Annotated in this window: 88 protein-coding genes, 2 tRNA genes, 3 pseudogenes, 1 riboswitch and 1 other annotated feature (1 of these 95 running past the window's edge); of the genes and pseudogenes, 74 read left to right on the plus strand and 19 right to left on the minus strand. The window is 32.1% G+C overall.

Annotated elements, in window-relative coordinates; translation table 11 throughout:
• Positions 1–517 precede the first annotated feature (517 nt).
• The 6 genes from dnaA to gyrA all read left to right on the plus strand — a co-directional run bounded on the left by dnaA (position 518) and on the right by gyrA (position 9,709).
• Complete coding sequence (gene dnaA, locus JMUB898_RS00005) at positions 518–1,873, plus strand: chromosomal replication initiator protein DnaA (protein WP_037541782.1); 1,356 nt, start codon at positions 518–520, stop codon at positions 1,871–1,873.
• A 309-nt stretch (positions 1,874–2,182) separates the two neighbouring features.
• Entirely contained in the window at positions 2,183–3,316 is a 1,134-nt protein-coding gene (dnaN, locus tag JMUB898_RS00010; protein ID WP_044466540.1) for a DNA polymerase III subunit beta, read from the plus strand.
• 381 nt (positions 3,317–3,697) lie between these two features.
• The gene (gene yaaA / locus JMUB898_RS00015; RefSeq protein WP_002445048.1) at positions 3,698–3,943 is read left to right on the plus strand and encodes a S4 domain-containing protein YaaA; all 246 of its coding nucleotides are present in this window, start codon (positions 3,698–3,700) and stop codon (positions 3,941–3,943) included.
• Positions 3,940–5,055 carry a DNA replication/repair protein RecF gene (gene recF, locus JMUB898_RS00020; RefSeq protein WP_002445047.1) on the plus strand — a complete coding sequence of 372 codons (1,116 nt, stop codon included), beginning with the start codon at positions 3,940–3,942 and terminating at the stop codon, positions 5,053–5,055. Before yaaA ends, recF begins: the two co-directional genes overlap by 4 nt.
• 10 nt (positions 5,056–5,065) lie before the next feature.
• Positions 5,066–6,997, plus strand: coding sequence for a DNA topoisomerase (ATP-hydrolyzing) subunit B (gene gyrB / locus JMUB898_RS00025; protein WP_002445044.1), 1,932 nt, complete (start codon positions 5,066–5,068; stop codon positions 6,995–6,997).
• 36 nt (positions 6,998–7,033) lie between these two features.
• Positions 7,034–9,709, plus strand: a complete 2,676-nt coding sequence (gene gyrA / locus JMUB898_RS00030) for a DNA gyrase subunit A (RefSeq protein WP_126501866.1) — start codon at positions 7,034–7,036, stop codon at positions 9,707–9,709.
• Positions 9,710–9,784: 75 nt separating this feature from the next.
• Here the strand turns inward: gyrA and JMUB898_RS00035 are convergent, their stop codons facing one another.
• Positions 9,785–10,597: an NAD(P)H-hydrate dehydratase gene (locus JMUB898_RS00035; protein ID WP_002445041.1), complete on the minus strand. Its 813-nt coding sequence runs from the start codon at positions 10,595–10,597 to the stop codon at positions 9,785–9,787.
• Between the two features lie 411 nt (positions 10,598–11,008).
• On the opposite strand from JMUB898_RS00035, the gene hutH reads away from it, so the two are divergent.
• From hutH to JMUB898_RS00135, 20 genes are all read left to right on the plus strand, one after another.
• Positions 11,009–12,514 carry a histidine ammonia-lyase gene (gene hutH / locus JMUB898_RS00040; RefSeq protein WP_002445039.1) on the plus strand — a complete coding sequence of 502 codons (1,506 nt, stop codon included), beginning with the start codon at positions 11,009–11,011 and terminating at the stop codon, positions 12,512–12,514.
• Positions 12,515–12,590: 76 nt separating this feature from the next.
• Positions 12,591–12,805: a binding site (T-box leader), on the plus strand.
• Between the two features lie 88 nt (positions 12,806–12,893).
• The gene (gene serS, locus JMUB898_RS00045) at positions 12,894–14,180 is read left to right on the plus strand and encodes a serine--tRNA ligase (RefSeq protein ID WP_037541780.1); all 1,287 of its coding nucleotides are present in this window, start codon (positions 12,894–12,896) and stop codon (positions 14,178–14,180) included.
• A 316-nt stretch (positions 14,181–14,496) separates the two neighbouring features.
• Entirely contained in the window at positions 14,497–15,189 is a 693-nt protein-coding gene (locus tag JMUB898_RS00050) for an AzlC family ABC transporter permease (RefSeq protein WP_002445035.1), read from the plus strand.
• On the plus strand, positions 15,186–15,515 hold the full coding sequence (locus JMUB898_RS00055) for an AzlD domain-containing protein (RefSeq protein WP_002445033.1): 330 nt from the start codon (positions 15,186–15,188) through the stop codon (positions 15,513–15,515). Before JMUB898_RS00050 ends, JMUB898_RS00055 begins: the two co-directional genes overlap by 4 nt.
• 125 nt (positions 15,516–15,640) lie before the next feature.
• Positions 15,641–15,741, plus strand: a riboswitch (SAM riboswitch).
• A 66-nt stretch (positions 15,742–15,807) separates the two neighbouring features.
• The gene (metX, locus tag JMUB898_RS00060) at positions 15,808–16,776 is read left to right on the plus strand and encodes a homoserine O-acetyltransferase MetX (RefSeq protein WP_002445032.1); all 969 of its coding nucleotides are present in this window, start codon (positions 15,808–15,810) and stop codon (positions 16,774–16,776) included.
• 214 nt (positions 16,777–16,990) lie between these two features.
• Positions 16,991–17,917, plus strand: coding sequence for a YybS family protein (locus JMUB898_RS00065; RefSeq protein WP_095323425.1), 927 nt, complete (start codon positions 16,991–16,993; stop codon positions 17,915–17,917).
• Between the two features lie 28 nt (positions 17,918–17,945).
• Complete coding sequence (locus tag JMUB898_RS00070) at positions 17,946–19,913, plus strand: DHH family phosphoesterase (protein WP_037541779.1); 1,968 nt, start codon at positions 17,946–17,948, stop codon at positions 19,911–19,913.
• The gene (gene rplI, locus JMUB898_RS00075) at positions 19,910–20,356 is read left to right on the plus strand and encodes a 50S ribosomal protein L9 (RefSeq protein ID WP_002445026.1); all 447 of its coding nucleotides are present in this window, start codon (positions 19,910–19,912) and stop codon (positions 20,354–20,356) included. The genes JMUB898_RS00070 and rplI overlap by 4 nt, the downstream gene beginning before the upstream one ends.
• Positions 20,357–20,581: 225 nt before the next feature.
• Positions 20,582–21,982, plus strand: a complete 1,401-nt coding sequence (gene dnaB / locus JMUB898_RS00080; protein WP_002445024.1) for a replicative DNA helicase — start codon at positions 20,582–20,584, stop codon at positions 21,980–21,982.
• Between the two features lie 277 nt (positions 21,983–22,259).
• Positions 22,260–23,543, plus strand: coding sequence for an adenylosuccinate synthase (locus JMUB898_RS00085; RefSeq protein ID WP_002445022.1), 1,284 nt, complete (start codon positions 22,260–22,262; stop codon positions 23,541–23,543).
• A gap of 400 nt (positions 23,544–23,943) precedes the next feature.
• Positions 23,944–24,018: transfer RNA gene (locus tag JMUB898_RS00090), tRNA-Glu, on the plus strand.
• Between the two features lie 5 nt (positions 24,019–24,023).
• Positions 24,024–24,096 (plus strand) — tRNA-Asp (locus tag JMUB898_RS00095).
• Between the two features lie 512 nt (positions 24,097–24,608).
• Complete coding sequence (yycF, locus tag JMUB898_RS00100; RefSeq protein ID WP_002434481.1) at positions 24,609–25,310, plus strand: response regulator YycF; 702 nt, start codon at positions 24,609–24,611, stop codon at positions 25,308–25,310.
• A 12-nt stretch (positions 25,311–25,322) separates the two neighbouring features.
• Positions 25,323–27,155, plus strand: coding sequence for a cell wall metabolism sensor histidine kinase WalK (gene walK, locus JMUB898_RS00105; RefSeq protein WP_002445018.1), 1,833 nt, complete (start codon positions 25,323–25,325; stop codon positions 27,153–27,155).
• A complete protein-coding gene (gene yycH / locus JMUB898_RS00110) occupies positions 27,148–28,485 on the plus strand; it encodes a two-component system activity regulator YycH (RefSeq protein WP_002445016.1) in 1,338 nt (445 codons plus the stop codon). The genes walK and yycH overlap by 8 nt, the downstream gene beginning before the upstream one ends.
• Positions 28,486–29,274 (plus strand): two-component system regulatory protein YycI, encoded by a 789-nt coding sequence (locus tag JMUB898_RS00115; protein WP_002445014.1) that lies wholly within the window; start codon positions 28,486–28,488, stop codon positions 29,272–29,274.
• Positions 29,275–29,791: 517 nt separating this feature from the next.
• Complete coding sequence (locus tag JMUB898_RS00120) at positions 29,792–30,574, plus strand: MBL fold metallo-hydrolase (protein WP_002445012.1); 783 nt, start codon at positions 29,792–29,794, stop codon at positions 30,572–30,574.
• Between the two features lie 408 nt (positions 30,575–30,982).
• A complete protein-coding gene (rlmH, locus tag JMUB898_RS00125) occupies positions 30,983–31,462 on the plus strand; it encodes a 23S rRNA (pseudouridine(1915)-N(3))-methyltransferase RlmH (RefSeq protein ID WP_037541778.1) in 480 nt (159 codons plus the stop codon).
• Between the two features lie 321 nt (positions 31,463–31,783).
• Positions 31,784–33,040 (plus strand): MrcB family domain-containing protein, encoded by a 1,257-nt coding sequence (locus tag JMUB898_RS00130; RefSeq protein WP_000566670.1) that lies wholly within the window; start codon positions 31,784–31,786, stop codon positions 33,038–33,040.
• Between the two features lie 414 nt (positions 33,041–33,454).
• Positions 33,455–33,694: a hypothetical protein gene (locus tag JMUB898_RS00135; protein WP_001282728.1), complete on the plus strand. Its 240-nt coding sequence runs from the start codon at positions 33,455–33,457 to the stop codon at positions 33,692–33,694.
• A 31-nt stretch (positions 33,695–33,725) separates the two neighbouring features.
• Here the strand turns inward: JMUB898_RS00135 and JMUB898_RS00140 are convergent, their stop codons facing one another.
• On the minus strand, positions 33,726–34,400 hold the full coding sequence (locus JMUB898_RS00140) for an IS6-like element IS257 family transposase (RefSeq protein ID WP_001106057.1): 675 nt from the start codon (positions 34,398–34,400) through the stop codon (positions 33,726–33,728).
• A gap of 35 nt (positions 34,401–34,435) precedes the next feature.
• On the opposite strand from JMUB898_RS00140, the gene JMUB898_RS00145 reads away from it, so the two are divergent.
• From JMUB898_RS00145 to JMUB898_RS00160, 3 genes are all read left to right on the plus strand, one after another.
• The gene (locus JMUB898_RS00145) at positions 34,436–34,825 is read left to right on the plus strand and encodes a hydroxymethylglutaryl-CoA synthase (protein ID WP_020444595.1); all 390 of its coding nucleotides are present in this window, start codon (positions 34,436–34,438) and stop codon (positions 34,823–34,825) included.
• 876 nt (positions 34,826–35,701) lie between these two features.
• Positions 35,702–36,445 carry a glycerophosphoryl diester phosphodiesterase gene (locus JMUB898_RS00155; RefSeq protein WP_000958858.1) on the plus strand — a complete coding sequence of 248 codons (744 nt, stop codon included), beginning with the start codon at positions 35,702–35,704 and terminating at the stop codon, positions 36,443–36,445.
• Between the two features lie 96 nt (positions 36,446–36,541).
• Positions 36,542–36,970: a MaoC family dehydratase gene (locus tag JMUB898_RS00160; protein WP_000872606.1), complete on the plus strand. Its 429-nt coding sequence runs from the start codon at positions 36,542–36,544 to the stop codon at positions 36,968–36,970.
• A 45-nt stretch (positions 36,971–37,015) separates the two neighbouring features.
• Here JMUB898_RS00160 and mecA read toward each other — a convergent pair whose 3' ends face one another.
• Positions 37,016–39,025, minus strand: a complete 2,010-nt coding sequence (gene mecA / locus JMUB898_RS00165; protein ID WP_001801873.1) for a PBP2a family beta-lactam-resistant peptidoglycan transpeptidase MecA — start codon at positions 39,023–39,025, stop codon at positions 37,016–37,018.
• 96 nt (positions 39,026–39,121) lie between these two features.
• Between mecA and JMUB898_RS00170 the strand changes: the two genes are divergently transcribed.
• Together JMUB898_RS00170 and JMUB898_RS00175 are read left to right on the plus strand one after the other, a co-directional pair.
• A complete protein-coding gene (locus JMUB898_RS00170; protein WP_001549960.1) occupies positions 39,122–40,108 on the plus strand; it encodes a beta-lactam sensor/signal transducer MecR1 in 987 nt (328 codons plus the stop codon).
• A pseudogene (locus JMUB898_RS00175) lies at positions 40,098–40,340 on the plus strand (type I restriction enzyme endonuclease domain-containing protein); the annotation flags it as partial. The gene JMUB898_RS00170 and the pseudogene JMUB898_RS00175, both read left to right, overlap by 11 nt.
• Here JMUB898_RS00175 and JMUB898_RS00180 read toward each other — a convergent pair.
• From JMUB898_RS00180 to ssb, 8 genes and pseudogenes are all read right to left on the minus strand, one after another.
• Positions 40,331–41,941 (minus strand): annotated as a pseudogene (locus tag JMUB898_RS00180) (IS1182 family transposase); the annotation flags it as partial. The pseudogenes JMUB898_RS00175 and JMUB898_RS00180 sit on opposite strands and share 10 nt — an antisense overlap.
• Before the next feature lie 48 nt (positions 41,942–41,989).
• A complete protein-coding gene (locus tag JMUB898_RS00185) occupies positions 41,990–42,496 on the minus strand; it encodes a DUF1643 domain-containing protein (RefSeq protein WP_001092189.1) in 507 nt (168 codons plus the stop codon).
• Between the two features lie 14 nt (positions 42,497–42,510).
• Entirely contained in the window at positions 42,511–42,822 is a 312-nt protein-coding gene (locus JMUB898_RS00190; RefSeq protein WP_000700851.1) for a DUF960 family protein, read from the minus strand.
• A gap of 86 nt (positions 42,823–42,908) precedes the next feature.
• A complete protein-coding gene (locus tag JMUB898_RS00200; RefSeq protein WP_000849672.1) occupies positions 42,909–43,259 on the minus strand; it encodes an SAUGI family uracil-DNA glycosylase inhibitor in 351 nt (116 codons plus the stop codon).
• A gap of 520 nt (positions 43,260–43,779) precedes the next feature.
• Positions 43,780–45,408 (minus strand): cassette chromosome recombinase CcrB, encoded by a 1,629-nt coding sequence (gene ccrB / locus JMUB898_RS00205; RefSeq protein WP_001186608.1) that lies wholly within the window; start codon positions 45,406–45,408, stop codon positions 43,780–43,782.
• A 21-nt stretch (positions 45,409–45,429) separates the two neighbouring features.
• Positions 45,430–46,779 (minus strand): cassette chromosome recombinase CcrA, encoded by a 1,350-nt coding sequence (ccrA, locus tag JMUB898_RS00210; protein ID WP_000815640.1) that lies wholly within the window; start codon positions 46,777–46,779, stop codon positions 45,430–45,432.
• A gap of 233 nt (positions 46,780–47,012) precedes the next feature.
• A complete protein-coding gene (gene cch1, locus JMUB898_RS00215) occupies positions 47,013–48,800 on the minus strand; it encodes a cassette chromosome replicative helicase (RefSeq protein WP_000122620.1) in 1,788 nt (595 codons plus the stop codon).
• Positions 48,800–49,090: a cassette chromosome ssDNA-binding protein gene (ssb, locus tag JMUB898_RS00220; RefSeq protein ID WP_001036438.1), complete on the minus strand. Its 291-nt coding sequence runs from the start codon at positions 49,088–49,090 to the stop codon at positions 48,800–48,802. The genes cch1 and ssb overlap by 1 nt, the downstream gene beginning before the upstream one ends.
• A 138-nt stretch (positions 49,091–49,228) precedes the next feature.
• Between ssb and JMUB898_RS00225 the strand changes: the two genes are divergently transcribed.
• Positions 49,229–50,278, plus strand: coding sequence for a hypothetical protein (locus JMUB898_RS00225; RefSeq protein ID WP_000613248.1), 1,050 nt, complete (start codon positions 49,229–49,231; stop codon positions 50,276–50,278).
• A 672-nt stretch (positions 50,279–50,950) separates the two neighbouring features.
• Positions 50,951–52,441: an RNA-binding domain-containing protein gene (locus tag JMUB898_RS00230; RefSeq protein WP_000554504.1), complete on the plus strand. Its 1,491-nt coding sequence runs from the start codon at positions 50,951–50,953 to the stop codon at positions 52,439–52,441.
• Between the two features lie 372 nt (positions 52,442–52,813).
• On the opposite strand, the pseudogene cstB reads toward JMUB898_RS00230, so the two are convergent.
• Positions 52,814–54,132, minus strand: a pseudogene (cstB, locus tag JMUB898_RS00235) (persulfide dioxygenase-sulfurtransferase CstB).
• Between the two features lie 189 nt (positions 54,133–54,321).
• On the opposite strand from cstB, the gene JMUB898_RS00240 reads away from it, so the two are divergent.
• The 15 genes from JMUB898_RS00240 (at position 54,322) to JMUB898_RS00310 (ending at position 72,759) form a co-directional block, all read left to right on the plus strand.
• Entirely contained in the window at positions 54,322–54,693 is a 372-nt protein-coding gene (locus JMUB898_RS00240) for an HNH endonuclease (protein ID WP_001549968.1), read from the plus strand.
• Between the two features lie 128 nt (positions 54,694–54,821).
• Entirely contained in the window at positions 54,822–55,442 is a 621-nt protein-coding gene (locus JMUB898_RS00245; RefSeq protein ID WP_000673114.1) for a hypothetical protein, read from the plus strand.
• Between the two features lie 471 nt (positions 55,443–55,913).
• Positions 55,914–56,543, plus strand: coding sequence for a hypothetical protein (locus JMUB898_RS12705; RefSeq protein ID WP_197721304.1), 630 nt, complete (start codon positions 55,914–55,916; stop codon positions 56,541–56,543).
• Positions 56,544–56,795: 252 nt separating this feature from the next.
• Positions 56,796–58,109, plus strand: coding sequence for a hypothetical protein (locus tag JMUB898_RS00255; protein WP_002445006.1), 1,314 nt, complete (start codon positions 56,796–56,798; stop codon positions 58,107–58,109).
• Positions 58,110–58,114: 5 nt separating this feature from the next.
• Positions 58,115–59,896 (plus strand): ATP-binding protein, encoded by a 1,782-nt coding sequence (locus JMUB898_RS00260; RefSeq protein ID WP_232018999.1) that lies wholly within the window; start codon positions 58,115–58,117, stop codon positions 59,894–59,896.
• Between the two features lie 205 nt (positions 59,897–60,101).
• Positions 60,102–61,010: a hypothetical protein gene (locus JMUB898_RS00265; protein ID WP_037541777.1), complete on the plus strand. Its 909-nt coding sequence runs from the start codon at positions 60,102–60,104 to the stop codon at positions 61,008–61,010.
• Between the two features lie 238 nt (positions 61,011–61,248).
• Positions 61,249–62,805 (plus strand): type I restriction-modification system subunit M, encoded by a 1,557-nt coding sequence (locus JMUB898_RS00270; RefSeq protein ID WP_126493653.1) that lies wholly within the window; start codon positions 61,249–61,251, stop codon positions 62,803–62,805.
• Positions 62,798–64,018, plus strand: a complete 1,221-nt coding sequence (locus JMUB898_RS00275; RefSeq protein WP_002444999.1) for a restriction endonuclease subunit S — start codon at positions 62,798–62,800, stop codon at positions 64,016–64,018. The genes JMUB898_RS00270 and JMUB898_RS00275 overlap by 8 nt, the downstream gene beginning before the upstream one ends.
• 112 nt (positions 64,019–64,130) lie before the next feature.
• Positions 64,131–65,045 (plus strand): DUF5655 domain-containing protein, encoded by a 915-nt coding sequence (locus tag JMUB898_RS00280; RefSeq protein ID WP_002444998.1) that lies wholly within the window; start codon positions 64,131–64,133, stop codon positions 65,043–65,045.
• A 226-nt stretch (positions 65,046–65,271) separates the two neighbouring features.
• Positions 65,272–66,261, plus strand: a complete 990-nt coding sequence (sph, locus tag JMUB898_RS00285) for a sphingomyelin phosphodiesterase (protein WP_002444997.1) — start codon at positions 65,272–65,274, stop codon at positions 66,259–66,261.
• 470 nt (positions 66,262–66,731) lie between these two features.
• Positions 66,732–67,436 (plus strand): hypothetical protein, encoded by a 705-nt coding sequence (locus JMUB898_RS00290; RefSeq protein ID WP_002444996.1) that lies wholly within the window; start codon positions 66,732–66,734, stop codon positions 67,434–67,436.
• 56 nt (positions 67,437–67,492) lie between these two features.
• Positions 67,493–68,164 (plus strand): hypothetical protein, encoded by a 672-nt coding sequence (locus JMUB898_RS00295; protein ID WP_002444995.1) that lies wholly within the window; start codon positions 67,493–67,495, stop codon positions 68,162–68,164.
• A gap of 494 nt (positions 68,165–68,658) precedes the next feature.
• A complete protein-coding gene (tdc, locus tag JMUB898_RS00300; RefSeq protein WP_002444993.1) occupies positions 68,659–70,509 on the plus strand; it encodes a tyrosine decarboxylase in 1,851 nt (616 codons plus the stop codon).
• Positions 70,510–70,569: 60 nt separating this feature from the next.
• Positions 70,570–71,967 (plus strand): Na+/H+ antiporter NhaC, encoded by a 1,398-nt coding sequence (gene nhaC / locus JMUB898_RS00305; protein ID WP_002444992.1) that lies wholly within the window; start codon positions 70,570–70,572, stop codon positions 71,965–71,967.
• A 123-nt stretch (positions 71,968–72,090) separates the two neighbouring features.
• The gene (locus JMUB898_RS00310; RefSeq protein ID WP_002444990.1) at positions 72,091–72,759 is read left to right on the plus strand and encodes a DUF443 domain-containing protein; all 669 of its coding nucleotides are present in this window, start codon (positions 72,091–72,093) and stop codon (positions 72,757–72,759) included.
• Between the two features lie 326 nt (positions 72,760–73,085).
• On the opposite strand, the gene JMUB898_RS00315 is transcribed toward JMUB898_RS00310, so the two are convergent.
• Positions 73,086–73,580, minus strand: coding sequence for an isoprenylcysteine carboxyl methyltransferase family protein (locus tag JMUB898_RS00315; RefSeq protein WP_037541776.1), 495 nt, complete (start codon positions 73,578–73,580; stop codon positions 73,086–73,088).
• A gap of 185 nt (positions 73,581–73,765) precedes the next feature.
• Here JMUB898_RS00315 and JMUB898_RS00320 point away from each other — a divergent pair, with 185 nt between their 5' ends.
• Together JMUB898_RS00320 and JMUB898_RS00325 are read left to right on the plus strand one after the other, a co-directional pair.
• On the plus strand, positions 73,766–74,785 hold the full coding sequence (locus JMUB898_RS00320; RefSeq protein WP_002444986.1) for a ketopantoate reductase family protein: 1,020 nt from the start codon (positions 73,766–73,768) through the stop codon (positions 74,783–74,785).
• Between the two features lie 35 nt (positions 74,786–74,820).
• Positions 74,821–75,561, plus strand: a complete 741-nt coding sequence (locus JMUB898_RS00325) for an acetoacetate decarboxylase (RefSeq protein WP_002444984.1) — start codon at positions 74,821–74,823, stop codon at positions 75,559–75,561.
• Positions 75,562–75,748: 187 nt separating this feature from the next.
• Here the strand turns inward: JMUB898_RS00325 and JMUB898_RS00330 are convergent, their stop codons facing one another.
• The 3 genes from JMUB898_RS00330 to JMUB898_RS00340 form a co-directional block, all read right to left on the minus strand.
• On the minus strand, positions 75,749–76,729 hold the full coding sequence (locus JMUB898_RS00330; protein ID WP_002444983.1) for a tRNA dihydrouridine synthase: 981 nt from the start codon (positions 76,727–76,729) through the stop codon (positions 75,749–75,751).
• A gap of 176 nt (positions 76,730–76,905) precedes the next feature.
• Complete coding sequence (locus JMUB898_RS00335; RefSeq protein WP_037541775.1) at positions 76,906–77,445, minus strand: DUF805 domain-containing protein; 540 nt, start codon at positions 77,443–77,445, stop codon at positions 76,906–76,908.
• Between the two features lie 54 nt (positions 77,446–77,499).
• Positions 77,500–78,081 (minus strand): hypothetical protein, encoded by a 582-nt coding sequence (locus tag JMUB898_RS00340; protein WP_002444980.1) that lies wholly within the window; start codon positions 78,079–78,081, stop codon positions 77,500–77,502.
• A gap of 322 nt (positions 78,082–78,403) precedes the next feature.
• Between JMUB898_RS00340 and JMUB898_RS00345 the strand changes: the two genes are divergently transcribed.
• From JMUB898_RS00345 to JMUB898_RS00410, 15 genes are all read left to right on the plus strand, one after another.
• On the plus strand, positions 78,404–79,906 hold the full coding sequence (locus JMUB898_RS00345; protein ID WP_206416886.1) for a trypsin-like serine peptidase: 1,503 nt from the start codon (positions 78,404–78,406) through the stop codon (positions 79,904–79,906).
• Positions 79,907–80,136: 230 nt separating this feature from the next.
• Positions 80,137–81,186 carry an ABC transporter permease gene (locus tag JMUB898_RS00350; protein WP_126501867.1) on the plus strand — a complete coding sequence of 350 codons (1,050 nt, stop codon included), beginning with the start codon at positions 80,137–80,139 and terminating at the stop codon, positions 81,184–81,186.
• A 12-nt stretch (positions 81,187–81,198) separates the two neighbouring features.
• Positions 81,199–81,861 (plus strand): ABC transporter ATP-binding protein, encoded by a 663-nt coding sequence (locus JMUB898_RS00355; protein ID WP_002444973.1) that lies wholly within the window; start codon positions 81,199–81,201, stop codon positions 81,859–81,861.
• A 163-nt stretch (positions 81,862–82,024) separates the two neighbouring features.
• Positions 82,025–82,453, plus strand: coding sequence for an Rrf2 family transcriptional regulator (locus JMUB898_RS00360; RefSeq protein ID WP_002444971.1), 429 nt, complete (start codon positions 82,025–82,027; stop codon positions 82,451–82,453).
• A gap of 145 nt (positions 82,454–82,598) precedes the next feature.
• A complete protein-coding gene (locus JMUB898_RS00365) occupies positions 82,599–83,237 on the plus strand; it encodes an NAD(P)-dependent oxidoreductase (protein WP_002444969.1) in 639 nt (212 codons plus the stop codon).
• 322 nt (positions 83,238–83,559) lie between these two features.
• Positions 83,560–83,709 carry a hypothetical protein gene (locus JMUB898_RS12620; RefSeq protein ID WP_002444967.1) on the plus strand — a complete coding sequence of 50 codons (150 nt, stop codon included), beginning with the start codon at positions 83,560–83,562 and terminating at the stop codon, positions 83,707–83,709.
• A 190-nt stretch (positions 83,710–83,899) separates the two neighbouring features.
• Positions 83,900–84,862: a phosphotransferase gene (locus JMUB898_RS00370; protein WP_232019000.1), complete on the plus strand. Its 963-nt coding sequence runs from the start codon at positions 83,900–83,902 to the stop codon at positions 84,860–84,862.
• Between the two features lie 16 nt (positions 84,863–84,878).
• Positions 84,879–85,757 carry a T3SS effector HopA1 family protein gene (locus tag JMUB898_RS00375; RefSeq protein ID WP_037541774.1) on the plus strand — a complete coding sequence of 293 codons (879 nt, stop codon included), beginning with the start codon at positions 84,879–84,881 and terminating at the stop codon, positions 85,755–85,757.
• A 193-nt stretch (positions 85,758–85,950) separates the two neighbouring features.
• Entirely contained in the window at positions 85,951–87,087 is a 1,137-nt protein-coding gene (locus JMUB898_RS00380) for a quinone oxidoreductase family protein (RefSeq protein ID WP_002444961.1), read from the plus strand.
• A gap of 284 nt (positions 87,088–87,371) precedes the next feature.
• The gene (locus tag JMUB898_RS00385) at positions 87,372–88,151 is read left to right on the plus strand and encodes a tandem-type lipoprotein (protein ID WP_037541829.1); all 780 of its coding nucleotides are present in this window, start codon (positions 87,372–87,374) and stop codon (positions 88,149–88,151) included.
• A 2-nt stretch (positions 88,152–88,153) separates the two neighbouring features.
• Entirely contained in the window at positions 88,154–89,536 is a 1,383-nt protein-coding gene (locus tag JMUB898_RS00390; RefSeq protein WP_002444957.1) for a hypothetical protein, read from the plus strand.
• Entirely contained in the window at positions 89,536–89,862 is a 327-nt protein-coding gene (locus JMUB898_RS00395) for a hypothetical protein (RefSeq protein ID WP_002444955.1), read from the plus strand. Before JMUB898_RS00390 ends, JMUB898_RS00395 begins: the two co-directional genes overlap by 1 nt.
• Before the next feature lie 3 nt (positions 89,863–89,865).
• Positions 89,866–90,150, plus strand: coding sequence for a hypothetical protein (locus tag JMUB898_RS00400; RefSeq protein WP_002444953.1), 285 nt, complete (start codon positions 89,866–89,868; stop codon positions 90,148–90,150).
• Positions 90,151–90,244: 94 nt separating this feature from the next.
• Positions 90,245–91,009, plus strand: coding sequence for a tandem-type lipoprotein (locus JMUB898_RS00405; protein WP_037541773.1), 765 nt, complete (start codon positions 90,245–90,247; stop codon positions 91,007–91,009).
• A 41-nt stretch (positions 91,010–91,050) separates the two neighbouring features.
• Positions 91,051–91,815: a tandem-type lipoprotein gene (locus tag JMUB898_RS00410; protein WP_002444950.1), complete on the plus strand. Its 765-nt coding sequence runs from the start codon at positions 91,051–91,053 to the stop codon at positions 91,813–91,815.
• Between the two features lie 327 nt (positions 91,816–92,142).
• Here JMUB898_RS00410 and JMUB898_RS00415 read toward each other — a convergent pair whose 3' ends face one another.
• The 3 genes from JMUB898_RS00415 to JMUB898_RS00425 are packed head-to-tail and all read right to left on the minus strand — an operon-like array spanning position 92,143 to position 94,854.
• Positions 92,143–93,573: an ABC transporter ATP-binding protein gene (locus JMUB898_RS00415; RefSeq protein ID WP_095323459.1), complete on the minus strand. Its 1,431-nt coding sequence runs from the start codon at positions 93,571–93,573 to the stop codon at positions 92,143–92,145.
• A complete protein-coding gene (locus JMUB898_RS00420; protein ID WP_002444944.1) occupies positions 93,566–94,270 on the minus strand; it encodes an energy-coupling factor transporter transmembrane component T family protein in 705 nt (234 codons plus the stop codon). The genes JMUB898_RS00415 and JMUB898_RS00420 overlap by 8 nt, the downstream gene beginning before the upstream one ends.
• A gap of 2 nt (positions 94,271–94,272) precedes the next feature.
• Positions 94,273–94,854, minus strand: a complete 582-nt coding sequence (locus tag JMUB898_RS00425; protein ID WP_002444943.1) for an MptD family putative ECF transporter S component — start codon at positions 94,852–94,854, stop codon at positions 94,273–94,275.
• A gap of 590 nt (positions 94,855–95,444) precedes the next feature.
• Between JMUB898_RS00425 and JMUB898_RS00430 the strand changes: the two genes are divergently transcribed.
• The 9 genes in view from JMUB898_RS00430 to JMUB898_RS00470 are tightly spaced (at most 29 nt apart) and all read left to right on the plus strand, a layout consistent with a single transcriptional unit that may run on beyond the window.
• Positions 95,445–97,190 carry an ABC transporter ATP-binding protein gene (locus JMUB898_RS00430; protein WP_232019001.1) on the plus strand — a complete coding sequence of 582 codons (1,746 nt, stop codon included), beginning with the start codon at positions 95,445–95,447 and terminating at the stop codon, positions 97,188–97,190.
• A complete protein-coding gene (locus JMUB898_RS00435; protein WP_002444939.1) occupies positions 97,187–98,929 on the plus strand; it encodes an ABC transporter ATP-binding protein in 1,743 nt (580 codons plus the stop codon). Before JMUB898_RS00430 ends, JMUB898_RS00435 begins: the two co-directional genes overlap by 4 nt.
• 29 nt (positions 98,930–98,958) lie before the next feature.
• Positions 98,959–100,017, plus strand: a complete 1,059-nt coding sequence (locus tag JMUB898_RS00440; RefSeq protein WP_095323458.1) for an NAD-dependent epimerase/dehydratase family protein — start codon at positions 98,959–98,961, stop codon at positions 100,015–100,017.
• 13 nt (positions 100,018–100,030) lie between these two features.
• Complete coding sequence (locus tag JMUB898_RS00445) at positions 100,031–101,074, plus strand: Gfo/Idh/MocA family oxidoreductase (protein ID WP_037541772.1); 1,044 nt, start codon at positions 100,031–100,033, stop codon at positions 101,072–101,074.
• A gap of 11 nt (positions 101,075–101,085) precedes the next feature.
• Complete coding sequence (locus JMUB898_RS00450; protein ID WP_002444933.1) at positions 101,086–105,288, plus strand: condensation domain-containing protein; 4,203 nt, start codon at positions 101,086–101,088, stop codon at positions 105,286–105,288.
• A complete protein-coding gene (locus tag JMUB898_RS00455) occupies positions 105,278–105,880 on the plus strand; it encodes a VOC family protein (protein WP_002444931.1) in 603 nt (200 codons plus the stop codon). The genes JMUB898_RS00450 and JMUB898_RS00455 overlap by 11 nt, the downstream gene beginning before the upstream one ends.
• 23 nt (positions 105,881–105,903) lie before the next feature.
• The gene (locus JMUB898_RS00460) at positions 105,904–107,502 is read left to right on the plus strand and encodes an AMP-binding protein (RefSeq protein WP_037541771.1); all 1,599 of its coding nucleotides are present in this window, start codon (positions 105,904–105,906) and stop codon (positions 107,500–107,502) included.
• Positions 107,503–107,506: 4 nt separating this feature from the next.
• Positions 107,507–115,009 (plus strand): non-ribosomal peptide synthetase, encoded by a 7,503-nt coding sequence (locus tag JMUB898_RS00465; RefSeq protein ID WP_126501870.1) that lies wholly within the window; start codon positions 107,507–107,509, stop codon positions 115,007–115,009.
• A 1-nt stretch (position 115,010) separates the two neighbouring features.
• Positions 115,011–115,343, plus strand: the beginning of a protein-coding gene (locus JMUB898_RS00470; protein ID WP_037541770.1) for a thioesterase II family protein. It continues 444 nt past the right edge of the window; 333 of the gene's 777 nt are visible here — the first part of the coding sequence; it begins with the start codon at positions 115,011–115,013; its stop codon lies beyond the right edge, outside the window.

Consider the following 115,343-nt stretch of genomic DNA (forward strand, 5'->3'; position numbering starts at 1 on the left):
AATCCCTTTTATAAAGCAAGATGATTTTATGACGTATCGCATAACTTTCACTTTCATTATGTGATTTTAAATAGATAGCATTCAAAATATGACTCTCATTTTCTGCGTTATACATTTTTCATACATGTATTATAAATTATTTCCCAAGCGATTATTAAGAGAAGATGAAGAATTTATGAAGTTATCCACTTATTCACAAAAATGTTAGTATTTTCTGTGGATAAAGTATTCTTCATTCACACGGTTATACAATTTTTAGAAACATATTCACAGCCATTTGACATCTGTCGAAGTTAAAAAGTATAATTATGTGGATAAGTCGTTCAAATTGTGATTTTATAAGGATTTATTTATCAAATTTATATACATAAACACTGTGAATAAATCATAGTATTGTATTAGTTATCCACTATCTGTGATTAACTTGTGGATAATTATTAACATGCTGTGATTATTTTTATCCACCGGTGTTATTTCTGTGTATAAGTCTAAAATTTTAAGAAAGATGGAGTTATTTATGTCAGAGAAGGAAATTTGGGACAAAGTTTTAGACATTGCCCAAGAAAGAATTTCACATACCAGCTATCATACGTTTATCAAAGATACGCAACTCTACTCACTTAAAAATGACGAAGCCATTATTTTAACAAGCCTGCCATTTAATGCGAGTTGGCTAAATCAAAGATACTCCGAAATTATGCAGGCTATTATATATGATGTCATTGGTTATGAAGTGAAACCCCATTTTATTACAGAAGATGAGCTTGCTAACTACAGTAATGTGACATCTCACGCAACTCAAGAACCTCAAACTGCTGCTCCAACCCATGATGAAAATAATTGGGGAAAAGAACAATTTAATACGCATAACACATTCGATACTTTCGTAATTGGACCGGGGAACCGCTTCCCACACGCAGCAAGTTTAGCAGTAGCTGAAGCACCAGCCGAAGCATACAATCCTCTATTTATATACGGAGGCGTAGGTTTAGGTAAAACTCACTTAATGCATGCAATTGGTCACCATGTCCTTAGTAATCAACCGAATGCGAAAGTCATTTATACATCAAGTGAGAAATTCACTAACGAATTTATTAAATCAATTCGTGATAATGAAACTGAAGCTTTCCGTGAAAAGTATCGAAACATAGACGTGTTACTGATTGATGATATTCAATTCATTCAAAACAAAGAACAAACTCAAGAAGAGTTCTTCCATACATTTAATGAATTGCATCAAAATAACAAGCAAATCGTCATTTCAAGTGATCGACCACCTAAAGAAATAGCTAAATTAGAAGATCGATTACGTTCACGTTTCGAATGGGGACTCATCGTTGATATCACACCACCAGATTACGAAACAAGAATGGCAATCTTGCAAAAGAAAATAGAAGAAGAAAATCTTGATATACCGCCTGAGGCACTTAACTACATCGCTAATCAAATTCAATCTAATATCCGTGAACTTGAAGGCGCACTAACAAGATTATTAGCTTATTCAAAATTACAAGGTAAACCTATTACAACTGAATTAACTGCAGAAGCACTTAAAGATATTATTCAAGCACCAAAATCTAAAAAAATTACAATTCAAGATATCCAGAAAGTCGTAGGTCAATACTACAGTGTGCGAATTGAAGATTTCAGCGCTAAAAAACGTACAAAATCTATTGCGTATCCTCGTCAAATCGCAATGTATTTATCTAGAGAACTTACTGATTTTTCTTTACCAAAAATTGGTGAAGAATTCGGCGGTCGTGATCATACCACTGTGATTCACGCACACGAAAAAATTGTAAATGACATTAAAGCAGATCCAACATTTAAACAAGAAGTCGAAAATTTAGAAAAAGAAATTAGAAATCAGTAGCGGGAAATAGTGTGACAAGTAGCAAATTACTAAGACAGAGATTTAAAAATATATATTTCGGGAATAATTACAACGAAAAAAAGCATATTAAATTTCTTGAAAAGGTTGAGGCATGAAGTTAATAATTCGAGAAATTGTGGATAATGTTTAAAAGTAATACACAGCGTACACAGTTTATCCACATATGTATAACTGGGCGATTACAAACTTTTTAGAACTTATCCACCAATCCACAGCCCCTACTACTATTACTATGAATTTAAAACCTATATAATTATATATAAACGACTGGAAGGAGTTTAGAAATTAATGATGGAATTCACAATTAAAAGAGATTATTTTATTAATCAACTTAATGACACACTTAAAGCAATTTCACCAAGAACGACACTACCTATTTTAACTGGTATTAAAATCGATGCTAAAGATAATGAAGTGATTTTAACTGGTTCAGATTCAGAAATCTCAATTGAAATTACAATTCCTAAACAAATTGACGGTGAAGACATCGTTGATATCTCAGAAACAGGATCAGTTGTACTCCCTGGTCGTTTCTTCGTAGATATTATTAAAAAGTTACCTGGTAAAGATGTTAAATTATCTACAAATGAACAATTCCAAACGTTAATCACTTCAGGACATTCTGAATTTAACTTAAGTGGATTAGATCCAGATCAATATCCACTATTACCAGAAGTATCAAGAGATGATGCCATTCAATTATCAGTTAAGGTGTTAAAAAACATTATCGCGCAAACAAACTTCGCAGTGTCCACCTCAGAAACACGCCCAGTATTAACGGGTGTGAACTGGCTTATACAAGATAATGAATTAATATGCACAGCGACTGACTCACACCGCTTGGCTGTAAGAAAGTTACAATTGGAAGATGCTTCAGAAAATAAAAATGTCATCATTCCAGGTAAAGCATTATCTGAATTAAATAAGATTATGAGTGACAGTGATGAAGATATTGATATCTTCTTTGCATCTAACCAAGTTCTATTCAGAGTTGGAAATGTTAACTTTATTTCACGTTTACTTGAAGGTCACTATCCTGATACAACTCGTTTATTCCCAGAAAACTATGAAATCAAATTAGGAATTAATAACGGTGATTTCTATCATGCAATCGATCGTGCTTCTTTATTAGCGCGTGAAGGTGGAAATAATGTCATCAAACTAAGTACTGGAAATGAATTAGTAGAATTATCTTCAACATCTCCTGAAATTGGTACAGTAAAAGAAGAAGTTAATGCAAATGATGTTGAAGGTGGAAACTTAAAAATTTCTTTCAACTCTAAATATATGATGGATGCTCTAAAAGCAATCGATAATGATGAAGTTGAAGTTGAATTCTTTGGAACGATGAAGCCATTTATTTTAAAACCAAAAGATGACGATTCTGTAACACAATTAATTTTACCTATCAGAACATATTAGTTTGTTATAATGAATGAGATAATTATAGAAAAGCTAAACCTGTTATATATTTAACGTAGAGGTTGTCCGAGTGACAATCTCTTTTTAGTTGGTTTAGATTTATTTTAAGGATACTGAGAGACGTTCTGTGAAACGATAATAAAATTCGAGAGGTAATCATCCTATTTGTTAAAATTAAGTAAAATGCCTCTCAAAAATCAAAATACACATGCATAGGTAATTAAAATTTCACTAATTTATAAACCGCTAAAAATGTATGAGAGGTAACGTAATTTTTTAGGAATAAAAATATATATCGAGTTAAGTGATTTCATTCTTTGTTTTACATGAAATCTAAGGCGAAAAAAGGTATAATATATTAATGACATATAAAGAAATGGAGTGATCATTTTGGTTCAAGAAGTTGTTGTAGAAGGAAACATTACTTTAGGCCAATTTCTTAAAACTGAAGGCATTATTGAATCTGGTGGACAAGCCAAATGGTTTCTACAAGATTTTCAAGTTTTAATCAATGGCCAACGTGAAACGCGTCGTGGTAAGAAATTAGAACACAACGACAGAATTGATATCACAGATTTACCTGAGGATACAGGTTCTTTTCTAATCATTCATCAAGGTGAACAATGAAACTCAATACACTCCAATTAGAGAATTATCGTAACTATGAAGAGGTTACATTAGATTGTCATCCAGAAGTGAATATTCTCATAGGCGAGAATGCGCAAGGGAAGACGAATTTACTTGAATCAATTTATACTCTAGCACTTGCTAAAAGTCATCGTACTTCCAATGATAAGGAACTCATACGTTTTAACTCTGATTATGCTAAAATAGAAGGTGAGCTGAGTTATAGACATGGCACAATGCCACTTACAATGTTTATAACTAAAAAAGGTAAACAAGTTAAAGTGAATCACCTTGAACAAAGTAGACTGACTCAATATGTGGGACACTTGAACGTCGTGCTTTTTGCACCGGAGGATTTAAATATTGTTAAAGGTTCTCCGCAAATACGTCGTCGTTTCATAGATATGGAGTTGGGACAAATTTCAGCCGTTTACTTAAATGATTTAGCTCAATACCAACGTATTCTTAAACAAAAGAATAACTATTTAAAGCAATTACAAATTGGACAGAAGACGGATACGACGATGTTAGAAGTTTTAAACCAACAATTTGCTCAATATGCTTTAAAGGTAACGTTACGTCGTGAGCATTTTATAAAGGAACTAGAAGAACTCGCACAACCCATTCATTCAGGCATTACTAATGAGCGCGAGAAATTAGCACTTAAATATCTACCTAGCTTAAAGTTAAGCGACTATGAAAAAGACGAGTCAGAATTGCTAGATGAAGTGATGACGTTATTAAACGATAACTTGAAGCGAGAAAAAGAGAGAGGTGTGTGTCTATACGGACCACATCGTGATGATTTAGGATTCAATGTTAATGGCATGGATGCTCAAATATATGGTTCACAAGGCCAACAACGAACAACTGCATTGTCAATTAAGCTAGCAGAAATTGAATTAATGAATATTGAGGTTGGGGAATATCCAATCTTGCTATTAGACGATGTGCTTAGTGAACTTGATGATTCACGACAAACGCATCTCTTAAGTACGATTCAACATAAAGTACAAACATTCGTAACTACAACGTCTGTGGACGGTATAGATCATGAAATCATGAATAACGCTAAGTTATACCGTATAAGTCAAGGCGAATTACTAAAGTAACAAGAAAGTGATGGTGAATACATTGTCAGATGTAAACAACACAGATAATTATGGTGCTGGACAGATACAAGTATTAGAAGGTCTTGAAGCGGTGCGTAAAAGACCAGGTATGTATATTGGTTCAACTTCCGAAAGAGGATTGCACCATTTAGTATGGGAAATTGTTGATAATAGTATTGACGAAGCATTAGCAGGTTATGCTGATCAAATAGAGGTCATCATTGAGAAAGACAATTGGATTAAAGTTACTGACAATGGTCGTGGAATTCCTGTTGATATTCAAGAGAAAATGGGACGTCCTGCTGTCGAAGTTATCTTAACTGTACTCCATGCAGGAGGTAAATTTGGTGGTGGCGGATATAAAGTATCCGGTGGACTTCATGGTGTAGGTTCATCCGTAGTTAATGCGCTTTCCCAAGATCTTGAAGTATACGTATATCGAAATGAAACGATTTATCACCAAGCCTACAAAAAAGGTGTACCTCAATTTGACTTGAAAGAAATTGGTGAAACGGATCAAACAGGTACAGCTATCCGCTTTAAAGCTGACGGCGATATCTTTACTGAGACAACGGTTTATAATTACGAAACGTTACAACAACGTATACGTGAACTTGCATTCTTAAATAAAGGTATTCAAATCACTTTAAGAGATGAGCGTGAAGAAGAAGTACGCGAAGACTCCTATCACTATGAAGGTGGTATTAAGTCTTATGTAGAATTGCTAAATGAGAACAAAGAACCGATTCATCAAGAGCCTATCTACATACATCAAACTAAAGACGATATCGAAGTAGAAATTGCCATCCAATATAACAGTGGCTATGCGACAAACTTATTAACTTACGCAAATAATATCCACACTTACGAAGGCGGTACGCATGAAGACGGCTTCAAACGTGCATTGACACGTGTATTAAATAGTTATGGAACGCAAAGTAAAATCATCAAAGAAGATAAAGATAGACTTTCAGGTGAAGATACGCGTGAAGGTTTAACAGCTATTATCTCAATTAAACATGGTGACCCTCAATTCGAAGGACAAACGAAGACGAAGTTAGGTAACTCTGAAGTACGTCAAGTCGTAGATAAATTATTCTCAGAACACTTTGAACGCTTTTTATACGAGAACCCTTCTGTGGGCCGTATTATTGTTGAAAAGGGTATTATGGCATCTAGAGCACGTGTTGCAGCTAAAAAAGCACGTGAAGTAACACGTCGTAAATCAGCATTAGATGTTTCAAGTTTACCAGGTAAATTAGCAGATTGTTCTAGTAAAAATCCTGATGAAAGTGAGATTTTCTTAGTAGAGGGTGACTCTGCCGGGGGGTCTACAAAATCAGGTCGTGACTCAAGAACGCAAGCGATTTTACCGTTAAGAGGTAAAATCTTAAATGTTGAAAAGGCACGTCTAGATCGTATTCTAAATAACAATGAAATTCGCCAAATGATTACTGCGTTTGGTACAGGTATCGGTGGAGAATTCGATATTTCAAAAGCACGTTATCATAAAATTGTTATTATGACAGATGCGGATGTCGATGGTGCACATATTCGTACACTATTACTTACATTCTTCTATCGTTTCATGAGACCGTTAATTGAAGCGGGATATGTCTACATTGCTCAGCCACCTTTATATAAATTGACACAAGGTAAGCAGAAGTATTACGTATTCAACGATAGAGAATTAGATAAACTTAAAGCGGAATTAAATCCTACACCTAAATGGTCTATCTCTCGTTACAAAGGTCTTGGAGAGATGAACGCCGATCAATTATGGGAAACGACTATGAATCCAGAGCACCGCTCAATGTTGCAAGTGAGACTTGAAGACGCAATTGATGCAGACCAAACATTTGAAATGTTAATGGGTGACGTTGTAGAAAATCGTAGACAATTTATCGAAGATAATGCAGTTTACGCCAACCTAGATTTCTAAGCACTATGAACTGAACTTTTGAAGGAGGATCTCTTGATGGCTGAATTACCTCAATCAAGAATTAATGAACGAAATATAACCAGTGAAATGCGTGAATCATTCTTAGACTATGCCATGAGTGTTATTGTTTCTCGTGCATTACCTGACGTTAGAGATGGATTAAAGCCTGTACATCGTCGTATCTTATATGGTCTAAATGAACAAGGCATGACACCAGATAAACCGTATAAGAAATCTGCGCGTATCGTTGGGGACGTTATGGGTAAATATCACCCACATGGTGACCTTTCAATCTACGAAGCGATGGTTAGAATGGCCCAAGATTTCAGTTACCGTTACCCTCTTGTAGATGGACAAGGTAACTTTGGTTCTATGGATGGTGATGGCGCAGCAGCAATGCGTTACACCGAGGCACGTATGACTAAGATTACGTTAGAACTTCTACGTGATATCAATAAAGATACCATTGATTTTATCGACAACTATGATGGTAATGAAAGAGAGCCGTCAGTCTTACCTGCACGTTTCCCTAACCTTTTAGTGAACGGTGCTGCTGGGATTGCTGTAGGTATGGCGACTAACATTCCTCCTCACAATTTAACAGAAGTAATTGATGGTGTATTAAGTTTAAGTAAGAACCCAGATATTACAATTAATGAATTGATGGAAGATATTCAAGGTCCAGATTTTCCAACTGCAGGTTTAATTTTAGGGAAAAGTGGCATCCGTCGCGCATATGAAACAGGACGTGGTTCAATTCAAATGCGTTCACGTGCGGAAATTGAAGAACGAGGTGGCGGACGTCAACGTATCGTCGTGACTGAAATACCTTTCCAAGTCAATAAAGCACGTATGATTGAGAAAATCGCAGAACTTGTAAGAGATAAGAAAATTGATGGAATTACAGATTTACGTGATGAAACAAGTTTACGTACAGGGGTTAGAATCGTTATTGATGTACGTAAAGATGCCAATGCGAGCGTAATCCTAAACAATTTATATAAACAAACACCATTACAAACATCATTTGGTGTGAATATGATTGCCTTAGTCAATGGCAGACCTAAATTAATTAATTTAAAAGAAGCGTTAATTCACTATTTAGAGCATCAGAAAGTAGTAGTAAGACGACGCACTGAATATAATTTAAGAAAGGCCAAAGATCGCGCACATATTCTAGAAGGTTTACGAATTGCGTTAGATCACATTGACGAAATTATTACAACTATTCGTGAATCTGAAACTGATAAAATCGCAATGGAAAGCTTGCAAGAACGCTTTAAGCTATCTGAACGTCAAGCGCAAGCGATCTTAGATATGCGTTTAAGACGTTTAACAGGATTAGAACGCGATAAAATTGAATCAGAATATAACGAACTTCTTGAATATATTAAAGAATTAGAAGAAATTCTTGCTGATGAAGAAGTATTATTACAATTAGTTCGTGACGAACTCTCAGAAATTAAAGAACGCTTCGGAGATGAACGTCGTACCGAAATTCAATTAGGTGGATTAGATGATTTAGAAGATGAAGATTTAATCCCTGAAGAACAAATTGTGATTACATTAAGCCACAATAATTACATTAAACGATTACCTGTTTCTACATATCGTTCACAAAACCGTGGCGGACGTGGTGTACAAGGTATGAATACGCTTGAAGAAGACTTTGTGAGTCAGTTAGTTACTTTAAGTACACATGATAATGTTTTATTCTTCACGAATAAAGGTCGTGTGTATAAACTTAAAGGTTACGAAGTACCTGAGCTCTCTCGTCAATCGAAAGGTATTCCAATCGTTAATGCTATTGAGCTTGAGAATGATGAAACAATCAGTACGATGATTGCGGTTCGAAACCTTGAAAGCGAAGATGATTATCTTGTGTTTGCTACGAAACGTGGTATTGTTAAACGTTCAGCACTTAGCAACTTCTCACGTATTAATAAGAACGGTAAGATTGCAATCAGCTTTAAAGAAGATGATGAATTGATTGCGGTTCGTTTAACTACAGGTAATGAAGACATCCTTATCGGTACGTCTCATGCATCACTAATTCGCTTCCCTGAATCAGCATTGCGTCCATTAGGTCGTACTGCTGCCGGTGTGAAAGGTATTACATTACGTGAAGGCGACGAAGTTGTAGGACTGGATGTGGCTCATGCAGAAAGTGAAGATGAAGTCTTAGTTGTTACTGAAAATGGTTACGGTAAACGTACACCAGTAAGTGAATACAGATTATCAAATCGTGGCGGTAAAGGTATTAAAACAGCAACAATTACTGAACGTAATGGTAATATCGTATGTATCACTACAGTGACAGGTGAAGAAGACTTAATGGTTGTAACAAACGCAGGTGTTATCATTCGTCTTGATGTGGAAGATATTTCTCAAAATGGTCGTGCCGCTCAAGGTGTACGCTTGATGAAATTAGGCGAAGGTCAATTTGTTTCAACAGTTGCTAAAGTCAAAGAAGAAGATGAAAATGATGAGGACAATGAGGATTCAGATGAAACAACATCTTCTGAAACAGCAACAGAAGAAGTTGTAGATGATCAAACACCAGGTAATGCGATTCATACAGAAGTAGAGGAAGAGACATCTAAAGTTAAAACAGATGACAACGATGATAGAATCGATGTGCGTCAAGACTTTATGGATCGTGTAAATGAAGATATTGAAAGTGCTTCAGATAACGAAGACGACAATGAATAATAATATATGAAAAAATCAGGTTCTCGCTCTATATAGAGTAAGAACCTGATTTTTTTATAGCAATATAAGATTTGACTAACCTTCTAATTGTTTCATAACGTATGGAATCTCGCTAATTAAACGAGAAGGTGGCACGACGTACATAGTATCAGATAATTTCTCTCCGATATAACTATGAATGTAAGTGGCACTTGTAACAGCGTCTTTCAAACTATCGAATTGACCGACAAAGCTCGTAATCATGCCGGCAAGCGTATCACCCATACCACCAGTAGCCATTGCTGGTGTACCTATAGCTAATTTATAAGCATCATCTTTAAAGTAAATCTCAGTACCATGTTGCTTTAAAACTACTGTCGCACCAAGACGGTTAACCGCCTCTATATTACGTTCATACGTTTGTTCTTCTATTGGAATACCACTTAAACGTTCCCATTCTTTTTGATGTGGCGTGAAAATGACACGACACGTTGGAATTTGCGGTTTCAATTTACTAAATATTGTAATTGCATCGCCATCTACAATGAGATTTTGATGTGGTTGAATATTTTGAAGTAAGAAAGTAATCGCATTATTACCTTTGAAATCAACACCTAGACCAGGACCAATCAAGATACTATCTGTGGCTTCAATCATTTTCGTTAACATCTTCGTATCATTGATATCAATGACCATCGCTTCTGGACAACGAGAATGTAACGCTGCGTGATTGGTAGGATGTGTTGCAACAGTGATTAAACCACTTCCACTATATACACATGCACGTGCAGCAAGCATAATTGCGCCGCCCATGTTAGCAGAACCGCCGATTAGCAAGATTTTACCGTAATCGCCTTTATGTGTTTCGTCTTTTCTTATAGGAATATTAACAGAATCTAACGTTTCCATAATGACATAACCTCCATTAAAAAGTTACTTCCCGTTTACCATACACAAGACGCCCTACCGTCTCAAAATCACTTTATAACGCGATGTGTACAGTTATTTTCAAGAAGTTGAAGACCCATTAAAATTGCTCATTCTCTTTTAAATACAATAGAAAATACTATACCTGTAAATCACTTTCGTCAATAGGTATTTCAGAATTTAAAAAACGAAGTCACCCCTCTGTTTAAAATCTAAAAATGTCATAATCCAATTTTCTTTAAAAAATAAAAATGACGCACCCAAATACTTTAACTAATTAAAATATTAAATTGATAATGCATTATAAAAATTTCAAAAAGTGTTGTGATTATAAAAATGAAAACGTATACTTTCCTGTAATGGAGCTAAAATTTAAACAAAGGGGTTGTTCAAATGACATTATTCTTAAACGGGGAATCATTAACGATTAAAGAAATTAAGAAACTTCTAAATCAAGATTTAAAAATTGATATTTCAGAAGATGCCATTGAACGTGTGAAGAAGAGTCGCCAAGTTGTTGAACGCATTATAGAGAACAAAGAAACGATTTATGGTATTACGACAGGCTTCGGTTTATTTAGTGATGTATTAATCGATCCAAGTCAATACAATGAATTACAAGTTAACCTCATTCGTTCCCATGCATGTGGTATTGGGAAACCATTTTCAGAAGAAGTGGCATTAGTAATGATGGTACTACGTTTAAATACATTATTGAAAGGCCACTCTGGAGTAACTTTAGAATTAGTAGATCAATTGAAGTTCTTTATTAATGAGCGCATTATTCCGGTCATCCCGCAACAAGGGTCATTAGGAGCTTCCGGTGATTTGGCGCCATTATCCCATTTAGTGCTTGCGCTTATCGGTGAAGGGGATGTTTATTATGAAAATGAACAAGTCGATAGTCGCCACGTATTAAATGAATTAGGACGTAAGCCATTAAAGCTACAAGCGAAAGAAGGCTTGGCACTTATCAATGGTACACAAGCCATGACAGCACAAGGCGTTATCAATTACATTGAAGCGGAAGACTTAGGCTATCAAGTTGAATGGATTGCGTCACTTACACATCAAGCTTTAAACGGAATCACTGACGCTTATAATCACAACGTACATAAAGTACGTAATATTCAAGAACAAGTTGATGTGGCGGCACGTATGCGACATTGGCTTGAAGATTCACAACTCACAACACGCCAAGCAGAATTACGTGTTCAAGATGCATACAGTTTACGCTGTATTCCGCAAATTCATGGCGCAAGCTTCCAAGTTTTCAATTATGTAAGAGAGAAATTGGAATTTGAAATGAACGCTGCGAATGATAATCCTCTCATTTTCGATGAAGATGACGAGACATTAGTCATTTCAGGTGGTAATTTCCATGGTCAACCTGTCGCCCTCGCATTAGATCATTTGAAATTGGGCGTCAGTGAGTTAGCAAACGTTGCTGAGCGTCGTTTAGAACGTTTGATTAATCCACAATTGAATGGTGATTTGCCAGCATTTTTAAGTCCAGAGCCAGGTTTACAAAGTGGTGCGATGATTATGCAATATGCTGCAGCTAGTCTCGTTTCTGAAAATAAAATCCTCGCCCACCCAGCGAGTGTCGATTCTATACCGTCTTCAGCTAACCAAGAAGATCACGTCTCAATGGGGACAATTGCTTCAAGACATGGTTACCAAATGATTGAAAATGCACGACGTGTCATTGCAATCGAATGCGTGATTGCCTTACAAGCAGTTGAATATAAAGGTGTGGATAAGCTTTCACCAAAAACACGTGAGAAATATGAAGAATATCGTAAAATTGTGCCTTCTATTACACAAGATCGCCAATTTCATAAAGATATCGAAGCAGTTGCACAATATCTTAGAGATGATGCGTACAATAACGCATAATTTCAAATTAATTATCATAATTTTACAATTACTTGAAAAGTTCAAAAGACTTTGCTATATTAAAAATAACTTAATAAAACATTGTTCGTAGGCCAAGTAGCATTAATCACGCGATTTCAGAGAGCTTGTGGTAAGTGAGAACAAGTAATCGCTATTCATGTGAATCTACCTACTATATGAGAGCAATCGGTAATAACCGTTATTTTAGTTAAGTGCAATTTAAAGTAATCGATATGACGATTTATTTTAAATTGTTAAATAGGGTGGCAACGCGTAGACCACGTCCCTTGTCGGGGATGTGGTCTTTTTTTATTGTTTACCAGCACGAAGTCATCCAAAAATATAATATTTTAAACACTTGGGAAAGGATGAAGGTTACATGTTAGATATTCGTTTATTTAGAAATGAACCAGACAAAGTTAAGAGCAAAATTGAATTAAGAGGAGACGATCCTAAAGTAGTCGATGAAGTTTTAGAATTAGACGAACAACGTCGTCAATTAATCGGTAAAACAGAAGAAATGAAAGCAAAACGTAATAAAGTCAGCGAAGAAATTGCACAGAAAAAACGTAACAAAGAAAATGCTGACGACGTAATCGCAGAAATGCGTAACTTAGGAGACGAAATCAAAGAAAATGATGCGAAATTAAATGAAGTAGATAATAAAGTAAGAGATATTTTAATTCGCATTCCAAACTTAATCAATGATGACGTACCTCAAGGTGAATCAGATGAAGAAAACGTTGAATTGAAAAAATGGGGTACTCCTCGTGAATTCAATTTTGAACCTAAAGCGCACTGGGATTTAGTAGAAGATCTTAAAATGGCTGATTTCGATCGCGCTGCTAAAGTATCAGGTGCCCGTTTCGTATATCTAACAAATGAAGGTGCACACTTAGAACGTGCATTGATGAACTACATGCTTACTAAACATACGACACAACACGGTTACACTGAAATGATGACACCACAACTTGTAAATGCAGATACAATGTTTGGTACAGGTCAATTACCTAAATTCGAAGAAGACTTATTTAAAGTTGAAAAAGAAGGATTATATACCATCCCAACTGCTGAAGTACCATTAACAAACTTCTACAGAGACGAAATCATTCAACCAGGTGTGTTACCTGAAAAATTCACAGGACAAACAGCATGTTTCCGTAGTGAGGCGGGATCAGCTGGACGTGATACAAGAGGTTTAATTCGTCTACACCAATTCGATAAAGTTGAAATGGTACGTTTCGAAAAACCTGAAGATTCTTGGGATGCTTTAGAAGATATGACACAAAATGCTGAAGCAATTTTAGAAGAATTAGGTTTACCATACCGTCGTGTGATCTTATGTACTGGTGATATTGGTTTCAGTGCTAGTAAAACATATGACTTAGAAGTATGGTTACCAAGTTATAATGACTACAAAGAAATTAGTTCTTGCTCAAACTGTACTGATTTCCAAGCACGTCGTGCAAACATTCGCTTCAAACGTGACAATTCAGCTAAACCTGAATTAGCACACACTTTAAATGGTAGTGGTTTAGCAGTAGGACGTACATTCGCAGCTATCGTTGAAAACTATCAAAATGAAGACGGTACAATCACAATTCCAGAAGCATTAGTACCATTCATGGGTGGAAAAACTAAAATTGATAAACCCACAAAATAATAAACACAAAGGGTTCAATTAAAAGACAAAATCAATTTAAGTCTTATAGGCAATGACTGAATAAGTCATTGTCTTTTTTTTAATACTTTTAAAACAAAAATAGGGGAGGGGGAGCCCTTAAATAAACTCAAATTTGAGAGGTAAGTCTAAAAGAAGAAACAAAATTCTGAAATTTTATAAACGCATTCATAACAATACTTATGAGTATTAGGGTTGTCTAACCTCACACAAACTGGTGTCTTAAGATATTGAATATAAAGAATAAATATATTAGACTTACTTTACTATTTTACCGGGAAGAATGGAGGCTGAATAAATGGCGCATCTTACATTTAAGCAAGGGGTAAGAGAATGTATTCCTACATTATTTGGATACGCTGGCGTAGGTTTGTCATTTGGTATTGTCGCAGCCTCTCAAAAATTTAGTATTTTAGAAATTATTTTATTATGCCTCATTATTTATGCAGGTGCAGCGCAGTTTATCGTTTGTGCTTTATTAATTGCTGGCACGCCCATATCTGCAATTGTCCTTACAACACTTATCGTTAACTCAAGAATGTTCCTATTAAGTATGACCTTAGCACCTAACTATAAGCATTACGGCTTTTGGAATAGGGTAGGACTCGGCACATTACTCACCGATGAGACTTTCGGAGTCGCAATTACGCCCTACATTAAAGGCGAAAAGATTAATGATCGATGGCTTCATGGTCTCAATCTTACAGCTTATTTATTTTGGACCATTTCATGTGTGGCAGGCGCATTATTTGGTAAATACATCTCTAATCCCAATACGCTCGGTTTAGACTTCGCCATTACTGCAATGTTTATCTTTTTAGGGTTCTCTCAATTTGAGTCAATCAAGAAATCACGCCTTAGAATTTATATTTTATTAATTATCTGTGTGGTTGTGTTGATGCTTACATTGAGCTTAATGATGCCATCGTATGTAGCGATATTAATTGCAGCAACTGTGACGGCAGCTTTAGGGGTGGTGATAGAAAGATGAACACAGACTTACATACATTCACACTTATTATTTTATGCGGAATTGTAACGCTACTGATGCGAATTATTCCATTTATCTTAATTTCGAGAGTGCATTTACCAGAAATTGTCGTTAAGTGGCTCTCGTTCATTCCAATCACACTATTTACTGCACTTGTCATCGACGGGGTCATTCAACAACACGACAACGCATTTGGATATACACTAAATCTTCCATATATTGTCGCTATCATACCCACCGTCTTTCTCGCTATCTTCACTCGCAGTCTGACTGTAACAATTGTTGGCGGTATCATTATTATTGCTTGTTTACGCTTTTTCTTTTAATTTCTGAAAATGACAGCAAAACATTGAAGTCATAAAAGAAGTTAGATAAAATCTAATTAATTAGAAAATTTAGAAAATTAAAGTTGGAATTAACAACAGTAATATCACACAACTAAATTGATGAAATCTTATTTCGAGAAGCTGAGGGAATTGGCCCAACGATGCTTCAGCAACCGACTAGCAATAGCACGGTGCTACAACCAACGAGTATCTCGAATGATAAGTACTGAATCGCTTCTTACTTGTTCATTTGAGTAAGAAGCTTTTTTAGTAAGAGGAGGTAGCGATAAGGATGACGAATTATAAAGTAGATACGTTAGAATTAGGCACATTTACAACTGAATCTGGCGAGACAATAGACAACTTGAAACTACGTTACGAACATGTGGGATACCCAGGCCAACCACTTGCTGTCGTATGTCATGCATTAACAGGTAACCACTTAACCTATGGCACCGATGATCAACATGGATGGTGGCGCGAAATTATTGATGGTGGTTATATCCCGCTTCACGATTACCAATTTCTAACATTCAACGTTATCGGTAGTCCCTTCGGCTCAAGTTCCAAGCTCAATGACCCTAACTTTCCAGAGCACCTCACATTAAGAGATATTGTTAAAGCGATTGAGAAAGGTATTCAGGCGCTCGGTTTCAAGAGGATTAATATTCTTATAGGTGGTAGCCTCGGTGGTATGCAAGCGATGGAATTACTATATAACAATCAATTTCATGTCGATAAAGCCATTATTTTAGCTTCAACGGATAAGACGTCATCTTATAGTCGCGCATTTAATGAAATTGCACGCCAAGCCATTCACCTTGGTGGAAAGGAAGGCTTAAGTATAGCACGTCAACTCGGTTTCTTAACATATCGTTCTTCGAAAAGTTATGATCAACGATTTACACCAGAAGAAGTTGTGAGTTACCAGCAACATCAAGGCGATAAATTCAAAAATCGTTTCGACTTAAAATGCTATTTAACACTGCTGGATGTCTTAGATAGTCATAATATTGATCGAGGACGAGATGACGTAGACGAAGTGTTTCAATCATTAGAAACTAAAGTCTTAACCATGGGCTTTATAGATGATTTACTTTATCCTGATGACCAAGTCAGAGCAGTAGGGGAGAGGTTTAAATACCATCGTCATTTCTTTGTACCTGATAACGTTGGCCATGACGGCTTCCTCCTCAACTTTAATGATTGGGCACCCAATTTATACCACTTCCTAAACTTAAAACAATTTAAAAGGAAATAAATAACGACCGTCTTATTACAATAAAGGATTACAATCGCCCATTGCGATTGCATAAGTGCTACTAATTAATGCATACGCATTAATTGCTTTAAAAGGATTACAATCGTTATCACGATTGCATAAGTCATACTAACTAATGACGATGTCATTAGAAGTATGACTTTATTGTTAATTTTTGGCAAAGAGGTTAAAATAGAGGTTATAGTCAAAAAGTATGGGAGTGGCGTGTGTGTTTTCAAAAATACAACCTAAAGCAACTATTATTGCAACAATTTCATTACTTATAGTCGCTTTAGTAACACATGTATTACCTATTCTCGGCTTAATTTTATGTTTATTTGCAACGATTCCTGGCATCGTGCTATGGAACCGCTCTGTACAATCATTTGGAATTAGCGCATTAGTAACAGTTATTCTTACAACGTTATTAGGTAATACATTTGTCTTAAGTATGATGGTACTGATCTTAATTTTAAGTTTTATCATCGGTCAATTACTTAAGGAAAGAACTTCAAAAGAAAGAATTCTATATATTTCAACGGCTTCAATCAGTTTAATCACATTGATTGGATTCATGTTATTACAATCATTTGAGAAAATCCCAAAAGCAGCCGTATTAATTAAGCCATTTAAAGATGCAATTCATGATGCCGTCTTAACAAGTGGAGTAGATTCTAACTATAGACAGATGTTTGAGGAAGTTTTCCGACAATCAACGGTTCAACTCCCTAGCTATCTCATTATAGTCATTTTCCTTTTAATCTTAATTAATCTGATTATTACATTTCCAATTTTACGAAAATTCAAGGTCGCAACACCTATTTTTAAACCATTATTTGCTTGGCAAATGAGCCGTACATTATTATGGATTTATCTTATAGTTCTCATATGTGTTATGTTTGCGAACCAACCAGGCACATTCCAAAGCATCGTTTTAAACTTTGAAATTGTGTTATCATTAGTGATGTATATCCAAGGTTTAAGCGTCATTCATTTCTTTGGTAAAGCTAAGAAATGGCCGGATGCCTTAACGATATTCTTGATGGTGATAGGGACATTAATTACACCACTCACACATATCGTAGGATTACTTGGCGTTATTGATTTATGTATTAATTTGAAACGAATAATAAAAAAATGATTATTAAATAGTGATTAGAGGTGGAAAAATGAACCGTCAATCCACTAAAAAAGCGTTGCTCATACCATTCATATTAATGGTACTTACAGCCATTGCATTAGTCATCGTATGGTTTATTTTCAACCAAATCGTCGCAGGCATTGCTGCAGCAATCCTCGTCGTGATGATTATCATTAGTGGCGTGTTATTGAGACAAGCTTTTCTTAAAATGGATAATTATGTGGATGATTTAAGTGGTCATATCTCGGCAAGTAGCAATAAAGCAATCAAGCATTTGCCTATAGGGATGATAGTGTTAGATGAGAATAATCACATTGAGTGGATGAACCAATTCATGACAGAGCACGTTGAAACGAATGTGATTTCTGAAAATGTAAACGAAGTCTTTCCTAACATATTAAAACAATTAGAAAAGGTTCAAGAAGTAGAAATAGAACATAACAGCTATCATTATCACGTGCGTTATTCAGATAATGAACATTGTTTATACTTCTTCGATATCACAGAAAGTGTACATACAAGCGAATTGTATGAGGATTCAAAGCCAATCATCGCAACATTATTCTTAGATAACTACGATGAAATTACACAGAATATGAACGATACACAACGTTCAGAAATCAACTCAATGGTTACACGTGTAATTAGCCGTTGGGCACAAGAGTTTAACATTTATTTCAAACGTTATAATTCAGATCAGTTCGTTGCATATCTCAATCAGAAGATTCTAGCAGAACTTGAAGATTCAAACTTTGAAATTTTAAGCCAGTTAAGAGAGAAGAGTGTCGGTTACCGTGCACAACTTACACTAAGTATAGGTGTCGGTGAAGGGACAGAGAACCTTATCGACCTCGGTGATTTATCACAATCAGGTCTAGACTTAGCACTCGGACGTGGTGGTGACCAAGTTGCCATTAAGAATATGAATGGTAACGTTCGTTTCTACGGCGGTAAGACTGACCCGATGGAGAAACGTACACGCGTACGAGCTCGAGTGATTTCTCACGCATTGAAAGATATCCTCACTGAAGGCGACAAAGTAATTATTATGGGACATAAACGTCCTGACTTAGATGCAATTGGGGCAGCTATTGGTGTGTCACGCTTTGCATTAATGAATAACTTAGAAGCTTACGTCGTTTTAAACGAGTCTGATATCGACCCAACGTTACGTCGTGTAATGGATGAAATTGATAAGAAACCTGAATTGAAAGAGCGTTTTGTCACATCAGATGAGGCCTGGGATATGATGACATCTAAGACGACAGTCGTTGTCGTGGATACGCACAAGCCTGAGATGGTCTTAGATGAAAATGTTTTAAACAAAGCAAACCGTAAAGTCGTTATTGACCACCATAGACGTGGCGAAAGCTTTATTTCAAACCCATTATTGGTATATATGGAACCATATGCAAGTTCGACTGCAGAACTTGTTACTGAATTATTAGAATATCAACCGACTGAACAAAGATTGACACGTCTAGAATCAACAGTCATGTATGCAGGTATTATCGTAGATACAAGAAACTTCACATTAAGAACAGGTTCAAGAACATTTGATGCAGCAAGTTACTTACGTGCACATGGCGCAGATACAATCTTGACTCAACACTTCTTAAAAGATGATGTAGATACGTATATTAATCGTTCTGAGCTCATTCGAACAGTAAAACTGCAAGATCATGGCATAGCAATTGCACATGGATCTGATGAGAAAATCTATCATCCTGTGACGGTTGCACAAGCTGCCGACGAGTTGTTAAGTTTAGAAGGTATCGAGGCATCTTATGTTGTAGCTAAACGTGAAGATAATCTTATTGGTATCTCTGCACGTTCACTAGGTTCCATCAATGTCCAACTTACTATGGAAGCATTAGGTGGCGGTGGACACCTTACAAATGCAGCTACACAAATTAAAGGTGTTACTATAGATGAAGCAATAGAACAATTACAACAAGCAATTACAGAACAAATGAGTAGGAGTGAAGACGCATGAAAGTAATTTTCACACAAGATGTTAAAGGTAAAGGTAAAAAAGGCGAAGTGAAAGACGTACCTGTAGGTTACGCAAATAACTTCTTACTTAAAAACAACTATGCTGTAGAAGCAACTCCTGGTAACTTAAAACAATTAGAACAACAAAATAAACGTGCTGAAGCGGATAGACAACAAGAAATTGATGAAGCTAAAGCATTGAAAGAGAAATTAGAAAATATCGAAGTGGAAGTATCAGCTAAAACAGGTGAAGGCGGTAAATTGTTTGGTTCAGTTAGTACAAAACAAATTGCCGAAGCACTTAATAAGCAACATGATATTAAAATTGATAAACGTAAAATGGATTTACCACAAGGTATTCACGCATTAGGTTACACAAACGTACCAGTTAAACTAGACAAAGAAGTTGAAGGTACAATTCGAGTACACACAGTAGAACAGTAATTTAAAACGTTACTTTAGTGATGCTTATAGAATTAACGGATATCTATCATTCACTCACTTTGTTGCGACGCTTTCCCAGGGCACAAGATCAGCCTATAGTCTTCGCTTAGCGCTTTTCCTCGGGAGTCGCGTAACATTGTTCGTTGATTTAATTTCACTATAATAATCTCATTACTGAATTTCGAAATAATAAAGATGGATTGAAATAAGAGGTGTAAGCAAACAATGGATGGAATGTATGAGCAAAATCAAATGCCACATAGCAATGAAGCTGAACAATCTGTCTTAGGTGCCATTATTATAGATCCAGAATTGATTAACACAACTCAGGAAGTCCTTCTTCCTGAGTCGTTTTATAGAGGCGCCCATCAACATATCTTCCGCGCAATGATGCATCTGAATGAAGACAACAAAGAAATCGACGTTGTCACACTCATGGATCAACTCTCAAGCGAAGGAAGTTTAAGTGAAGCGGGCGGTCCACAATACCTCGCAGAACTATCGACAAACGTACCGACAACACGCAATGTTCAATACTACACAGATATTGTCTTTAAACATGCGTTGAAACGTAAATTAATTCAAACTGCCGATAGTATCGCGAATGATGGCTATAATGATGAATTAGAACTAGATACCATTCTAAGTGACGCCGAACGACGTATTCTTGAACTTTCTTCTACAAGAGAAAGTGATGGATTTAAAGATATTAGAGATGTCTTAGGGCAAGTCTATGAAACAGCCGAAGAACTCGACCAAAATAGTGGTCAAACGCCTGGTATTCCAACAGGTTATCGAGATCTTGACCAAATGACAGCAGGCTTTAACCGTAATGATTTAATTATATTAGCGGCGCGTCCTTCAGTAGGTAAGACTGCCTTCGCACTTAATATCGCACAAAAAGTAGCGACACACGAAGATATGTTTACAGTTGGTATCTTCTCTCTAGAGATGGGTGCTGACCAACTTGCAACACGTATGATTTGTAGTTCAGGCAACGTTGACTCTAACCGTTTAAGAACAGGTACTATGACTGAGGAAGACTGGAATCGTTTTACAATTGCGGTAGGTAAATTATCACGCACGAAGATTTTCATAGACGATACACCAGGTATTCGTATCACTGATTTACGTTCTAAATGTCGTCGTCTTAAACAAGAACACGGCCTCGATATGATTGTGATTGACTACTTACAATTAATTCAAGGTAGCGGGTCTCGTTTCTCAGACAACCGTCAACAAGAAGTCTCTGAAATTTCACGTACACTTAAAGCAATTGCGCGTGAACTTGAATGCCCAGTGATTGCATTGAGTCAGCTTTCACGTGGTGTGGAACAACGTCAAGATAAACGTCCGATGATGAGTGACATTCGTGAATCTGGGTCAATCGAGCAAGATGCTGATATCGTCGCTTTCTTATACCGTGATGATTACTATAATCGCGGTGAAGGTGATGAGGACGACGATGATGCAGGTTTCGAACCTCAAACGAATGATGATAACGGCGAAATTGAAATCATCATTGCTAAACAACGTAACGGCCCGACAGGTACCGTTAAGCTTCATTTCATGAAACAATATAATAAATTTACTGACATTGATTATGCTCATGCAGAAATGTCATAAAATATTTTTTCCGTACGATAAACTAATTACAAGTTTTATTGTACGGTTTTTATTTTGATTTACTCCTATAAAATCATTTGAAGTATGTATATCATTTTCCGGAAAACAAACCTAAAAGTACTGATATAACAATGCTCAAGCCCGCATAAAAGTAAAAACAAAATTAACAAATTGCAAACAACCTATAGCGATTTAATGTTCGATTTTTATTTGCAAATTCATAATCATATTGGTAGAATATCTAATGGTTAAATGAGAAAAACTTGGAGGTGCTCTTATGTCATCAATCGTAGTAGTTGGGACACAATGGGGAGACGAAGGTAAAGGTAAAATTACAGATTTCTTAGCAGAACAAGCAGATGTGATTGCAAGATTTTCAGGTGGTAATAATGCGGGACACACAATTCAATTTGGTGGAGAAACGTACAAATTACATTTAGTACCATCAGGTATTTTTTATAAAGATAAATTAGCAGTTATTGGTAATGGTGTAGTAGTAGATCCAGTCGCATTATTAAAAGAATTAGACGGTTTAAACGAACGCGGCATTTCAACAGACAACTTACGTATTTCAAACCGTGCACAAGTCATCTTACCTTATCACCTAGCTCAAGACGAATATGAAGAACGTCGTCGTGGAGATAACAAAATCGGTACAACGAAAAAAGGTATCGGCCCAGCTTACGTAGATAAAGCACAACGTATTGGTATTCGAGTAGCAGACTTACTGGAGAAAGACACATTCGAACGCCGTCTTAAAGAAAATATTGAATATAAAAATGCGTATTTCAAAGGAATGTTCAACGAAACATGCCCTACGTTTGATGAAATCTTTGACGAGTACTATGCAGCAGGTCAACGCTTAAAAGAATATGTCACAGATACAGCTAAAATCTTAGACGATGCAAATGTTACAGATGAAAAGGTATTATTCGAAGGTGCACAAGGTGTGATGTTAGACATCGACCACGGCACATATCCATTCGTTACATCTAGTAACCCAGTTGCAGGTAACGTGACAGTAGGTACAGGCGTAGGCCCTACATCAGTATCTAAAGTTATTGGCGTATGTAAATCATATACTTCACGTGTAGGTGATGGTCCATTCCCTACTGAATTATTCGATGAAGACGGACATCACATTAGAGAAGTTGGTCGTGAATATGGTACAACAACAGGACGTCCACGTCGTGTAGGTTGGTTCGACTCAGTTGTATTACGTCACTCACGCCGTGTAAGTGGTATTACAGACCTTTCTATCAACTCAATCGACGTTTTAACTGGCTTAGATACAGTTAAGATTTGTACAGCTTACGAATTAGATGGAGAAGAAATCACTGAATATCCTGCAAACTTAGATCAATTAAGACGCTGTAAACCAATTTTTGAAGAACTTCCAGGTTGGACAGAAGACATTACAGGATGCCGCAGTTTAGAAGAACTCCCTGAAAATGCACGCAAATACTTAGAACGCATTTCAGAATTATGTGGCGTACACATCTCAATCTTCTCTGTAGGCCCAGACCGCGAACAAACAAACTTATTAGAACAATTATGGTAAAACAAGATATAAAAGAAAGCTGAGATATCAAATGATGTCCCAGCCTCAAAAGAGATTGGGACATCATTAATTGTCTTAGTCTTCTTAACATATTGGCAGTAGATGTCTGAATTGAAAGTGCGCTTATATCAAGCTTCTTTCAATCCTAGCCATCCTTGCCGGGGTGAGACAACGAAAATAATTTTGATAAATTATATTTCTGTCTCTCTCCCTTTTACATTATTTATATAGAAGAAAATAGTTCAGCACCAAATATCATTACAATTCACACTATACGCTCAACACTTTTATAGCAATATTTCTCCTTTATTAACCCACAAAAAATATTGTTAAATTTATGTAAAAAATAGCTTGTCATCAAAAGATTAGCTATGCTATAATCTATCTTGTGCTTAAGAACGGCTCCTTGGTCAAGCGGTTAAGACACCGCCCTTTCACGGCGGTAACACGGGTTCGAGTCCCGTAGGAGTCACCATTATAGGTCCCGTAGTGTAGCGGTTAACACGCCTGCCTGTCACGCAGGAGATCGCGGGTTCGATTCCCGTCGGGACCGTATTGCCTACCCAATAGGGTAGGCATTTTTTTATGCTTGCATATCCGCTAATTTCCTATTACAATCAACCACAATCACATCCAACAGGTTCGACCTCAGCGTACACAAATCTACTCCCTTTACAACGCTATGACGCTGCAACAAAAACTTAACATTTGTCCTATTTGTTCATATTTTCAGAAGAAGAATCGCGTAACCATACGTTTTACACCAATTATTTATATTACAAAATAATGAGAATACTGATATATAAACGTTTTAAGCTATTTGCAAGTGTTCAACATATTTTGTGAAACAGTATTTCGGTGGTAAACTTATAAATAATATTATTCTATAATTTTTAATACTAAAATAGAATTAACCGTTCATAAATGGTAAATTATATATTAGATAACTATGCGCTATATATACAGAGTAAATCACCTTTCACAAGGTTCAAACTAGAAAAATATAGCCTTCACATAATTAAACGAACGGAAGAATTACACTTTGAGAAAAGAGGTTTAAAGTATATGGCTAGAAAAGTTGTTGTAGTCGATGATGAAAAACCAATTGCTGATATTTTAGAATTTAATTTGAAAAAAGAAGGGTACGAAGTATTCTGCGCTTACGATGGTAACGACGCAGTAGATTTAATCTACGAAGAAGAACCAGACATCGTATTATTAGACATCATGTTACCAGGCAGAGACGGCATGGAAGTCTGCCGTGAAGTCCGTAAAAAATTCGAAATGCCTATCATCATGTTGACAGCGAAAGACTCAGAAATTGATAAAGTATTAGGTCTCGAATTAGGTGCAGACGATTATGTAACAAAACCTTTCAGCACACGTGAACTCATCGCACGTGTGAAAGCAAACTTGCGCCGTCATTATTCACAACCAGCACAAGAAGTGAGTGGCGCGACAAACGAAATTACAATTAAAGATATTGTCATCTACCCAGATGCATACTCAATTAAAAAACGCGGTGAAGATATCGAATTAACACATCGTGAATTTGAATTATTCCACTATCTTTCTAAACATATGGGTCAAGTAATGACACGTGAACATTTATTACAAACAGTGTGGGGTTATGACTATTTCGGTGATGTGCGTACTGTCGACGTAACCATCCGTCGTCTACGTGAGAAAATTGAAGACGATCCATCGCACCCAGAATATATCGTGACACGTAGAGGCGTTGGATACTTCCTCCAACAACATGATTAGAGGCAACATCTCATGAAGTGGCTTAAACAATTACAATCCCTTCACACTAAACTCGTTATTGTTTATGTATTACTGATTATTATTGGTATGCAAATCATCGGTTTGTACTTTACTAATAGTTTAGAAAAAGAATTACTCGATAACTTTAAAAAGAACATAACACAATACGCGAAGCAGTTAGATGTAAACATAGAGAAAGTTTACAACGATAATGACAAAGGTACGGTAAACGCTCAGAAGGATATCCAAAACCTTTTGAGTGAATATGCCAACCGTCAAGAAATTGGAGAAATTCGCTTTATAGATAAAGACCAAATCATCATGGCAACAACCAAGCAGTCTAACCGCGGTCTAATTAACCAAAAAGCGAACGACAGCTCCGTCCAAAAGGCACTTTCTCTAGGCGAAACCAATAATCACATGGTTCTCAAAGACTATGGTAGTGGTAAAGAACGTGTCTGGGTTTACAACATACCAGTAAAAGTCGATAAACAAACAATCGGTGATATTTACATAGAATCGAAAATCAACGACGTTTATAACCAACTGAACAATATCAATCAAATCTTTATCGTCGGTACTGCGATATCGTTATTCATCACAGTCATCCTCGGTTTCTTCATCGCCCGAACGATTACCAAACCAATTACCGACATGCGTAACCAAACCGTCGAGATGTCTAAGGGTAACTACACCCAACGCGTAAAGATATACGGTAACGACGAAATTGGTGAGCTCGCACTCGCCTTCAACAATCTATCCAAACGTGTTCAAGAAGCACAAGCCAATACTGAAAGTGAGAAACGACGACTCGACTCAGTTATCACACATATGAGTGACGGTATCCTTGCGACAGACCGCCGTGGTCGTGTACGTATTGCCAATGACATGGCACTCAAGATGCTCGGTCTCGCGAAAGAAGACGTCATCGGTTATTACATGCTTGGCCTTCTCAACCTTGAAAATGAATTCTCACTAGACGAAATCCAAGAAAATAACGATTCCTTCCTCTTAGACATCAACGAAGAAGAAGGCATTATCGTACGTGTTAAATTTAGTACCATCGTTCAAGAAACAGGATTCGTCACAGGTTACATTGCCGTGTTACATGACGTAACAGAACAACAACAAGTTGAACGTGAACGTCGTGAATTCGTAGCCAACGTTTCACACGAATTACGTACACCGTTAACATCAATGAACAGCTACATCGAAGCACTCGAAGGAGGCGCTTGGCAAGATGAAAGCCTCGCACCTCAATTCCTATCCGTAACACGTGAAGAAACAGAACGTATGATTCGACTCGTTAACGACCTACTTCAATTATCGAAAATGGACAACGAGTCAGATCAAATCACGAAAGAAATCATCGACTTTAACATGTTCATTAATAAAATCATTAATCGACATGAAATGGCAGCTAAAGATACAACATTCGTGCGTGAAATTCCGCAACAAACCATCTTTGCGGAAATTGATCCAGATAAGATGACACAAGTATTCGACAACGTTATTACTAACGCAATGAAATATTCACGTGGCGATAAACGTGTCGAGTTTCATGTGAAACAAAATGCACTTTACAATAGAATGACCATTCGTATAAAAGATAATGGTATTGGAATTCCAATTAATAAAGTAGATAAAATCTTTGATAGATTCTACCGCGTTGACAAAGCACGTACACGTAAGATGGGTGGTACAGGACTAGGTCTAGCGATTTCTAAAGAAATTGTCGAAGCACACAATGGACGTATCTGGGCAAACAGTGTAGAAGGACAAGGTACGTCTATCTTCATCACACTTCCTTGCGAAATCATTGAAGACGGTGATTGGGATGAATAGTAAAGAACATATCAAATCGATTATCCTAGGCTTACTTGTACTCATGAGTATCGTGTTGACATATATGGTCTGGAACTTTACGCCAGACCTCAATAATGTCGCTAGTTCAGAAAATAGTAAAAGTAATGAACCCAAACCACTCAGTAAACCAATGACAGCAAAAATGGATGGCACCATCACACCATTCCAAATCATCCACGCAAAGGATGATAAACCACAAGGAACAGTATCAACAGGCGATGCATTAGATAGCATCATCGAACCGTTGAAGAACCAAGAAGTCAAAACGGTTTCACACACTCATCGCGATCATAATCTCGTCATACCTGAATTAAGCAATGATTTCGTCGTACTCGATTTCACATATGACTTACCATTAACAACATACTTAAGCCAAGTATTGAATATCGATGCCAAAGTACCAAATCACTTCAACTTTAATCGATTACTCGTAGACCAAGATAACGACAATCACGTCGTACTCTACGCAATTAGTAAAGACCGACACGAAGTCGTGAAACTAAAAACATCAGCACAAGGTAAAAACATTGATAAAGCCTTAAAAAGTATCAAGCCAAACATGCAACCATATACAGAAATCATCACCAATAAAGATACAATCGACAAAGCAACACATGTATTCGCGCCAAGCAAACCTAAAGGCTTAAAGTCATACCGCATGGTCTTCTCAACAATGAACGTCGAAAGAATGAACTCCATCCTCTTCGATGATTCAACTATCGTACGAAGCTCACAAAGCGGTGCAACAACTTACAACAACAATACCGGCGTCGCAAACTATGACGGTAAGAGTGAAATGTACCATTATAAAAACTTATCCGAAGACGCGAAAAGCTCAAGTAACATGGAAGAAACCATTCCAGGTACGTTTGAATTTATCAATGGTCATGGAGGCTTCCTTAATGAAGACTTCCGTCTATTCAGCACAGATAATAAGAACGGTAAACTCACATATCAACGTTTCTTAAATGGTTATCCAACCTTCAATACTCAGAATTTAAACGAAATTCAAGTCACTTGGGGCAAGAAAGGTGTCTTCGATTACCAGCGTTCATTACTTAAGAGCAGCGTTCAATTGAACAGTGAAGAATCTAAGAACCTACCTACAGCCGAATCCGTGCGTTCAGCACTTGCCAATGATAGTAATATTGACTTTGAAAAGGTAACCAACCTCGCAGTCGGCTATGAAATGGATGACAAACCAGATAAAGATGATATTGAAGTTCAACGCAACAGTGAATTCACACCACAATGGTATGTTGAATACGACGGCAATTGGTACGTCTATAAAGATGGGAGGCTAGAATAAATGAACTGGAAACGCACTAAGACGCTATTCATTTTCGTATTTATTCTCGTCAACATCTTGCTCGTCATGATTTATATCGATAAAGTCAATAAAGCACAGATTAACGACGCTGAGAGTAGTAATCATGTTAATTTTCAGCAAGAGGAAATTAAAGTGCCTGAAGACGTGCTGAATAAGAGCGTGAAAGACACCAAACTCGCACAAATCACAGCACGTTCTAAGGACTTCTCAAGCTATGCGAAAGACCACTCTAGCCTGAGCACCTCAGATTCAGACAAGACACTTGAAGGCGACATAGACAAGACAGTGAAAGTCAGCGACAAGAACCTTCAAGACATTAAAGATTTTATAGCGCGTAACGTTTATAACGGTAAAGAATATCAACTCAGTGACTTAAGTTCAGACAACATGGCTTATGAACAAACATTCGAAGGCTACCCAATTATGAACAATAGTAAAGCGCGTTTAACCTTTAATTTAAATAATGGAAAGGCAACCAGCTATAAACAAACAGCCATGAATAACATCCATATGGCAGAAGGTTCAAACAGCTCGAAGAAACAAGTCATAAGCCCACGGAAAGCCGTCGAAGCACTTTATTACAATAGATATTTAAAACAACATGACCAAGTTATCGACGCACGCCTAGGCTACTACTCAGTCGTAAAAGAAACCAACGTACAACTACTACAACCAAACTGGGAAATCAAAGTCAAACACCATGGCAAAGACAACATAGAAACCTACTACGTCGAAGCCACCGACCAAAACCCAAAAGTTATAAATTAAGGTGCGAAGAAAAGCGCTTAGGTCGCGAGCAATAACTAGCATCAAGCGAAAATTGTTCCTCAAATTTTAGCGCGATGCGTATTATTGTCGAACGACCTGCTTTTCGTAGCCCGTCCATCATTCCAGCAACGTTTTTATACTACAACACACAAAACGACCACTCACCGAAGCAGAGTGGTCGTTTCTTTATGCAATTACGAAGCGGGCAGATATTAATATTCTACGTCACTAACTATTCATAAACTGACAATTGGCACACACCTGCTAAAATTGGTATAGTATAATATAAAGGAATTTTAGAGAACGTTTCGTTTCGAGATTAAATAATTAGAATCAACACACCTCGAAATCTCAATTATGACTCACATTCACGTGCAATAAGTTAAAAAACACAACTCAGAATACTATCACAAATCACAACAACATCCAAACGCACGTCATATCCACATCACACCCTAACAATTCTCAAACAAATAAAGATTGTACATATTAGAAAGGATGAAGCCGCTTGATACGTATGAGTGTATTAGCAAGTGGTAGTACAGGTAACGCCACTTACGTAGAAAGTGAGAAAGGTAGCCTACTTGTAGACGTAGGTCTAACCGGCAAGAAAATGGAAGAGCTATTCAGCCAAATTGATAGAAATATCAAGGATCTTAACGGTATCTTAGTCACACATGAACATATCGATCACATCAAAGGTCTTGGCGTCCTCGCGCGTAAGTATAACCTTCCAATATACGCGAACGAGAACACGTGGAAAGCCATTGAAAAGAAAGATAGTCGTATCCCCATGGATCAGAAGTTCATATTCAATCCATATGAAACGAAATCTATTGCAGGTTTTGATATCGAGTCTTTCAACGTTTCACATGACGCAATCGACCCACAATTCTATATCTTTAACAACAACTATAAGAAATTCACGATGCTGACAGATACAGGCTACGTGTCAGACCGTATGAAAGGCATGATTCGTGGCAGCGATGCATTCATGTTCGAAAGTAATCACGATGTCGATATGTTACGCATGTGCCGTTATCCTTGGAAGACAAAGCAACGTATCCTAAGTGATATGGGCCACGTTTCCAACGAAGATGCTGGTCTTGCAATGACAGACGTCATCACAGGTAACACGAAACGCATTTACCTCTCTCATTTATCACAAGACAACAACATGAAAGACCTCGCTCGTATGAGTGTAGGCCAAGTGCTGAATGAACATGATATTGATACTGAGAAAGAAGTACTTCTTTGCGATACGGATAAAGCTCAAGCTACACCAATTTATACGCTATAATTAAATAATAGTAAGACACCCGACCTACTTAAATATGAGATTTAAGTAGGTTCTTTTTTTGAAAAATCCTGTGGAAAAGTAATGGAAATTTAAGAAAATAACACTCAAGTTGGTCTAAAAAGTAGATAATATAAGCCTTAATTGTAAAAATTAGATTAAGACTACCTTAAAGTTATCCACGAAAATGTCCATAGTTATCCAGAGTTGTGTACAATACACACAGAAATACCCACAATATACACAGGGTTATCCACAAAATAACAGATTATTCCACAGAAAATGTGTATAAATCTCAAAAATAGTTAAGATAATATAAATATTATTGTTATAATAAGAGGGAATAGTGTGCACAAGTTAATAACTTGTGGATAAGTTGGATAAATCATACATATTTACATGGAGGATAAAATGAAAATTACAATCCTGTCAGTTGGAAAACTAAAAGAGAAATATTGGAAACAAGCCATAGCAGAATATGAAAAACGACTAGGAGCTTATACCAAAGTTGAAATAATAGAAGTTCCAGACGAAAAAGCACCAGAAAATATGAGTGACAAAGAAATAGAACAAGTCAAAGAAAAAGAAGGACAACGACTACTAGCTAAAATTAAACCACAATCCACAGTCATCACATTAGAAATTCAAGGCAAAATGTTGTCATCAGAAGGTCTAGCCAAAGAACTACAAACACGTATGACCCAAGGACAAAGCGACTTTGTATTCGTCATTGGAGGATCAAACGGCTTACATCAAGACGTCTTACAACGTAGCAACTACGCACTCTCCTTCAGCAAAATGACCTTCCCACACCAAATGATGCGCGTCATCTTAATCGAACAAATCTACCGCGCCTTCAAAATTATGCGCGGCGAAGCATATCATAAATGATGCGGTTTTTTCAGCCGCTTCATAAAGGGATTTTGAATGTATCAGAACATATGAGGTTTATGTGAATTGCTGTTATGTTTTTAAGAAGCTTATCATAAGTAATGAGGTTCATGATTTTTGACATAGTTAGCCTCCGCAGTCTTTCATTTCAAGTAAATAATAGCGAAATATTCTTTATACTGAATACTTATAGTGAAGCAAAGTTCTAGCTTTGAGAAAATTCTTTCTGCAACTAAATATAGTAAATTACGGTAAAATATAAATAAGTACATATTGAAGAAAATGAGACATAATATATTTTATAATAGGAGGGAATTTCAAATGATAGACAACTTTATGCAGGTCCTTAAATTAATTAAAGAGAAACGTACCAATAATGTAGTTAAAAAATCTGATTGGGATAAAGGTGATCTATATAAAACTTTAGTCCATGATAAGTTACCCAAGCAGTTAAAAGTGCATATAAAAGAAGATAAATATTCAGTTGTAGGGAAGGTTGCTACTGGGAACTATAGTAAAGTTCCTTGGATTTCAATATATGATGAGAATATAACAAAAGAAACAAAGGATGGATATTATTTGGTATATCTTTTTCATCCGGAAGGAGAAGGCATATACTTATCTTTGAATCAAGGATGGTCAAAGATAAGTGATATGTTTCCGCGGGATAAAAATGCTGCAAAACAAAGAGCATTAACTTTATCTTCCGAACTCAATAAATATATTACATCAAATGAATTTAATACTGGAAGATTTTATTACGCAGAAAATAAAGATTCATCTTATGATTTAAAAAATGATTATCCATCAGGATATTCTCATGGATCAATAAGATTCAAATATTATGATTTGAATGAAGGATTCACAGAAGAAGATATGCTAGAGGATTTAAAGAAATTTTTAGAACTATTTAATGAATTAGCTTCAAAAGTTACAAAAACATCCTATGATAGCTTGGTCAATAGCATAGACGAAATACAGGAAGACAGCGAAATTGAAGAAATTAGAACAGCACAAAAAGATAAGACACTCAAGGAAGTGGAAGCACCTAAAGGAATAATTCCAAAATATAAAAAAGGTGTATCAAAGACTACTAAAAATGATTCAGAAATTGAAAAATCAAATAAAGAGAATAAATTAACCGGTAAAGTTGGAGAAAAATTAGCGCTAAATTACTTTAATGAGCTAATTGATAATAAAATAGACGAAGATAAGAAAGAACAGTTTAGGAATATTTTAAATGATAATCCAGGCTCTCAACACGGTCATGGCTATGATTTAGTAGCTTTTGATCCAACAAATACAGATAAAGCTGTAGAAAAATTTATTGAAATTAAAACATCTACATCTTCTAGTATTGAGGAACCATTTTTTATGTCGCTAAATGAAATGTTTGCTATGAAAGAATATAAGCAGAAATATTTAATATTAAGAATATTTAATGTTTCCGGTAAAGAACCACAATTTTATTTTATAGATCCATATGCAAATTATTCTGAATTTAAAGATGTAGATGATCTCATTGACAAAGTATTTAATGTAGAAGCTATTCAGTATAAAGTTTTTGGCGAAAAATGATTACTTGAACAAGAGCTAAAATAAAATTGTGATCTAATAAAAATAGAAACTGTAATTTAAATAAAACTTTCTAAATAAGCTAACTGATAAAAAATCAGTTTGTCCACAGTCTGAAACAAGATTCCTATATTCTTTAGGAATCTTGTTTTTTCTATTTTTATGGTGATAAAGAGCAGATAAGATAATGTGTAATAATCACAAAAAAGTTAAATATTTTAAGGCTTGTTTAATTATTAATGATTTTATATATAAAGAGCAGTATAATAAAGTTGTTAATATATTATGAATAATATTCAAGTAATTTTATTGTTTTTTAATTTGTCGATATTTAAGTTGAGTTAAATTTAAAGGGTGTAATTTGTTTTACAATGATGAAGATAATTAGTCTATCAAAATAAAGGGGTTGGGACTGTTATGAGTGATAATTTGTCATTATTCATTGACTATATCAATGATAATATAATCTATGGTAGTGAAATCAAACGGGAGAAATTAGAGAATTTATTTAATCAATTTGCTATAAAAAATGTTGAAAAGAACATTGTCTATGATGAACTGAAATCTTTAGATATTACAATCATTGAGTCACAGGATTCATATAAAAATAAATTGAAGAGATTATTTTCGGTTCTGTTGCAAAGTAAAAAAATATAGCTAACCACTAATTTATCATGTCAGTGTTCGCTTAACTTGCTAGCATGATGCTAATTTCGTGGCATGGCGAAAATCCGTAGATCTGAAGAGACCTGCGGTTCTTTTTATATAGAGCGTAAATACATTCAATACCTTTTAAAGTATTCTTTGCTGTATTGATACTTTGATACCTTGTCTTTCTTACTTTAATATGACGGTGATCTTGCTCAATGAGGTTATTCAGATATTTCGATGTACAATGACAGTCAGGTTTAAGTTTAAAAGCTTTAATTACTTTAGCCATTGCTACCTTCGTTGAAGGTGCCTGATCTGTAATTACCTTTTGAGGTTTACCAAATTGTTTAATGAGACGTTTGATAAACGCATATGCTGAATGATTATCTCGTTGCTTACGCAACCAAATATCTAATGTATGTCCCTCTGCATCAATGGCACGATATAAATAGCTCCATTTTCCTTTTATTTTGATGTACGTCTCATCAATACGCCATTTGTAATAAGCTTTTTTATGCTTTTTCTTCCAAATTTGATACAAAATTGGGGCATATTCTTGAACCCAACGGTAGACCGTTGAATGATGAACGTTTACACCACGTTCCCTTAATATTTCAGATATATCACGATAACTCAATGTATATCTTAGATAGTAGCCAACGGCTACAGTGATAACATCCTTGTTAAATTGTTTATATCTGAAATAGTTCATACAGAAGACTCCTTTTTGTTAAAATTATACTATAAATTCAACTTTGCAACAGAACCGTATTATGGAATAGAGATGTTGGTAACATTTATACAGGATCATTATACTTAAGTTTAATTTCGTTATTACAGAACCACACATTCCAACCAGAAGAGAAAGTATGTCTATTTAGTTATGGTTCAGGAGCAGTAGGAGAAATCTTTAGTGGTTCAATCGTTAAAGGATATGACAAAGCATTAGATAAAGAGAAACACTTAAATATGCTAGAATCTAGAGAGCAATTATCAGTCGAAGAATACGAAACATTCTTTAACAGATTTGATAATCAAGAATTTGATTTCGAACGTGAATTGACACAAGATCCATATTCAAAAGTATACTTATACAGTATAGAAGACCATATCAGAACATATAAGATAGAGAAATAAACTAGTGGCCGATTGTGCTTGATGAGCTTGGGACATAAATCCTAACTCGAAATAAATAAGCATATCACTAAACTGATTTTTTAAAGTTTACAGTGATATGCTTATTTTTTTATCTTACGATTTTGTACGTGCATGCTTGCCTAGGGGTATGGCTCGAGCCATTAGTCTCTCGCACATACTATTCCCTCAGGCGTCAGCACTTACAAAATCGGTTGTAATTTTCATTTTTATACGCATTCTTACTGAGATTATACTAATAAGAGGAATAGTAAAAGCAATTCTAAGTAAAATTGCAGATAAGAGGTTTGTTAAAAGCAGTTCTAAGTAAAATTGCAGATAAGAGGTTTGTTAAAAGCAGTTCTCAGTAAAATTACAGATAAGAGGTACGTTAAAAGCAGTTCTAAGTAAAATTGCAGATAAGAGGTTTGTTAAAAGCAGTTCTAAGTAAAATTGCAGATAAGAGGTACGTTAAAAGCAATTCCATGCAAAATTGCTGATAAGGGGTAAGTTAAAAGCAGTTCTCAGTAAAATTGCAGATAAGAGGTACGTTAAAAGCAGTTCTAGGCAAAATTGCAGATAAGAGGTACGTTAAAAGCAGTTCTCAGTAAAATTGCTGATAAGGGGTAAGTTAAAAGCAATCCTAAGTAAAATTGCAGATAAGGGGTACAGAAAAACTAGACTTGATTACAAAATGGAGCTTGGGACATAAATGATTTTTTAAAAATGAGATGAGACGTAGATTAACTCCATAATCAATACGAATCTATCGACTTCTTTATTTATGATATTCATCTCTTTTTAATGGAAATAAAAGTGCGATTAATGTGATAATACAGTTACGTTAATTAAAAAAATAAAAATGCAAGGAGAGGTAATATGCTAACTGTATATGGACATAGAGGATTACCTAGTAAAGCTCCGGAAAATACAATTGCATCATTTAAAGCTGCTTCAGAAGTAGAAGGTATAAACTGGTTGGAGTTAGATGTTGCAATTACAAAAGATGAACAACTGATTATCATTCATGATGATTATTTAGAACGGACTACAAATATGTCCGGGGAAATAACTGAATTGAATTATGATGAAATTAAAGATGCTTCTGCAGGATCTTGGTTTGGTGAAAAATTCAAAGATGAACATTTGCCAACTTTCGATGATGTAGTAAAAATAGCAAATGAATATAATATGAATTTAAATGTAGAATTAAAAGGTATTACTGGACCGAATGGACTAGCACTTTCTAAAAGTATGGTTAAGCAAGTGGAAGAACAATTAACAAACTTAAATCAGAATCAAGAAGTGCTCATTTCAAGCTTTAATGTTGTGCTTGTTAAACTTGCAGAAGAAATCATGCCACAATATAACAGAGCAGTTATATTCCATACAACTTCGTTTCGTGAAGACTGGAGAACACTTTTAGATTACTGTAATGCTAAAATAGTAAACACTGAAGATGCCAAACTTACTAAAGCAAAAGTAAAAATGGTAAAAGAAGCGGGTTATGAATTGAACGTATGGACTGTAAACAAACCAGCACGTGCAAACCAACTTGCTAATTGGGGAGTTGATGGTATCTTTACAGACAATGCAGATAAAATGGTGCATTTGTCTCAATAGAAAGTTAGAGGTGAGTCTTACGTTTCAGTGACGGTAGACTTACCTTTAACATGTTACATACTAAAAAATTAATTTGAATAAGAAAGAGAGACATATATGAAATACGATGATTTTATAGTAGGAGAAACATTCAAAACAAAAAGCCTTCATATTACAGAAGAAGAAATTATCCAATTTGCAACAACTTTTGATCCTCAATATATGCATATAGATAAAGAAAAAGCAGAACAAAGTAGATTTAAAGGTATCATTGCATCTGGCATGCATACACTTTCAATATCATTTAAATTATGGGTAGAAGAAGGTAAATACGGAGAAGAAGTTGTAGCAGGAACACAAATGAATAACGTTAAATTTATTAAACCTGTATACCCAGGTAATACATTGTACGTTATCGCTGAAATTACAAATAAGAAATCCATAAAAAAAGAAAATGGACTCGTTACAGTGTCACTTTCAACATACAATGAAAATGAAGAAATTGTATTTAAGGGAGAAGTAACAGCACTTATTAATAATTCATAATAAAACAGTGAAGCAACCATCGTTACGGATTGCTTCACTGTTTTGTTATTCATCTATATCGTATTTTTTATTACCGTTCTCATATAGCTCATCATACACTTTACCTGAGATTTTGGCATTGTAGCTAGCCATTCCTTTATCTTGTACATCTTTAACATTAATAGCCATCATCATGTTTGGATTATCTTTATCATATGATATAAACCACCCAATTTGTCTGCCAGTTTCTCCTTGTTTCATTTTGAGTTCTGCAGTACCGGATTTGCCAATTAAGTTTGCATAAGATCTATAAATATCTTCTTTATGTGTTTTATTTACGACTTGTTGCATACCATCAGTTAATAGATTGATATTTTCTTTGGAAATAATATTTTTCTTCCAAACTTTGTTTTTCGTGTCTTTTAATAAGTGAGGTGCGTTAATATTGCCATTATTTTCTAATGCGCTATAGATTGAAAGGATCTGTACTGGGTTAATCAGTATTTCACCTTGTCCGTAACCTGAATCAGCTAATAATATTTCATTATCTAAATTTTTGTTTGAAATTTGAGCATTATAAAATGGATAATCACTTGGTATATCTTCACCAACACCTAGTTTTTTCATGCCTTTTTCAAATTTCTTACTGCCTAATTCGAGTGCTACTCTAGCAAAGAAAATGTTATCTGATGATTCTATTGCTTGTTTTAAGTCGATATTACCATTTACCACTTCATATCTTGTAACGTTGTAACCACCCCAAGATTTATCTTTTTGCCAACCTTTACCATCGATTTTATAACTTGTTTTATCGTCTAATGTTTTGTTATTTAACCCAATCATTGCTGTTAATATTTTTTGAGTTGAACCTGGTGAAGTTGTAATCTGGAACTTGTTGAGCAGAGGTTCTTTTTTATCTTCGGTTAATTTATTATATTCTTCGTTACTCATGCCATACATAAATGGATAGACGTCATATGAAGGTGTGCTTACAAGTGCTAATAATTCACCTGTTTGAGGGTGGATAGCAGTACCTGAGCCATAATCATTTTTCATGTTGTTATAAATACTCTTTTGAACTTTAGCATCAATAGTTAGTTGAATATCTTTGCCATCTTTTTTCTTTTTCTCTATTAATGTATGTGCGATTGTATTGCTATTATCGTCAACGATTGTGACACGATAGCCATCTTCATGTTGGAGCTTTTTATCGTAAAGTTTTTCGAGTCCCTTTTTACCAATAACTGCATCATCTTTATAGCCTTTATATTCTTTTTGTTTTAATTCTTCAGAGTTAATGGGACCAACATAACCTAATAGATGTGAAGTCGCTTTTCCTAGAGGATAGTTACGACTTTCTGTTTCATTAGTTGTAAGATGAAATTTTTTTGCGAAATCACTTAAATATTCATCCATTTTTTTAACGGTTTTAAGTGGAACGAAGGTATCATCTTGTACCCAATTTTGATCCATTTGTTGTTTGATATAGTCTTCAGAAATACTTAGTTCTTTAGCGATTGCTTTATAATCTTTTTTAGATACATTCTTTGGAACGATGCCTATCTCATATGCTGTTCCTGTATTGGCCAATTCCACATTGTTTCGGTCTAAAATTTTACCACGTTCTGATTTTAAATTTTCAATATGTATGCTTTGGTCTTTCTGCATTCCTGGAATAATGACGCTATGATCCCAATCTAACTTCCACATACCATCTTCTTTAACAAAATTAAATTGAACGTTGCGATCAATGTTACCGTAGTTTGTTTTAATTTTATATTGAGCATCTACTCGTTTTTTATTTTTAGATACTTTTTTTATTTTACGATCCTGAATGTTTATATCTTTAACGCCTAAACTATTATATATTTTTATCGGACGTTCAGTCATTTCTACTTCACCATTATCGCTTTTAGAAATATAACTGCTATCTTTATAAACTTGTTTGAAATTTTTATCTTCAATTGCATCAATAGTATTATTAATTTCTTTATCTTTTGAAGCATAAAAATATATACCAAACCCGACAACTACAACTATTAAAATAAGTGGAACAATTTTTATCTTTTTCATCAATATACTCCTTATATAAGACTACATTTGTAGTATATTACAAATGTAGTATTTATGTCAAAATAATGTTATAATTTTTGTGATATGGAGGTGTAGAAGGTGTTATCATCTTTTTTAATGTTAAGTATAATCAGTTCATTGCTCACGATATGTGTAATTTTTTTAGTGAGAATGCTCTATATAAAATATACTCAAAATATTATGTCACATAAGATTTGGTTATTAGTGCTCGTCTCCACGTTAATTCCATTAATACCATTTTACAAAATATCGAATTTTACATTTTCAAAAGATATGATGAATCGAAATGTATCTGACACGACTTCTTCGGTTAGTCATATGTTAGATGGTCAACAATCATCTGTTACGAAAGACTTAGCAATTAATGTTAATCAGTTTGAGACCTCAAATATAACGTATATGATTCTTTTGATATGGGTATTTGGTAGTTTGTTGTGCTTATTTTATATGATTAAGGCATTCCGACAAATTGATGTTATTAAAAGTTCGTCATTGGAATCGTCATATCTTAATGAACGACTTAAAGTATGTCAAAGTAAGATGCAGTTCTACAAAAAGCATATAACAATTAGTTATAGTTCAAACATTGATAATCCGATGGTATTTGGTTTAGTGAAATCCCAAATTGTACTACCAACTGTCGTAGTCGAAACCATGAATGACAAAGAAATTGAATATATTATTCTACATGAACTATCACATGTGAAAAGTCATGACTTAATATTCAACCAGCTTTATGTTGTTTTTAAAATGATATTCTGGTTTAATCCTGCACTATATATAAGTAAAACAATGATGGACAATGACTGTGAAAAAGTATGTGATAGAAACGTTTTAAAAATTTTGAATCGCCATGAACATATACGTTATGGTGAATCGATATTAAAATGCTCTATTTTAAAATCTCAGCACATAAATAATGTGGCAGCACAATATTTACTAGGTTTTAATTCAAATATTAAAGAACGTGTTAAGTATATTGCACTTTATGATTCAATGCCTAAACCTAATCGAAACAAGCGTATTGTTGCGTATATTGTATGTAGTATATCGAGCTTCACATGAAACAGCTAAAGAAGCTTTGGGCGATAAAGAGTTAAGAGCCATTGCACATGAGTTAACTAAAACAGTTAAGGATAACATGAGTGTTGATTGGTCTAAACGAGACAGTGCTAAAGCTAAAATGAGAGTTCAAGTTAGACGCCTATTAAAGAAATATGGCTATCCACCAGATCTTCAAAAAATGGCTGTGGAACAAGTTGTAGAGCAAGCAGAATTAATGGCAAGTCAGCAATAAAAAAATAAATCATAATGAGTCCGGGACATAAAGTTCTTGGATAAGTGAAAAAAGACAATTTCTATTGAAATAATATAGAAATTGTCTTTTTTATAAATTTTTTGATTATTTTCAGCTCGTTGAGCTACTACTTTTCTTATATTAAGTGCCATTAATACAAAACCAAGTTCTCTTTTGACTTTATTGAGTCCTCGGACAGACATCCGAGTGAAACCCAAAATAGCCTTCATAAATCCAAAAACAGGTTCCACATCAATTTTTCTTTGACTGTAGATATTTTTTGTTTCTGGTTCTGAAAGCTTTTTGTTAATTTGGGATTTAAAATATTCCCAGTTATAATTCTTCATTATTTTTTTGTTTGTTTTTGAATTGAAGTTCATACATTGATTTTTCAGAGGACATTCTGAACAATCATCACATTCATATAATTTGAAGTCTCGCTTATAACCATACTTATCATGACGATAGGCATATCTTTTAAAACCTAGCCGTTTATTATTCGGACAAATGAATTCGTCATTAATTTCGTCATAGTTCCAATTTTGAGTATTAAAGATGTCACTTTTATATTTTTTAGTTTTATCTTTTATAAACATTCCATATGTTATGAGTGGCGTTCGATTAAAGTCATCTATAATTGCCTTATAATTTGATTCACTACCATAACCTGCATCAGCTACAATATATTCAGGTAAATGACCGTAGGTCTCTTGAATTGAATTTAAAAATGGAATCATCGTTCTAGTATCCGTTGGATTTTGATACACATTATAAGATAAAACAAATTGGGAATTTGTTGCTATTTGTAAATTATACCCTGGCTTAAGTTGTCCATTTTTCATGTGATCTTCTTTCATTCTCATAAATGTCGCATCATAATCTGTCTTAGAATAACTATTTCTATCCTTTAAAATAGATTTTTGAAATTCGTATCGATACTTTCGCTCAAAATAATCATTGATTTGCTTTTTGTATTTTTTGATTTTAGTTCTTTTGAGACGTATTTGTTTTCTTGTTTTAGTACATTTTTCATTGTTGATATGTTGGTTTAAATCTTCGATTTCTTTATCTAAGTGACTACCAATCAAATCTATTTCTTCTTTTGTTAATTCATTATCATGATCTTCTTTAATTTCCGGTATGATTTTATTGGTTACCAATTCATGGTAGAGGGCTTTAGAATCCTCATTCATCTTTGATTCATGGTTTTGAATACTCTTTTTCCATACAAATGTATATCGATTGGCATTTGCTTCAATTTTTGTACCATCAATAAAAATAGCTTTATCATCTATAAGATTTTGTTTTACACACTGACTGTAAAATTGAATAAATAAAGATTCTAATAAAGCATCTACTTTTGGATTTACTCTAAATTGATTAATTGTTTTATAAGAAGGTTTTTGATTTTGTGATAGCCACATCATTCGGATGCTATCATTAAGCATTTTTTCTATTTTACGACCTGAGAATACAGATTGTGTGTAGGCATATAGAATCACTTTTAACATCATTTTAGGATGGTACGAAGTTGCACCACGGTGATGTCTGAATTCGTCGAATTCATTGTCAGGAATTGTTTCAACAATATCATTTACAGTAAAACGATGTTGATTTGTTTTGTTTCCATATTGACCTCCATGTATTTGCTATGATTTCAAAATCCATTTTTGACGTGCCTTAGGGTTGAGTGGATGCATAATTTCATTTGTTACTGGATTGATGAGCTTTTTTACTTTCTTTTTATGAGGTTTTAACATTTCCATCACTTGTTCGACACGGTCGATAACAACTGGTCGCTTCGCATAGGCACCATAAGCAAGAATCACTGTGTCACTTTCACTAATCGCTTTCATCAAATGAATATCAGTGTGCTCATCGTATGGATTTTTGATATGTTTGAGGTTTTCGGGTGTTCTAATATTAGAGAATAGATTTACAAGATATACAGCACCGTATCGTTCTGAATTGGCTAATTGGTTGAGGATAAGAACAGTTGTGAGATCGAGTGATAATACACCGTCTAAATGAGGATACATCGTTATCACTGTGCATGCAGCTTTCTTTTCATCCCATGTTTTCTTGAGTAAATAGCGGTGCTGTTCATCATCGCTAAATATGGCTTCTGTGTGTATCGTACTTTTGATTGTATTCATCATCGTCACTTCCTTTAGTATTCTTCTGGTAAAAGCATCACATAATAAAAAGCGTCCACGTCATCTTCACGAATGACGTAGACTTTCTTAGGTAATGCATTTTGATTTTTTTCATAGTTTGTATAGTGATATTCCAATTTGTATGTGGGTTGTTCTTGTTCATGTGTGATTGAGAGTATATTCTCATCTTCTTGTAATTTAAAAATGTGTAGGTAATCTGTATGAGGCTGGTTATCTTTTTTTTCTACCATGTGCCAAAGTAAGATTTGAAGGTCTAGTGGAATACTTTCATTAATTCCTCTTGTGATGTATCGATTGATTTTCATGCTATTTCCCTCCCTTCTGCTTTTCTTTCATGATGTCGATGATTTCGTTGATAACTGTGACGGATAATTGAGCAACTATGATCCAATTATTCATGGTCCTGACCTCCTTGTTTTAGTAAATGACGTTCATCAATAATGATATTTTGAGTATCTGTAAGGTACAGAAAGTCCATGTCAAAATGGTCTAAGTATCCGACACTGATGAGTTGGTTATTGGCATACATTAGAAATGGATAGATACTTAGCTCATGTAGTTCATCATTATAGTAGGTATAAGTCTCGAGTGTGAGATGTACCAGTGGAGAATCATTAATAAAACGTTCCGGTAGAATATTTTCTGCTGCTTCCTCCAGCGCTTCACATTCCCAAGCTTCGTTATTAGATAGTTGGAATAGGTGGGTTATATATTGTTTGAGTTCTTGAGTGATGGTTTTCATATTATTGCCTCCTAGATAGTGTAATAGTGATGTAGTTCATATACATCATTGAGATAATATATATTTGATTTGTCATTTATTACGAATCCCGGTGGGAATAAGAGAAAATTCCATATAAAAACCCGCTACAAACGTTGGTATGCCAAGGAAATCCTGAAATTCCGCCTATTTTGACAAACAATCAACTCATTATTTATAAGTATTGATGATAGGGTTGTGTCTCTGCTTCCTTATATATATTATTTATTTATAAAAAGTAACGGGATTTTGGGATTGTGCTTGCACAATCCTTCTGTTTCTTCGAATCTGCAAATCCCAATCATTTCCCGATAAAAAATCATTGTGGATGTTCTTTAGCAATTTCAATATAAGCATTGTATAGTTATGAAAAAATTACGACAATAACTGTTTCATTAGATAAGTGTTATTGAAATTGATAAAGAGCAATTCTTGAAAATAGTTAGATAAAATAAGCGAAAGAATATAGTGAAAATTATTGTTATAACAATGATTCTATTAGCTAAATAGTAAGATATAGTGTTTGGGGCAAAAATAAAGACGAAGTGCTGAGATGCACTTCGTCGAGTTGTTTATTATTGAAAAGTTGTTTAATGATTTCGTTATTAAGTTTGAGTGTGACATAGAATTGTTTTTTATGATTACCATCTTTTTTAATATCAATGCGATCAATCACTGATAGATACAATGCTTTGAGTCGAGATTTTTCTATGTGCTTAATATCATGAAAGATGTGTTGTAATAGTTTACTGATTTCTTTGGCATCAAATAAAGTCTTATCTTCATTTTGTTGATTTTTGAGTTGGTTGATTTGATTCGTAATGTCATTGAGTTGCTTTTCATATTTTTGAATACTTGGTCTGATTACTGATGTTAAGTCCGGATTATCCTCGATGGTTTTAATCAAGTTATTTATTTTGATTTGTACTTCATCATATTGTTGTTGCTTATAAGCAATATCGTGATGAAGTGCAGCGCCATCAACTTGATTTTCTTGATTGACGTGTGTTACTACGCGTTGAATGACTTTATCACTTTTGACTATTTCAAGTATTTGCTTCATCACATAATCTTCAATCACATCAGCTCTTACACTGTTTGCCGAACATACTTTGGAACCCTTGTTCCGAAAATTACTACATGAATAGTAACGAATACGTTTCTTAGTCCCGTCTTTAAGAGTATTCGTGGTATTGCTTGCTGCCATAGGTGCGCCACATTGGGGACAGTGAATAATGCCTGTAAGCAGATTCGTTCCTTTGCCATGGACTTGGGGTTTTTGACTGACTTGTTTCTTACGCATTTGTACTTTATCCCATAAATCTTGATTAATAATGGGGGAATGCTTACCTTCAGCTATCACTGGTTTATCATTCAGCCCTTTACGACGTTTTTCACTCCAATCTTTGTATTTCGCAAATTGAATTTTGCCGATATAGAAAGGGTTAGCTAAGATGTATGTGATTGAACTAATACTGAAAGGTTTCCCCTTTTTAGTGACATATCCTTTGTGATTCAATGCATTGGCAATTTTACGATAGCCATGTCCTTTGGCATAGCACTCGAATATATATTTTACAATATTAGCTTCATGTTGGTTAATCATTAGCTCGTGTTTACTATCTGGTATTTTGTCATAACCTAGTGGTAAATTGCCTTGATAATAGCCTTCTTGGGCACGTCTCGTTTGACCCATAAATACGTTCTCGACAATGTTATTACGTTCGAATTCTGAGAAACTCGCAAGTATCTGTAACATGAGTTTACCAGAAGAAGTATTGACTTCCATACGCTCTGACAAACTGAAAAATTCGACATTTTGTTTGTGTAAATCTTCGACAATTTTGAGAAGATCAGATGTATTACGAGCTAATCGGTTTGTTTTGTATACCATAACACAGTCGATATTGCCTTCTTTTGCATCTTTCAACATACGTTGGAGCTCAGGTCTGTTCATAGATTTACCTGAAATACCACGGTCAGCGTATATATCTTTAACTTCAAAATGATGGAAGTCACAGTATTCTTTGATTTGATTGATTTGTCCGTCGATACTATAACCTTCTGTGCTTTGCATTTCTGTTGATACACGTACATAGATACCGACACGTTTTGTTTTAAGTTGTTGCATTATGTTACATCCTTTCTTCATTTATGCAATCGATGATTGCATGGTTTGATTGACAATATTGAGTGGTTCATTTTTGAAATAGATTCCTATAAGATTTTTATCTTTCGTAATGTGAATGGTTTCAATATAGGGGTACAATATGTTTAACGTGAAACGTTTTTGAATAATATTTTGAATGATGTGTTGTATTTGATGCCCATTGATAGATGTAGTGCGTTGCGGTTGTTGACGTAATGATTGTGTTTGCTCTCTGAACGTTTCTGCATCAATGATGCCTTGTGCCAACTTTTCTATCAGTTGTTCTTGAGTCAATGTGTGATGTTTTTCTATGTTTCTTTGTCTTTTGATGCGTTTGTCAATCGCACTTTTAATTTTTGTGTAGATGCGTTGATTTTGATAAAAGTCTCGGCACACTTCTAATACTTTATCTTCAAGTGTTTGTGCATTGATGCCTTTAAAATCACAGACAAAGCGTGAAGCATTCATGTTTTTAGGACAGACGTAGTAACGTAATGTATGATTCTTTTTTCTAATGGTCATATTTGTAAGTGTTGCATTACAACATGGGCATTTGATTTTTTGTTTGAGTTGATTATCCGAAGGTGTCTGTTTGGTTTGTTTTTGCAATCGAAGTCTCTGCGCTTGCTCATATATACTTGTGGAAACAATAGAAGGAAACATATTGTCGAATTGGCCATATTGATTGTTGACACGACCACAATAATTAGGATTGATGATAATGTTACGAACTTGATAGGGTTGTCGATTGATATACGTGTTATCTTCTTCTAATAACTGTGCAATTTTCTTATAACCATGACCTTTAATGTAATAATTGAATACAGCCTTTACCGTTGGTGACTCATTTTGATTGATGATGAATGTTCCGTTGTGATATTCGTAACCAAAAGGTGCATGTGTTGTAATCAATCGACCTTGCTTTGCTTTTTCTTGAAGCCCATTTCTGACTTGTTCTCCAATGTTATCCGATTCAAGTTCGGCTAAACTGATGAAGATATTAAGCTTGAGTCGGTCGAAAGCTTGATCCATATCAAAGTAACCATCATGTACGCTTAAGATATGAACATGGTACGTTTGACATAATTTGATGAGTTTTAATGCATTTTTCAGATTACGATGCAACCTATTAAGACGATAACAGCATAATATGTCACACTGTCCTTGTTGAATTAATTGTGTTATTTGTCGATACCCACTACGATTATCTTTGCGACCTGATTGTTTGTCGCTATAAAAGTTGATATGTTGAATATGATGTTTTTCGGCTATTGCTTCGATAGCTTGTTTCTGTGCTGCAAGAGATTGTTGTTTCATCGTACTTTGACGTAAATAGCCTATGACTTGTTTCATATCGGCTCCTCCTTTCACAGTGATAATATATATTTATGGATGAATTGATATATAAGCCCAACATCAATGAGATGTTGGGCGTCCATATTAGTCATTTGTTTGATTGATTTCTTCAATTACCAAATCGGCTAATATCTCGATAAGTTCATCCATGTTTTTCACTCCGTTATTTGTTCTATCTTCAATACGTCGATTATTCAGTTTGATGCTTCACAGTTGTATGATAAAGACAATTAGAAATCTTCGTGAACTCCTGAAGGGCCTATCCCTTCATTAGCGGATTTAAAAAGTTCTTTCGCAGCTTTGTTATCATTTGACGGTGTCCAATTTTGAAGTAACGACTTATCTTTAGTTAATCCGAGGATAGATGCAAACTCTACATCTAATTTTAGATGGTAAAATACAAGTGATTGTTTTTTACCGCTATTATCTTTGACACTTCTTTTAGTTGTTTGGCGTCCACGGTCAGCTAATATGAAACCTTTATCTCTTAAGGCGTTGACAACATTATTAACATCTTGAAATTGATGATTGTTTAGCATCTGTTTAAAAACGTTCGCAATTATTTTTACTTCGATATGGTCATCTTTTAATGAGATTAATCCATAGTTCTCAAACATATTTTTCAAAGCACCTTCATCTGAAAACTTACCTCTGTTTTGTGCCACAAATTGAATGATGACATCAATAGCTTTATCAGCTAATGAGCGTTCAGAGACTGTATGAGTATGATAATCAATAAAGTAGTCTCTTATATTAGCGATATCAATATCTGTAGATAAAACACGACCTAATATTTTCGCAGATGTTGTAATGACTGCATAACGCTTAAACATACGAATACCTGTATTGTTTGTTTCATCTTTCAATTTAGCTTCAAACCAATCTACTTCCTTGTAAAACCATTGAATAACTTCATCTTCACGATTTATAAGATATTTAGCTACTAACGGTAAAACATGACCATAGTTTAGTGCTACAGCTTTTTTAATATTGTCAGCATTGGTCGCATTTGTAGTGAATTGTTCATTAATCTCGATGGTTCTTACACGTAATCCATCGTTTTGAGCTGAATCATTAAAAATACTGTATTCTGACGTTGAAATGACAGAAGTACCCCAATTCTTAGGCGTTTTAACTTCTCCATGAACGTTTGAACGTTGACGACCTTGACCTTCAGCGATGGAATATAACAAACCCGTGGTATCTCTAAGTGTCGTAGATGAAAGCTCATCAAATACTATAGGAATGCCATAATTGTTACTCAAATAACCTTCAAGTGCGTTTCGTGTGGCATTCCAACTTCTAAAAAGAGTTTCATTACCTTTGGTAGGGTTACCAGCGACTGATACAGCTAAAGCAGCTGCGGTTGACTTACCGGTTGAGGATTGACCTGTAAAACTAAAGAGAATTCCTGCAAATTCGATTTCATGTTTATGCTTCAGAAAACTTGTCACTAAGGCAGAAATCCCAAATATGACTGCCAATTCTAAAAGAAGATGACCTTTAACCTCGTCAATATACATGTTAAACCAATTATCAAATGTACCTTTAGGAGTTAAGTCATAAGCACTATCTACAATAGGGTATGAAGGTGAGGACTGATTAAATTGAATAGATTTGAGAACTTTATCTAGCGATATCAAGTAGCCAAAAGGTGTCTCTAGTATACCTACACCCTCATATAATTCAGAAAGTGGTAATCTATCTCGCATCAATTGCAAGGCATAACTCAATGATCTAATATACTTCTCGTTAATACTGTAGCCATATTTAATTAAAGAAGGTAAGTTTCGTGTTGTTAAGATATCAGACTCAAAAATGTCTTTTTTACCATTGTTGTTAGTAATAATCAACTTTTCAACACCAGTAATTGGATCAGAAAATCTTGCATTAACAATAATAGGGCTAGCCATTCTAACCACTTTTTCACTGTCACCATCTTTTTTAGGTGGTATCGTTTCTTTCCAACCGAAGGAATCTAAAGCAAATGGGCCAATTTCAAACAATGTGTAACTCATTAGCAATCACCTCCTTTCGAAGGCGTGCTATTATTGCATGGGTTTATCCCTATTTTCTGATATAATAAACTGCCATTTTTTGTTCCTACAATTTTAAATGGTAATCCTGGCGTGTACTTAATCCAGTAAGCAAAACGACGTCCTACTTCACGTTGATCATTCGTGCTACAAACCACATTATATTTCTTTCTTAATTCACCATAAGTGAACGTACTTCCAACTGGTTGTTGAAAAGATTTAGCAATTATAAAATTATAAAGCTTTTCTTGCTGCTTAGATTTCTTATTCATTTTAAAATTCCTCCAATAATTTTTAAGGAGTCAATCAATATCATATAGGTTAAACTATCTTCAATTGATTGCTATAATAAGCATAAATGAAGCATTATGATTAGACGCGGAACAAAAAATGGGGAGGGGGGGTATATATTGATACCTACGCTAGAAGAAATTATTGATAAGTATGGAAACTTAGTTGATTATTTGAAATTTGATGTAACAGTTGAGGTTTATGAAGATTTGTTGTTATTAAGAAGTTTAAGCGATTTAAATGAACATCAAAAGATGGATAGAGTTTCATTTATAAAAAAACATTTAAACTCAAATTTCGATTATTTATTAGATGATACTGAGTTTAGAAGTATCAATAAGATTTACAGTAATTTAAATATCATGACGCATATCAATAGTCAAAATAATAATTTTAAACGTAATCCATTTATAAATGAAGAACAATTGAAATCACTACTCGCGATAAAGAAAGTAGATGCACATATGAGTTATGATTCAAATATTACTTCAAAAGCATTGGCAGAAATAAACAAAACGCAAAAAAGATTAGTTACAAAGATAGACACACTCTATAATCAGTCAAAAAAAGAAAATGAATATGTACGGTTAGGAGAAAAAATATCGTATACAAAATTGGAGAATCATTGGAAATATTTATATAATGAGATTCAGTTTTATAATCTTAATAATCAATTGATTAGTTATGTTGCATTAGAACAGGAATATGCTTGGGCTTTTTTAAATGAACTATTTTATTTGATAGAATTGTATTTGAAGGCATTTAAAGGACAAAAGAAAACAGATTATGAGTTTGGGAAAAAATTAAACGAATTTATTCAATCATATGTCATTATTTTACTTATAGATATACGATTACCTGTTGTTAGATTATATATTATTAGAGACATTGTAGATACATGTGAAGGAGAAAAAGATAATTACAAAAGAATTACACTGATAGAAGAATCTATTAAAAAGTATAGATACGTAAAAGATCAGATTAAAAGATTTAAAAATGGATTAGAAGAATCGTTATTAAATGCAACTTTATCTATTGAACAAAATATGTTGAAAGTTAAAATTGATTATTATAAAGCCTACTGCTTTCCTAGAGAAAAAACAAAGCATAACAATATTGAGTACAATGTATCGTTGTTTTTTAAAGCATTAGATGCCTTAAAGAAATAGTTTTTCACTGAAAATATTTATAGATATAATTAAAATTAATTAATATTAAGCCAGGATAATGTAGTCTTAATCGTTCTGAAATACGAAAAATGTTGTGGAAATCGCGTGAAATAATCAGAGGAATCGTTTGAAATCATCGTAGTAATCGCGCGAAAATCACGTGAAATAATCAGAGGAATCGTTTGAAATCATCGTAGTAATCGCGCGAAAATCACGTGAAATAATCAGAGGAATCGTTTGAAATCATCGTAGTAATCGCGCGAAAATCACGTGAAATAATCAGAGGAATCGTTTGAAATCATCGTAGTAATCGCGCGAAAATCACGTGAAATAATCAGAGGAATCGTTTGAAATCATCGTAGTAATCGCGCGAAAATCACGTGAAATAATCAGAGGAATCGTTTGAAATCATCGTAGTAATCGCGCGAAAATCACGTGAAATAATCAGAGGAATCGTTTGAAATCATCGTAGTAATCGCGCGAAAATCGCGTGAAATAATCAGAGGAATCGTTTGAAATCATCGTAGTAATCGCGCGAAAATCGCGTGAAATAATCAGAGGAATCGTTTGAAATCATCGTAGTAATCGCGCGAAAATCGCGTGAAATACTATGGTAGACGGTTTGAGTAAATTAATGGAGTATTTTAATATTTATGGTTTGGAGGAATTGCGTTGCATAGAGAAAGTAAATATATAGAGTATAAGAAATCACGAAAAGGATTATCTAATGATATTTGGTCTACGTATAGTGCTTTTGCAAATACTGAAGGTGGTACTATATATTTAGGAATTGAAGAAAAAAAGATCGAGGACAAAAAAGTCTTTGTTTCAGTTGGTGTTGAAGATCCAGAGAAAATGATTGAAGATTTTTGGAATGCACTATATGGAAGAAGTAAAGTTAGTCAAAATATTTTATCAAATAAAGATGTTAAAATTGTTAATATTGAAAATAAAGCGTGCATTGAAATTCATGTACCAGAAGCGCCTTATTCGAAGAAACCGATATATGTAGATAATAAAAAAGATTTAGTATATAAAAGAGTTGATGATGCTGATAGAATTGCGACTGAAGAAGAGTATAAATTCATGATTGTAAATTCTCAAGACGATATAGATACAGAATTATTAGATAACTATGACATGTCTGATTTAAATCACGAATCTATCGAAAATTATAGGAAACTTCTATTAAAAAATACTAATGATGAGAGATATGCGAATATGAGCCAACTGGATTTAATGATAGATTTAGGAGCATATAGAAAAGATAGAAGTTCGAAAGACAAACAGTATAAAATGACTACAGCATGTTTATTATTCTTTGGTAAGTATAATGCGATTAGTGATAGATTCCCAGGATTTCAATTAGATTATTTTAAGAAAACAAATTACCTAGATACTGATTGGAAAGATAGAATATCAAGTGGAGATTTAGGTAATGAAGATTTAAACGTGTATAGTTTTTTTGAAAAAGTATTGATAAAATTAACTGATAACATTGAGGAATCATTTAGCCTAAATGATGGTTTGACTAGACAAAATTATGCAAGAGATTTAAAAGTAGCAATTCGCGAAGCACTGGTTAATACATTAATGCATGCGTATTATGATACTAAGCAAAGTATTAAAATAGTTAATTGTGAAGATTTTATAGAGTTTTATAATCCGGGTAATATGAGAATAAATAAAGAAGATTTTATTCATGGAGGGCATTCAAAGGACAGAAATAGTATATTATCGACGCTTTTCAGAAGAGTAGGATATTCAGAAAAAGCTGGATCTGGAGGACCAAGGATATTCGATGTAGTTAATAGACATAAGCTTAAAACGCCTGAAATAGAATTAACGGACATGGACACTAATGTAGTACTTTGGAAACAAGATTTAATGAAGGAGTTTGAAAAATATCCTGAGTTAGACAAAAAAGTAATAAAGTATATTATTGACTATGGATCAATAAGTAAGGGTGAAGCCTTAAAAATGGAAAATATGACAGAATATCAGTTTAGAAATATTTTAAAAAAACTAAAAGATGATAACTTGATAAAAAAAGAAGGTGAAGGTCCGGCTACTAAATATGTGTTAATAGAATCAAAAGAAGCTGATATATTGCGAACTAAAAAAGTAATTAAAAGTTTAGAGTCTTTCTTTAGGAATAAATAAAAAAACAAGAGATAGGTGCGAAGTGTTTGGATTATACAAATGCTTCGCATCTTATATTTATTAATAAATATCATAGAAAACCGTATCATTAACCGATACGCAGAGATGCGGTTTTTTAGACACTTCATAAAGGGATTTTGAACGTATCAGAACATATGAGGTTTATAGGAATTGCTGTTATGTTTTTTGATCACATCAATAAACAAAAAAGGTATGTACTATGTAAAATATTTATTAAATGATATAAAGCGAGGGTATATAAATGATTTTTAAATAGATATTTATCCAATAATATAAAAAGGAACTATAAGCTATATCTAAAAGCTATATCTAACTACTTATAGTCCTTCTTCATTAGTATAAATATAATTATTAAGAAAGGTATATATCTTTGTAACCTTCGTTTACATTAATAATGTTGTGATAACCTTTGTGTTCTAAAATACCAATAGCTATAGAACTTCTAATGCCAGACTGACAGTCTACATAAATAACATCGTTTCTATTGAAAGGTAAATCTGTTTCTAAAAGTTTGCCGTGTGGCACATGAACCGCTTGGGATAAGTGGCCATTATTCCATTCATTATCATTACGTACATCTAAGACATGTGCTTCATTACCAGTTATGTCTTTACTATGAACAGATTGTGTTTGAATTTGAGCTTGTGGTAACTGATATCCAGACACATTATCATATCCAATAAGTTGTAAAGTATGTTATGTGTTGCTTTTGAAACAAGGTGATAGTCTCCAATCAAGTTAATTTCTTGATTATAGTTTAGATACCAGCCAATTTGATTGATGAAATTTTTATCATATGGAATATTGATTGTACCTTCAATATGTCCACCATGATAAGCCTCCTTACTGCGGAGATCAAAAGTTAATCTGTTTGTACTTGTAGCTGGATAAACCGTATAAGGTTGATATAAATTCATACCGAATTGATTAATTTTTTTCATTTGTGCAAAATGATGTGGTGGTGCAGGTTGGTCAGAAATGAGTTTATCGATAAAGGTAGCTTCATTATTTTCAGAAAAAGCCCAGTTCGTTTGTTTTTCATAGCCAAGCGTAGATGTTGGAATAGCACCTAAAGATTTACCACAAGGACTACCAGCGCCATGACCAGGCCAAATTTGAATGTAGTCTGGCAAGTCTTTAATACTTTCAATAGATTTAAACATTTGTTTTGCGCCTATTTCAGATAATCCTTCTACTTTAACAGCTTTTTCTAGTAAATCAGGTCTACCGATATCTCCTACAAAAATAAAATCACCACTGAATAGTCCCATTGGAACTTGTGCTCCAGCACCTTCGTCAGTAAGTAAAAAACTTATACTTTCTGGCGTGTGACCAGGTGTATGAAGCACTTTTAATTTTATATTTCCTACATAAATATCATCATTATGTTGAACAAAATGAGTGTGGTTAGGCATATTTTTATAACCTAACATGTCATCACTTTCGCCCGATACATAAATACTAGCATTTAACTTTATAGCAACATCTCTAATTCCTGAAACAAAATTTGCATGTATATGTGTTTCAGCTGCATGAGTAATGGTTAAACTCTCTTCATCGGCAACTCGAATATATGAAGATAAGTCACAAATAGGATCAATGATCATGGCTTCTCCAGTTTTTTGACAACCGATTAAATAAGATGCTTGAGATAAATGTTTATCATAAATTGATGATAGTCAATTTGTTATCAAGGGTGATAATTATATTAACTATGGTAATTACATGGAATTAAAGTTATTAAACAAACTTGATGATGACCAATTAGATTTAGAATTTTTACAAGATAATGGGTTAAAAGGTAATGTTCAAGGTCCTATGACTTTAAAGGAACCTTTAAAAAGTTATATACAAAAGTCTTGAAAACGAATATTTTAAATTTAGATAATGAGTTAGAAAACACTGAATATGTCGAAGGTAAACCATATGTACAGTACGGTATTAAATATGAAAGAAATCAGGCATTAAGAAATGAAGCTATTAAAATTCATGGAACTACATGTAAAGTATGTGGATTTGATTTTAAAGCTAAGTATGGCGATTTAGGTGAGGGTTTTATTGAAATTCATCATTTAAAACCAATGTTTTCAATAAAAAGAGAAATAAAAGTAAATCCACAAAAAGATTTAGTCCCACTATGTTCTAATTGCCATAAAATGATTCATAGAAATACTAAAAAACCTTTAACGATTAAAGAATTAACCAAAATAGTTAATTATAATAGCAAATAATTTAATATTTTATAAACTATCATTCAACCCTCTTAATTTATTAGGAGGTTTTTTGTATTTATGCTTTCAAATGTGTGATATACTTTGTTTGTTGAAATATAGAGTATCTATAGATAGGGTGATTGAGTATGAAATTCACTGAAGTGGAAGTTATCGAACATCTTGTAAAGGCATATAAAGAAGCAGGAAAGCCTACTTATCCTCATGAAAATTTATATCGAGGACGTAATCATAGTATTTCAGGTATTGGAGAAGACTTGCTGGGTGCTTATTTGATTAGTAGATTGGAAGGTGTCCAAATATTTATTGATCAGCCTTTATCTATGATTGATAAATCTTTAAGTACAAGATATCCGGATTTATTAATTTGTGAAGATAATGAAATTAAAAATATACTAGAAGTTAAAATGGACTTAGGATATCAAAGAAAAGATTTTATAGATTATTGCCGAAAGAAAGAAGAATGGATTTCAAATATCGTAGGAAAACAGTGTGTATTGTCTAGAAAGAGAGAAGACAAAATTCCTATGAATATAGCTGATGATATTAAATTTCATGTTGTGATTTACAGTGAAAACAATGGACCGAAGCGGTTTGATGAAGAAATCATGCCTATCGTTAATGAAACATGTCCACATATTGAAGTATATGTCCTAACAAGCGGTCAACACCCTAATTTAGTAAATGTTAATCTTGAAGGTATTAATATTAATAAAGATGAATTTGAAATATTAGTAAATGCGTTATAAAAAAATAGAGCATCCTCCACGTTATGGAGGTGCTCTGTTTTTTATTGAAAAGTATCAAGTTAATTAATTTAATATGCTTAATAAGTTCTACCTTGACCTTTTTCTCTAGCTTCTGTTCGATCTCTTATGTACTCAGTACATACTGGATTTTCTGTTAATTCATCAACTGTATTAGTTTAATCAGAAGACGTGTCTACTTTGTAAGCTTCTAAGAACTTATTATATGATATAGCGTTTGAGTTTTGTTGTTCTTCTATAAATTTCTGTAGTTATTTTTCAAAAACCGCATCATTAACTGATAAGCAGAAGCGTACCATAAGTGATGTGGTTTTTATTAATTTAATTAGAATATTATTAAAGTTTAAACTTTTAAAAGGAAACTCAATTTATGAAGTGATAAGAGACTGCAATCATTAATAAGACTAAAGTTTTTATTAAAAATAAAACGAATTGGAAGGGATGTTTAGGAATATGCAATGGTTTATTAATATAGGAGGTATAATTTCTTCAATTGTAGCTATTATTTATTTTATATTTTTTTTAAAATATAAATTTTTAGATAAAACATCTACAATAAAAGTGAATATACATTCAACATTAAAAGAACATTATAAAAAGGCTTTAGCTACGTCACCAAGAGAAGTAAGACAAAAATTTTTAGAAATGTTTCCAATAGATAAAACTGATATCATTCATAATGAATTAATTGCTGAAAAAAGAAAAGATATTATAGTAGAGGTAGTTTTGAGTAAAGAAAATAATTTAGTAGTCATTATAGGCTCAGATGAACATGATATAAAGGTAATTAACTTTTATGATAAGGATAATAATAAAATAAAACCTAAAGACTTTTATGAGAGAACTGACATAGGTCAGAAAAACTCTAAAAAAATTCAACAAGGTAAACTTACGTTAAATAAAGGAGAATATATAGCAATATTTACTCAAGAATTTGGTCCAGAATCTTCAAAAAAGGTAAAAATAGAAATTGAAGGCCATAAGTCACTTATAATATTAGCTCCTAACTTAAAGCATGGAACACAAAAATATATATTAGTAAAAAATACGATCAGGAGTTTTATTAGTAAATACTTAACCTGATTAATTCAATTATCGTCTATTATCAATGTAAAGTTATAAGATTTTTAGTATATAGTAATCATTCTGACATCAAAATATTAGAGTTGGTAAAAAATAAAGTAGTCTATCTATTTGAAATAAATTTAAACGTAATGAGTAGGAGAATTATATAGGTACTGATAATTTAATCGCAATATAAAAACAGCTATAATGTAAAATAATTACAATTATAGTATAGTAATATTATATAATGAAAATCAAAAAGGGGATTATATGGATAGAGTAGCTAGTTCAACAATAAAGGGATTTTTATATCAGTTTAATGTTACTTTAGAAGAGTTATTAAATTCTGATAGTGAAGAGATTTTCGTAGAAGGTCGAATAGAAGATATAGATATCATAGATGAATCAAATTTAAAGGCTATTCAGTGTAAATACCATGAATCACAAGAAAAATTTTCAAATTCTAAAATCTCTAAAGCAGTTTTACAAATGCTAAAAACCGAAAAAAATCATATACATAACGATAATATAAAATACAAGTTATATGCATACTTTCCAAATTTAGATAAAGGGTCGCATGTCTTTAGAAGAGTTGATTTAGAAGAAATATTAGAAACAGAAAATAAAAATATGATAGTTGATTATATTTCACATATAATCAAAATAGAAAATGAAGATGTAGAAGAACTTATAAATAAAAATAGAAAGACAAAAGAAGAAAAGCAAATTATTTTTAATTATATTACTAGATTATCGAAAAATTATGAATATACTATTGATATTGATAATTTTCTTACAAAGTTTGAATTCTATAATGGAGAAAAATTGGAGGATTTAGAAAAAAGAGTTAGTCATTTATTAAGAAAAAATATAAATAATGTATCTGAAAAGGACATTTTAGAAATAATTTATCCTAATGCTATTCAAGATATAGCAAATCTAAGCATAAAAAATGAGAGTGAAAGAAGTATAACTAAGGACTCTTTTTTAAAACCTTTGAGATTAAGAAAAGAAACGATATTAACGAGATGGACAAAAGAGTTATTTAGCTATAAGGAAATACTTAATGGTATTAAAAATCGACTTCACAATGAATTAGATTATAATTATAAAGAAAGAATGCTCTTTATTGATGCAAAAGAGTATGAAGACTTTGATGAAAATATAATTATATTTTTGAAAGATTTTTGTGATAAATATTGTTTCAAACCTAAATTGCACAAACCAATAACAATATGTATTTCAAATTATTCAAATGACCAAATAAATGATTTAATGACTAGATTATATTCTAGTAAAATTAAGGCTATAGATGGTTTTCAAGGAAATAAGTTTTTTCCTGAATCATTCTTTCGCGAACCTTTATATGACCGCGATCGTAATGAAAGAGAGTTCAAATTAAGAGTTTGTAGTTTAAATAATGATAAATTCAAAGAAGCTCTAGAACGAAACAAACCAGATAATATATATATGATATCAAGTAATAATAAAGAAGAATTAAATATGGATGATGTTAAATTGGAACGATTAGAAGTAAAAGCATTTAAAGATTTATATATAATTTTTCAATTAGTTAAAGGATGAATGTAATGGATGAAAATAAACTTGGATTTGTTTATGAAAGTTCAGCGCTAGGAATAAGTGTGAAAATGGATTTTAAAACTTTCGAAATTAATAAAGAAAATTTAGTGATAGGAAATTTCTTGAAAGTTAGTATTGGAAATCATGATTCACTTTTGACGTCAATTACAGGTATAAAAGCGATTTATGACATTGAAAAATCAAAAGAAAGCTATATTTTAAATGTAGAAGTTATAGGGAGTATACTTAATGGAGAATTTAAAGCAGGAAGTATTTTATTACCTACTCCTACAGAACCAGTATATTTGGCGAACAGAGAAATATTAAAAGGTATATTTTCAAACGAAGGTACTCTTAATTTTCCAGTTGGACAATTAAGCAATAATACCGATATTGAGGTCTTCGTAGAAGGCAACTCCTTCTTTGGTAAACATCTAGCAATAGTAGGATCTACTGGATCTGGTAAATCAAGTACCGTTGCTAAAATATTACAAACAGCGGTAGGAATAAGTAAAGCGAAAAATATAAATAATGAATTAAAGAATTCACATATTGTTATTTTTGATATTCATGCAGAATATGAGTCAGCCTTTACTATAGAAGGTGATTTGTTTTCATTAAATACATTGAATATAGATAATATAATCTTACCTTATTGGTTGATGAATAGCGAAGAGCTTGAATCATTATTTATTGAAACCAATGAAAAAAATGCATATAACCAAATTTCTCAATTTCGATCAGCTGTAGTGAAAAATAAACAAAAATATAATAAAGATATAATGAATATTAAATATGATACACCCATTTATTTCAATATAGAAGAAGTTTTTAATTATATAACTAATGTAAATAATGAAGTAATTAATAAAGCTGAGGGTTTAAATGAAAGTCCATATATTATAGATCAAAATGGACAGAAGAAAGAAATAGTAAGTAAAGATGATTACTTTAAGGAAATATACAAATTTATACCAACCTCTGCAACTAAAGCAGAAAAAGCAATCAAAGGTCCGTTTCATGGGGAATTCGAGCGTTTTATAATTCGTTTAGAAAATAAGATAAAAGATAAAAGATTATCTTTTATTATGAATACCTCAAAAGATGATGGGAGTGCATATGTTACATCAGATTTTGAGTATTTAATAAAACAGTTCTTAGGTTATATAAACAAATCTAACGTGACAATAATTGACTTGAGTGGAATCCCATACGAAGTTTTATCAATAACAGTAAGTCTTGTTTCAAGATTGATTTTTGATTTTTCATTCTATTATTCTAAACTTAAACATGAGAACATGAGTGAAAATGATATTCCATTCTTATTAGTATGTGAGGAGGCTCATAATTATATACCTAGAAAAGATAATTCAATGTACAATGCATCCAAAAAATCTATTGAAAAAATTGCAAAAGAAGGAAGAAAATATGGGCTAAGTTTAATGGTAGTAAGTCAAAGACCAAGTGAAGTTTCTGAAACAATATTTGCTCAGTGTAATAATTTTGTTACGTTAAAATTAACGAACCAAAATGATCAATCTTACATAAAAAATTTATTACCTAACAATACAAATTCTATTGCTAATATATTATCTACTTTAGCAGTTGGCCAAGGTTTGATTGTGGGTGAAGCAATACCACTACCATCTTTAGTTAATTTACCGAAACCCAATCCTGAACCTAAATCATCTAATGTAAAAGTTCATGAAATTTGGGAAAAAAATTGGAAATCGTTAGACAAAAATGAACAAATAAATATAAAAGATGTTATAGAGAAGTGGAGAAGCTAAAATTTTTCAAAAATTAGTCTTGTTAAATAATAAAAGTTAAAATTACACAACTAATTGTCTCATTGATCATAAACGATACTATTTTAATTTAATTATTACCTATATAATAAGTTAAACTAGTTTATTTTTTATCTCGACTACATAGGAACTAAAAGGGTTTGACTATGAATTTTAAAAATAGATATATAATTATCAGGAGAGGATTATGCTTTTTTTAAACTCATTATTGATTGTTATATTAACTATGTTTCTTATTTCAAACTTGAATAATTTAATATATTATTTCTATTTAACAGTTTCACACATTAAAAAAATATATCAAAAAATCATACCAAAACTTAAATATATAAAATTCGGTAAAAATTTAAGCGTTGTTTCAGAATTTAAAAATGTGATTGTAAAATTTTTTCAAGTAGATTCATTAAATAAAGTGTTATTTATAATATTGCTATTGTTAATTTTTATCATAAACATTTCTAATTTTAAAAAATTGACACTGCTACTCATTATAATCGCATCTGTTTTGATAACTTATCTAATTCTAGAATTTTTAAAACATCAATCATATGTTTCACAATTGATTATCGGGCAATTTTACGTCCCTTTTATAAGTATAATAATAGTATTTCAAATATTTATATTTGAAATAGAAAAATATAAATTTACGCTTTCAATATTTTATTTTACATTAAATGTATTTATCCTATCACTATATATTTCTACATATACTTTTTACAAAAGCGAAAATGGAAAAATCAAATTATTGAATTGTATTTTATGTTATTTTAATATTATTTTGGTTTGTGTAATGCTATTTACTTACATGGGTTATGGTTTTATGATTTATGAAATAAATAACCAAACTAGTAATTTGCATAATTTGCAATTTAACATTAAAGGTAAACAAAATGTCATAAATACATTTGCATGTTTTGTATCTTATGGTATAGATAACGTAAATAAAGATATAGGTGTCACATTAACTCCAGGAAAATCGAAAGACATAAAAACAAATGAAATTTTATTTAGATTAACTTGTAAAATATATGTGTCAACATACATAGCTTTAGTATTGTCCTTTTTAAGTAATAATTTATTTAAAAGAAACAACTAAATATAGGTATAAGTTCTTATTAAGGAAAGTTAAGAGAGGTGATTTTAGAAAAAGATATGGAGATTTTGGAATTAATGTGTGTGTATTAATAAAAGTGATTAATCATGTATATACTGTAAGTTAGGTGGGTCTTCCCGCTTAACTTATTTTATTTTGTGCTATAAAATTATAAATAAAAGACAAAATAAGTGGGTAGCTATTTATTTAATGATTCAGTACTAAATGGAGGGAATGTGCATTGACTACATCAGAGAAGCAACGCCAACAACAAGCAGAACTACAAAAGAAATTATGGTCCATTGCGAACGATTTACGCGGGAATATGGATGCCAATGAATTTAAGAATTACATACTTGGACTTATCTTTTACCGTTTCTTAAGTGAAAAGGTTGAAGAGTCATCCGCGAAACTTCTATCAGAAGACAATATTTCTTATCAAGAAGCGATGAATAACGACGACTACCGTCCTATCGTTGAGAAAGAGCTCATTCAACGTATTGGATTTGTCATCGAACCAGAAAATTTATTCAGTAATTTAAAAGCCAAAATTGAAAATCAAACGTTTGAAATCGAAGACTTAAGTAACGCCATCAAAAACGTCGAAAACTCTACACGAGGTCATGAAAGTGAAGACGACTTTATCCACTTATTTGATGATATGGATTTGAACTCAAGTCGTTTAGGAAACACGAACGCAGCACGTACCAAGTTAATTGCGAAAGTCATGATGAATATTTCAACATTACCTTTCGTACACAGTGATTTAGAAATCGATATGTTAGGTGATGCATATGAATACTTAATTGGTCAATTTGCGGCGAGTGCAGGTAAAAAGGCAGGCGAATTCTATACACCTCAACAAGTATCGACGATACTCGCGAAGATTGTTACTGATGGGAAAGAAGACTTAAGAAGTGTGTATGATCCAACATGTGGTTCAGGCTCATTACTCTTACGTGTGGGTCGAGAAGCTAAAGTACGTAATTATTATGGTCAAGAATATAATAGTACAACCTATAACCTAGCTCGCATGAATATGTTGCTTCACGATGTGAACTTCAAAGCCTTCCAAATTGAAAATGGTGACACATTAGAAGATCCAGCACATAAAGGTGAACAATTTGATGCTGTAGTCGCGAATCCACCATACAGTGCGAACTGGAGTGCAGAATCCTCATTTTTAGACGATGAACGTTTCAGTGATTACGGGAAACTCGCACCGAAATCGAAAGCAGACTTTGCCTTTATTCAACATATGATTTATCACTTAGACGACGAAGGCACGATGGCCGTTGTACTTCCGCATGGTGTGTTATTCCGTGGTGCAGCCGAAGGCACCATTCGTAAATATTTAATCGAAGAGAAGAACTATTTAGACGCCGTGATAGGCTTACCTGCCAATTTGTTCTTTGGCACAAGTATTCCAACCTGTGTCCTAGTCTTTAAGAAATGTCGCCAAGCTGACGATGATGTCGTATTTATTGATGCGTCCCAATCCTTTGAAAAAGGAAAAAATCAAAACCATCTCACAGATGAAGATGTAGATAAAATCGTCGACACATATAGTCAAAGAGAAACAATTGATAAATACAGTTATGTCGCTACTTTAGATGAAATCAAAGAGAATGATTGTAACCTTAACATTCCAAGATACGTTGATACATTCGAAGAAGAAGAACCGATTGACTTAGAACAAGTTCAACAACAACTTAAAGACATTGATAAAGACATCGCCAACGTAGAATCAGAAATCAACGAATACCTCAAAGAACTAGGAGTGTTGAACAATGACTGAACAATCAAACACCCCAGAATTGAGATTTCCTGAATTTGAAGATAAATGGGAAAGTACAAAAATCAAAAATATATTTAAAGTTGTTTCAGGTTCTACTCCACTTAGATCTAAAACCGAGTATTACAATAATGGAAATATTCCATGGGTCAAAACCACAGATTTAAATAATAGATTACTTTCAAAAACCTCTGAAAATATTACTGAATTAGCTCTTAATAGTAATAATTTAAAATTATTACCAAAACAAACATTGCTAATTGCTATGTATGGTGGCTTTAATCAAATTGGTAGAACAGCTATTTTAAATATGGAAGCTACAACTAATCAAGCTATATCCGCATTAATTAGCAATAATAATGTGAATACAAAATTCTTACAATCTTATTTAAATTTCAATGTAAATAAGTGGAAACGCTATGCTGCAAGTAGTAGAAAAGATCCTAATATAACAAAAAAGGATATTGAAAACTTTATAGTTCCATTTACAAATATAATTGAACAAAATAAAATTGGTGATTTCTTTAGCAAACTCGATCGCCAGATTGAGTTGGAAGAAGAGAAACTTGGATTACTTCAACAATACAAAAAAAAGTATACCAATAAACTTCTTTCTCAAGAAATACGTTTTAAAAATAATAATGGATATAATTATCCTAATTGGAATGAAGAAAAACTTGGTAATTTAATAGATGAAGTCAATGAAAAAACTATTTTAAATAATCAATATCCTCTTCTTTCATCAACTAAAAATGGTTTGTTAACTCAAGAGGAATATTTTAAAAAGCAAATTGGTAGTAAAGAAAATAAAGGGTATAAGATATTACGTTTAAACCAATTAGTGTTAAGTCCTCAAAATCTATGGTTAGGAAACATTAATTTAAATCAACGCTTTGATATAGGTATAGTCTCTCCATCATATAGAATATATAATTTAAACCAACGTTTTAATATTAATTTTGCTAAAACTGTATTAAAAAGTCCTAGATATATTTATGCGTATGCTCAAGCTTCCGAGCAAGGTGCGAGTGTAGTTAGACGTAACCTAAATTTAGATTTGTTTTACTCCATAAAGGTATCTTTACCATGTATTGAAGAACAAAATAAAATTAGCGCATTTTTAGATGGTTTTGAAAATCTAATTGAAAAACAATACTCAAAAGTAGATTTATTAAACCATCGCAAACAAGGATTTTTGCAAAAGATGTTTATCTAATCTTAATAATTACCTTTGTTTAAAAACATAAAAAGGTATTATTGTAGATATACATATTTGTTTTGAATTATAAATTTATCTAAATATCTATAAAATTTGGAGTTGAATTATTTTGGGAGACATAAAACTTTTTAGTATCGATGAAGGGAACACTCACGAATTACGTGGAGAATCGCTCGCTGTAGAAAAGTCATTACAACAAGTTATAGAAAATAATGCTGAAAAGTTGTTAGGGATTAACTTTTTGGCCACAGAATATACAACAGGAAAAAACCATGCTGGAAGAATAGATACACTTGCTATTGATGAAAATTATTCTCCTGTTATTATCGAATACAAACGTACAACTAATGAAAATGTTATTAATCAAGGGTTATTTTATTTAGATTGGTTACTTGATCATAAAGCTGAATTCGAACTCATAGTAATGAAAAAGTTAGGTAGGGAGTTTTCAGATAAAATAGATTGGTCTTCTCCAAGATTACTTTGTATTGCTGGGGGATTTACTAGGTATGATGAGCATGCCGTAAAACAAATTAATCGAAATATAGAACTTTATCGGTATAAATATTTTGAAAATAAATTTTTAATGCTTGATTTAGTCAATGCTACTTTTACATTTAAAAGTAAGGAAAAAACAGTTGATAATACATACGAAGATAATGAAAAAGATACGTATTTATCTAAACAATTGAGTTTTTCTGATGAAAATGTAACTAATTTATACTATGAGTTATATGAGTATCTTATGAGCATGGGAGAAGACGTACAATTTAAAGAATTAAAATTCTATTTAGCATTTAAGAGAATAAAAAACTTTGCTTGTGTTGAAATTCTTCCTAATCAACAAAGACTTTTACTTTACGTCAAAGTAGATATGAGTAATGTTGTGATGGAAGAAAGGTTTACTAGAGACGTGTCTAAAATAGGACACTATGGTACTGGGAACTTATCTTTAGAAATTCGTAGCAAAGAAGATCTCGAAAAGGCAAAAAAATTCATAGACGAAAGTTATGAAAATAATTAACATAAGTAAGAATAATCCTAATATAAAATTATAATTTCGACTTTATGATTTTAGCAGTATTCAATATTAAATTACACATACTTTTTTGTTAAAACACCACTCAATTTCTAACATAATCCTTATTATTTTAATTTTTTATTAAAATTTTATTTAGATATAGTAATTTTCGAAAATAGCACAATTTCATTTGTTACAATCGTTTCATCAAATGAAATGAGGTGTATCAATGAGGTATTTAAACTGGTCACGCAAATGTATAGTAACTACGATTTTCGTATTAAGCAGTTTATTATTAGTATTTTCGTCAATTACATATGCTAAAGAACGCAATTCTGAAGACAGCCTTAAAATCACAACACATAACGTTTATTTCTTGCCTACAGCCATATATCCCAATTGGGGACAATCTCAGCGCGCAGATTTAATTTCAAAAGCTGATTATATACAAGGTCAAGATGTTGTAATCTTTAATGAATTATTTGATAAAAAAGCATCCCATCGACTTTTAACAAATTTACAATCACAATATCCTTATCAAACGCCTATTGTTGGTAAAGGTATAGAAGGTTGGCAGAAAACATCTGGTTCCTATAGAAAAGTAAAACAAGTAAGCGGTGGTGTTGGCATTGTGAGTAAATGGCCTATCGTCCAACAAGAACAACATATTTACAAAGATGGTTGTGGTGCTGACAAGCTAAGCAATAAAGGCTTTGCTTACATTAAAATTAATAAAAACGGTAAATACCATCATATTATTGGAACACACCTTCAAGCCGAAGATCCAACGTGCATGAAAGGAAAAGATCAAAGCATTAGACAGAGCCAAATGAATGAAATCAAACAATTTATCAAAGATAAACATATTCCTAAAAATGAACCCGTATATATCGGCGGTGATTTAAATGTCATTAAAGGTTCAGATGAATATCAGCAAATGCCTGATAACTTGAACGTTTCATTGCCAACACAATTTGAGGGTAATCCCTATAGTTGGGATACTCAAAGCAACAGCATTGCAAAATATAATTATCCTAAATTAGAACCACAACATTTAGATTATATTTTACTAGATCGAGACCATGCACAACCAAGCTCATGGCATAATTATGTACACAAAACGAAGGCACCAGAATGGTCTGTTAAATCATGGGGCAAGACTTACAAATATAACGATTATTCAGACCATTATCCACTTTCTGCTTATGCATCAAATTAACGTTATTATATGGGCGTTAAATTTTTAAATCTAAATACTTTAAAAGGGAGCTATATGGAAATCAAAGTTCAAATTGATTTCTTATATAGCTCCTTTTTTACTAAATCCTAACTTATCAGTCCTTAAAAACTCTAATTAAATTTAAAGAATTTGTACATTTTGGTTTAAAAGTAAAATTAGATTCAATAGTTATTAAAGCACCGCATCATCAAACATAACTAATATTAGTATGTTTTTGTCGTATTTATTTATCAAAAGATTAATATTTTAGAGAAGGTAGACTGCGGTCACTATCCGGTGATTCTTACCTTATGTTATTGGTTTTAATATCAAGAAAAGAAAAAGACGATACTATTTATTAATTTTACATAAATATTAAATTTATTTGTTTATATCACTTTAAAAAACAAAAAATTGTATGATAAGGATGTGATTAATTATTTATAAAGTCAAAATTGAAGGAGTTCAGTATGGAAATCACAAGTTTAATTACTTTAATTGTCATTTTAGGTATAGGTTATTTGATTATTAATGGGATTAGAAAGAAATCTCAACAAACTTTCAGTGAGGATAAGTTAGACCATATTGACCATAGTGGATATGGTAATGGGAAATATTTTTATCAAGCGCCGAGTATGATTTTAGATAATCAGTATATTCCAATTTATGGTAAAAAAAGGTTATGTCATATTCCATATTATAAAGATAGTAGTCAAAAGATGAGAAGTATATTTGGTTTGAAACCATTACATGGCACGCAAGTTAGGTCTGATGATTACTCAGTTATTATAGAACGTGTGGAAGGTATCACTAATTTTGCTTTGTATCGAGTGCTTTTAAATGGAGAAGAGATAGGCACTTTCAAAAAAGATAAAATGATTAAAGAAGGCGGGTTCAAACGTTTATTCCCGTATAGTTTTGTCAATAAAGCTAAGGAAAGTTATCGTTTTGAGAATCCAGATCGATTTCATTGTACGGTGATTAAAGATGAACATAGTAACATTATTTTATCAGCCGAACGTACAGCGCTAGATTATAAAAAAAGTAAAAAAACAAATAAACGTGGGGAACAAAATCAGATTAAAGTAAATAATAATAGTAAATATCCTGACGAGGTATGGTTGGCATTATATATACAAGCTTGCATTACATATCAAACGTTAGACAAGCAATAATTCGATTAAATAAGACGCTAAAATAATGAAATATTTTATATTAAGGAGAGATAATTATGTTAATTTTGGGGGATTACGCTTCGGAAACATCTACCTATAATCGGATGGGTATTGTAGATTGGGTGTTTGAAGTTTTTGGAAAAGATATATTGATATTTACGATTATTGCTGTTCTTTATTTTGTAATGATTAAAGTATTAAGTTTACTCATTTATCGTAAAACAGAAAAATTAGATACATACGATAAAATAGCTACTAAATTGGATGGGCCATTAAAATATCTATTAAGTTTATTGTTCTTTATTTTAGTGACTTTAGGCGTTATTCAAGTTATAAGTTATTACTTACTTGCAACGGGATTCTTCTGGATTATTATATTTACCGTTGGACTTGCAATGATATTTATTCTATTTCCATATTTTATGATTTTCTTACCTTTTTTCAAACGAAACAAATATTGGGGATTTCTGAAGACAATTCCGTGGGTGATCATCATGGCAGGAACTACAGTCTATGCTATTGATATAATGTTAGATACCAATACAAAGATATATACTGATGAAGGCGGTTCTGGTTATATAGAGGGAAGCATATTTATAAAAGAATTAGGCGGTGCATCTTACATATTAGCATCCTTATTAGGCATAGCCATGATTATTGTTAAAATTGTGGCTACAAAGCATACAAAAACGAAACAAACGACCTCTAATCAGTCGGAAAATCAATAAATTATAATGTATAAATTGAAAAAACATATGAGCTAAAATAGGTAATATTGTTAATTTTAGTAGACAATTGAACTGAGTAAGCGATTATATAGGCTCTATACTAAATTGGACTGGTGAGAATTTAAAAGTTCTCATCAGTCCATATTTTTAGGTTTTAAAAATCAAAACTATTCAATTATTAAAATTGTGTTAATAGTAAAATAATTTATTAACATTTATATAAAAATTCTGAAAAAACTTTTTAATTTGTGGTATATATTTGCTCATGTTATAGTTTTTTTGTAAGGCAATTTCTTAATTTAGTAATTTTTTTAAATTATGCGAAGTTATCTTATTTTTTATAAATCAATTTAGTGTAAAATTACTAATTTGAAGTGCATCTTATTGAGATTTTTTTATTTGTAAAACGTTCATAAAATATCCTTAGATTTTGTGATGAAAATCACATATTAGGAGGGGGCTTGAACGGGATAAAATACTAGGAGGTATTATTTATGAATAAAAAAAACTTAGAGAAAAATGATTTAAATTTACATGCATTATTTATAGGAGACAAAGCTGAAAATGGCCAGCTATATAAAGAAATGCTAATTAATTTGGTTGATGAACATCTTGGTTGGCGACAAAATTACATGCCTCAAGATCGACCAGTGATTACACCTCAAGAAAAAAATTCAGAAAAATACATAAAAACGGTAAATCATATGAATGAAGTAATGAATGAAATTTCTGCACGGATGAGAACGTATTCAATTCCATGGCATACGGCTGGACGATATTGGGGACATATGAATACAGAAACTTTAATGCCGTCTATTTTAGCCTATAATTTCGCCATGTTGTGGAATGGGAATAATGTTGCTTATGAATCTTCTCCAGCTACTTCTCAAATGGAAGAAGAAGTGGGATATGAATTCGCTGATCTAATGAGTTATAAAAATGGATGGGGACATATTGTAGCTGATGGTTCTTTAGCAAACCTAGAAGGATTATGGTATGCACGTAATATCAAATCTCTTCCTTTAGCTATGAAAGAAGTAGCTCCTGAATTAGTAGAAGGAAAATCTGAATGGGAATTACTAAATATGCCAACAAAAGAAATTGTAGACTTAACTGAAAAAGCAGGAGAAAAATTCGATGATATAAAAAGTAATTCAGCAAGAAGTGGAAGAAATTTACGAAAATTAGGTAAATGGTTGGTTCCCCAAACTAAGCATTATTCATGGTTAAAATCAGCAGATATTATAGGCATTGGCTTAGATCAAGTAGTATCTGTTCCAGTTGATGATTCATATAGAATGGATATAGATGAATTAGAAAAAATTGTAAGACAGTTAGCTTCAGATGACATCCCAATACTAGGCGTAGTCGGAGTAGTTGGGTCAACGGAAGAAGGAGCGATTGACAGTATAGATAAAATTGTTAATCTCAGAGAAAAATTAATGATGGAAGGTATTTATTATTATATTCATGTAGATGCTGCTTACGGTGGTTATGGTAGATCTATTTTCTTAGATGAAGATAATGAATTTATTCCATATGAAAATTTAGAAGAAGTTCATAAAGAATATGGTGTATTTACAGAAAATAAAAAATATATAACTAAAGAGGTTTATGACGCCTATAAAGCTATAGAATTAACTGAATCTGTTACTATCGACCCTCATAAAATGGGCTATATTCCCTATTCTGCAGGTGGCATTGTAATTAAAGATATTAGAATGAGAGAAGTAATTTCATATTTTGCTACTTATGTATTTGAAAAAGGAGCAGAAGTTCCAGCACTATTAGGTGCATATATCTTAGAAGGATCTAAAGCAGGAGCAACAGCTGTAGCTGTTTGGGCTGCACACCATGTACTACCATTAAATATTTCTGGTTACGGAAAATTAATAGGTGCTTCTATAGAAGGCGCTTTAAGATTTTATGATTTCTTAAATCAACAATCATTTAAAGTTGGTGATAAAGAAATTGAAGTTCATTCATTAGTACGCCCTGATTTCAATATGGTAGATTATGTGTTTAAAGAAAAAGGCAATAATGATTTAGTAGAAATGAATAAATTAAACCATGCTTTTTATGAACAAGCATCATATGTAGCTGAAAATATTTACAATAATGAATTTATCACGTCTCATACGGATTTTGCTATTTCTGATTATGGAAATAGTCCACTCAAATTTGTGGAAGATTTAGGATTTTCTGAAGAAGAATGGTATAGAGCTGGTAAAGTAACAATATTAAGAGCTGCTGTACTTACTCCTTATATGAATGAACAAGAAAACTTTGAAAAATATGTACCGAAAATACAAGCTGCAATGCAAGATAAATTAAGAAATCTATGAAAATAAATGAGTATTTTTAAGATGATCATATAATATTTATCTTAAAAGGAAGTGTACATAATGAATGGCCAACAAATTAAAAAGAAGAAAGAAGTATCTTTTGTAGAAAGTTTTATTATCTTAATATCTCTATTAATCATATTAGGATATCTTATCATAATAGAAAAACTACCTCCCCATGTACCTATTTTATTAGTGTTTACGATTTTATTATTCTATGGAAAATTTAAAGGATTTACCTGGGATGAAATACAAGATGGAATTGTTTCAGGAATAAGTTCTGGTATCATACCAATAATAATATTTTTATTAATAGGAGTTTTAGTAGCGACATGGATAATGTCAGGTACAATTCCAACAATAATGGTCTATGGATTTAAAATAATTTCTATAAGATATTTTTTACTAACTGTTTTTATTGTGTGTAGTATTGTAGGAGTTACAGTGGGTAGTTCTTTTACTACAATTTCTACTATGGGTATAGCATTTTTAGGTATTGGGCACATTTTAGGATTTGATAATGCCATGACTGCTGGGGCAATAGTATCTGGTGCATTTTTAGGAAATAATATTTCACCGTTGTCCGATACAACTAATTTAGCGGCAGGTATTGGAAAAGTAAACCTATTTGAGCATATTTTAAATGTTAAGTGGACAGCTATACCGGCAATGTTAATATCTAGTATAGGTTATATTTTGTTAGGTGCGCCAAATATTTCTTCTGATTTAAGTGGTGTTAAATCTATGATAAGCACATTAAACGAAGGATTTTGGATTTCCCCAATTACTTTAGTACCAGTATTATTTCTTTTATTGTTTGCTTGGAAAAAAGTGCCGGCAATTCCAACATTATTAGTTGGATCAGTAGTAGCCATTATCTTATCATTAATTAATAATCCTCATTTAAGCTTTCAAAATATCGGAAAAGTAATAATGACAGGATATGTATCACATACTGGAAGTAAAAACATTGATGTTCTTTTGTCTAGAGGTGGTATATCTAGTATGTTGAGTTCTGCATGTTTAATTATTTTAGCTTTAGGATTAGGCGGACTGTTGATTAAATTTAAAATAATATCTACGTTGATAATAAAAATTAAAAATTTTGTAAATGCGCCATTTAAATTAGTAAGTCTTACAGCAATAAGTTCGATAATGGTAAATGTACTAGTGGGAGAACAGTATTTATCTGTCATTCTTCCAGGGGAAACATTTAGAAATTCATTTGATTGGCTGGGATTAAATAAAAAATATTTAACAAGAACACTTGCTGATGCAGGCGTTGCTGTCAACGCATTAATTCCTTGGGGAGTAAGTGGTACTTTTATAATGGGAGCACTTAAAGTAAGTGCCTTAGACTATTTACCTTATGCATTTTTCCCACTGCTATGTCCTATAATAACCATTATTTTAGGATTTACATTGAAAAATAAAATATCAAAAAATAAGATGACGTGACATGAATAACAATGCTTGCTAAAGACATTGTATTAAGTAGATTAGAAAAAGGTTGACTATATAAAAATATCGATATAAGACTATAAAACTAAGATAGCTCGAACTATAAAATACTTTAAAGGAATGTGGGTAATCATCGATAACATAACTATTGAAACGATTAAAAAAAACAGTAAATATAAATTAATACACTATAGAGATTCACACTATATTATTGATTTAAATCAGAATAAATTAACTTATATTTTCCCATTACTGAATTATGTAACAAGAAAATCATTAGTAGAAGTAAAAGAAAAAGACCTTAATGATATTACAACTATCTTCACTTCAAAAGAGGAAAAAGAAAAGAGAGATTCTTTAACAATCTTAGCATCAGGTATAAGTGGTTTTATCGCCATTACAACTAAGTCCATTACGGATTATTTAGAATTCACGACTAATATGTACATAAATGTATTCATATTACTATTAACTATATTACCTACTTTAGCATTTAAAAATATTTTTGATAATAAGAAGAAAAAAATAATGATTAGATCAACCGAAGTACAAGCCTATGCTTTTGTTTTGCCAAGTAAAAAATACATATTTCAGAACATATTCCTTTATACTTTTTTTATATACATGTTCATTGTAAGTGTAGCAGGAGTATTAACATTAAAGCACACTAATATATTTTTTGTGGTTGGAATTATAATTACATTCATGGCGATTTTATTTCAAAATTTAGTGCTTTATGCGCAAACAACTATTCACGGAAAAATAGGTGGAATTAAAATTAAAAAATAGGGCGGGTTTTTATCTAAAATGAGGTATATAAAATGAATGATTATAAGTCCTGGCTCTATTATATAAATAGAAGACCAATACATGTTGAAGGTAATCTGATAGAAAGGTAAGTATGAGGGTTGTCTGAAGTAAGACAACCGACATGGTTAAATTGACCTCATCATTATGATGGAACACTCCACACCTCATACACATTTCACTGAAAGTTCTACGCATCTAACTCAATCATTACACCACATTATAAAAAGCCTGTTGTCACGAATGAATGAACACGTCACACTTCAAAGACGTTTCATCATCTATAACGTGATGACAGGCTTTTCCTCTTATATCTTCATTAATCTCTCTTCTTGTTTAATACGTACGTATAAGAAATATGCATATGGAATTAATAATATCGTTGTATACGTAGCGTGTGTTAACAACAACACGCCGATTAACTCTGGAACGATATTTAAGAAGTAATTCGGGTGCTTCGTCACTTTATATAATCCAGATTTAATAATAGGATGATTTGGCAAAATAAATAATTTCAATGTCCAAATTCCGCCTAATGTTCTAATGACTACAAATAACATGATATATGCAAAAATTAATATCATTAAGCCAATGCCATTGACTAAGCTAAAAGTATCTTTATTCATCATTGCCTCTACGCCTGCACAAACATAGATGAATACATGAGTGATTGCTAGAAATTTTGAATTGTTAACGCCATATTCAACTGCACCGTCTACTTTTAATTGTTGCGAATGGTTAATGGATATCTTTAAACTGATGAGTCGGATACAGAAAAAGATAAATAATATAGTTAAAATCATGATGTCCTCCGTTTTTGTTATATATATAAACTTTGATAACATAAAGTATTTTATAGAGGAAACGCATGAAATACTATTAACTATTTATTAATTTTAGTAAACGTGTGCAGTAAAAGAAATATAATTTTATAAGATTTAATTTTGAAAAATGTGGTAGAAAGAATTATAAAGGAGGCAGATTGATTATGAAAATAGCTATTTACGGAGCAGGATCTCTTGGAACAATTATGGGTGCGTTCTTATCTGAATCAAACCCAGACGTTGATTTAATCGATGTGAATGAAGCACATGTCAATGAATTAAATAATAACGGTGCACATATCGTAGGCAAGGTAGATTATTCACAGAATGTAAAAGCTCTTACACCTAGTCAAATCAACGATAAATACGATATCGTTCTACTTTTAACTAAACAAGTCTTTAATAAAGATGTATTGCCAACAGTAAAAGAAATTCTCAAAGATGATGGTGTATTAGTTTCACTACAAAATGGTGTACCAGAGGAATTTATTCAACAAACAATTCCAAAAGAACAAATTGTAGCTGGATCAGTTGAATTCGGTGCAACGTTCGAAGGCCCTGGTAAATCCAAACTTACTACTGAATTTGAATCTTTCAAAGAAAATGCAATTCAAATTGGTGAATTAAACGGAGAAATCACTGAACGTATACAAAATATCCAAAAAGCACTTTCTCCTATTGGTGGTATTAGTATATCTGAAAATTTACCAGGTACTAAATGGGCTAAATTAATTATTAACAGTGCCTTTAGTGGTATGTCTGCAGCGACTGGAGGAACATATGGTGACGTTGTAGATAGTGATACAGGCGCTAAAGCAGCACTCTATGCAATTAATGAAGTGATTAATGTTGGTAAAAGTGCAGGAATTGAATTTGTAAGCTTAAGCGTACTAGATTATAAATATTTTGAAGAAATTACAAATGTTGAAAAACAAATTGATGAAATGAGAGAAATGATTAAACACTCTAGATTATTAGAAGCAAGTATGCTTCAAGATTTACAAAAACAACGTCCAACAGAAATCGATTATATTAACGGTATTGTTACAAAATTAGGCAAAGAAAATAACGTTAACACACCAGTTAACGATTTAATTGTAGAGATTGTTTCAGATGCCCAAAATCAAAAAACAGTACCTGATTTCAATGAAAGTATAGAAAAATTTAAATCAGTTGTAGAATAAAATTGGAATGATTCATTTAAAGGAGCATTTAAACAATGAAAAAAGAAGACGTTCAAAACGTTGCTTCAACACCAGTGAACTCACCTATTTACCCACTCACTGAAATATATTTCAGAGACCGCGAATATTTAAATATTGTATATGAAACTGATAAAGAAGCTTTAGAAAAGGTTGTTCCAGAACCCTTAAAAGTCATTGATAATAAAATTAAATTTGAGATTATTAGCATGCCTGACGCTACAGGTCTAGGTAGTTATATGGAAGCAGGTCAAGTTATTCCTGTTGAATATAACGGTGAACAAGGTGAATTTTATCTATCAATGTATGTAGATAATCAAGCAGCTATCGCATCAGGACGAGAAATTTCTGCTTTTCCAAAAAAATCGGGTGAACCTAATCTTTATGTAGACAACGATGTCATCGTAGGTACATTAGATTATCGTTCTCTAAGAGTAGCTCAAGCGACTATGGGATATGATTACTATAAAATGGAAGATCAAGAAGCAATTGATGCGATTACACAACCACAATTTATGTTAAAGCAATTCAGAGATTATGATACGACTTTAATTAAAAATGAATTAACACGTAGCCAAATTACAGATATTCACTTAAAACGTGCTTACAGAAGTCCAGCTAGATTACAATTATTCGAACATGTAATGGCACCACTGGCTGACTTCCCAGTTAGAAAAATTGTTGATGCACAACACATCATTGCGGATTTATCTTTAGGACAACCCGAACCCATCTATGATTATTTAAAAGACGAATAATCTAAGTTAGTATTAAAAACTTCTTATAAAAATAACTATATATAAGCTCTAAAAGTTAGGCGCGTTAATCCTACTTTTAGAGCTTATTTTTATACAATAAAACACCCCTGTTAACAGGGGTGTTTGTGCGATTAAGTATCCAATTATAAGTGATAATCATTTGCTTCTTAACTTGTAATGGCGATTGTTAAGACTCTACACTACTGTCCATTCTTGCTTCAAATTCATCAAGCAATGCACGTGCTTCGTCTACAGTTTCGGTGCTCATCAATTGATGACGTAGTTGGCTCGCGCCTTTAATACCACGGACATAAATTTTAAAGAATCTGCGTAAAGCTTTGAATTGTTGAGTTTCCTCAGTAGAATGCTTTTCAAACAATGTTAAATGTAATCTAAACAAGTCTAATAACTCTTTGCTTGTATGTTCGCGCGGTTCCTTTTCAAAAGCAAAAGGATTATTGAAAATACCTCTCCCAATCATGACACCATCAATGCCATATTTAGTGGCAAGTTCCATACCTGTTTGTCTATCTGGGATATCACCATTAATTGTTAGTAACGTATCTGGTGCAATCTCATCACGCAAGTTCTTGATTGCTTCAATTAATTCCCAGTGTGCATCTACTTTACTCATCTCTTTACGACTGCGTAGATGGATAGATAAGTTTGCGATGTCTTGTTCGAAGACATGTTTCAACCAATCCTTCCACTCGTCTATATCATAGTAACCAAGGCGTGTTTTAACACTTACTGGTAAACCGCCTTCTTTAGTGGCTTGAATAATTTCAGCTGCTCTTTCAGGACGAAGAATTAAGCCTGAACCTTTACCTTTTTTCGCAACATTCGCTACAGGGCAGCCCATATTTAGATCAATGCCTTTAAAGCCCATTTCTGCTAAGCCAATACTCATTTCTCGGAATTGCTCTGGCTTGTCTCCCCATATATGAGCGACCATAGGCTGTTCATCTTCACTAAATGTTAAGCGCCCACGCACACTGTGTATACCTTCAGGGTGACAATAACTCTCAGTATTTGTAAATTCAGTGAAAAACACATCCGGTCTAGCTGCTTCGCTCACAACATGACGAAAGACGATATCTGTCACGTCTTCCATAGGAGCCAAAATGAAAAATGGACGTGGTAATTCACTCCAAAAATTTTCTTTCATAGTATATTTAAACCTTCTTCATTATAAGTATCTCGAATTTTTACGCATGATGATATTACCACAAAAGATGAACTTATACAAAAGGAATTTTCCAGTCATAACCATGAAAGCGGGAGGTCTTCCAGTAGTCTAAAAGATGTAATTTTAAGGTGATTTACATAAAATTTATCTAAAGACTAGTTAATTCTTTCTCTATTACCACTATATTTAGTACGTTGACAAGCTAGGACTATAAATACAATTGCAAATGGAAAAGCTATTAAATTGCCAAAACTACTTACGTAATCACCAACTAGGAACGGTTGAAAGAACCACTGTAAACCTATAGGTATAATTGCCCAATAGATTGACTGATTGGTGTCACGCATTCTTCTTGCACCAATTGATGTTAGAGGTAAATAAAAAATCGTTAATGCAAGTTGATCTATAAAACTGTCTTGAGCTGATAACAGGTATAAGAAGAGAAAAACTAAGACGCCTGTTAAAGCATTGAATAAGTAGAACCACCAAAACCCTCTACGTGATGTTATCCCTTTGTAATTAAAAATATGTTTCCAACCATCTATGAAAAGTTCGAAAGGATTTTTCTTACTATGTTGATTGTTAGTTTGAAAATCTTGATTAGAATTCGAATTTAACTTTTCTATGTTATGTCCACAATTAGAACAAAATCTAGAATCTCCCTCTATTTTAGTACCACAATTAGAACAATACATTTTATTCATCTCTTTTCATTTTATTTAAAGTTTTCAGTTGAATTATGAGGAAAATTACTCTTCGTCATCGTTTCCAATACCGTCATGTGCCGGCGACATACCTGGACCACCTACATCGCCTCTAGGATTATTAGGATTGTAACCTATTCCCTCTTGTTCACTTTTTGATAAGCTGTCTAGTTCACTTTGGCTCATTTTATTCTGTTCTCTGGAAGTACTCCATTCTTTAGCCATAGCGTCTGATGTTGGTTGTAACTTTCCTTCATTAACTAACTTCCAAGCTTCAGGTGTCATTTCACTAGTGGAAACAAAACCATCACCATTTTTATCATATTGCATTACATTATTTGGGTCTTCTTCTGAATTTGTTTGATTAGTAGTCGTTTGCGTACTACTTTCAGCAGATTGATTATTATTTAAATCTTGTTGAACATTGTCGTTAGAGTTATCAGTTCTCTTTTTTGTTTTTTTGTCTTTATTATCTTTTTTATTGCTCACTTGATTCTTGTTAGAACTATGAGCCTTTGTATCATTATTAAATAGCGTATCTTTTGCAAAACTTACTACAAATAATACTAGCCCAATAAATACTATTGATAGAATTGCAATTAATAGAATATTAATAGCTTTTTTCATTGTTTATCCCCTTTGCTATAATAGTTTGAATTTCAGTAATCTCATTTTATACAATTTTTATAGTTTTATCCACTACATTTTTTTGGTTTTATTAATGAATTAATTTTTATACTAGCCCATAATGAATGCTTATTAAATGTCATTGATTATAAATATGATTAATGATAAAACGCTCTTTCATAATAAATTCCAACTTGATTTTAAACTGTAAAAAACTTTATTAATATCGTGTTGTTTATATTGTGCCAAACTCAATTATACATTATAGTGAAAATACATATAAAAATTATACATATGTTTTAAGAAAGTGGGGAAACTCATAGTGAATAAAGGGGATATATTGGGAAGATTCACTCGTATCATCGTTGCATTGTTGATGATCATTGGTTTATCTGCGTTATTTCAAATCAATGAAGCGGGTGCCGCAACTAAAGGGAATGTTGTAAAGGTGAAAGGGACGCCTAAACAACAAGTAGGTATTCAACACGATCATCATGTAGCTAAAACTAAAAGTAATATTCAATCGACACAAGTCCTTCAGAATAGTAATTATCGTACGCCAAAGACTCAACCAACTTCAACACAATATGTAAAACACACACACTCATCTTCGAATCATGTGGTACCAAATAATAGTCAGAAATATCGTATTGCCAAACGTAAGGGGATCTCATTTTCAAGACAAACTGCGAAACCTCAGCACCGAACAATAGTTAAGCACGCAACAGTTCATCACAAAGTGACACCAGCCACTGTTAAATTTCAAAAGAAAACGAAGGTCGTTCATCCAGTACATAAACATCCACAATGGTTATCGCAAGCAACAAAGACGAGAAAGGTTTCGTCATCTTCAAAAGTCTCAAAATCCAAGACATCACGAACTTCAAAGACAGCGACAAAATCTAAAGCCACAACGTCTAAAACTTCAAAATCAAAAGTCACAAAAGCTAAACCTGTAAAACCGAGCGTTAAAACTTCAGTAAGAACTGCGACTAAAACCACGCATTCACAACCTAAAAAGAATTACTACAATAAGCCACCTAAACGTTGGCCATCCAATATACCAGGTGGTGACAACGTGCGTGATTTCGGACAAACGACGAAAGAATCAGGCCTTGATGACGCTTTAAAAATCATGAAGAAGTATGGCAATAAAGGTGTTTCAATTGAACCTACTAAGGCGAAAGACGCTAATATCGGGATGGTATTTAATTGGAATCCTACAGCCAAACAATTAACTTATGGTACGGGGACAGCAATTGGCAGACATACGATTTTAACTGCTAATCATGTAGTCAATGATCAACGTGCACATAAACCATTAACACCTTCACAACCGCAGAATATGAGAATTAGCTTGTTACAGGAAGGTTCTAAAGTTGGGCGTTCGCTTGAAGTATTCGGCGTTCAAATGCTGCAATATGGTGATGTTGCTTTAGTTTACACATATGAAGACATATCAAAATATATGAAAATACGTAAAATCGCTTCAGAAACTACCATTAAATCAATGAAAGCCAACACGCCTATCCATATGTATCACTATGGTACGCCGAGCGGAAAATATAAAAACGATCCAGCTGGCACAATGTACCATTCCAAAGGTAAATATTCGATGACAGCACGTAATGTTAATCCTATTGGTTACTATCAAATGATGGCTGAACCTGGTTCGTCTGGTGGGGCAGTCTTAAATAGTAAAAATGAAATTGTCGGTGTCCATGCGTTCAGAGTAGATTCAGGAGAGTACAAGACGTATCATTTAAACACTATGGCAGAAATCAGAGGGAAGTTACGTAAAGAAATTATTGATAATATTTTATAGGATTGATGGTATAGTACGAAAATTGATTGCGCACGAATTGAAAATATGAAGTAATTTAAGTTTGGACCTCTAAAGTAGTTATAAACTCTAAATTAGAACTCGGCTAGGCAACGTTGTGTTGCTTAGCTTTTTTCATATTTAGCCGATAAGTTCATATAAGTGTATTTATTATATCCTGTAACTTAATCATTGCTATACTAGGGTAACGATATAAACGAAGGGGGTACTATATGTTTCTTGCATGGAATGAGATTAAACGCAATAAGCTTAAGTTTGGTCTAATCATCGGTATTTTAGTTCTCATAAGCTATTTATTATTTTTACTTTCAGGCTTAGCTAATGGCTTAATCAATATGAACACAGAAGGAATTAAGAAGTGGAAGGCGGATGCCATTGTTTTAAATAAAGATGCGAATCAAACTGTTCAACAATCTATTTTTAAAACGTCTAAAGTAGGAGATCAGTTTAAAGAGAGGTCATCATTGAAGCAGATGGGCGTGATCGCCTCCAATGGTAGTCATGAAGAGAATTCATTACTCTTTGGGGTTAAATCAGATTCATTTTTAATTCCGAAAATCACTAAAGGCAAAAAGTTCACTAAAGATAATGAGGTTGTGATTGATCAGACACTTAAGGATAAAGGCTTTAAAGTAGGAGATGAGATTAAATTATCTCAGTCTGATGAAAAGTTACATATCGTAGGTGTCTCAGAAAGTGCTAAATATAATGCTTCGCCAGTCATTTTCACTAATAATAAAACAATACAAAAAATTAATCCGGCTCTAACATCAGAGAAAACAAATGCGGTGGTTGTACGAGATAAACATTGGAAAGATAAAAAAGTAAATAACGACCTTGAAGTCATAGGTATAAATAAGTTTATTGAAGACCTCCCTGGATATAAACCACAAAATTTAACAATGAACTTTATGATTACATTCTTATTTGTGATTTCAGCAACAGTGATTGGCGTCTTCTTGTATGTCATTACATTGCAGAAGAAGAACTTATTTGGCGTATTGAAAGCGCAAGGATTTACCAATGGTTTCTTGATGAAGATGGTTTTAGCACAAACATTTATCCTTGCATTGATTGGTACTTTGATAGGTTTAGTACTTACATTACTCACAAGTTTAATTTTACCAGAGGCAGTGCCGGTACAATTTAATATGATGACGCTGATTCTGTTTGGAATAGTCTTGATACTGACTTCTCTCGTTGGCAGTTTATTCTCAGTGGCATCTATTAGAAAGATTGACCCACTTAAAGCAATAGAATAAGGAGGTGCGACAATGTTGAAATTTGATAAAGTATCGAAAGAATTTAAAGACGGAAATCAAATGATTGAAGCGGTTAAATCGACATCTTTAACCTTTGATAAAGGCGAATTAGTAGCTATTGTAGGACCTTCAGGTTCTGGGAAAAGTACATTCCTAACAATGGCTGGAGCACTACAGACGCCAACACACGGAGAAATACACATTAATGATAATAGAATTTCACAATTGAGTCAGAAGCAACTAGCTAAGATGAGAATGCAAGAAATTGGCTTTATTTTACAATCCACGAACTTAGTACCTTTTCTAACTATAAAGCAACAATTTCATTTATTGAAAAAATATAAAAAAGACGTGTTAAGTACTGAAGAATTCGATAAATTATTAAACGATTTAGGTTTAAAAGAAATTGAGAATAAACTACCTTCTGAAGTATCAGGAGGGCAAAAGCAACGTGTCGCAATTGCTAAGGCAATTTATACGAAACCTTCTATTATATTAGCCGATGAACCGACAGCTTCACTGGATACAGACAATGCAATGGCAGTGATGGGAATTTTAAAAGAACAGTCTAAGCAACGTCATAAAACCTGTATTATCGTGACGCACGATGAACGATTAACACAATTTTGCGATAAGACATATCATATGCAAGATGGTTACTTAAAAGAACAGTAACTCAATCTCGGAACATAAATTAATTTTGATTTAGGTAAAACGGTAATTTCTAACGATACTAATGTAGAAATTATCGTTTTTTCTTTAAAAATAAGCAGTTGTAAACTTCTAAATTGACTTTATAACTAACTTGTAACTATAATAGTTACATGAGGTGAGATATTTGAAAATAAGTAGTCGATTTACTGTGGCTGTTCACATATTATCTCTAGTTCACATCGAGCGTAATCAAACACTCACTTCCGCATACATTGCGGGCAGTGTAAACACAAATTCAGTAGTAATCAGAAGATTGATTAGTAAACTAAAACAAGCAGGTTTCCTTGAAACACATCAAGGGAGTGGTGGAATTCAATTATTGAAACCACTCACAGACATTACATTACTTGATGTCTATAGAGCAGTAGAGGTCGTCGAAGAGGGCGAACTCTTCCAAATGCATGAGGATACGAATATCAATTGTGTTGTAGGTGCGAATATTCAAAGTGTACTAGAAATAGTGTTACTTCGAGCACAAGATGCGATGGAAACGGTGTTAGCCAATGTTACTATGGATGATATTGTGTCAGGCATTGTACAACAAAACGGATAAAATCTATCCGTTATACCTAACATGTAACTAATTAAGTTACATGTAGAGCGCACGTATATAGGTGGAAAATAAGTTAGAATCGAAGACACCCTTCAAATAGAATCATAACAATCACTCTAAAAAAGAAAAAGTGGAGGAATTAAGCATGAAAATCGGTATTATTGGAGCAACAGGTAAAGTAGGAAATAAAGTATTACAAGAAGCAACACAACGTGGTCATGAAGTAACTGCCATCGTCAGAAATGCAGCTAAATTAGATCATCAAGATGTGAAAGTGATAGAGAAAGACATCTTCCATCTCACAGTTGATGATATTAAAGATCTTGATGTAGTCGTTAATGCATTCGGTGCACCGCTAGGCGAAGAAGATGCACATGTTGAAGCGGGTCACGCTTTAATTAACCTATTAAAAGACGTAGATACTAGAGCGATTATTGTCGGTGGTGCTGGTAGTCTATTCGTAGATGATGCACAAACGACACGTTTAATTGACACACCAGAATTTCCAGATATGTTTAAACCAACAGCTGCAGGCCAAGGTCGTAATCTTCAAGAACTTAAAGACACAGAAGGAATCACTTGGACATTTGTAAGTCCGTCAGCAGAGTTTGATCCAGAAGGTCAACGTACAGGCACGTATACATCAGGTAAAGATCAATTACTAGTTAATAGCAAAGGTAACAGTTATATCAGCTATGCAGACTATGCGATTGCAATTGTTGATGAAGCTGAAAATGCAGACCACGTTAATGAACGATTCACAGTAGTTGGGGAACAAGAATAATCAATTTAATATATAAAGACATGTATAACTAACTTTATACAATACTAAGTCACAGAATGATGTTAATTCTAACTCATTGTGTGGCTTTTTTGTTTTTAAAATAAGTTCGTGTGTTGGGTTCAATATTTCGAAATTACCCAATGTGTATACTTAATTTTTATAAAACATTAATATTTACTTTATACTAGTGACAAATTTCATATTTTAAATATGAACATATTAATAAATTTAATGTAAATTTACATATAAAAATTGAATTTACTCTTTTTTTGGAATTATAATGAAAGCGGTTGCTACCCTATAACATCAGGAGGAATTATATATGGAAAATATTTTATTCAACGGATATAGTCGCTACACAACATCAAATCATATTCAACGAAGCGCATTAGAAGAAAGAGATTTAGGTGATGGTCGCACATCATCCATCTCAGCTTCCGTGTCTTACACAGTTACTTGGAGTGCCGCATAACGCAGTTCATGATCAATAATATTGTAATTTAAATTATCAAGATTATAGGGTAGTAACTTTTAAATATGAAAAAAGAAATGACTACATGAGATATTGGAATCTCATAATAGTATCAATGATTACATAAAAACAATCATACCATACCCATTTTAAAATAAATAACCGAGACTTACATGAAAGGAGTATGAAGATGTCGATGCTAAAGGATAAGGAAGGTCGTAATATCATTAGTCTTGAAGAAGATGGAACAACGCAATATTTACATAAAGTAATTAAAGGCCCTAAAAGTGATGCGCTCAGAAGGTATCATAATTGCTTGAAATGGGAGGACTTACGCACAAACGATATTCGATTGAATTCTCCTAAGTTGATTGGCTATGAAGAGAACGATTTATCACTAAAATATCAATGGATTGAGAATGCTACATCATTAGAAGATGAATTAGAACAGCCGTCTCCAAATTTTAAAAATAAAATTGCAGAAGCTGCAGATATGTTAGTGACATTACATTTAGCTGATATTACTGATTTGAATATAGATTCAGAAAATGAATTACCCCAACGCGAATCGTTATTTTATGCACTAAATAAATATGAATATGCCGGATGTACAGGTGCAGAATTAGAGTTATTTCGTCTATTGCAACAAGATTTACAATTTATGGAAACGATAATGAAGGAATCTCATGATAATGACGTTTGTATTTGTCATGGTGATATACGGTTGGATCAGTTTATATATTCGGATGATACGCTTTGGATTATAGATTTTGAAGAATTACGCAAAGGTGACCCAACTAGAGATTTAGCTGGTTTAATAGGTTCAATCTATTTTGATTGTTTATTAAAGACTTTTACCGAAACGACTCAAGACACTTCAAATGCCAAAGAGATAGAAGATCAATTTATAGAACGAGGTGTCAATTATATTGAGGAAATGCGACCGTTAATTCAATTAGCTTATCAAACCTATGTATCTAAAAAAGCGATTAATATAATACATCTTTCTAAAAATATAGGTTGGTTTCTCGTAGAAAGAATCATGAGTAGAGCTAAATTTTCATTTCGTTTAACTGCCATAGATAAAGCAATACTCGGAATAGGAAGAGAAATCATAGTGTTTCCAGAAAATCTAATAGAGCTATTTGAATAAAATAGGAGGCCTTACTATGTCAGAAAAAGTAAATACGTTAGAAGATTTAGCGCTGAAAATAGAATTAGAAACGGATTTGAACAGAGTTAAAATAGATAATGAAACATATGATGAGGTGCTTGAAAATCAAAAAAGTAAGTTGAAACAGTGGCTATATTCAATGCTACATACTGGAAATTTAAATAATCAAGTTAAACAAACAACAAAAACATTTAATGATTTGAACCAACAAATAGTAAGTCGTATTAAAGACCCAGGGATCAGAGTAGAGACGAGCACTCAGAGTTTCAACGGTCACACTTATCATGTCATTCAAGGACTTCGAATCAATGAAGAAGTAAATGAAGATAATAGCCTTGTAATACCTTGTTCTAGACCTAATTTGACTCCTGGATTTTTCATGTTCGTACATACAAACAATGGTTTACATATGAATAAGGTTACACGTCATTATATTTATGCAGACACGCCACAATATGCGATAGAGCTATGGAGTAAATGTGTCAATGAGTTAGTTGAAAAGAATGTGAGCTTTTCCGCTAAAGTTTTGTCATCTTCTGATAGTTATCCAAGAAACGATGCACTTGTTTTTTACAGTAGTGAAGATAAAGAAAAAGTTGAAAAAGTATTAATTGAACATATTGAAAGCTCTCCTTTAAAGATTCAAAAAGGTTCTCAACTTGCTAGCCAATTAAGATATAACCTTTACACAGCTGAGGAACCTATTCAAATCAATGGTATCCAACAAAGCTTTGGTGAACATCGTTGTAGTGCCATAGCAGACGCCATTCAGGATTACTTTAATACAGGTGCAGCCTTCCAATTGTTACTGAAACAAAGATTGATTGCGAATCAGATAGATGTTAATGATTTATCTAAAAATGCCGGACAGTAAACTTAAATGTGGGTTGAGCGATTCACTTATCATAAATTGTTTCATTCATTTGTGTGTAAATCTTCGGCGCTTGAGGCAGATGGAGCGCATGCAAATGGTCTTATTTTAAAAAGCGTGTATTACATATTGAACAATGCTCTAACCAAAATGGTTTAAAAGCTTATGACTTATATTGACAGGAGTGATTCAACTTATGAAAGTATTGGCTTTAATTAATACAAATTTAGTATCAGAAAATGATGTAACCATGTTGCCTGATGTAAATATTGCAGGAACACCCATTCATTGTGGTTTGATTGAACTAGAACGACCAAGTTTCAAAGAATATGAGCTAGAGAACGAACATTTCGTGTTAGTAAAAGTTGATGCGTTTTCTTGTAATTACAGAGATAAAGCCATTATTTTAAAAGCTGCATTAAACATGCAAGAAGACGTGAACTTTCAAGCTCCGCCATTTGCTTATTTTGGTTCAGACTTTGTAGGGACCATTGTTGCTAAAGGGTCTTCAGTAGAACAATTTGAAATTGGACAACGTGTGATACCCAATTGTGCGTATCCGGATCCTCCTTTTACTGGTGTGGCACCTGGAGCAGTAACAAATGAAGCTTCAAGAGGATGGCTCAAATTGCATAAGTCAAAGCTTATTAAAATACCAGATCATATGGATAACGCTGTGGCAGCAGGCTTTTCAATAGGTGGTCAAACATCAACAAGCATGGTAAGACGTGTAAATTTCAAACCCAATGAACGCGCGCTAGTACTAAGCGGCCGCTCTAATACGTCTATGTTCATTATTAACAACCTAACCAGAATGGGAATAGATACGACCGTATTAAGCACCTCTGAATGGACGCCCGAAGAACAAGAACTCATTAAGCCAGCTAAATTGTGTCACATAGATAGAAATGTGCATAAGTGGGAAGAAGCGGGTTTGGGCAAATTTGATGTTGTATTTGATCCTTATTTTGATTTGCATTTAGAAAAAGCAGTGAATCAAATGGAAACAGGAGGACGTTACATCACATGCGGTTATAAGAATCAGCATCCCGATTTTTTCGAATATGAAGATGAAAAGACCCCTAATCATCTTAAAAATATAATGTTAAAAGTGATGCTTAATAATCTGTCATTAATCGGTAACTGCATTGGAACGTGGGAAGATTTGGAAAACGCCATATCAGACTATGATGAAAATGAATTTATCGTACCCATTGATAGAAGCTATTCTATTGAAGAAGGCAGTGAGTTCGTTAACCGTACCTATAACACGAGAGGCCGTTTAGGCAAAGCGATAATGCTATATGAGGAAGAGTCTAAAGTGGTTAATTAATGCCCTTTATTACGGTATCGAGAGATTGCCTTTAGAAATGATTACTAATAAATCATGAAACAATTTAAGAGTAAAAAATAATTGAGGAACCACGTAGTTATACAAAAAGATGACTATGTGGTTCTTATACTATATAAACATGACAATAATATACAAATATAAATTAAATTGAATGGGTATGTATTGTTTGATAATATAAAAGAGAAATTTGTATTATAACTCAATATTTATATGAAGATACCATGATTTTAGAAAAAAATTCAAAAACAGAGAGATGTGAAAATGTGAAACATTCGAAAAAGTTACTTTTATGCGTAAGTTTGTTAATAATAACGATTTTTATTGGAGGATGTGGATTTATGAATAAAGACGATAACAAAGAAGCACAAATCAAAAAAAGTTTTAATAAAATGTTAAACGTGTATCCAACTAAAAATCTAGAAGATTTTTACGATAAAGAGGGCTACCGTGATGAAGAATTTGATAAAAATGATAAAGGGACTTGGATTATTAATTCTAAAATGATTGTTGAACCGAAAGGAAAAGATATGGAAGCAAGAGGGATGGTTTTACATATAAATAGAAATACTAGAACAACTAAAGGTGACTTTATTATAAAAAGAATAACAGAAGATAATAAAGGAAGACCTGATGTTAAAGACAAAAAATATCCGGTAAAAATGGAACACAACAAAATTATTCCAACAAAACAAATTAAAGATGAAAAATTAAAAAAGGAAATCGAAAACTTTAAATTTTTTGTACAATATGGCAACTTTAAAAACTTAGAGAATTATAAAGATGAAAGTATATCATACAATCCTAACGTTCCAAGTTACTCAGCGCAATATCAATTGAACAATAATGATAATAATGTTAAACAACTAAGAAAAAGATATGATATACCCACGAATCAAGCTCCTAAATTATTATTGAAAGGTACAGGGGATTTAAAGGGTTCCTCTGTAGGTTATAAACATATTGAATTTACTTTTGTTGAAAATAAAGAAGAAAATATTTATTTTACTGACAGTATAAACTTTAACCCGAGTAGGGGGGATTAAGTATGTACCAAGCTGAATATAAAATAAAATCCAAAAATTTAACTAATAATTCTGAAGAAACAAGTTCAGTATCTAGTATTAGTTATGAAATAGAGAACGCTAAAAATAATGGTTTAAAAACAAAAAAAATAGTAGAACAAATTGAAGATTTAAAACAAAGTGATAAGTTTCCCAGTAATCTTAAATATATTGATAGTTATACCGACCCAAATACTGGAACAACGTCTACTGCTTTTTTAAATAAGGATACAGGTAAACTTACTGTTGGTATGACAGGAACTAATTTTCATAGTGAACAACTAAAGAGGGTAGGTGCTAGTTTATTTAATCCACAGGTCAAAGCATCTAAGCAAGATTATAAAGATACAGCCGAGACACTAAAAGATCTTAGATCAGATGCAAATATTGGACTACGTTCAGTAACCAATAAAGATGCTCAATTTAAAGGTACGCAACAATTCATAAAGAACTTGCAAAAAGAGTATGATATAGAAATAATTACAGGTCATTCTTTAGGAGGTAGAGATGCTATAATTATAGGCACAAGTAATGGGATTAAGAAAATCGTTGTCTATAATCCAGCTCCATTGGCAATAAAAGGAACCCGCATATTAAAAACACCTCTATCTCCTTTATTAAGTAGCTATTTTGATACAAAAAATGATGATGATGTAGATGAACTGTTGAAAAAATATGATGGGAATATTCTTAGAATTGTTTCAGATAAAGATGAGTTAAATGAAAGGGTTAAACATTCAGATTATGTATCAGCAGGGGATGAGTTGATTCTAAAAAATGGTAAAGGCCATTCGATGGATGGTTTTATGTCAGCGAATGAACAAAAAGTAATAAAAAAAGTGCTTAAAAAATTAGAAAAATATGAAGAGGCGAATGATAAAACATATATAAATGCGAAAAAGCAAACTAAAAATAAACTAGGAAAAGTTGATGAAGTTAGAGCAAATCTACTACAAGCAAGTGGAGGAGCCCTATCTTCCTCACAACAAAAGTTATTAGAATGTTTAACTGCACTTTCAATAGCTGAGGGCTTAAATCAATTAGTTGAAGAAGAATTCCAACGTTTGAAAAAAATGTACCATGAGATGGATAAGAAATTTGAAAAAAACTGGGAAGAAGCTCAAGAATCTGGAAATGAGATAGGAAAACATCTTTCTGGCGACGAAGTATTAAGCGCTTTAAATGCTGGAAATGTTAATGAATATAAACTTGTTACCACGCCTCAAAATGAAATTTCTATTAAATTAAGTCATTTATCAAACGTTTCCTCACAATATAGTATGTATGTATCTAAAATTAAAAATAGTATCAATGAAATAGTAAATAAAGACCAAATGTTAGCAAGTCAAATAGGGAGCTTGATGTGATGTTTTCAAATTATAAGAAGATAGAAGACCTGGAAGATGCCTATGACACAGCGAAAAAGAAAATTGATATTGAATTACAAAACCTTAATGAACAAAGATTTCAATTAAAAAGAGAAAATGATCAAAGTTACGAAGCGTTCTTATATTTAAAAAGTAAAATGAATTATAGTGATGATTCTAATACTAGAATGATGAATATTATTGAGGAATGTGATCAAGAAATAAATGCGCATATTCGTCACAGAGAGAGAAAGATAGAAAATTATAAAGATGAAGTAAGAAAAGAATATTTAAAGCAATCTGAAAAGATAATGGAGGCTGATTAAAATATGTTAATGCCGAATCCTATCTTAGGTGATGAAGTTACAGATAAATTAAAAAAGGAAATGGAGAAAAAGAAAATTACAGGTGTAATTGCTCCAGAGCATTTTAAAAGGCACCATGATCATGAAAATGAGATGAAGGCTGAAGAAAAAGCACTGATAACACAAACAATGAGCCATTGCCACGCTTTCAGCAAAAATTTTAAAGGTTCAGCTAAAGGCGATTGGGTAGATAGTGCAATGTCTGAATTGGATAAAATAAGTAATAATTTAAAGAATATTATGGACTAATGAATTTAGAAGCGTATCAAAGTGATGCGCTTTTTTTTACAATGTGCATTTTTGTAAAAGTATAAATGAAGTAAAATCAGAAAGATGTGAGCCAATGCATTATCTAAAGAAAGTAACTATATACATAAGTTTATTAGTGTTGATAATTTTGGTCAGTGGATGTGGAGATAGTAAAGAAGCTGAAATTGAAAAAAGTTTTAATAAAACTTTAAGTATGTATCCAATTAAAAATTTAGAAGATTTATATGATAAGCAAGGCTATCGAGATGAAGAATTTGATAAAGACGATAAAGGAACATGGGTAATAACGTCTAGTATCAATATCCAACAAAAAGGGAAAGGTTTAAAAACTAGACGCATGGTTTTATTCATGAATCGAAATACAAGAACCTCTAAAGGTAAATTCATGATAACTAAAGTAAAAGAAAAAAGTGATATAGGATTTCACACTCGAAAGAAAGAATATCCTGTCAAAATGGTTGATAATAAAATTATGCCAACTAAACAAATAAAAGATGAAAAATTAAAAAAAGAAATCGAAAACTTTAAATTTTTCTCACAATATGGAAATTTTAAAGATTTAAAAGATTATAAAGATGGCGAGGTATCATATAATCCCAATGCTCCTAATTATTCAGCTAAATATCAGCTTAGCAACAATGATTTTAATGTTAAAAAACTAAGAAAAAGATATGATATCCCTACGAACCAAGCACCAAAATTATTATTAAAAGGTTCAGGTGATTTAAAAGGCTCATCCATAGGTTCTAAAAATATTGAATTTACCTTTGTAGAGAAAAAAGGAGAAAATATTTATTTTACTGATGATGTTGAATTTGCCCCGAGTGAGAATAAGTAATGATTGAATAAAATTTCAAAAATTAAGAAAGATGTGAGCCAATGCATTATTTAAAGAAAGTAACTATATACATAAGTTTATTATTTTTGATAATTTTGGTCATTGGATGTGGAGATGGTAAAGAAGCTGAAATCAAACAAGACTTTAATAAAATGTTAAGAGTATATCCGACTAAAAATCTAGAAGATTTTTACGATAAAGAAGGTTTTCGAGATGGAGAATTTGATAAAGACGATAAAGGAACTTGGATAGTTCATTCTGAAATGACTATTGAACCAAAAGGAAAGAATATGGAAACCAAAGGAATGGTTTTGTATATCAATCGTAATACTAGAACAACCAAAGGGTCCTATTTTATAAGTGAAACCACAGATGACAGTAAAGGTAGACCAAAAGATGATGAAAAGAAATATCCTGTGAAAATGAAACACAATAAAATTATTCCAACGAAACCAATACCTAATGACAAATTAAAAAAAGAAATAGAAAACTTTAAATTTTTTGTACAATATGGCAATTTTAAAGATATTAAAGATTATAAAAATGTCGATATTTCATACAATCCTAATGTGCCAAGTTATTCCGCAAAGTATCAATTGAGTAATAATGACTATAACGTGAAACAATTAAGAAAGAGATATGACATCCCAACCAAACAAGCACCAAAACTATTATTGAAAGGGGATGGGGATTTAAAAGGATCATCCGTAGGTCATAGAGACCTAGAATTTACCTTTGTAGAAAATAAAGAAGAGAATATCTTTTTTACAGATGCGGTACTATTTAGCCCTACTGAGAACAAGTGACAATACAACCTAACTATTGAATAAAATTAATTTAAAGAAATCTAAAGATTCGTTTCTGAAAACAAGTTAGAAATTGGTGAGGTTGGAACATCATTTAATAGCTTAGTCTTATTTAGCGTATTGACGATAGATAACTGAATTGAAGGTGCACTTAAATCCAACTTATTTCAATGCTAGCCATCCTTGACGGTGGGGCTCTAACATAGAGAATTTCTTTTATGAAATTCTGCAAATAATGAAAGTTGGGTGAGGGACAACGAAAATAATTTTGTTAAATTATGTTTCTGTTCCGCTCAAATTTTTACAATGCAAACTTACTTAAACTGCTCATTTTAAATTAGTGAAATTATTATCCAAAGTGTATATTCCTTTGAGAGATCCGTTTTCTAGTGAAATAATTTCATCAGCACATGCATTCAGTAATTCTATGTCATGTGTTATAAGGAAGACTTGTTTACCTTGCTCGCGTAAATCTATTAACATTTGGGCAACACGCAACATGTTTTCTAAATCAAGCCCACTTGTAGGTTCATCAAATATAAATACCTGTTTATTACTAGCTAATGAAGTTGCTATTGCTAATCTCTGTTTTTCACCACCCGATAATGACATTGGGTGTCTATTTTTATAATTATTTAAATTAACAATATCAAGATATTGATTGAGTTTTTCGAGGTTAAAGCGCTTCATTGAAAGAGACATTTCTTGAGACACTGATTCTGTAAACAATTGATGATTAACATCTTGCATGACTAGAGTGCTCATTTTTATACATTTTCTTCTTTTATATTGTTGTCCATCAATGGTAAATTGTGCTTTTTTCAGATTAACAAGACCAATTAAATGTTTGATCCAAGTTGATTTACCAGCACCATTAGGACCAATAACCCCATAAATTGCGGGTGAAATAAGGTGAAGTTTAGGTACATTAAGCGAAAAATCTTTCGTATTAAATGTATAGTTTCCAGTAATAAATCCATTCGAGTTATTTGAGCGCTTTTTAATAGGTCTTAACTGTGGCGTTGACCGTTGTCTTAAATTTAACGTCTGATAAGATTTTGTATCTAAAGATATAAATGACTGTTGTGTATATTCTTGAAGTACTCTCCCATTATCCATGTAGACGAATCTGTCGGCATTTTGCATCAAATAGTACAAACGATGTTCCGCTACAATAACAGTTGTACCTATGGTCTTCCAGTAGTTAATCATTTGTTTTAATTTATCTATTGTTTGGACATCAAGATTTGAGGAAGGTTCATCCAATAGAATGATGGGAGGTTGATGAATAGCTACACTTAACGCTGAGACTAGTTGTTTCTGGCCACCTGAAAGATGGAATAAGTTTTGATTGAGTAAATGTTTAGCTTTGAATTGGTTTAATATCTTATCTCTTTGACTAAAAATATATTGTTTTGAGTAACCTAAGTTAGCCAAAGTAAAGACAAGTTCACTATCTGAATCAACATTAAAAAACTGTGTTTTAGGATTTTGAAAAACTGTACCTGTTAATTTAGTAAAATCATAGAAATTTAAATTTTTGGTATTTTGATTTGATATATAAATATCTCCAGTTAGTTCACCTTCTTTAAAAAGGGGAATTATTCCATTTATAGTTTGAAGTAGTGTAGACTTACCACTTCCTGATTTACCACATAAAACAATCACTTCACCTTTATTAATATGTAAATTGATATTTGATAATGCAAAAGTACAACTGTTTGGGTAACGGTATGATAAGTTATTTATTTCAAGCATGAGTAACTCCTTTACCTACGATACAAATAAACCAAAGAATAACTAACAATATAACAAAACTATAGTCTGACAAAGCCCATTTTTCTTTACATAATTGACTAGTCTTATTTGGTGATGAGAGTCCGCGAATAAGCCCTGCTACAGTTAAATCTTTACCAATATTAGCTACACATACGATTAGTGGTATGATGCGATATTCTATAGATTTAAAAGGGTGAATTAAAATATTTATTCCGGTTAAATTGCGTAATTTCAGATTATATTGAATTAATCGGTACTCTTCTTTAATAGTTGGAATGAAGCGAAACATTACAGAAAATGAAAGGATAATCCCTTTAGGTATACGTAAATCTTGCATTGTGGTAATAAATTGATTGGTTTTAGTACTTTTTATAAAAAAATAAAACATTAAGAAACCAGGCATAATTCGTATACTAACTGAAATTATTCCAAGCACAACAAAAAAGAGTGTACCAGTTAAATGAGGAACCAATAGAATTTGTAATCCATTTAGTATGATTAAAATAATCAAATAATGTAATGAAATCTTGAGATAACCATTTAAGAAAAAAAGTAATAAGGGTAAGCACCACAATAAAATATAAATATAAAAATATACTCCAATTGGCGTAATGTATAAAACTAAAGTATTAAATAGTAACAATATCAATAACTTGGCGAGAGTATTTAAAGGCATCTTTAAATACCAGCTTTATTAAAATGTTTTTGAAGCATTTTGATTCCTATTATTCCTCCAATAATAGCTGCAATAGCAGTGCTAACAATAATTGCTATAAAAGCCCAAGAAGGGAAGAAGTTTTTTAATTGAGACGCATATTCGTGCCCGTTAGTTTGGCGCGTATATTCAAAAAATTTTTCACTATTTATAAATAACGGATAATAGTACCCCATCATCCAAAAATTATAGATTGTATAGGTTAAAATATAAGAAATTTTTGATACCTTAAGCGTATTAAAAAGCAAATCTGAAATTAAACCAAAAACAATAGCAAACAATAAAAGTAAAAATGAATAACCTGTTAATGAAGTAATCACTCCTATAATTATTGACATCAAAGTAATCATCCCGAAACGTTTTACTTTAGATAAAAATAAAATAAATGGAATCCCCCCAATGAGAGCTACGATAATAGATAAAAAAATATATAGAATAGGCACCACGCCTATCATGCTTGTTGCAAAAATCACGCAAAAATAAATGGCGGTATAGACCCCCACGGTTATAAAATCAGCCAATTGCATAAACTTTAACTTTCTCATCAAAATCACTCCTAATTAATGTTTTTCAATTATTAATGTGTATGCTTTTCAAATTTTAAGAGTTTTAGGCACCTAAAAAGTATAGATAGCATATGATTTAATTAAATTTATTAATATAAAATGAAATATCATAGTATTAATTCTATTATTGTAATTTTTATGCGATTTGACACAAATACAAATTAAGTATACATTTACATTACATCAATCGATAATCATTTTCAATTACAATTTGTAATAAAAAAATACATATAGAGTTTATTTTAAAACTTATATTTATATTTAATGATTTTTTACAATTTATAAAATGTAATAAAATCGATATTTCAAAGTACTATGCAGTGTAAGGTTCTAAAAATAATTACAAGTTATAAATACATGAAAGAATCTTTCAAATAAAAATGTAACCGCTTTATATACTTGTTAAATACATAAGAAAGGAGAAGAGATTGTACTAGAGCATTTATATGCAAAATAGAATAAACAGCGCCCTTAATGTGTATTTTAAAAACTAATTTGTTTTTAAGTGCTTATAGTCTAATCTCAACTAACACATGAAAAATCAACATTTGAGCAAGTTAAAATCACTTATGGGAAACTACGTATATTTATATTATTTAGCGATATTTGTTTCTATTATTTCAAGTGTTATTAGTTTAGGTGCATATTTAAATGTTTACTATGTTATTGAAAATTTGTTATCAACTAATGGAATTTTGACCAATTCAGTTATTGAAAAAATGAAATATTACGGTTGGCAAGCTGTAATTTATGTATCATTAGCTTTTATGTTTTATGGTCTAGCTTTACTGCTATCTCACATCGTAGCCTTCAATACTGTAGCAAGATATCGAATATCGCTCATCGATCATATGAAAGAATTACCTCTAGGTTATTATCAAAAGCGACAAACAGGAAAATTACGTAAACTCATAGAGAAGAACACCGATGAAGTTGAACATTATATTGCACACCAATTACCAGATATGGCACAAGCCTTAACAACACCTATAGCATTTTTAGTGCTAATCTTTCTTTTCGATTGGAAACTATCACTTATTTGTTTAATTCCAGTTATTTTAGGCTTTCTTCTTTTAAGGTTCATGATGGGAGATGAAAGTAAGTCTTTCTTAGATCAATATCAAGAAGCATCGGCTAATATGGGAAATGATGTGGTCGAGTACATAAGAGGTATCTCTGTAGTAAAAATCTTCGGACAAACAGCTTTTTCTTTTAAATCTTTCAATAAAGCTATAGAAAATTATAGAGATTTTACTATTAGCTATGCATTATCAATGAAAAATGCAATGAGTGGCTACATAGTTTGTGTCTATGGAATTTTTGCTTTTCTTATCCCAGCAACTATCATTCTTTTTAATAATTTTGGTAACTCCAAAAAAATACTTTTAAGTTATATTTTCTTTGTTATTTTTACTCCACTTGTTGCATTTATGTTGATGCGTATTATGGAAAGTTCATATAAAGCTATGATTATTTTTAACGCAATGGATAATCTAGACACAAAAATTTATGATGCGCAAAGCCTACCAAAACCGCTTATCTCCCAAAAGCCTTCTTATTTTGATATTAAATTTAAAGATGTGAGTTTTACATATGAAGGTATGAAAGAGAAAGCACTCCATCAGCTATCGTTTGAATGTCAAACTGACAGTGTCACAGCTATTGTTGGTCCTTCAGGAAGTGGTAAATCTACGATATTTAATTTAATTACACGCTTTTATGATGTGGGAAGTGGGACAGTCATGATTGGTGATGTGGATGTAAGAGATATGGCATATGAAGATTTAATGTCGAATATTAGTTACGTTTTCCAAGAAACAAAATTATTTAAAACTAGCTTATTAGAAAATATTCGTTTTTACAGACCAGAGGCTACGAGAGATGAAGTAGAGCAAGTGATTGATCAAGCGCAATGTCGGGAGATTATTAATAAGATGCCCAATGGATTGGATACAGTCTTTGGGACATCAGGAAGTTATTTATCGGGAGGGGAAATACAGAGAATTACGATTGCACGAGCAATGTTGAAAGATGCTCCTATTATTTTATTAGATGAAGCTACCGCTTTTAGTGATGCAGAGAATGAATATAAAATTCAACAAGCATTAAGCTCAATGATCAAAAATAAGACAGTTATTATGATTGCTCATCGTCTATCTACTATTACACACGCTGATCAAATTCTAGTTATGAAAGAAGGAGAATTGGTTGAGAAGGGACAACATAAATCTTTGATTACTCAAAATGGCGTTTATGCAAATATGTATAACGATTATCAACAAAGTATCAACTGGAAACTAGGGGTGAAAAAATGAATATACAAACATTGTTTTCATTATCAAAGCAAGGGAAAAGAGATTTATTTAAAACTACTTTGCTTACGATTCTTCATCAATTATCAGTAATTTTACCAGTAGTATTATTTATCATGTTGACTGATGAAATGTTAAAAAGTTTACATATAAACAGTTCTCAAACGATTAGTTTATGGAAGTACGTTTTTTTAAGCATTGTTTTAATAATCGGTATCTATGTGATTTACTTAATCACTTATAAACAAATGTATATTAATTCAGGTAAAGAGACAGCTGTAATGCGAGTACGTCTAGCAGAAAAATTTAGAAAATTACCTTTATCTTATTTGAGTGGAAGAGATTTAAGCGATTTTACTAGTACATTAATGGATGATGTCTCTGTAGTAGAAAAGCAACTTACAAGTGACTTTGCTAATTTAGCATCAGGTATTATATCAAGCACGATAGTATTAATTGTTTTGAGCTTTTACAATTGGCAAATGTCTCTTACTTTATTTTTAATCATGCCTATCGCTTTATTTTTTATTATTCTATCTAAATTTGTAACGACACCAACAAATAAAAAAAATAGACAATTAAAACTTAATATTTCAGAAGCGGTGCAAGAATTTTTAGAAAATATAAAAGTAATTAAATCTTCAAATCAAAAAGAACGCTATATTGAAAATTTAAAAGCAAAGATTAGAGCTGTTATACCATGGTCTATTCTCTATGAAATTTTAGTAGGTATTTTTATTTCAATTTCTTACAACGTTCTTCGTGTTGGATTAGGAGTACTAGTCCTATTAGGAACCTTACTACTCGTAAAAGGGCAACTAACAGTAATTGGCTTCATTCTATTCGTTTATGTAGCTGTAAGGATTTATGATCCGTTAACCAATTCTTTATATAAAATAGGAGAATTTATTTATTCTTTAGTAAGCGCAAAACGTATTAAAAAAATTTTTGAAATAGAAGAACAAGGAGGATCTAAAGAGATTGAGTTAAAACAATTTGATATTCATTTTAATCATGTATCGTTTGGATATAACGATAAACAAGTTATACATGATGTTTCATTTACAGCTCATCAAGGTGAAATAACAGCTTTAGTTGGCCCTTCAGGGTGTGGTAAGAGTACACTCTCAAAATTAGCTTGTCGATTTTGGGATTTAGAACAAGGTAGTATAACGATTGACAATCACAATATCAATGATATCCACCCTGAACATTTATTGACGTATTATTCTTTTGTTTTCCAAGATGTCATTCTTTTCAACGATACAGTTTTCAATAATATAAAAGTTGGAAATTACCAAGCCACGGATGAGGAAGTATATCAAGCTGCAACCATGGCGAATTGTAATGAATTTATAGATAAATTACCTGAGGGTTATCAAACTGTTATTGGAGAAAATGGGCAAACCTTATCAGGTGGAGAAAGACAGAGAATTTCTATAGCTAGAGCATTTTTAAAACAAGCTCCAATTATATTATTGGATGAAGCGACTTCATCATTAGATCCGGAAAATGAAACATTAATTCAAGAAGCAATCAGTAAACTCATTTATGACAAAACTGTAATTGTTATTGCACATCGATTAAAGACGATTGAACATTGCGACCAAATCGTGGTGCTGAAAGATGGGAGAGTGATTGAAAATGGAAAACACCAACAATTAATGGCTAATAAAAGTTTGTATCAACGTCTTGTTTCATTGCAACGTAAAAGTAGTGACTGGAAAGTTAACGAAATCTAACAAAATTATGGATTGGGTGATTATACAGTATGAACTTCCAAACAATAGGCATTTTAGGTAGTAATGGCTCTATAGGAAGAATTCTTGTAAAAAGATTAAAAAAGAGATATCGCATTATAACCACCTATCATTCGAAAAAACGTAATCCTACCGATATCTATATCGATGTCTATAAACCCAAAACGCTTATTAAAATAATCGAACAGTGTGACATTATTATTAATTGTACGGGACCTTCTTATTTGATTAGCCCACAAATTGCAAAACTACTGAATAAATCGTCTATACCATACATCGATTTGTTTGGTGGTGATGTGTTAGAAAACGTTATTAATTTTGAGGAACGAACAACACCTCAAATTATTAACGCAGGTGCACAACCCGGTTTATCAGGATTATTAGTATTAAGGATGTTGGAGTTGTGTGAATCTATTCCCATTCATATGGAGATTTATCAAGGTGGTAATGAGATTGGTGGACAAAACGCATTTCTAGATATTTTGTTAAGCATACAAAATGGTTATGGGAAATCAAATATATGTATTAATCAAAATCAAGAGGCATACGATAGTTCTGAACATCTTATCAAAATACAAAAAGATAAGATTGCAATTGCTCAGTTATATCTTACAAAGGAATTAGAAAGAATCATGAAAGAAGCGTCCATTCAATCTGTAAAATCTTATTTTTTATTTGGTAATAAAAACGCTAAAACTTTACTAAGTAAAGGATACGCTATTCTAACTTTAAAGAATGTAACAATGACTGAAAAAATATCAAAGATTAAATCTCTATTAGAAAAGCATCATACTGAAGAAAAACAATGGTTTGTTATTCAAATATACGCTGAAGAAGAAAAAGTGAAAAGAGAGATTAGATTAATTGCATCAGATAGCAATGAGATATCTGCATTAGTCACAGAATTGTGCTTGGAACAATTGATTAATGGCTATCTAGAACCAAATTGTTATTGGGCATCTGATATTTTAGACACTGAACTCACTATCAAACAACTGGTTAACAATGGTATGGATTATAGAGAACATGTGGTTTTAAAGGAGAAATATGTAGAGGAGGGAGAATTATGAAGAAAAGAAAAAAGTGTTAATCTGTGGTACTACTTTTGGTCAAATATACATGGAAGGCGTTCATAAATATACTCGTAATTATGAAATTGTAGGTATTTTATCCAAAGGCAGTAAACAGTCAAAAAAATGTTCTGAAAAATATCAGGTACCTTTATATACTAATTTAAATGATATCGATGTGACGAAAATTGACATTGTAATTATAGTCATTCGTTCTGCAATCGTTGGTGGAAAAGGATCTGAAATTGCTAAGTACTTTTTGAATAAAGGTGTACATGTCATTCAAGAACAACCCGTTCATAGTGACGATATAGTACAGTCATTAAAAACTATGAGAAATCAAGATTGTCTGTATATGATAAACACATTCTATCCATATATAGAAACTGTAAAAAAATTTATTCAATTTGCTCAAAAAATAAGTAGGAAATGTTCTCTTAAATATATAGAAGCCTCTTGTAGTATTCAGGTATTATATCCGCTATTAGACATTTTAAATCAGAGTTTGGAAGGACTTTCGCCCGCTTCTTTACATGATAAAAAAATACAGACTGGCTTCTTTACTCAAGTTTTTGGAGAGATCAAAAATGTGCCATTTGATATTAAAATTCAAAATCAATTGGATACGAGTAACCCTGATAATTATTTCCATATTTTTCATAAAATCACTTTTTACTATGAGAGTGGACGTCTAACACTTAATGATACTAATCAGGGTGTCTCTTGGTATCCAAGAGTGTTTATTCCTAATGATGAAGAAGGCAATCTTAATTTATATATAGATAATACTTTATTAAATTTGCCTGTATCTGAAAATATAAATACGCATGATTATACTTATAAAAATGTTTATGAAGAAGTATGGCCACGTTCTATTAAAAATACTATAGAGCGTTTTGAAGATTATATTCAAAAACCTAAAGACTTGAACGTATATCTTCAACAATTATTTACATTATGTCAATTATGGAAGGAAATTAGTCAATTAATAGGACCAATCGAAACTATTAATGGAACAAAAATAAGCTCATTGACATTAAATGAAATTAATGATTAGGGAGATGTGTTATGAATATTCAATCATTGTTAAAATCATTTACGGAAAAAGGAATTCTAATTTGGATAGATCAAGAAAAAGTTAAATATAGAGCTCCTAAAGGCATAATGAAACCTTCAGATATTCAAACATTGAAAGATAATAAGAATGAGATTATTACTTATTTAAACAGTAAGACTAAACTGAAACATGATGAAAAAAACAGATATAAAGATTTCGATTTATCTGATATGCAAAAAGCTTATGCAATAGGAAGACAACCTCAACAAGAATTAGGTGGACTAGGTTGTAAAAGTTATACTGAAATAAAAATGCCTTTATTATCACCTGAAAAATTTGAAAGAAGTTGGCACAAATTAATACAAAACCATGATATATTACAAACTATTATTTCTGATGATTTAATGCATCAACATTATGAAATTAAAACGTATCCTAAACTTAAAGTAAATGATTACACAAATTTAGGAAGAGATCAGAAGAACTTTAAGTATTTAAATAAAAGAAATGAACTAAAAAGAATGCAATTTTCATTAGATAAATTTCCTTTACACCATTTTGAATTATCTATGTTTGAAAATTATACAATTATTCATTTTGTTGTAGATATGGTAATTGGAGACTTTATGAGTGTTCACAAAATGATTGATGAAATTATTGAAATTTATAATGATGAAGAAATTGAATATGAAGAATTATCCTTTCGAGATGTTGTAGTGTTTAATCAAGAAAAACTTAAAACTACTAATGAGGAAAGCTTATATTATAGAGATAAAAATTATTGGTTAGACAAAATAAAAGAAATGCCCTTACAACCAGAACTAACTGTAAATCCTGAAGCGTATAATACGGATCGACCTTCATTTACAAGATTCGATTTTAAATTAACAGGAGAAGAGTGGAAAAAGTTCAAAGCTAATTGTCATTCATTTAATGTGACACCCTCTAACGCTGTTTTAACGATATATAAAGACTTGTTACAGAAGCGCTCACTCACTGATCAATTTGCGATTAATATTACTTTGATGAATCGATATCAGTTCAATGAAGATATTAGTAAGGTGATGGGTGATTTTACCTCAGTCAATGTTTTAGATACTACTACTAATAAAAGTAACTTTAAAGAACGAGCGCTACAAATACAAAATGAGTTATTGAATAATTTAGATCACAAAAGATTCAATGGAGTTGAGGTACTAAGAGAATTATCTAAATATCATGGCGAAAATATTATAATTCCTTTCGTTTATACCAGCACAATTGGTATGCCACACGATAATAATGATAAATATGAAGTTATTTATGGAGTAAGTGAAACGCCTCAAGTATTAATAGATTGTCAGGTGTCCGAACAAAATAATACATTTACTTGTCACTTAGATATTCGTGATAATGCTTTCGATACGAAATTTATTAATGCATTTATTGATGAGTTTCAAATATTATTGCATGAGTATGCTAAAGATATAAAGCAATGGGAAAATGAAAGTTATTTTTGTTCGTTATCTGAAAAAAACATTGTAAAACATCACCACCACAAAATAAAAATAGAAGATATTGATAAAAGATTGTCTACGTTAAAATTAGTTGACCATTCTCACACATTAAAAGTTAATAATGATAAAAACAAACATTTAAAAACATATATTGTGCCAAATTATGAAATTCAAGACGTTAAATTGAACGATTCTTTGAAAGCTCACCTGCTAACAGCTAGTAAAAATGCTTTTGAAAATATTGATCAACAAAAATTCAACAAATGGAAAAACTTATCTGATTTAACTGCATTAACTGACATATTGAAAGTTTTCAGAAAAGTAGGTATATTCTGCGACGTTGGTGAATTTCTAATGATCAGAGACATTTTTAAAAAACTAGAAATTACAAGTAAATATCATATGATTGTTCGACGTTGGTTAAATGCTTTAGAAAAAGAACACTATATAGTATATAGAAAAAATGCTTATGCACTAACTTATTACGGGTCTAATCTAGTTTCTGAAAACGAAAAATATTGGAAAGAATTCGAAAGTATTGAGAATGAAATTGATTACAGTTCCACTATGTTCAATTATCAAAAAGATTCAAGCGATCAATTATTAGAACAAATTCAAGAAAAGGTAAATAGTTTAGAGTTGTTTTTCCCTCAAGGAAAAACTGACATTGCTATGGCAGCATATAATAAAAATATTATTAACAAAGGATTAAATGAGATAACTAAGAATGCAATAAAAAATATCTGTAATAAAAAATCAGGTGAAATAAGTATTTTAGAAGTCGGTGGTGGAGTTGCTGCTACTACAATTGAAGTACTACCTTCACTTGATAATTTTAAAATAAAATATGATTTCACTGATATATCTCAATATTTTTTGAGTCATGGTAAAGAAATTTTAAAGGAATATGATTATGTTAATTACCGACTATTTGATATTAATGAATCATACAAAAGTCAAGGTTTTAAAAAGCAGGCATATGACATTATTTTATGCCCTAATGTTTTACATAATTCTAAACATGCATTATTAGTGCTAAACCAATTAAATGAAATGCTTAAACCTAGAGGCTATTTAATTATGATTGAAGCTACACTAGAATCGTATTCTTTACTTACATCTTTAGAATTAAAAGGGGGATTAGACCACTTTTTAGATTCTAGAAGGCATTCTAATAATACCTTTTTCAATCGAGAAAGTTGGGAAACTATGCTAAAAGAAGCTCATTTTAATCCTTTAGTGATGCTTCCTGAAAGAAAAGAAAGTATCTATGAATGTGGACAGAGTGTGATTATAAGTCAATCTTTAAGCCCATCTTTAAAAAATATTGAAAATGATATTCAAGAAACTATTGAAAAATGGCCTAAATTTATGAAACCAGATTATTTGGAAGTAACTACTCAGCTACCGAAAAGTATAGAAGATAGGAATATATGGAAGTATTATATTGAAGAAAAAAACAATGAAAATTTTGAAGAAAAAACTATTATCAGACCGTCATATGACTTAGAAAAACAATTGTTAAAAATTTTAGAAAAAGTATTAGAACGAGAAGATATAGGAATTGAGGATAATTTTTATCAAATCGGTGGAGATTCGCTACTAGTTGCGAAATTGATTACTGAGATTCGAGAAAATGTATTAGAGGTGAAGGGACTTACTTTCGAAACACTTATGAAGTTATTTACTAAAAATCCCACAGTTAGGGCTTTAGCAAGTCAGGTTGTAGATCAAAAAAAATATTCTTCTTCTGCGTATAAAGAAAAAATAATTCCTAATCATGTTAAGATTTTTCATCAAACTGTTCAGCAACCTAACCATATTAAAGCGTTATTCCATGCGGGTACGGGAAGATTACTTGATTACAATTATCTATTACCTTATTTATATGAATCATGCAATGAACAAGACGCTATATACGGTTTTGTTTATGGTGATGTTAATGATTATACGAGTATACAGCCAGATAAATTAGTACTTTCTTTAGCATGGAAATATGCCGAAACGTTAATGAATACTGGTGCTGAAGAATTTGAGTTATATGGTTATTGTGTAGGTGGTTTTATTGCTATAGAAACTGCCAGAATTCTTATAGAAAATGGCAAAAAAGTATTGCCAGTAAATATCATAAGCTCTCATCTTTGTTTACATGAGATTGCTAACCCATTATTAATGGAAGCAGCTTTTGCAAACATTATAGGTGCTGACATGAATGCGGTGGGTTATAAATTTGAATTTAATGACTTACAAGAAGCATTAAAGCATATTTTACAAGGTGAAACTAGAGATATATTAAATCAAGAGTTATTCGAATTAAAAGGCTCTTACAGCGATGTTGGTTTATCTTTTAAAGCGTTATCAAAGCTATCCCAAATAGATAGACTGATGCGTATTTATAATAGTATCCCTAATCAAGAATTTAATGGTACGAATAATTCATTCGAAAAATTACAAGATTTATATCAAGTGTTTAACCAAACATATTTAGGAATGATTCATTACAGTCCAGAGCCATTTTTAGGCAACATTCGTGTATTTAATCCTATTGAAACCCTAAATGATTTTTATCCAAAAACTAAAAAAGATATAACTTGGAACGATTTTGTATTTGGAGATATTAATGAAAAAGATATTCAAGGTAACCATGCATCGTGCGTAGAATTTGAGTATGTGCAAAGTTTAGCAAATGCTTTGGAGGTCAAAAGTCATGAAAATTAGTCACGTTTTATATAAAGTGAACAATTTGGAAGATACTGTCTCACAATTTAGGAATCAAGGATTTACCGTTGAATATGGTAAAAAAGACAAACCGTATAATGCTTTAATTTATTTTGAAGAAGGACCATACATAGAATTAATTCAACGTATGTATATGCCTATTATTGTTCAAAAAATACTTCATTTATTTGGCAAAAGAAAATTTGTAGAAGGTTTGTTAGCACAGAACAATGCACAAGAAGGTTATATCAGAATCGCTTTTGAAACAACCACGGATAAATTCTCACATTTTAACAGTATATTTCGTGAAAAACAATTTAAAACTATTAAGGTTCCAGTAAAGCGAAACGATGTTTATGGATATAAATTGAAGTGTAAGTGTTTGTTCCCATTTGATGCAAATGTGCCTTTTATTAAGTCACCGTTTAAAACAAAAAGGAATTTATCCTGCAATCATGCAAATGGCATTAAAGGCATAAAAAAAATTAGATATAAAACAAATAGTAAATACTTAGAAATAGTTCAACTTTTAAATACTGATTCAATATTAGAAGTTGAAGAAGGTGAATTTGAAATAGATGTTGAATTTTAATAGAAAAAATGGGAGATGAGTATATGAATTTAAGAGCACATTTCGATGATTATAAGTCAACCAATATTTTAAAGAATGAAACATTAATAGAAAATCTTTATAAGCAAGTTGAAATTAGACCGAATAAAACGGCAGTTATTGATAAAAAACAAAAATTGACTTACAAAGAGTTATTCGAAAAGGTTAAAACTTTTGCTAAAGTATTTCAAAATATTCCTTTATCTAAAAAAGACCGCGTTATGATACAACTTCCTAATAGTATTGAATTTATAGCAGTATTGTTTGCTTGTAATTTATTAGAGTTAGAACCTGTTTTAATGTTACCTACACATCGCCATTCAGAAATAACAACGATAGCACAAATATTGAAGCCTAAGGTTTACGTTGGTACTACAAATTACTTAGGTTTTAACTTTTGTGAAATGGTAGAGGAAAATTTAGATTCTTTAGATTTTATAGATTGTATTGTTGCAGATAAAGATTTTAAATCTACAGAAGTAAGTTATTTAAATTTAAATGATTATAAGTTTGAAAATTATGATTTGAATGCACCAAAATCTTTTGGAGGAAGTATAGGCGCATACATTCTAACAGGTGGCACCACGTCAATGCCTAAAATTATACCAAAAATAAACGAAGCATATGTCTACAATATTAAAAAGGCAATTGAACGTTGTCACTTTAATGAAGGTACTATTTATTTAGCAGTTCTATCTATAGCACACGACTATCCATTAGCAAACCCAGGAGTGTTAGGTACGTTGTTTTCTGGAGGAACAGTTATTTTTGCTGAAACAACCAGCTTTGATGAAGCATTTCATTGGATTAATAAGGAAAGGGTTAATACTACTTCAGTAGTTCCAGCAGTAATCGAGATGTGGGCCGAAAACTATGATTGGTTCCCAGGTGATTTAACATCACTTAAGCATGTTTTAATTGGAGCTGCTCAAATTGATATTGAAAAGTTATCTAAAATTGAAAATCAATTTGGTGTAACAATACAACAAGGTTATGGACTTGGAGAAGGAATTACCTGTTTTACACAGTTAAATGATCCCCCTGAGATACGATTAGGTACACAAGGAAAACCTATTTCTGAACATGATGAAATAAAAATTATTGATAGTAATAGAAAATTGCTAAATCCATTAGAAATAGGGGAAATCGCTGAAAAAGGCCCTTATACTTTTAAGGGTTACTTTGCTAATGAGAACTTAAATAGCAAAGTTTTTACTAAAGATGGATATTTTTTAACTGGTGATTTAGGTTACATTGATTTAACTGGAAATTTGGTTATAGCGGGGCGAGTCGATGATCAAATTAATCGTTTAGGTGAGAATATATTACCAAAGGAAGTTGAAGCAATTTTAAGGGAATATAAATATATTAAAAATTGTGCTGTTTTAGGTGTTGATGATGAAGAATTAGGTCAAAAAACGTGTGCTTGTATTGAGAAAACAGATCACTTATTTACAATTCAAGATTTAAGAGATTTCTTTGAGGATAAGGGAGTTGCACGATTTAAAGTGCCTGATGAAATCTATTTTGTTGATAAACTGCCATATTCAAATATTGGGAAAATAGATAAGAAAAAATTATCTGAAATATTTAATAAGGACTGATTAGATGTTGACAAAAGAAACGATAAAAGCTGAGTTAAAGAATGAGATAAACACATTTTTTAACAATCAAGCTAAAATTGAAGAAGATGCTTCGCTGATAAAATTAGGTTTAGAATCTTTGCAAGTAATGAAAATACATTCAAGATGGATGAAAGCGGGATATGATATTTCTTTTTCCGATATGATGAGCAATCCCACTATTGATTGTTGGAGTGAGATTATATTTGAAAGTCAAAGAAAGACTAAAAAAGAAATAGATAAACCTAATATCGATTCTTCGAAACCTTTTGAATTAACTGATGTTCAATACGCATATTGGATTGGTAGAAATAGAAATGAACCATTAGGTGGCATAGGGTGTCACGGCTACTTAGAAATTGATACAGGATTACTTGATTTAGATAAATTAGATAAGGCATGGAAAAGGTTATTTGAACTACATCCTATGCTTAAAGCAAGATTTACTGAAGAGGGTTTACAGCAAATTTTGGATGAACCATATTATAAAAATGTTCTAGTTCATGATTATAGAAACCAATTAGATATTCAAAAACTAATAAATAATTTAAGAACCAAATTTTCACATCGTATGATGCAAATAGATAAAGGTGAAGTCGTATGTCTACAATATGTAATAATAGATAATTATAAAGCTAAGTTGATTTTTGACATTGACTTATTAGTTTGCGATGTTCATAGTTTTAAAATAATTTTAAATGATTTAGCATGTGCATATCTTGATATAAACAGTGATCAGTTACATAAAGAGTATTGGCATTTTTCAGAATATTTGGCGTATCAAACTAAGCAAAAAGAGCAAATAGAAAAAGAAGCAAAGCAATATTGGGAAAAAGAAATTGATGAAATTCCAGAACCACCAAAACTGCCATATTTAAAAGAGTTTAATTGTGTTAGTTCACCTACATTTAAGCGTCGATCAATGTCGTTAAATCAAAATCAGTTAGAAAAATTAAAAGAACTATCTAAAAAAGCTGATGTTACTCTATCTATGATCATGCTTACTCTCTATGCGCGAACAATTGCTAAGTGGAGCCAAAATAAGTCATTTATATTAAATATTCCGGTGTTTGATAGAGACCCAAATATTGATATAAAAAATAATGTAGCAGATTTTACTAATATTTTATTATTAGATATTGATATGAGATATTCTACTACTTTAACCGAAGATGCGAAAAGGATTCAAAAACAGTTTCATCGTAGAATGAAATATATAGATTATTCAGGAATTAAAGTTATTAGAGATTTACAAAAGCAGCGTGGAAAGCAGTTTCTGTCTCCAATTGTTTTTTCAAGTAATTTAGGAGAAGACTTACTCAACGATACTTTTATTAAAACATTTGGCGATATTTCATATATGATTTCTCAAACACCACAAGCATGTCTAGATTTTCAATTATTTAATAAATCAGAAGGTTTGTATATTGTTTGGGATAGTATTGATGAGTTGTTTCCTCAAGGATTATTAGACGATATGTTCTTATATTTTGAACAGGAGATTAATTATTGTTTGAACAACGAATTTATTAAAAGTGATAATCATTACACACTAGGAATGGAAAGACGACAAAATAAGATTAAAGAATTTATTATTAATCAACGAAGTGATTCAACGCTGATAGAGTTATTTATGGACACAGTTAAAAACCATCCTCAAAATTACGCTCTTATAAATGGTGTGACTGATGAAAAGACAACTTATAAAATGCTAAAAGAACGAGTTTTACAAATAGCAGCAGCTTTACAAAAACAAGGGTTACAACCAGGAAAAAGTGTGGCAGTTGATCTTCCTAAAGGAGTGGACTTCGTTGCTTCGATATTAGCTATTATGCTTAATGGAAGTAGTTATGTACCGATTGGACAACATCAACCTATACAACGAATAGAGAGAATACTGAGTCATGAGCATATTACGCATGTCATTTGCTATTCCACAAAGTACAATAGAAAAGATTTTGATGAGAAAACCATAATTAATATTAAAAATATAAATTCTTCATATAAAAATTTTTCTGTTATGCCTCCTAAGTCCTCTGATACGGCTTACATCATTTTCACTTCAGGAAGTACAGGCGAGCCTAAAGGAGTGGAAATTACACATGAACAAGTATTGAATACCTTATATTCGGTTCAAGATAAATGCAATCTAAGTTGCAAAGATATTGTTATGAATGTTTCACAATTTGATTTTGATTTATCAGTGTTTGACATTTTCAGCCCACTGATACAAGGAGCAACCATGTGCTATGTAAATGAAGATTATTGGAGAGATGGTAATAAATGGTTGGAAATAATACAAAAATATCCTATTACAATTTGGAATTCTGTACCTACACTTTTTCAAATGTTATTGGAAAATATGGAGTATTATAAAGTAATTGATATTGATATGAAGTATGTATTATTGTCTGGGGATTGGATTGATGTAGGTTTGCCTAAACGTATGAAAAAAGTTTTTCAAAATAGCAAAATGATAGCTATGGGCGGAGCGACTGAAGCATCTATTTGGTCAAACTATGTTGAAATAGTTGATAGAGTTCCTGACAGTTGGATGACTATTCCATATGGAAAGCCTTTACCAAATCAGTTATATAGAATTGTAAATAATAAAGGTAAAGATGTGAATGATTACGAAGTTGGAGAGTTATGGATTGGTGGAATTAGTGTAGCTAAGGGCTACTATGATATGCCCAATTTAACGAATCAACGGTTTGTAATGAAAGATGGATTAAGATGGTATAAAACAGGTGATAAAGGAAGATTTTGGCGGGATGATACTATTGAATTTTTAGGTAGGATGGACTATCAAATATCATTAAGAGGACATAGAATAGAGCCAGAAGAAATTGACTCTACTTTAAGAAGTATTAGAGGTATTGATCAGTCTATAACTGTATCCAGCAAAATAAATGAGAAGCACCAATTAAGTAGTTTTATAACATTGGAAATGGGCGAATTATTACAAAATTCAATAGTTGATAGAGTAGCTTCTTTTAAACCCTATCAAATACAAAACTTTATCAATAATATCCCTTTTGATGTTAATAGTTATAAAGCTGTCACACAAGTGATGGATATGTTATTAAAAAAATATTTAAAAAGCTTACTCAATGACATAGAAAAATCCAAGGTATTGCCCCAATATAATGCATTGGTCAATAAATGGATAGACATATACCGTACTATTAGTTTTGATGATAAAAAAATTTTAAAAACTAATAAAGGTTTATTAAATAAAATCAATGATGTGATTTTGCCATTTAAAGAAAATGCATTAAGTATTGTTTATGGTGATAAAGAAGCAACAGACTTACTAATTGATGAAAAGTTGCCTCAAATGTATACGCTATTAAATTTACTTGAAACTGGAAAGTGGATAAATGAAACAGTTGTTGCAGTTTTTAACCAATTAGTATCTCGAGAAAATAATAAAAAATCGATATTAGTCTATGGCAATCAAGGGCTACAGACCATGATGCAAATGATTAATGATACACAAAATAATTGGACTTATGTTGATTCTAGTTTATTTTATTTGAACAAACTTGAGAACCAAATAAAAGAGAAAATTGTCTGCCAAGTAGATACGTTAGATTTGAAAAAAGTAGCGAGAGATAAAAAATTTGATGTAATTATTTTAAACAACGAATTACATAGAGTAGAAAATTTAGATTATATATTAAAGTGTCTTAAAAATTCGTTAAAACCTGGGGGCATTATAATTGTTTCAGAACTAACAAAGACACTTAATATACAATATTTAACAACTATTTTATTAAATGATTTTAGAATTAATAAATCATTAGATCTTTTGTTAGATAATAAAGAATGGATAGAAAAATTTGAAAACAGTCCATTATACTTAAGAGGTGTTGTTACTGACCAAAATGGAATAGGTGGAGGTTATATTTATATACTACAAAATGAGGAAGCGTATAGTTTAAATGATGAAAATTTAAAACATGAGCTTGAATCAAAATTACCTTATTATATGATTCCAACAAATATTTTCCAACTGGATAACTTACCAATTACTTTTAACGGTAAGATAAATCGCTCTAATTTAATGTCTCATATTGATAATGAAACTAGCAAAGATGCTTTAATTCAAGAAGAACGTCAAAAAAACATGTTTGAAATAAGACTTTCAAAAATTTGGGAAAAGTTATTGAATAAATCTCCAATATTAAAAGATGACTTTTTTCAATTAGGTGGAGATTCATTATTAGCGACACAACTGCGAAATGAAATCCAAAGTGAATTTAATATCACTTTAAATCTTGAAGAAATATTTAATTATCATAATTTAAAGCAAATGGCAGAAATCATAGAGAGAAAGAGTTTAAATCGTCATAAAACAGAAATTATTAATATAATTGATCAAAATTTATACGAGCCTTTCCCTTTAACAGAAGTTCAACAAGCCTATATTTTAGGTAGAAACAATGCCTTTGAATATAGTGATGTCACAAGTCATTGTTATTTTGAATTAGAGACAGATAGATTGGATAAGAAAAGATTAGAATTAGCTTGGAATAAATTAATAAAAAAACACCTAAGTTTAAGAACAGTGATACGAAAAGATAATTTATCTCAAATAGTATTAGAACATGTAGAACCGTATCATATAGAATATTTTGACTTTACGCATAAATTGAATATTGAAGATGAAATATTTAAAGTTAGAGAACAATTAGAACATCAAAATTTCAATCCATATCAATGGCCCTCGTTTGATATTAAATATCTAGACTTACCTAAAAAACAAGGTAGGATATGTATTAGTTTTGATAATCTATTTTTTGATGGATATAGTATGTTTCAATTATTCCGTGAATGGCAACATTTTTATACTAATCCTAATGATACAGTACAATTTAATGAGTCGACTTTTAGATCTTATGTATTATCTCAAGAAGAATATAAAAAAACAGATATTTATAAAAAGGATTTGGCTTATTGGAAAGAAAAACTGCCATGCATACATGAAAAACCTGACTTAAATATAAATCATAAAATAAAAACGCATCGTTTTAATAGAAATTATAAATTATTAAATAAGCTTTCTTGGTCAAAAATTAAAGATAATGCTAAATATTATGGTGTAACTCCAGCTAGTATATTAATGTCAGTTTACGCAGAAACTTTAGCAAGATGGAGTAAATCACAAAAATTCACGATAAATTTAACTCGTTTTGAACGATTACCTTTTTGTAAAGATGTAGACAATTTAATTGGAGATTTTACAACTTTAACCTTACTGCCTGTAGATGTGACACAGGGGAAATCATTTATTGAGAGGACTATAAATGTTCAAACTGAATTAAGAGAAGTGATATCGCATACTAGTGTTAGTGGTGTGACAGTGCAACGTTTAATGAGTAAAAAAAATAACTCGCAAGTATCAATGCCTGTAGTTTTTACAAGTGGTCTAGGTGTAAATAACAATAAAAACCATGAATCTATAGGACGAATAAAGTATGGATTGTCTCAGACGCCACAAGTTTGGATGGATTTACAAGTATTTGAAGATGAACAAGGGTTAAATATTTCATTGGATAGCATCAAAGGTTTATTCGAACCAGGAATGATTGATGATATGTTTGAATCATATTATCAAACATTAGAACAACTAAGTGAAAACAGAGAAATTTGGGAATCAGAACAATCTAACATAATCAAATTAACTCCGTCCTCTCATGGTATTAAGAAATGCAAGAAGCATAGATTAGAATTTTTAGGTCACACATTGCTAGAAGGGTTTGATTACCAGGTTAAGAGGAAACCAAATCAAATTGCAGTGATTGATCAACATAGAAAACTCACTTATAAAGAGATTGACTTATATGCTAATGGAGTAGCTCAGAAGTTAAAAGATTCGGGGATTGTAAAAAGAGACGTAGTAGCAATAATTTCAGATCAGACTTATGCACAAATTGTTGCAATTATTGCTACGTTAAAAATAGGAGCAATATTTGTACCCCTAAGCAAAGAACATCCTTTAACACGTAATCAAAAGATCACCAAACAAGCGAAAATCAAATGTATCATCGCTAATGAAGATTTTCAAGATGACACGTATGCAGACGTACCTGTTATTCGTTTTAATCATAATAAATTAGAGCATATTACTACAAATACTATTAAACCTGATGATATTGCTTATATTATATATACTTCAGGAACTACTGGAACACCTAAAGGTGTAGCGATACAGCACTCGTCAGTAATGAACACGATTTTAGCTGTTAATGAAAAAATAAAGGCTAAATCTAAAGATAAGACTATCATGATATCACAAATGACGTTTGATTTAGCTATATATGACATTTTTAGTATGTTTCAAGTTGGGGGTAGTGTGGTCGTTTTAAGTGAAAAAGATCGGTTGAATCCTGAAAAAATAACTCAGATTGTAGAAACTCATAAAGTTACAATTTGGAATTCAGTACCAGCCTTATTTAAGCTCTTTTTGGATTATATAGAAAAACTTGATCAACGTACTTTAAGTATAAAAAAAGTTCTTTTAAGTGGAGACTGGATTCATAAAAATTTATATAAAGTAGCCAAAGAAGTACTTAACCCTCAATTAATATTTTATGGATTAGGAGGGGCTACAGAGGCTTCTATTTGGTCAAATAGTTTTGATTTAGCATTATTAAAAGAATCGGATAGTTCTGTTCCATATGGGCACCCCCTTGCTAATCAACGTATGTATATATTAAATTCGCAATTAAATGAATGTCCAATAGGAGTTATAGGTGATTTATATATTGCTGGCGAAGGTTTAGCGGAATGTTATTGGAACGATGCTACTAAAACAAAACACTCATTCTTTTTCCATTCTAAGTTAAATGAACGTCTTTATAAAACGGGAGATACTGCTATGGTAAGACATGATGGACAAATTATCTTTATGGGACGAGAAGATAACCAAGTTAAATTAAATGGATACAGAATAGAATTAGGTGAAATAGAACAAAGTTTAAAACAAATTACTGAGATTAAAGACGCATTGGTACTCTTGGATAATCAGCTAATTGCTTTCTATATTTTAAAAGAACCAGTTGAAAGAGAGTATATAGAGAATGAATTAAGAAAAAAATTACCATCATACATGATTCCAAAAATATATCATAAAATTATTAAGTTTCCTCTTACAATAAATGGAAAAGTTGATTGCAAAAGATTACTTAAAGACGTTAAAGCAACAAATAATATAGAAGTTAAGAGAGAGTTTAATGATTTAGATAAAAAACTTAAAAATATGATGGTAAGACTACTTAAAATTAAAGATATTAAATTAGGTGATGACTTCTTTAAATTAGGAGGAGATTCATTAAAGGCACTCCAATTGATTCAATTAATAAAAGAAGAATTATCTATAAACTTAACATTGAAAGAATTGTTTAATCATCCTAAGTTATATGAGCTATCTAATTATATCAAAGATAATATACAAGCTGAGGTAGAGGAAGGTGAAATTTAATATGGACAATATTTTTAGTCCGATGTTTCCATATTTAGAAAAAAAGCACCTTTCTAGTAAATACAAGATATTTTGTTTTAGTCATGCTGGAGGATCAGCGTCACGTTTCTTACCATGGATGAAACAAATGAAGAATATAACAGTTATTCCAATTGAGCTTCCAGGTAAAAATACTCGTATGAAAGAAGAATTACCTACAGATTTGTGGGAAGTTGTAGATGATGTCGCAAGAAATATTGTTGATTTAGTAGACTATCAAGATAAAATTTTCATCTATGGTCATAGCTTTGGAGCTTTATTAGCATTTTACGTTACGTACCAACTTGAAAATGAA

This window comes from Staphylococcus caprae, from assembly GCF_003966625.1.
Classification (GTDB): domain Bacteria; phylum Bacillota; class Bacilli; order Staphylococcales; family Staphylococcaceae; genus Staphylococcus; species Staphylococcus caprae.

Bases quoted from the DNA above. Each gene is read 5' to 3' on its own strand.
- gyrB (WP_002445044.1), top strand. From the start codon at position 5,066: ATGGTGAATACATTGTCAGATGTAAACAACACAGATAATTATGGTGCT.
- yycH (WP_002445016.1), top strand. From the start codon at position 27,148: ATGAATAGTAAAGAACATATCAAATCGATTATCCTAGGCTTACTTGTA.
- recF (WP_002445047.1), top strand. From the start codon at position 3,940: ATGAAACTCAATACACTCCAATTAGAGAATTATCGTAACTATGAAGAG.
- JMUB898_RS00050 (WP_002445035.1), top strand. From the start codon at position 14,497: ATGGCGCATCTTACATTTAAGCAAGGGGTAAGAGAATGTATTCCTACA.
- metX (WP_002445032.1), top strand. From the start codon at position 15,808: ATGACGAATTATAAAGTAGATACGTTAGAATTAGGCACATTTACAACT.
- JMUB898_RS00055 (WP_002445033.1), top strand. From the start codon at position 15,186: ATGAACACAGACTTACATACATTCACACTTATTATTTTATGCGGAATT.
- JMUB898_RS00035 (WP_002445041.1), bottom strand. From the start codon at position 10,597: ATGGAAACGTTAGATTCTGTTAATATTCCTATAAGAAAAGACGAAACA.
- cch1 (WP_000122620.1), bottom strand. From the start codon at position 48,800: ATGAGTTACACATTGTTTGAAATTGGCCCATTTGCTTTAGATTCCTTC.
- JMUB898_RS00450 (WP_002444933.1), top strand. From the start codon at position 101,086: ATGAATATTCAATCATTGTTAAAATCATTTACGGAAAAAGGAATTCTA.
- JMUB898_RS00260 (WP_232018999.1), top strand. From the start codon at position 58,115: ATGGATGAAAATAAACTTGGATTTGTTTATGAAAGTTCAGCGCTAGGA.
- JMUB898_RS00395 (WP_002444955.1), top strand. From the start codon at position 89,536: ATGTTTTCAAATTATAAGAAGATAGAAGACCTGGAAGATGCCTATGAC.
- JMUB898_RS00370 (WP_232019000.1), top strand. From the start codon at position 83,900: ATGTCGATGCTAAAGGATAAGGAAGGTCGTAATATCATTAGTCTTGAA.
- JMUB898_RS00155 (WP_000958858.1), top strand. From the start codon at position 35,702: ATGCTAACTGTATATGGACATAGAGGATTACCTAGTAAAGCTCCGGAA.
- JMUB898_RS00320 (WP_002444986.1), top strand. From the start codon at position 73,766: ATGAAAATAGCTATTTACGGAGCAGGATCTCTTGGAACAATTATGGGT.
- JMUB898_RS00410 (WP_002444950.1), top strand. From the start codon at position 91,051: ATGCATTATTTAAAGAAAGTAACTATATACATAAGTTTATTATTTTTG.
- nhaC (WP_002444992.1), top strand. From the start codon at position 70,570: ATGAATGGCCAACAAATTAAAAAGAAGAAAGAAGTATCTTTTGTAGAA.
- JMUB898_RS00140 (WP_001106057.1), bottom strand. From the start codon at position 34,400: ATGAACTATTTCAGATATAAACAATTTAACAAGGATGTTATCACTGTA.
- JMUB898_RS00330 (WP_002444983.1), bottom strand. From the start codon at position 76,729: ATGAAAGAAAATTTTTGGAGTGAATTACCACGTCCATTTTTCATTTTG.
- JMUB898_RS00065 (WP_095323425.1), top strand. From the start codon at position 16,991: ATGGGAGTGGCGTGTGTGTTTTCAAAAATACAACCTAAAGCAACTATT.
- JMUB898_RS00190 (WP_000700851.1), bottom strand. From the start codon at position 42,822: ATGAAAATCAATCGATACATCACAAGAGGAATTAATGAAAGTATTCCA.
- JMUB898_RS00310 (WP_002444990.1), top strand. From the start codon at position 72,091: ATGTGGGTAATCATCGATAACATAACTATTGAAACGATTAAAAAAAAC.
- JMUB898_RS00405 (WP_037541773.1), top strand. From the start codon at position 90,245: ATGCATTATCTAAAGAAAGTAACTATATACATAAGTTTATTAGTGTTG.
- JMUB898_RS00120 (WP_002445012.1), top strand. From the start codon at position 29,792: ATGAGTGTATTAGCAAGTGGTAGTACAGGTAACGCCACTTACGTAGAA.
- JMUB898_RS00425 (WP_002444943.1), bottom strand. From the start codon at position 94,854: ATGAGAAAGTTAAAGTTTATGCAATTGGCTGATTTTATAACCGTGGGG.
- sph (WP_002444997.1), top strand. From the start codon at position 65,272: ATGAGGTATTTAAACTGGTCACGCAAATGTATAGTAACTACGATTTTC.
- JMUB898_RS00380 (WP_002444961.1), top strand. From the start codon at position 85,951: ATGAAAGTATTGGCTTTAATTAATACAAATTTAGTATCAGAAAATGAT.
- hutH (WP_002445039.1), top strand. From the start codon at position 11,009: ATGACATTATTCTTAAACGGGGAATCATTAACGATTAAAGAAATTAAG.
- JMUB898_RS00400 (WP_002444953.1), top strand. From the start codon at position 89,866: ATGTTAATGCCGAATCCTATCTTAGGTGATGAAGTTACAGATAAATTA.
- ccrA (WP_000815640.1), bottom strand. From the start codon at position 46,779: ATGAAACAAGTCATAGGCTATTTACGTCAAAGTACGATGAAACAACAA.
- JMUB898_RS00435 (WP_002444939.1), top strand. From the start codon at position 97,187: ATGAATATACAAACATTGTTTTCATTATCAAAGCAAGGGAAAAGAGAT.
- JMUB898_RS00430 (WP_232019001.1), top strand. From the start codon at position 95,445: ATGGGAAACTACGTATATTTATATTATTTAGCGATATTTGTTTCTATT.
- rplI (WP_002445026.1), top strand. From the start codon at position 19,910: ATGAAAGTAATTTTCACACAAGATGTTAAAGGTAAAGGTAAAAAAGGC.
- JMUB898_RS00315 (WP_037541776.1), bottom strand. From the start codon at position 73,580: ATGATTTTAACTATATTATTTATCTTTTTCTGTATCCGACTCATCAGT.
- JMUB898_RS00255 (WP_002445006.1), top strand. From the start codon at position 56,796: ATGGATAGAGTAGCTAGTTCAACAATAAAGGGATTTTTATATCAGTTT.
- JMUB898_RS00335 (WP_037541775.1), bottom strand. From the start codon at position 77,445: ATGTATTGTTCTAATTGTGGTACTAAAATAGAGGGAGATTCTAGATTT.
- serS (WP_037541780.1), top strand. From the start codon at position 12,894: ATGTTAGATATTCGTTTATTTAGAAATGAACCAGACAAAGTTAAGAGC.
- JMUB898_RS00275 (WP_002444999.1), top strand. From the start codon at position 62,798: ATGACTGAACAATCAAACACCCCAGAATTGAGATTTCCTGAATTTGAA.
- JMUB898_RS00420 (WP_002444944.1), bottom strand. From the start codon at position 94,270: ATGCCTTTAAATACTCTCGCCAAGTTATTGATATTGTTACTATTTAAT.
- JMUB898_RS00290 (WP_002444996.1), top strand. From the start codon at position 66,732: ATGGAAATCACAAGTTTAATTACTTTAATTGTCATTTTAGGTATAGGT.
- JMUB898_RS00200 (WP_000849672.1), bottom strand. From the start codon at position 43,259: ATGAAAACCATCACTCAAGAACTCAAACAATATATAACCCACCTATTC.
- ccrB (WP_001186608.1), bottom strand. From the start codon at position 45,408: ATGCAACAACTTAAAACAAAACGTGTCGGTATCTATGTACGTGTATCA.
- JMUB898_RS00350 (WP_126501867.1), top strand. From the start codon at position 80,137: ATGTTTCTTGCATGGAATGAGATTAAACGCAATAAGCTTAAGTTTGGT.
- tdc (WP_002444993.1), top strand. From the start codon at position 68,659: ATGAATAAAAAAAACTTAGAGAAAAATGATTTAAATTTACATGCATTA.
- JMUB898_RS00440 (WP_095323458.1), top strand. From the start codon at position 98,959: ATGAACTTCCAAACAATAGGCATTTTAGGTAGTAATGGCTCTATAGGA.
- JMUB898_RS00070 (WP_037541779.1), top strand. From the start codon at position 17,946: ATGAACCGTCAATCCACTAAAAAAGCGTTGCTCATACCATTCATATTA.
- dnaA (WP_037541782.1), top strand. From the start codon at position 518: ATGTCAGAGAAGGAAATTTGGGACAAAGTTTTAGACATTGCCCAAGAA.
- JMUB898_RS00375 (WP_037541774.1), top strand. From the start codon at position 84,879: ATGTCAGAAAAAGTAAATACGTTAGAAGATTTAGCGCTGAAAATAGAA.
- JMUB898_RS00245 (WP_000673114.1), top strand. From the start codon at position 54,822: ATGAAATTCACTGAAGTGGAAGTTATCGAACATCTTGTAAAGGCATAT.
- JMUB898_RS00455 (WP_002444931.1), top strand. From the start codon at position 105,278: ATGAAAATTAGTCACGTTTTATATAAAGTGAACAATTTGGAAGATACT.
- JMUB898_RS00130 (WP_000566670.1), top strand. From the start codon at position 31,784: ATGATAGACAACTTTATGCAGGTCCTTAAATTAATTAAAGAGAAACGT.
- JMUB898_RS00295 (WP_002444995.1), top strand. From the start codon at position 67,493: ATGTTAATTTTGGGGGATTACGCTTCGGAAACATCTACCTATAATCGG.
- JMUB898_RS00135 (WP_001282728.1), top strand. From the start codon at position 33,455: ATGAGTGATAATTTGTCATTATTCATTGACTATATCAATGATAATATA.
- dnaB (WP_002445024.1), top strand. From the start codon at position 20,582: ATGGATGGAATGTATGAGCAAAATCAAATGCCACATAGCAATGAAGCT.
- JMUB898_RS00355 (WP_002444973.1), top strand. From the start codon at position 81,199: ATGTTGAAATTTGATAAAGTATCGAAAGAATTTAAAGACGGAAATCAA.
- rlmH (WP_037541778.1), top strand. From the start codon at position 30,983: ATGAAAATTACAATCCTGTCAGTTGGAAAACTAAAAGAGAAATATTGG.
- JMUB898_RS00460 (WP_037541771.1), top strand. From the start codon at position 105,904: ATGAATTTAAGAGCACATTTCGATGATTATAAGTCAACCAATATTTTA.
- JMUB898_RS00325 (WP_002444984.1), top strand. From the start codon at position 74,821: ATGAAAAAAGAAGACGTTCAAAACGTTGCTTCAACACCAGTGAACTCA.
- dnaN (WP_044466540.1), top strand. From the start codon at position 2,183: ATGATGGAATTCACAATTAAAAGAGATTATTTTATTAATCAACTTAAT.
- JMUB898_RS12705 (WP_197721304.1), top strand. From the start codon at position 55,914: ATGCAATGGTTTATTAATATAGGAGGTATAATTTCTTCAATTGTAGCT.
- JMUB898_RS00415 (WP_095323459.1), bottom strand. From the start codon at position 93,573: ATGCTTGAAATAAATAACTTATCATACCGTTACCCAAACAGTTGTACT.
- JMUB898_RS00365 (WP_002444969.1), top strand. From the start codon at position 82,599: ATGAAAATCGGTATTATTGGAGCAACAGGTAAAGTAGGAAATAAAGTA.
- JMUB898_RS00185 (WP_001092189.1), bottom strand. From the start codon at position 42,496: ATGAATACAATCAAAAGTACGATACACACAGAAGCCATATTTAGCGAT.
- JMUB898_RS00265 (WP_037541777.1), top strand. From the start codon at position 60,102: ATGCTTTTTTTAAACTCATTATTGATTGTTATATTAACTATGTTTCTT.
- gyrA (WP_126501866.1), top strand. From the start codon at position 7,034: ATGGCTGAATTACCTCAATCAAGAATTAATGAACGAAATATAACCAGT.
- JMUB898_RS00340 (WP_002444980.1), bottom strand. From the start codon at position 78,081: ATGAAAAAAGCTATTAATATTCTATTAATTGCAATTCTATCAATAGTA.
- JMUB898_RS00390 (WP_002444957.1), top strand. From the start codon at position 88,154: ATGTACCAAGCTGAATATAAAATAAAATCCAAAAATTTAACTAATAAT.
- yycF (WP_002434481.1), top strand. From the start codon at position 24,609: ATGGCTAGAAAAGTTGTTGTAGTCGATGATGAAAAACCAATTGCTGAT.
- JMUB898_RS00160 (WP_000872606.1), top strand. From the start codon at position 36,542: ATGAAATACGATGATTTTATAGTAGGAGAAACATTCAAAACAAAAAGC.
- JMUB898_RS00465 (WP_126501870.1), top strand. From the start codon at position 107,507: ATGTTGACAAAAGAAACGATAAAAGCTGAGTTAAAGAATGAGATAAAC.
- ssb (WP_001036438.1), bottom strand. From the start codon at position 49,090: ATGAATAAGAAATCTAAGCAGCAAGAAAAGCTTTATAATTTTATAATT.
- JMUB898_RS12620 (WP_002444967.1), top strand. From the start codon at position 83,560: ATGGAAAATATTTTATTCAACGGATATAGTCGCTACACAACATCAAAT.
- JMUB898_RS00115 (WP_002445014.1), top strand. From the start codon at position 28,486: ATGAACTGGAAACGCACTAAGACGCTATTCATTTTCGTATTTATTCTC.
- walK (WP_002445018.1), top strand. From the start codon at position 25,323: ATGAAGTGGCTTAAACAATTACAATCCCTTCACACTAAACTCGTTATT.
- JMUB898_RS00085 (WP_002445022.1), top strand. From the start codon at position 22,260: ATGTCATCAATCGTAGTAGTTGGGACACAATGGGGAGACGAAGGTAAA.